We start from the raw sequence: 115,343 nt of genomic DNA on the forward strand, positions 1-115,343 counted from the left end.
CCGCACCCGGCTGACCCGGCTCAGCGGCCACTGCCCGGACTGCGGCACCCGCTACTCGTTCACCCCGCCGCTCGCCGTCGGCGACGTGCGCGCCTCCCGCTACGAGATCGCCGGGTGCCTGGGCAACGGCGGTGTGGGTTGGGTGTTCCTCGCCCGCGACCAGGACATGGACGGCGCCTGGCGGGTGCTCAAGGGGCAGCGCAACCCGGAGGACCGGGAGGCCGTCGCGGCGTTCGTCGCGGAACGACAGGCGCTCATCGCGCTGAACCACCCGCGCATCGTCACCATCACCCACGCGCTGCGGCCGGAGGCGCACCACGACACCGGCTACCTGGTGATGGAGTTCGTCAACGGCGGCACCCTGGAGGAGTCGCGCGCCACGGCGGGCCCGGGTGGGCGACCCGCCGCGCTCGACGTGGCCCAGGCCCTCGACTACGGCACGCAGATCCTCGACGCGTTCGGCTACCTGCACGACCAGGGCTGGCTCTACTGCGACCTCAAGCCGGAGAACGTCATGCGGGTCGGCGGCGTCGGCGCCGACGTGATCAAGCTGGTCGACTTCGGCGCCGCCCGGAAGATCGACAATCGGGTGAGCCCCGCCTGGGGCACCGAGGGATACACCGCCCCCGAGGTCAAGCGGCTCGGCGCCGCCGGGCCGAGCATCCGCTCCGACATCTACGCCGTCGGGCGTACCCTCGCCGCGCTGACCCTGGTCACCCGGTCGGTGGACGTGTCCCGGATCCCCGCCGGCCCGGCCGTGCGGCGGCTGCCCACACCGGCCCGGCTCGACCCGTTCCTGCGCCTGCTCGCCCGGGCCACCGCGGCCGACCCCGCCGACCGGTTCGGGTCCGCCGCGCAGATGCGCGAACAGGTCCGGGGGGTACGCCGGCAGGTCGCCTCGGCCGCCGACGGGGAGCCCCGACCCAGCCGGTCCACCCTGTTCAGCCCCTCGGCCTGCGCGTTCGCCCTGCACACCGACGGGCCGGTGGACCCGGTGGAGGTGCTGCTCGGCCTGCCGGCGCCGCTCGTCGACGGCGCCGACCCGGCCGCCGGCTTCCTCGCCTCGCTCGGCCCCGCCGACCCCGACGAACTCATCGAGCTGCTGGCCACCGCCCCCGAACGGACCGCGCAGGTGGTCTACCGGGCGGTGCGGGCCCACCTCACCGCCGGCCGGGTGGCCGAGGCGGGCACGCTGCTCGCCGACTTCCCCGAGGACCGGCGCGACTGGGCGCTGTGGTGGCACCGCGGCCTGGTCGCCCTGGTCGGTCGGGACACCGACGCCGCCCGGCGCTGGTTCGAGCAGGTGTACGGCTGGCTGCCCGGCGAGGTCTCCACCCGGCTGGCGTACGCGGTCGCCTGCGAACTCGCCGACGTCCCCGACGAGGCCGCCGACCACTACCGGGGCGTGTGGGACACCGACCGGGGCGTGCTGGCGGCGGCCTTCGGGCTGGCCCGGTGCCGGCTCGCCACGGACGACCCCCGAGGCGCCGCCGACGCGCTGCTGAGCGTGCCGGAGTCGTCCCGCGCCGGCACCGACGCGGTCGCCTGCGCGGTGCGGATCCTGCGCGACGCGCCGGACGACGGGCGCCGGCTGGCCACCGCGCTGGAGGCGGCCACGATCGTGGACAAGCTGCCGCCGTTCGCCGAGCGGGAGACCGTCGAGTCGGACATCCTGCGGATCGCGCTCGACTGCGACCTCACCGACCCGTCGCACGCCGGCCGGCGGTTGTTCGGGGAACCGCTCGACGACACCAGCCTGCGCCGCGCCTTCGAGCGCCGGTGCCGCTCCCGCGCCCGGCGCACCGCCGACCGGCGGGACCGGATCGAACTTGTGGACCTGGCCAACGCGTACCGGCCGGTGACGTGGTGGTGACCGCGGCCCGACGGCCCTGAGACGAAGGACGGCTCCCATGGAACACGCCGACGGCCGACCGCTCGCGGTCACCGCGCACCACGCGGAATATCTGCCGGCGGACGGCGCGGTGCTCGACGTGATCGCCACCGTGCGCGGCCCGGAACCGGCCGGGGACGTACGCCACGACGGCCTGGCCGAGGTCATCCTGCTGGACACGTCGGGGTCGATGGGCGCACCGCAGGCCAAGATGCGGGCCGCCCGGCAGGCGGGCGTCGCCGCGATCGACGCGCTGCCCGACGGGGTCGCTTTCGCGGTGGTCGCCGGCACCGGCGCCGCCACCATGGTCTTCCCCGGCGAGGAGCGGCTGGCGGTCGCCGACGAACGCACCCGGGCCGCCGCCCGCCGCGCGTTGCAGTCCCTCTCCCCGCACGGCGGCACCGCCATCGGCACCTGGCTGCGGCTGGCCCGGCGGCTGCTGGCGACCCGGCCGGACGCGATCGGGCACGCCATCCTGCTCACCGACGGCCGCAACGAGACCGAGCGTCCCGAGGACCTGCGGGCCGCCGTCGGCGAGTGCGAGGGGCACCTCACCGTCGACTGCCGGGCGATCGGCTCGGCCGACGGCGTGCACGACTGGGACGCGGCCGAACTGCTCGGCATCGCCGAGGCGTTGGGCGCGAACCCGGTGGTCCCGGTGGAGGATCTCACCGGCCTGGGCGACGAGTTCCGGGCGGTCCTGACCCGCGCGCTGGCCCGGCGGGTGGCGAACGCGCGGCTGCGGGTCCGCACCACCGAGCTGGCCCGGGTCCGGTTCGTCAAGCAGGTGCACCCGACGATCGCCGACCTCACCGGGCGGGGCGTGCCGGACGGCGAGTTGGCCACCGCGTACCCGATCGGCGCCTGGAGCCCGCACGACCACCGGGACTACCACCTGGGCCTGGAGGTGGACCCGCTCGCCGCCGGCACCCGGCGGCGGATCGGCTGGCTCAGCACGGACACCGACGCCGGCGCGGCCACGGTGGAGGTGCCGCTGACGGTGGAGTGGACCGACGACACGCTGCGCAACTCGGAGATCCACCCGAGCGTCGCCTTCTACACCGGGCAGCAGGACTACGCCGCGGCGTTCCACAGTGGTCTCGCGGCGGCCCGCGCGGGCCGGATCGGCGAGGCCGAGGAGCGGCTCGGGCGGGCGGTGGCGCTCGCGCACGACGCCGGCAAGGACGCCGACGTGCGGCGGATCGCCCGGATCGTGGACGTGCACGACGCCGCCGCCGGCCTGGTCCGGCTCAAGGTGGACGTCGACTGGCGGCGGGCCGAGCCGTCCCGGGTGGCGGCGCACACCACCACCCGGTGGGGCGCGGACGGCGACGAGCGCCGCCCGCCCACGCCGTCGTCTCCGGTCGCGCCCTGGTCGCACTGCGGCGAGCGGCAGACCGGGGCGTACTGCCAGGACTGCGGGGCCGCGCACGGCGCCGACGGACCGGCGTCGGAGCGCCGATGACCCTGGATCTCTGGGCCAAGGTCGCCAGCGTGGTGAGCAGCAGTCTGGCGGTGGCCGGCGCCGCCGTCGCCGTCCACCGGCACCTGCGCCGACCGGGCTGGGCGGCGACGCTCACCGGGCTGTGGGAGCGGGAGGCCGACGCCGGGGTCGTCCACCCGCACCGCTTCGGCGAGCAGGTGCGCCCGCTCTCCGACGTGTACGTGCCCCGCCGGGTGGCGCCTCGGCTGGGTCGCCCCGAGGAGACGGTCGACGCCGGACAGCTGTTCAGCGGCGCCGGGCACGTGCTGCTCGTCGGGGAGCCGGGCAGCGGCAAGACCACGCTTGTCGCGTACGAGAGCGCCCGGTCGGCCGAGCGCTGGCTCCGCTCCCGGGGCCACCGGTGGCGCCGGCCCCGCGGCCCGGTGCTGGTACGCCTGCCGGCCGCCGCGCTGGTCCGCCACGCGCTGCCCGACGCCCTGGCCGCCACGTACGGCGAGTCGCCGGACTTCCGCCGGACGCCGCTCGGCGTACGCTGGCTGGTCTGCGTGGACGGGGTGGACGCCGTGGCCGACCCGGACGAGCGCAGCGACGTGCTCAACCGGCTCGCCGCGGCGGGCCGCTCCCCCGCGCCGCCGTACCGGATCCTGGTCACCACCCGGCCGTTGGACGCCAACGAGCTGGCCACGCTCGGGGCGGACTATCCCGCCTACCAGCTCGCGCCGTTCACCCGCGCCGACGTCACCGCGCTGGCCCGCAGGTGGTTCCCGGACCACGACGAGGCCCAGGGCTTCCTCGCCTGGACGCACACCCAGCGGATCACCAACCCGGTGCGCAACCCGCTGATCGCCACCGTCGCCGCGCTGGTGTGGCGCGACCGGCGCGACGACCCGGTCGGCCCGCCCGGCCCGGCGGCGCTGCTCGACAACTTCGTGCGGGCCCTGCTGCGCGGCGGCCGGGGCCACCTGGACGCCACCTGCGCGGCGCTGCGCGACCATCCGCCGGAGGGCCCGGCGGTCGCCGACTGGCTGGCCGGGCGGCACACCGAGCTGGTCGAGGTCGCCGCGACCGCGGCCGTGGCGGGCACCGATCCGGTCGCCGCGGTGGCGGAGTGGACGGCGACGCACGCGCCCCACCCGCCGGCACGGCAGCTCGCCGACTGGCCGCAGCGGATCCGTGACCTGCTGCTCGCCACCGACCTGTTCCGCGCCGACCGGCACGCCCTGGTCCCGGTCTGGCCCAGCCTGGTCGACCATCTGGCGGCGGGACCGCTGACCCGGCAGTTGAGTCCCGACGGCTGGATGTCCCTGATGAACACCACCAGATCTCCGTTCGTCGGGGCGCACGTGTTCCAGCGGGCCGGGGTGCCACCCGCGTTGCTGCGGAGCCGGCTGGTGGAGCCGGGCTGGGCCGTCGCCGCCGGGCAGCTGCTGGTCACCACGGGGACGCTGTGGAGCACCGATGATCCGGGGCTGCGGGCCGACGTGCTGGCGGCGCTGCTGGCGCACTGGGCGGCCGACCCGACCGGCGACACCGGCCGGACCTGCCGGTCGCTGCTGAGCACGCTTGCCGCGGACCGCGCCGATCGGGACCTGCTGATTGAGATCGGCGCGGACGGCAGCCGACCCCGGGCGACCCGGCTGGCCGTCACGCGCTTCTTCCGCGCCGACCGCGACGCGCCCTCGGTCGCCCGGCACCTGTGACGGCGTACGGTGGCGCGGCGGCCTACCGCGGCACGGCCCGGAACCATGCCTCCCGATCGTCCGGGTCGGGTCCGCGCCGGGGCAACGTGTCCGGCTCCTCGCCGGTGAGCGGCGCGTAGTGGTCGAAGGTGGTGGTCAGCACGGCCTCGCCACCGGTGAGGTCGGGAAGCGCGGCGACCACGTGCGGGACCCGCGCCGACGGCAGGGTGCCGTGCACCTCGAGATATCCGTCGGCGCCGGCGACGTCGTGCACGGCCGCTCCGAGCCGGCCGAGCAGCGCCATCACCGTCTCCACCGCGTGTTGCGGAAGGTTGACGTCGAACCGCTCGATCGGTTGGCACACCCGGGTGCCGGCCTGGCGGAGTGTCGCGGCGACCACGACCGGGGCGAGGTTGCGGAAGTCCGCCGCGACGGTCGAGATGGACTTGTCGAACTTCTGGTGCGGCCGGCTCTGCCGGGGCCAGTACTGCGACGCCGTCATGGTGACCACGCAGTCGGTGACCGGCCAGCCGTGCCGGCCGTGCCGGAGCGCGGCCCGCACGCCCTCCTCCGTGGCGGCGACGAACGCCGGCGGGAGCCGGCCGGGTTCGACGCCGGGGCGGAACTCGATGCCGTGCCCGACCGGGGCGGCCTCGATGCGCAGTCCCAGCCCGGCCAGGTACGGGTTGCCGCGCTCGCGTACCCGCTCCTCGGCGATCCCGGTGCCGGCGACCCGTTCGATGCAGGCCGTCAGCGTGCCGGAGAACCGCACCCGCACGCCGTACCGGTCCGCCATGAGCGCGGCCAGCACCTCTTTCTGGACCTCACCGTGCAGGCGGATCACCGCCTCCGCCTGGTGTTCGTCGAGCCGCAGGTCGACGAGCGGATCCTCGTCGGCCAGCTCGGCCAGGCCGGCGAACATCGCCAGGCGCTGGTCCGGTTCGACCGGCTCGACGACCGCCTGCCGGGTCGGCGGCGGGAACCGGTAGGCGTGCCGCCGCGGCGGCTCCCCGATGTGTTGGCCGATCCGGGCCGACAGGCCGCGCACGGCGGCGATCTGCCCGGCGGCCACCGAGGGACGCACCAGGACGCCGGCGGGCTCGATGACGGCGATCTGGGTGACCGTCTCGGGGCGGGCGCCGGCGAGCCGCACCCGGTCCCGGACGTGCAGCCGCCCGGACCACAGCCGCAGCCAGGCCCGCCGGCCGTGCCCGTCCCGGTCGACGGCGAAGACGGTGCCGACCGGCGGACCGTCGACCTGCTCGCCCCGGGGCAGCAGGTCGGCCAGGAGGTGGCACAGCTGCCGCACCCCGGCGCCGGTGATCGCCGAGCCGCACGCCACCGGGGTGAGCGCGTCGCGGCGTACCGCGTGCCGGATCGCGCGCCGGACGTCGCGCACGCGTACCGGCTCGTCGGTCAGCCACCGCGCGGCCACCGCGTCGTCGACGTCCGCCACGGCCTCCACCACCGGTCCGGCGTCGAGGCCCACGGCCCGCACCCGGGCGTCGCGCCCGCCCTGGCCGGCGACGGTGGTGAGGATGACCGGTCGCGCGCCGAGCCGCCGGCGGATCTGGGCCACCGCCCGGTCGACGTCGGCGCCGCGCCGGTCCACCTTGTTGAGGAAGACCATCGTCGGTACGCCGGTGCGCCGCAGCGCCCGCCAGATGGCGACGGTCTGCGGTTGCACCCCCTCCACGCTCGACACCACGAGCACGGCGGCGTCCAGCACGGCGAGCGAGCGCTCGACCTCCGCGATGAAGTCGGGGTGGCCGGGGGTGTCCAGCAGGTTGATCCGCAGATCACCGATCGTGATCGACGTGACGGCGGCCCGGATGGTGATGCCGCGCCGACGCTCCAACTCCATCGAGTCGGTGCGGGTCGTGCCGGCGTCGACGCTGCCGAGCCGGGACACGGCGCCCGCCTCGTAGAGCAGGCGTTCGGTCAGGCTGGTCTTTCCGGCGTCAACATGGGCGACGATTCCGAGGTTCAACAGGGCCACGGTAGAACTCCACGGTAGGACGGTCCAGGGTCCGAAGCGTGGAATCCGCTCGCATTGTCGCTCCCTCGTCGTGATCGTGCCGGTCGGTGCCCCTGCACCGGGGCGCGGCGGTGTGCCGCCTTTGAGGCTCGCACGCCCACGGTGACCGCCGCGACCGAATTCGGGCGCCCGTGCACGCGGCGCCGGTCGCACCCGACGTGCCGCGCGGGACCCCCGAGACCGCCCGCGCCGAGGCCGGCGCCGCGCGTGCCCGGCCGTTCGCGTTCCGCGCCGGAGCCGCGGCCGTGTCATCATTCCGTGTGCCCAATGACCGCACTCTCGCCCAGTGTGCCTACGACGAGATCCGGGCGATGATCGTCAGCGGTGAGTTGGCGGGTGGTCGCAAGCTCATCGTCCGCATGCTCTCCGAGCGGCTCGACCTGTCCGCCACCCCGATCAAGTCGGCGCTTGCCGCCCTCGAACGGGACGGCTTCCTGGTCGCCATCCCGCACCGCGGGTTCTACGTGCCGGAGATCGGGCTGCGCGACATGCGGGAGATCTACGAGTTGCGGGAGGCGTTGGACGGCATCGCGGCGCGCAAGGTGACCGAGGCCGGGGCGGGGGCCGACTTCGTGCGGGACGAGTTGCAGCCGATCCTGGAGCGCCAGCACGAGTGCGCGGCGGCCGGTGACCTGGCCGGGCTGCGGGACCTGGACACCGCCTTCCACCGGGCGATCTGGCATCGGTGCGGCAACGCGCGGCTGGCGCAGGTCACCGACAACCTCGGCGGGCAGAGCCGCCTGGCCTGGCAGTGGCAGGTGGCCGGCGGCATGCTGCGGGCGCTGCGGGAACACCAGATGATCATGGACGCGATCGTCTCCGGTGATCCGAGTCGGGCGGAACGCGCCGCTCGGTCGCATGTCCGGCTGTCCCGGGCCGCGTTCGAGAAGGCGGTCCGCGAGCGCGGGCCGGAGGCCATGCCGCGCTGAGCCGCCCCGGCCCGGCCGCTTCGAAACCTGGACAGACAGCCCCCAAGCGGGCGCTCTCCGGCCGACGGATCGCGAACAAATTCTGGTACAGCCGTTGACACCCCGATTTTTTGGATCCAAAATTCGTACACGTCCAGCGGCGAACACTCCTCTGAACAGGACAAACACAGCTGCTGGCGGCGGATGGGCTGCCTGTGCGGTCCGATTTCGCCTGTCGTCGGGCCGCCGCGCCGCGGCCCTTGGGCGCGGCTTGAGCGCCCGTCGGCTTCCCGTCCGGCGCTACCCGGTGACGCGACCGAGGAGAACCCGTGACCACCACGACGGAACGGACCGCCGACGACACCCGGGCCGAAGACCCACCGGGTCGGACGTCCGGAAATCGCCTCCGGCGGTTCTACAAGTCCCACTCCACCGTGCTGCACACCATCACCACGCTGGTTCTGGGCTGCGTGCTGTGGCAGGTGATCGCCGCGAACACCAGCGCGCTGGTGATCGTGCCGCTCGGTGACATCGGCGCGGCGTTCCGCACCTCGGCGCAGAACGGCGAACTCTGGCTCGACTTCCGCGAGAGCCTGTCCGGTTTCGCCCAGGGCTTCCTCCTGGCCGCCCTGGTCGGCATCCTGATCGGCGTCCTGATGGCGATCAACAAAGTGATCTTCGACTTCCTCGACCCGTGGATGTCGGCGCTCTACTCCACTCCGCTCATCGCGCTGGCGCCGCTCTACATCCTGGTCTTCGGCATCGGCATGACCGCCCGGGTGGCGGTGGTGTTCACCCTCGCGGTCTTCCCCATCGTGCTGAACACGACGGCCGGCATCCGCACCACCGATCCGAACCTGATCGAGACGGCGCGTGCCTTCGGCGCGAGCAAGATGCAGCGGTTCACCAAGATCCTCCTGCCCTGGTCCGTTCCCTTCGTCGTGACCGGTCTGCGGTTGGCCGTCGGCCGCGGGCTCATGGGCGTGGTGGTCGCCGAGTTCTTCGGCTCCACCTCCGGCCTGGGCCACCGGGTCTTCATCTCCTCGCAGAACTTCGACACCGCAGCGGTGTGGATGGGCGTCTTCGTCCTGGCCGCGATCGGCGTGGTGTTCATCCGCGCCATGTACGTCCTGGAGACCCGCATCGCACCGTGGCGGCAGAACGGCAAGAACGGAGGCAAGATCCTGTGACGACGCCGAAGGTCGAAGCGCGCCACCTGTTCAAGGCGTTCCACCGGGGCGAGACCCGCACCAACGCCCTCAGCGACATCAACCTGACCGTCCGGGCCGGCGAGTTCGTGGCCCTGCTCGGCGCCAGCGGGTGCGGCAAGACCACGCTGTTACGCATCGTCGACGGCCTGGAGACGGCAAGTGAGGGCCAGCTCCTGATCGACGGTCGGCCGCAGAACGCGCCCGGCACCGATCGTGGCTTCGTCTTCCAGCAGGACAACCTGCTGCCCTGGCGGACCGTGCTGCGCAACGTCACCTTCGGGCTGGAGTTGCAGGGAGTCAACCGCCGCACGGCGCAGCGGCAGGCCACCGAATACCTGGAACTGGTCGGCCTGAAGGGTTTCGAGAAGTACTACCCCCACGAGCTCTCCGGCGGCATGCGGCAACGGGTCAACCTGGCCCGGGCGTTCACCATCCGGCCGGACATCCTGCTCATGGACGAGCCGTTCGCCGCGCTGGACGCGCAGACCCGCGAGGTGATGCAGACCGAACTTCTGCGCATGTGGCAGCAGACCGACGGCCGTACGGTCATGTTCGTCACCCACCAGATCGACGAGGCCATCTACCTCGCCGACCGGATCGTCGTGATGACCGCCCGACCCGGGCGCGTCAAAGAGATCATCGATGTTCCCTTCGCGCGTCCGCGCAACCTGGACCTCAAGCGGTCGCCCGAGTTCAGCGCCATCTACGACCGCATCTGGAAGACCATCGAGGAGGAGGTCCGCGCCTCGATGGCGATGACCTGACCGGTCTCGCCCCGCCCGTGACCGGCCCCCGGCCGGCCGACGGATCCCGCACGCCCTAACCCTTGTGAAGAAGGGGCAGTACATGCGACCCATTCGCACCATCGCCGCCGTGACCGCGACCGTGCTCGCGCTGACTGGTCTCAGCGCCTGCGGCGGCGAGGACCCCGCATCCACCGGCTCCTCCGCCGGTGACCGCGTCAAGATCAAGCTCGGGCTGAGCGCCATCAACGCCTCGCACCTGTGGGTCGCGGTCGCTCGCGACCAGAAGCTGTTCGACCAATTCGACATCGACTTCGAGCCGGTGGTGTTCCAGGGCGGCGCGGCCCAGGTGCTGCCGTCGGTGCTGGGCGACTCCACCCAGTTCGGCATCGCCAGCGCCCAGCAGACCATGATCGCCTACCAGAAGGAGCCGAGCCTGGTCATGGTCCTCAACCCGATGAACGGCAGCCCGCTGAGCGTCGTGGGCGGCAAGGGCATCACCTCGGTGAACGATCTCAAGGGCCGCACCATCAGCGTGAACTCGGCCGGTTCCAGCGAGGACTACCACTCGGCGACCGCGTTCCTCGAAGCCAACGGCATCGGTCTGGACGAGGTCAAGTTCGTCACCGGTGGGGCCACCAGCGCCCGGGTGAGCGCGCTCATCTCCGGCGCCGTGGACGTCGTGCTCTGCTCCCCGCCGGACGTGGACCGGCTCACCGCCACCGGTGCCACCGTCATCGGCAAGGCCAACAGCGTGCCGAAGCTGCAGAAGGCGGCGTCGTACGTGATCGTCGGCAAGCGGAGCTGGCTGGACGCCAACCAGGACGCGGCGACCCGGTTCGCCAAGGGCTACCGGGCCACCCAGGAGTTCATGCACGACCCCGCCAACAAGGACAAGGTCACGGCGGTGATCTCCAAGGAGCTGAAGGTGGACCAGGCCGCCGCGGGGAAGGTGTGGGACTACTGGATCAACGACTTCACCAAGGACGCCGACCGGTCCGGGGCCATCCACGAGGAGAACCTCGTCCAGACGCTGGAGAACGCCCAGGAAGACAAGAACAAGGATCTCACCGGGTTCAACGCGGCCGAGCTGCCCAAGCTCTACGACAACCAGTACGCCCAGGCATCGGCCGGAAAGTGAGGGACGGCATGGACACCGACAAGACCGTCCTGCGGGACGGCATGCGGATCAGCTTCGACGTGCCCATCGAGATGGACGACGGCCTGGTGCTCTACGCCGACGTGTTCGCGCCGGTGGACGAGGGCCGTTACCCGGTGCTGATGACCATGGGCCCGTACGCCAAGGGCCTGGCCTTCCAGGAGGGCTGGAAGTTCAACTGGGACAAGCTGGTCCGGGACTTCCCCGAGGTGGCCGAGGGGACCTCGAACGCGTACGCCAACTGGGAGACCGTCGACCCGGAGAAGTGGGTGCCGGACGGCTACGTCTGCGTCCGGGTGGACTCCCGTGGCGCCGGGCGCTCGGCGGGCGTGCTGGATCCGTGGTCGCCCCGGGAGACCCGGGACTACTACGACTGCATCGAGTGGGCCGGGGTGCAGCCCTGGTCGAACGGCAAGGTGGGGCTCAGCGGCATCTCCTACTACGCCATGAACCAGTGGCACGTCGCCGCGCTGCAACCGCCGCACCTGACCGCGATGCTCGTGCAGGAGGGCGCCGCCGACTTCTACCGCGAGTTCTGCCGGCACGGCGGCATCCTCAGCCGCTTCCTCGGCGGCTGGTTCCAGGGCCTGATCAAGCAGGTGCAGCACGGCCTCGGTGACAACGGCCCGGTCAGCCGGGTGACCGGCGAGCCGGTCGCCGGCCCGGAGACGCTCACCCCGGAGGAGTTGGCCCGCAACCGGGTCGACCCGTACGAGACGGCGGTCGAGCACCCGTTGCTCGACTCGTTCTCCACCGACCGCACCGCCGACCTGTCGAAGGTCGTCACGCCGTTCCTGTCCTGCGGCAACTGGGGCGGACAGGGCCTGCACCCGCGCGGCAACATCGAGGGCTACCTGGGCGCCGCCTCGACGCAGAAGTGGCTGGAGATGCACGGCGACACGCACTCGTCGGGCTTCTACACCGACTACGGGGTGGCCCTGCAGAAGCGGTTCTTCGGACACTTCCTCCAGGGCGCCGACACCGGATGGGAGAAGCAGCCACCGGTGGCGCTGCGCGTGCGCCACCCGGGTGAGGTGTTCGTCGACCGCGGCGAACAGGAGTGGCCGCTGGCCCGGACGCGGTGGACGAAGTTCTACCTGAACGCCGCGGACCGCACGTTGGACGCCGACTTCACCCCCGGCGACGCGGTCAGCTACCGGACCACAGGCGACGGGGTCACCTTCCTGAGCGCACCGCTGGCCGAGCAGACCGAGATCACCGGGCCGGTGGCGGCCAAGCTGTTCCTCTCCTCGGACACCATCGACGCCGACGTGTTCGCCTGCCTCCAGGTCTTCGACCCGGACGGCAACGAGATCACCTTCCAGGGCTCGAACGATCCGCGTACGCCGATCGGGCTGGGCTGGCTGCGCGCCTCGCACCGGAAGCTGGACCCGCAGCGCTCGTTGCCGTACCGGCCGTGGCACACGCACGACGAGATCCAGCCGTTGACCCCCGGTGAGCCGGTCGAGCTGGACATCGAGATCTGGCCGACCTGCCTGGTGATCCCGCCCGGCTGCCGGATCGGTCTGCTGATCCGGGGGCGCGACTACGACAACGGGGCCGAGGCCACCCCCGGCGCCCGCTACCCGTTGCGCGGCATCGGCCCCTTCCGCCACGACGACGAGCGGGACCGCCCGGCGGACGTCTTCGGCGGGACCAACGTCCTGCACTTCGCCGACGGGCAGGAGTCCTACCTGCTCCTCCCGGTCATCCCGCGGTAGCCGTGATCGTCGACCTGCACAGCCACTACCTCCCGCCGTCGGCGGTCGGGCCGGGCTCGCCGGTGTCGGCGGGCCCGGCCACGGAACAGACCGTGCTGAGCTTCGACGGTGCCGACTACCGGGTGCCGCAGGCGTTGTTGAACGCGGAGCAGCAGGTCACCGACGCGCAGCGGCAGGGGCTCGACCGTCGGGTCCTGCTCGTTCCCCCGTTCGCCGTCCGGTACGAACTCGCGCCACGTGCCGGCGTGGACTGGTCCCGCCGGCTCAACGACGGCATCGCCGCCGCCGTCCAGGCGTACCCCCGGCACCTGATCGGTTTCGCGGTGGTGCCCCTGCAGGCCGGCGGGGAGGCCGCCGCGGCGGAACTCGTCGCGGCCGTCCGGGGTCGGGGGATGTCCGGGGTCGAGGTGCTGACGAGTGTCGGCGGCGAGCCCATCGACGCGCCGGAACTGGAGCCGTTCTGGGCCGCCGCCGCCGAACTCGGCGTCCCGGTCTTCGTCCACCCGCACTTCGTCTCCGGCGCCGCCCGGATGTCCCGATTCCACCTGCGCAACCTGGTCGGCAATCCGACCGAGACCGCGCTCACCGGAGCGCAGCTGCTCTTCGGTGGGCTGCTCGACCGGCACCCCGGACTGACGGTCGTGCTCGCCCACGGTGGTGGCGCCCTGCCCCACCTGGTCGGCCGGCTCGAACACGGCCACCGGCACCGCGCCGAACTCGCCGACCTGCCGACCGGTCCGCGCGCCCAACTCCGTCGTTTCCACTACGACTCGGTGGTCTTCGACCCGACCGTGCTGCGTCACGTCGGGGAGATCGTCGGCTTCGACCGCCTCGTCGTCGGCAGCGACTATCCGTTCGACATGGCCGACGAGGACCCGGTCGGGTTTGTCGCCTCGGCGGACCTGCCCCGCACCGTCACCGAGTCCGTCCTGCACGCCGCTGCCCGGGTGCTGCCCGGCTTGACCTGAGAGGAGCCACACGTGGCACTACCGCCCGAGGTGGCCGACCGCATCACCGTGCGGGACACCGCGCTGCTCGTCATCGACATGCAACGGCGACACCTGGACGTGGACGGCGTGGGCTACCACACGCTGCCGCCGGAGAAGGCGCGCGAGGTCACGGCGCGCACCGGCGAGGCGCTGACGGTCGCCCGGGCCGCCGGCATGCCCGTGGTGCACGTGGCGACCTGGAAGAAGGCGGCCGGGCTGGACGCGCCGCGTCAGCACCGGAATCCGTTCATGGCCTGGCAGAACGGCAAGCCGATCGTCGGCGCGTCGTTCCTGCGGCAGGACGGCAAGTGCGTCGAGGGCAGCCCGTACGCCGAGTTCATGCCGGCCACCGAGCCGCTGCCGTCCGAGCCGGTGGTGGTCAAGCACCGCTACAGCGGTTTCTACGCCACCGAACTCGAACTCGTGCTGCGGGAACTCGGCGTCCGCACCCTCGTGGTGGCCGGCGTGAACACCAACAACTGCGTCCTGCACACCTCCTTCGACGCGCAGGCCCGGGACTTCGGTGTGGTGCTGCTCGCCGACTGCTGCGGCAGCATGAACGGCGACGAGCTGCACCGCATGGGGTTACGCCAGATCGAGACGTCGGTCGGGTGGTTGTCCACCGTGGATGAACTGGCCGGGCTCCTGACCGTGGCGGTGGCGTCGTGAGCGGCCGGCTCGCCGGCCGGACCGCGCTGATCACCGGCGCGGGGCGGGGCTTCGGCCGGGCCATCGCGGAGGCGTTCCTCGACGAGGGCGCCACCGTGGCGCTGCACCATCACCGCACCCCGGTGACGGACCTGACCGACAGGTTCCCCGACCGGGCCTCGGCGCTGCGGGCCGACCTCACCGACCCGGCGGCCACCCGGCAACTCGCCGCGGACGCGCTGGCCGCCCTCGGCTCGGTGGAGATCCTGGTCAACAACGCCGGGGTGATGGCGGTCGGCGCGTTCGCCGAGTCCACCGAGGAGCAGTGGGCCAGCGACATCGGCCTGAACATCTGGGCGCCGCTGCGCGTCACCCATGCCCTGCTGCCGTCGATGACCGCCCAGGGCCACGGCAAGATCATCAACATCTCGTCCCAGCTCGCCCTGAAGTCCTGGGACCGTGGCGCGGTCTACGCCGGCACCAAGGGCTTCCTGCTGAGCTGGACCAAGTCCCTGGCCGCGGAGGCCGGACCGCACGGCATCACGGTCAACGCGATCGGCCCCGGCTCCATCGTCACCGACATGAACAAGGACATCTTCCCCGATTCCGCGGCCGAACGGGCGAAGGCCGCCGAACTGCCACTGCGCCGGCTGGGCACGCCCGCCGACGTGGCCGGGGTGGCGGTGTTCCTGGCGTCGGCGGCCGGCGACTTCATGACCGGTCAGATGCTCGGCATCAACGGCGGGAGCCAGATGTGAACACCGATCTGCCAAGCCCCGCACGCGCGGCCGACGTCGACCTCGGCAAGGTCCGGCGGTGGCTGACGGAACACACCGACGACCTGCTGGCCGACCTGGCGGCGTACGTGTCGCTGGAGACGCCGAGCGACAGCAAACCGCACCTGGACGAGGCCCTGCGGTGGCTCACCGACCAGGTGACCGCGACGCTCGGCCCGCCGGAGTCGTCGACCCGGCACGACGGCGGCGCGCTCGGCGACACGCTCGTCGCCGACTTCCCCGGTCTCGGACCGCGACGGCTGCTGCTGCTCTGCCACTACGACACCGTGTGGAGCGCCGGCACGCTCGCCGACTGGCCCTACGCCCGGTCCGGGCCGACCGCCACCGGGCCGGGCATCTTCGACATGAAGGCCGGCCTCGTCCAGGGCCTCTGGGCGATCCGGGCGCTCGACGCGGTCGGACTGCCCCGGCCGCCGTTGCGGATCGTCCTCAACGGCGACGAAGAGCTGGGCAGCATCTTCTCCCGCCCGACGGTGGAGGCGTCCGCGGACGGGGTCGACGCCGCCCTGGTGCTGGAGCCGGGCGTGCACGGCGCGGTGAAGACCGCCCGCAAGGGCGTCGGCATCTTCCGGATCGAGGTGGACGGCGTGGAGGCGCACGCGGGCCTCGACCCCGAACGCGGGGTCAGCGCCATCGACGAGATGGCGCGCGTCGTCCTGCGACTGCGCGCGCTCGAGGACCTCGACCGGGGCACCAGCGTCAACATCGGCACCGTGACCGGCGGCTCCCGGACCAACGTGATCGCCGGGCGGGCCCGCGCGATGCTCGACGTCCGGGTGACCACACCCGAGGAGGCGACCCGCATCGAGACCGCGGTCGCCGCCCTGCGGCCGACGCACGAGAAGCTCGCCGTGCGGATCAGCGGCGGCTGGAACCGGCCGCCGATGCCCCGCACACCAGGCATCGCGGCGATGTACGACCTGGCCCGGGCGCTTGCCGCCGGCCACGGCGAGGACCTCGACGAGTGCGCGGCCGGCGGCGGCAGCGACGCCAACTTCCTGGCCGCGCTCGGCCTGCCCGTGCTGGACGGGATCGGCGCCGTCGGCGACGGCGCGCACGCCCGCGGCGAGCACATCCTGGTCGAGCCGACGATCGCCCGGACCGCGCTGGTGGCCGGCCTGATCTGTCTGTTCGCGCAATGACCGGTGCGACGCTACGCGGCGAGCTGGTGAGCATCCCCACCGACACCACCCCGCTCGACGGCCTCCTGTACGAACCGGAGGGCGGCGCCCTCGCCGGGGCGGTGATCTTCTTCCACGGCAACACGATGAACTTCTACGTCGGGCCGCCCCGGTTCCTGCCACCCCGGCTGATCGCCATGGGGTTCGCCTGCCTGGCCTTCAACCGGCGCGCCCACGACGTGCTCAGCGTCCGCGGTGACAAGGAACGGATGGAGGGCGGCGCCTTCCAGACCACCGCCGAGGCGCTTGCCGACCACGCGACCGCCGCGGACTGGCTGGCCGGACGGGGCTACCCCGCGCCGGTGGTGATCGGGCACAGCAACGGCGGCATGATGGCCGCGCCGCACGTCGCCGAACGGCCGGACACACCCGCCCTCGTGCTGCTCTCCGCCGGGCGCGGCGGCCCGGCGCAGACCCAGCGGGACGGGTTGCTCGCCGGGTCACGGCTGCCCGAGATGCGCCGCCGGGCCGAGGAGATGGTGGCGGCCGGGCGCGGCGACGAGCTGATGCTGATGCCCGGCTGGTGGTACGTGATCACCGCGCGCAGCTTCCTCGACCGGATCACCACCGTGCCGGACCTGCTGGCGTACGCGCCGGCGATCGCCTGCCCGACGCTCTACGTGCGCGGGGACACGGAACCCGAGGCGACGTTCCCCGGCACCCGGTTCCGGGACCTGACCGCGGGTCCGTGCGAATCGGTGGTGGTGCCCGGCTGCGACCACTTCTACAACGGACGCGAGGCCCAGGTGACCGCGATCGTCGCCGACTTCCTTCACCGATGGGTGTCACCATGACCTACGACGGCTACCAGGCGTTCTCCTTCCTGCGACCGGGTGTGGACTATCCACGGATCGACCTGGCCCCGACCTTCGGCCGGGTCCCCGCGTACGACCTCGGCCTCACCCCCGACCAGGCGGAACGCGCGGCCCGGCTGCTGCGCGAGAACATCGTGATCAGCCTGCACGAACACCCGCAGAACTTTCCCGCCGACATGGGCCGGCTCGGCGAGTACAACCGGGCCGGCCGCCAGTTCACCAGCTACGAGGGGCTGGCCGCGTCCGGGCTCACCGCGGTGTTCGACAACCTGATGGACGGCACCGGCTGCATCGTCAGCCACACCGGCTGGAGCTGGGAGGACACCGTCTACGACATCGGCATGCGCCGGGCCGACCTCGCCAAGCAGTCGTACGCCCACGTCGTGCAGGACCTGCGCGACATCGAACGGGCCCACCGGGACGGTACGGTCGGCATCGTCCTGTCGCTGGAGGCCGCCACCCCGATCGAGAACCAGGTCGACCGGATCGACATCCTCTACGGGCTGGGCATCCGGCAGATGGGAATCGCCTACTCGGAGGCCAACACGCTCGGTGGTGGCCTCAAGGAACGGCGCGACGGCGGGCTGACCGCGTTCGGCCGGCGCGCGGTGGAACGGATGAACCGCCTCGGCATCGCCATCGACGTCTCGCACTCCGGCGACCGCACCTGCCTGGACACCATCGCCGAGTCCGCCGCGCCCGTGCTGATCACCCACGCCGGCGCCCGCGCGGTGTGGCCGACGTCCCGGATGAAACCCGACGAGGTCCTGGTGGCCTGCGCCGAACGCGGCGGGTTGATCGGCATCGAGGCCGCGCCGCACACCACGATCTCCGCCGCCCATCCGCGGCACGACATCAACTCGGTGATGGACCACTTCCGCTACTGCGTCGACCTGATGGGCATCGACCACGTCACCTTCGGCCCGGACACCCTGTACGGCGATCACGTCGCGCTGCACCGGGAACTGGCCCGGTCGCCCGGGTTCACCGAACCGCCGCTCGTCGCGCCGTTCGAGCCGGTCGAGTACGTGGCCGGGGTGGAGAACCCGACCGAGGGCCTCGCCAACATCATCGGCTGGCTGGTCCGGGAGGGCTACGCCGACGCCGACATCACTGCCGTCACCGGCGGCAACGTGCTGCGGGTGCTCGACCAGACCTGGTGACCCGGCCGAGCCGCCGCGGGCCTCGGGGGGACCGTCACCCGGGCAACCCGACGCCGGTGAGCTCCGCGCACCGGACGAGCAGTTCGTCCCCCACCGGGTCGATCCGCCCGCGCTCCGGGCGCCAGTCGCGGTCACTCACGTAGTCTCCGCTGACCAGGGCGTCGGGCTCGGTGCCCACGGCGAGGCGCACCTGGGCCCGCGCGGCGTCGTCCGGGCTCGTCGGCGCGGCGTCGCCACCCATCCTGGTGCGCACCCAGCCGGGGTCGACCGCGTTGCTCAGGACGTCGGGCCACCGCCGGGCCAGGGCGAACGCGAGCGCCAGGTCCAGCAGCTTCGAGGTGGAGTACGCCTCGACCCCGTTCCACGGACGCGCGTCGTACCGCAGGTCGGTCAGGTCGGGCACGCCGTCGGCGGCCATCGCCGACGACACGAACACCAGCCGCCCGGGCCGGGGCGACAGGGCCGTCAACAGGTACGGCGCGAGCACGTTCACCTGGAACGTCGACTCCAGCCCGTCCCGGGTCAGCTCCCGGGCCGGGGCGTCCAGCCGGGCGATCCCGGCGTTGTGCACGACGGCGTCCAGCCGGCCGTACCCGGACAGCGACCGGGCGAGCGCGGTGGTCTCCTCGATCGAAGCCAGGTCGCCGACCACGATCGCCTCCGCCGCCGGAAGCGCCGTCTTGGCGACCGCCGCCCGTTCCTCGTTGCGGGCGTGCAGCACGACCCGGTGCCCCCGGGCGAGAAGTTGCGCCGCGGTCCGCCGGCCGATGCCGTCCACCGAGCCGGTGACCAGAATGCTGCCCATGTCGTTCCCTCCGTCGTCGTGCGGCCCGCCCCGGCACCGCGTGGAATTCGATGGGAAAGCTCTCCCGCACAGCTTGGCGGCGGCTTAACGCGCCCACCGGCCACCCACCAAGTCGGACCCAAGTGGCGGCTGCTGTGCTGCGCCCATGAAGAAACTTCTCGCCGCCGGCCTGGCGCTCACCGTCAGCGCCGGCCTGGTCGCGGTCACCGCCGGAACCGCGCTCGCCCGCCCCTACTGCGACGTCCCCAACCCGCCGCCGGCCTGCGACGACAGCCCGACGGAGCCACCGCCACCGCCGGTGGGCAGCGACAAGTACCCGATGGGCGCGCTGGAGTCGTGGGAGTACGTCGGCGGGGCGGTGCGGGTCAGCGGCTGGGCCAGCGACCCCAACGGCGGCCCGGTGCGGGTGACGGTGGGGACCGACGTGCCGCCCGCGGTGACCCGCCCGGCGGACCTGTGGCACGCCGGGCGGGGCGCCTACGTCGGCTTCTCCTTCACCGTGCCCAGTTCGGCGGTGGCCGGCACGCACCGGTTCTGCGTCACCGCGAACAACGTGCCCGACGGCAGCCAGCCGGTGCCCGAGGTCGCCCCGCTGTCCTGCCCGCAGTACACCGTCAAGCCGGTGCCGCCCGGTGACCTGACCCTGACCCCCGGCTACCACGCGGGCGAGCGCACCCTGGACGTCACCTTCACCGACAGCTCGGTCCGGGAGGACAACTACCGGATCGACCTGAGCTGGTTGCAGACCACACCGGGCGAGGACTATCCGACCACCGAGGTCGGCGCCACCTGGGCGATCGTCCCCGGCACATCGGACACCGGCCGGCGTACCTGGCACTTCACCGGCATGCCCCAGGCCTTCGTGCACGTGGTGGTGGTCGGGCACGAGGCCGGCCTGACGTCGGACGCGCTCACCGGGGGCGTCTCGACCCGCTGACCGGCGGCGGGCCGGAACCCGAGCGGACCGGCCGGGACCGTCGAACGTGGGATCTGCCGGGCCGGCCCGCCCGACTAGGGTCGCAGCGTGACGACGATCGGCGTGCTCGGTCCGGTGCGGGCCACCCGCGGCGGCGCCACGGTCAACCTCGGCGCGCCCCGGCAGCGGGCGGTGCTGGCCCGGCTCGTCGCCGGCGGCGGCCACGCGGTGTCGGTGGACCGGCTCGTCGAGGATCTCTGGTCGGGAGACCCACCGCCGCGCGCCCAGGCGGCCCTTCAGGTGTACGTGTCGAACCTGCGGCGGGCGCTGGAGCCGGACCGCCCGCGGCGCACCCCGGCCCGGGTCCTCGTCACCGCCGCCCCGGGCTACGCCCTGCGGCTGCCGACCTCGGCCGTGGACGCCTGGCGGTTCGAGGCGGCGCTGCGGGCGCTCACGCCGGACACCGAACGGCGACCGGCAGCCGCGATCGGTGCCCTGGACGCGGCGCTGGGCTGCTGGCAGGAGGGCACCCCGTACGCCGAGTTCGTCGGGGAGCCGTGGGCGGAGCGGGAGGGCGAGCGGCTGGCGCAGCTGTGGCTGAGCGCCGTGGAGCAGCGGGCGAAGGTCCTGCTCGACCTCGACCGGCCGGACGAGGTCGTGCGCGACCTCGACCCGCACGTCCGCGAGTACCCGCTGCGGGAACGTGGCGCCATGCTGCTCGCGGTCGCGCTCTACCGACTCGGGCGGCAGGCCGACGCGCTCGACGTGCTGCGCGCCGTCCGCGCCACGTTGGCCGAGCAACTGGGCATCGACCCCAGCCGCGAGCTGCGGACCCTGGAGACGGATCTGCTGCGCCAGAGCCCGCGTCTGGAGGCCACCGCCCCCGCGCCGGCGGCCACGTCGCGACCCCTCGCCACCGCCACGACCCACCCGACGCACCCGTTGGGTCGCGAGTCGGAACTGGCCCGGCTCCGGGCCGCGGCCACCCGCGCCGCCGGATCCGGTCTCGGCATCTGCTGGATCGGCGCCGAGGCGGGCGCGGGGAAGTCGACGCTCGCACAGCAGCTCGCCGGCTCCCTCGCCGCCGACGGCTGGCAGCCGGTCGTCGGGAACTGCCCGCAGGTGGAAGGCGCACCGCCGGCCTGGGCCTGGCGCGAGGTGGTCACCGCCGCCCGCCGGTTCCTTCCCCCGGACGACGCGGAGGCGCACGGCCTGCGGCTGCTGCTGGACACCGACCCGCCCGGCGCCCCCGGCGGGTACGACGAGTTCCACCTCCGCCTGGCGCTGGCCGCCTACCTGGCCCGGCTGGCCACCCGGGCGCCCCTGCTGCTGGTGATCGAGGACGTCCACCGCGCCGACGGGGAGACCCTGCGGATCCTCCGGCACCTCGCCGCCGCCCTCGCCGAGGCGCCCACCCTGATCGTGGCGACGTACCGGCCGGACGAGGTCACCGACGACCTGGTGGGCGCGCGGGCGGCGCTGGCGGGGGTGCCCGCGGTCGACCTCGAACTCGGCGGCCTGGGCCGGGACGCCGTCGCCGAGCTGCTGCGCCGCCAAGGCGTGGACAGCGCCGATCCGGAACTGCCGCACACGGTGTGGACACGCTCGGCCGGTAATCCCCTGCTCACCATCGAGCTGGCCAAACTGGTCGCGGCCGAGGGGCCGGCGGCGGCGCTCGACGGCGTTCCCGCCGGCCTCGGCCACGTGCTGGCCCGCCGGTTGGCGCGACTGCCGGCCGGCGCCCGTACCGTGCTGCGGCACGCGGCGGTCTGCGGCACGGAGGCCGACGTCGACATCCTGCTCGCCATCGAGGGTGGCCCGGAGGAGCCGATCCTCGACGGGCTGGAAGCCGGCGTGACCGCGGGTCTGCTCGTCGAACCCGCACCGGGGCGGGTGCGGTTCGCCCACGCGCTGATGCGCGACGCGCTCTACCACAGCGTTCCCCTGCTGCGCCGCACCCGGATCCACAGCCGCGTCCTCGCCGTGCTGCGCGAGCAGCGCGCCGACGACGTGGCGGCGCTGGGGCGGCACGCGCTCGCGGCCCTCACCCGGTCCACCGCCGCGGAGGCGGTCGTCCACCTCACCGCGGCGGCCCGCCGCGCCGGTGACCTCGGCGCGCCACGGGAGGCCGCCGCGCTCTGGGCCGGCGCGCTGCGCGCCGTCGACCTGGCGCCGGCCACCGCCGTCCGGACCCGGCTGGACCTGCACCGGGACCTGGCCGCCGCCAGCGCGCTCGCCGGGGACGTGCTGACCGCCCGCGCCGCCCGGGCGCAGGCGCTGCGGCTGGCCGCCGACCTCGGCGACCCGGCGGCCGTGCACGCCGCGCTGACCTGCATCGACGCCCCGGTCACCTGGACCATCCGGCCCGACCGGGTGGTCGACGAGCCGCTGGTGCGGTTGCTGGAGCGGGAGCTGGCCCGGGTCGGCCCGGACCGTCCGACGCTGCGCTCGCAACTGCTGAGCACGCTCGCGTTCGAGATCGAGGGCGCCGACCTGGGGCGCGCCGACGAGGTCACCCGGGAGGCGCTCACGCTGGCCCGCCGCCAGGACGACGCGGGCGTGCTGTGCCGCGCGCTCAACGCCCGCTACTTCGTCACCGTCGCGCCGGCGCACCGCGCCGAACTGCCCGCGGTGGGCCGGGAGCTGCTCGCGACGGCCGACGCGGCGGGGCTGACCGCGTACCGCTGCCAGGCCCACCACATCCTCTACCAGGCGGCGCTCGCCGACGTCGACTTCGACCGGGCCGGCCACCACGTCGACCGCGCCGTGGCGGAGGCGACCACCGGGCAGCTCGGCCTGATCCTCGCCGTCATGGGCTGGTTCACCGGCCTGCGCGCCCTGTTCCGGGGCGACCTGGACGAGGCGTCCCGGCGCTACGCGGAGGTGAGCGACCGGATGAGCCGCGTCGGCGGCCCGAACGCGGCGGCGATGGGGCTGATGGGTCGCTTCACCGTGCTGAGCGTGGCCGGACGCGGACACGAGGTGGTCGACGAGCTCCGGCAGGTGCACGCGCGGGTGCCGGACGACGCCCACGACGTGCTGGCCCACGCGCTGCTCTCCGCCGGTGACCACGACGCGGCCCGGGCGGTGTGGCGGCCGGACGCGCCGGTGCGCCCGGACTACCTGTGGCTCTACTGGATGACCCTGCGCGGTCAGGTCGCGGCCCGGCTCGGCGACCGCCCGGCCGCCCGGCGCTGCTACCGGGAGCTGACGCCGTGGGCCGGGCGCTTCGCCGGGCTGGAGTGCGGGTCGATCTCGCTCGGCCCGGTGGACCAGACCCTCGCCGAACTCGCCGCCGCGCTCGGCGAGCCGGCGACCGCCGCCGCGCACCGGGACGCCGGGCTGCGGCTGGCCCGCGCCGTCGACGCGGTGCCGTGGCGCGACGACTCGGCCTACGTGGCGGTGCCGGCCTGAGCCGGTCCACCGGCCCGCTCACCCGCCGAAGACCCGCGCCTCCCGGCGACGGAAGCCCGGTCGCAACGCCGCGAGCGTCAGCCGCAGCACCGGTCCCGCCGTCCGCTTCAGCTCGGCCAACTCGTCCGGCTGCGCGTACCGCTCGATCCGGGGCAGTTCGAAACGCAGCGCGCCGCCCTTGCGGACCGCCCGCTCCACCGAGTCCCAGTCGGCCACGCTGACGTACCGCCGGATCACCGGGAAGACCAGTCGCTCCTCCTCCTCGATGTGCTCGTCCAGAAGGTCACGCAGGTGGGCCAGGACCGTGGCGAGGCGACCCGCGGCGACCCGCACCCGCGCACTCCCCGCGTCGCCGGAGGCGAACACGGCGGCCAGGTCGTCCACGGCCGCGCGCGCCTCGTCGAGCACCGGATCCAGTGACGCGTGGTCGTCGCTGAGCTCCCGCAGGTCGATCTCGTCCGCGGCGGAGCGCTCCAACACCGGCCAGAGGACCTCGTCCTCCATCCGGTGGTGATGGTGGATGCCGTCACAGAGCAGCCGGACGTACGTCCGCAGGGCCCCGGCCCGGCGGCGGTCGTACCTGATCTGGCCGGTGGCCACGCGGTCCGCCAGCTCGGCCAGCCGTCGGGTGTCGGCCCGCATGGTGCGGTGGTTGATCCGGAAGCCGACGAGGTTCGGCCCGGTCTCGGATCCGGTCATGCTCATGTTCTCCTCCGGCCGCCTCGGTGGGCGGCCCACTCGGTGCGATGTCGTGCCCCGAGTCTGCGGCCCCACACATGGCGCCCACTTGGCGTCGACTTGGTCGCGCCCCCGCCACCGTTCTCACGGCCGTCACGCCCGATCTCACCCACGGTTCATCCGGTCCAGGAGGAACCGGACAGCGTCCTGGTATTCGGGTTGGGTGTGGTAGGGCCAGTGGCGTTCGACCGGGGGTGGGACGGTGTCCGCGGGCGCCACGGTGACGCTTGGCGGATCGCGCAGGCGCACGTCGACCGTGGCGGCCACCGGCGGCACGTCGGGCGCGACGTCGGGATGGTCGAAGATCGACGCGCCGATCGGGTCGGTGTCGCGCCAGAGATTGCGCCACCGCCAGTCGATCCGCTCACCGAGATCGCACAGCACCCGTTCACCGAGGAAGGCGGGGTACAGGCGGGCGTACACGCGATACAGGGGGCTGCCGTGCGTCAGCAGCGCGACCCGGGGCAGAGCCTCGGGCGGCAGTTGCAGGACGGTGGCGGCGGCCAGCACGGAGCCGTGGCTGTGCCCCGAGATCACCACGGGCCCCCGGGCGGCGAGCGCGCACACCCGTCGGGTCAACTCGGGCACGGCGCGGGCGGCATAGCAGGGCGGCGCGAACGGGTGCACCGTGCGCGGCCAGAACGTGCCCAGGTCCCACAGCACACCGACGAGCCGGCGGGTCTCCGGCGACCGGTACGCCCGGTAGCCCAGGACCAGCAGTCCGACGACGAGGAGGCTGATGATCCAGATACCGATGTCGGTGACGTACGCGGTGAGCACGGCGAGGGCGTCGTGCCGCCGGTTGAGGCGTGCGGCGAGCTGGGTGGGTCCGATCCCGACGAGGTCGAGCGCGACCGTGGCGAGGCCGAGCGAGGACACCACGAAGAACGCGACGAGCGTCGGCCCGAGTTCCTCGGTGACGAAGGAGCTGGCGATCGTCTCGCGGACCGCGTGCAGCCGAGGGGCCGCCGAGGCGGGCACGTCCGGATAGTCCCGCTCGACCACGCGCCGCGCGTACGCCCGTCGTCGGCGTCGGGCGGCAGGCAGGGTGACGGCGACCGCGGCGGTGACGACAAGCAACGCGGCGAGCCCGGCGAGCGCGGCCCACCAGTACGCCACCGGCGGCTCCAGCGGGCCCAGCGCAGGCGGGCTGGGCCGGATCGGATCAGGAATGCGGCCCCGGTCGAGTTGGTCCGCGGTCCGGAACACCAGCGTGGTGGTGTACGCGGACGCGACGGTCACCGACATCGCCGCCACCAGCGGTGTGCCGAGTCCGCGGAGCAGGGCGTGCGCGCCGGCCGGCCGGGTGCGCTGCCGGACGATGGTCACGGCGGCGATCAGGACCAGCAGCAGCCCCTGCGCCGCGAACAGGCCGGCGACGGCCCCCTCGTACCCGGGCATCTGCCCGACCCCCACGGCAACCTCCCGCAGGGAGGCGGCATATCCCAGGCTGGACACGGTGGCCACCGCGACGAGGATCCACAGCAGGCGTCGCAACGGTCCGGCCCACCCCGTGGGGACCGTCGCCAGCAGCAGCGCGGCGCAGAACGCCACGAGTCCGGCGGCGAGGCCGAGAAGTCCGACGGCGACGCCGTTCCACCGGCCGTGCGACACCGCGACGACCAGGGCCACGTCGACCGTGCCGGCGCCCAGGCCGACGTGGATCTGCCGCAGCCATGACGTCATCCGCTCGTCGTGCCAGATGCCGGGCGCGGCGAGGCTCGCGGTCGACTCCAGGAACCGCTCGCGCGCCGGCTCCGTACCGAAGCCCTCGAAGGCGCGGGCCGATCGCGACCCGACAGCCCAGAACACACGCAACGCCAGCAGCGGCACCAACGCGAGCACCGCCAGGCGCGGCCCCATCGGCAACGCGACGAGCCACGACAGGTACGGCCGCCCGTCCCGACACTCCAGGTGGGGAACGCACTGCCAGCCGGGCAGATTCATCGTGACCCCGACCAACGCCAGCGTGATCGCCACGGTCAGCGAGCCGGCGAGCAGGCGGCACAGCCCGCCGAGCAGACCGAACCGGTCCGCCAGCGTGGGACGGAGCCAGACCGCGAGGTTGCCCAGCATGAACGGCAACAACAGCAGCATCGACGCCGTCCGCACCGCCACCCCGGCGGTCAGGGCCCCCCACCGGTACGCCTCCACCACGACCCCGGCGGTGGCGCCGCCCGCCGAGCCGAGCCCTTCCCGGACCCGGTAGAAGCCGGCGTGCCGGTCCCCCGCCACCCGCACCACGATCGGATGGTCGACGATCGCCTCCGCCGAGGCGCCTGACACTCCGTGAACACGCAGCTCAACCGCCTTGTCACCGCGCGCCACCACCACGATGACAGCCTCACAAAGACCTCCGCTGTCCCGCTGGCAAAATGCCGGAAACAGCGTCACGCCGTGGCCAGGCCACGCACGGAGTCGCCCGGCGCGGTCAGCGGACGTGGACGAAGACCGGGTTCGAGTAGAACCACAGGTCCTCCCACGGGCTCTCCAGCCCGTCGGCGAGCGGCTCGGCCTCGTCGGTGCTGGTGCCGCGTACCCGGGCGTAGAGGTCGCCGTCCACGTCGCGCAGGGTGTGGCGGATGACGTGGTCGGCGCCCTGCCGGCGCCAGTCCCGCGGGCCGAAGCGGGCGACGACCCTGGTGCTGGGGTTGGTGTCGGCGTCCGGGTCGGGGTTCGGGCCGGTGATCCGGCCGACGATCAGGTCGACGCGGCGGACCTCCGGGCGGTCGCCGTTGGCGTTGCGGCCGTGCAGCGGCCGGAACCGGATCTCGATCTCGACGTCGCGACGCTGGCGGCGACTCACCGTGATGGTCTGTCCGGTCTCGGCCGTGCGGCCCTGGGACCTGGCGGTGAGGTCGAGACTGGTGATCAGGTCACCGGTGGTGACCCAGATCCGCCCGTTGCGCAGGCCGTCCATGATGTCGCCGTAGTCCTGCCGGGCCAGCACGTAGGTCTTGCTGTACTCGCCGGGCCAGAAGTCCGAGCCGCCGCGGGTCCAGTGCACGTGCGAGTCGGAGGTCGCGGTGATCCACCAGCGGCGTCCCTCGCCGAGCAGGGAGTCCCACAGCCCACCGACGCGGGCGGTCATCTGGTCGAAGCCGCCGTAGGTCGGATGGTTGCCGTAGCCGCCACGGCTGCCGCCGTTGAGCGGGCTGGCCTGGTGCCCGGGGGCGCCCTCGAAACCGACGTACACCTCCGGGGCGACGTTGTGGCCGTTGCGGAACTCCCGCGGCGTGTCCTGGCCGTAGACGCCGAGCCCGGTGGCCGACCGGGAGGCGTGGTGGGCGATCACCAGCGGCTTGAGCGGCATGCCGCGGGCCACCTTGAGGAACTCGATCATTTTGGCCTCGGTGTCGCTGCCCGGGTCGGCCGGGAACGGGTCCCGTTTGGCGAAGCGGCTCTCCAGCTCGAAGAGCATCTTCGCCTCGTCGTCGTGGCGCGGGATCATCAGCGTGTGGTGGTCCAGCGCCGGCGCGTCGAACTCCATGCCCCAGAACTGCAACACCTCCGGCACCAGCCGGCGGGAGCGCAGCAGATCGGGGTACGCCTGCTCGAGGTTGACCTTCGAGTGGGTGGGACCGCCGTGGTCGGTGCACATCGCCCAGGTCAGGCCGAAGTTCTTCGCCATGATCGCGTTGGTGACGATCGGGTACACCGCGTCGGCGCCCTTGTGGAACGTCGGCGGGTTCGTCGAGGTGTCGAACTCGCCGCTGTACTCGGAGTGGACGTGGTGGTCACCGGCCCGCCACGCCCGCTTCTGGTGCCCACCCCGCGCAGCCTCTCCGCTCCTGTTCTCCCGGGCCGCCGCCGGCTCGCCGCCGACGAGTGGGCCGGCGGCGGCGAGCGTCGCGCCGACACCGGCGTACTTGACCAACTGCCGGCGGGACACCTGCGGTCGGTCGGCGTTGTCCATGTCTCTGTCCGTCACGAGCACTCCTCGGTTCCGCGCGTCTCACGTCCTGCGCTGAGCCTTGAGGAGCCGTCTGAACTGCGGTTGCATGATCGGCAGGCGGCAGATGAACAGCGGACCGAGAAGCGCGGATCCGGCGCGGTCACTACTCGAGGTGGAACGTGGCCGAGGCGCGGTCGGCGGTCGAGGTGACCGTCTCCACGTAGAGCAGGCCGTCGCGGTGGCGGACGTACCGTCCGGGGTAGTTCTGCGACTCCAGGGAGATTCCGGTGCTGTCGGCCAGGCCGCCCCGCCGGTGGAAACTCGCGTCGCCGTCGAACAGGGTCGACCCGTCGTCGCGTTCGACGTAGAGGGCGAAGCCGCGGTGGCGCAGGAAGTAGCCGGGGAAGTTGGTCGACTCCCACGACACCGTCCCTCCGCCGGCGAGACCGGGGACGATGCGGAACTGCGAGTCGGCCAGGTTCGTCACGTTCGGCTCGATCCGGGCGCGATAGTCGTAGTGACGGACGTAGCTGTCGGTCAGGTCGTGTGCCCGCAGCCGGACCGGCGTGGCCCCGTCGGCCACCGGGATGCCGAAGTTCGGGGTGCCGTCGGCGTTCCAGTAGAGCTTCTGGATCCGGGTCCGGCGGTTCGGGTCGTTGAGCGGGTCGCCGGTGATGTCCCGGTAGTTGCGGTCGTGGTAGACCAGGATGTCGCTCTGCCCGTCCTCGGACACGGTGAAGGAGTTGTGTCCGGGGCCGTACTGCCCGGTGGCCGCGTTGCTGGCGAACACCGGGGTCGGGCTCTTGCGCCAGGCGGCGGCGTCGAGCAGGTTCGCGCCGGCGGACGCGCTCAGCAGGCCGAGGCAGTAGTTGGCGTCGGTGGCGCTGGCCGAGTAGGTGAGGAACACCCGGCCGTCGCGCTGGATCACCGTCGGGCCCTCGGCCACCCGGTAACCGCGGGTCTCCCAGTCGTACGTCGGCACCACCAGCCGGGTGACCGGGCCGGTGATCTGCCACGGGTTGGCGCCCATCCGGGCGAGGTAGACGTTGGAGTTGGTGGAGATGCCGGGCTCCTGCTGGGCCCAGGTCAGGTAGCGCACCCCGCCGACCACGAACGTGGAGGCGTCCAGGCTGAACGTGTCCCACGGCGTGGTGATCCGGCCGCGTTCGGTCCACCCGCCGGACATCGGGTTCGCGCTTCCGTTCTCCAGCACATACATCCGGATCCGCCACACGTCGTCGGTCCGCCCGGCGGCGAAGTAGACGTACCACCTGTTGTTGATGAAGTGGATCTCCGGGGCCCAGATGTGGGCGCCCATCTCCCCGCTGGTGTGGCGTTGCCAGATCGTCGTCTCCGCGGCGGTGGCCAGCCCTTGCAGGGTGGTGGCCCGCCGGAGCACGATCCGGTCGTACTGCGGCACTGTCGCGGTCATGTAGTAGTAGCCGTCGGTGTGCCGGACGATGTGTGGATCGGCCCGCTGGTTGACGAGCGGGTTGGTGTAGTTCACCGCGGGCGCGGCCTGCGCCGGCCCGCCCACCGGCAGACCGGCGGACGCGGCGAGCACCGCGAGCACCGCCGCCAGGATCGCCCGCGGGCGCCGGCGGGCCGGGGCGTCGGCGACCGCCGCCGTTCGGAGAAGGTGTCGGAGCCGCATGGGCCCTCCAAGGGGGACGGAAACGTGAGGCGGGCCAGCCGGATCAGGAGACGTAGGGCCAGGCGTCGGCGTCGTAGCGGAGGCGGTTGACGCCGAGCAGCGACGTGCCGTTGTCGGCGTAGTAGTGGTAGAAGAGGAGGTCGCCGTCGGTGTCGGCGAGGACCGCCTGGTGGCCGGGTCCGTGCACGCTGCCGTGCGAGGCCAGGATCTGGGTGCCTCCGCCGGAGAGCATGTCCCGGCCGGTGCGGTCGACGAACGGCCCGGTCGGGCTCGCCGAGCGACCGACCATGACCCGGTAGGTGCTGGCGGCGCCCTGGCAGCACCTGTCGAACGAGACGTACAGGTAGTACCACGAGCCGCGCTTGACCAGGACTGGCGCCTCGATGCCGGGGCCGTAGGCGGCGAGGCTGCGCATGGCGCTGCCGAGCCGGCGTCCGGTCGACGGATCGATCTCAATCATCTTGATGCCGGACCAGAACGAGCCGAAGGTGAGCCACAGGCGGCCCTGGTCGTCCACGAACAGATTCGGGTCGATGGCGTTGAAGGTGTCCGAGGTCCGCGACTCGATGACCAGTCCCTCGTTGGTCCAGCTCCCGGAGGCGCCGGTGGGGCTGGTGGCCAGGAAGATCGCCGAACGGTTGGAGCCGAAGGTCGACGCCGAGTAGTACAGGAAGTAGCGCCCGTTGCGGTAGGACAGGTCCGGCGCCCACAGGTTGCGCGCGCCGCCGGTGTAGGTGGTGGTCCACGGCGCGCCGCCGGGGAAGACGGTGCCCGCGTTGCGGTAGGTGACCCGGTCGGTGGAGGTCTTCAGGGCGATGTTGTCACCGGTGTGCGCGACGAGGTAGGTGCCGTCGGGTCGTTTCACCACGGTCGGGTCGTGGACGCCGACGTCCCCGGAGACCGTCATCGGCTGCGGGTAGGCCGGCGCCGGGGTGCTCGGCGTCCCGCCGCCGAGACGGATCAGCTGCCACTGCTGGTTGGCGCCGTCGAGATCGGAGTAGCCGGCCAACCGGCCGCCGTCGGCCGTCGACCACTCCCACACGTCGATGACCTTGTTCCACTGCCGGTTCACGAACCGTACGAACCCACCGGCGGAGTCCTGCAACCGGAACTGCTGGGTCGCCGACGACCTGTCGGTGGACTGCACCAGTTGGGTGCCGTCGTTGCCGTTCGGCAGCTCCAGCACCTTCCCGCTGTGCCGCGACCGCACCTTGTAGAACCCGCCACCGGCGTCGACGAACTGCCACTGCTGCACCGCGAGGTCGTTACGTGTCCACTGGTTGACCGGCGCGTTCTCCGCCGTGGACCAGTCGTAGAGATCCATCGCCTTGCCGCTGTGCCGGTTCACGAACACGTACGACGCCGACGTGTCCACGGTCGCCGCCGAGGCGGACGGCACCGCGTACGCCACCCCCGCGCCCAGCAGCAGGCCCACCGCACCCAGCACCGCCACGACCCGCCGGCCCCGCGACCGCGACGCCCGATCCGCTCCTGCCATGGAAACCTCCAGCGACCTCGTCAGCTCACGTGGCCGAACAGCCTTCGGCGGTGGTTACACGCCGGTTAACGAATGTTCACGTTAACATCGAAGCTTGTCAAGGTGTGAGCGCGCGGCCCCGTCAGCGGCTCGCGCGGCGGTGCCCCACCGCCTGGATCTCGATGAGCAGGTGCGGGTGCGGCAACTGGTGCACCGCCACAGTGGTGCGGGTCGGGCCGGTCTCGTCGAAGTACTCGGCGTACACCTCGTTGTAGCCGCCGAAGTCGTTCATGTTGACCAGATAGGTGGTGACCTGGACCAGATCGGCGAGGTCGGCGTCGACGGAGCGCAGGATGTCGCGGATGGTGTCGAGGACGGCGCGGGTCTGCGCCCGGATGTCGAGGTCGGTGACGCCCATCGGGTCCACCCGGGCGCCGGCGATGCTGTTGTCCGGCCGGCGGCTGGAAATACCCGAGACGAAGATCAGGTCGCCGGCGACCCGGACGTGCGGGAACCGGCCGCGCGGCGTGGCCAGGCCGGGCACCACCCCGCCCGGGTCGGCCCCGCTCCGCCCGGTCACGACCCGACCCGCAGGGACGCCGTGCCGAGCTTCTCGACGGTGACCCGGACGTGCGCGCTGCCGCGCAGCGGGACGGCGGCGGTGGCCGCGCCGGCGAGCAGGACCGCGCCGTCGGCCAGGTCCACGCCGTACGCGCCGGCGAGCCGGACCGCGTCGGGCAGGGCCCGCCGGGGATCGCCGAGGATGGCCGCCGTCGACCCGACCTGGACGGCGCGTCCGTCGACCTCCAGCAGCACGCCGAGGTTGTCGATCCCGGCCGGCACCGGCTGCCAGGCGCCGAGCACGAAGCCGCTCGCCGAGGTGTTGTCGGCGACGACCTCGGGCAGCGTGAAGCGGAAGTCGACGTACCGGGAGTCGATGACCTCGATCGCCGGCGCGACCGCCGTGATCGCGCCGCCCTCGACGAGGAAGGCGACCTCCGGTTCCGCCTTCGGGTGGAGGTGGTCGGCGAGCCGGAGCGTGCCGCCGTCGGGGATGCGCATGGCGTCGGTGAGGCGACCCCAGATGACCTCGTCGACGCCCATCTGCGCCATCTTGGCCCGGCTGGTCAGCCCCAGCTTCAGCCCGACCGGGCGTTCGCCGCGGGCCACCCGGCGCGCGACGACGGCCTCCTGCACCTGGTAGGCGGTGGGCACGTCCAGGCCGACGTCGGCGCCGAGCTGCGGGACCGCGACCCGGCTGGTCGCCGCCGCGTCGAGACGCGCGGCGAGCTGGTCGACGGTGGTCATCGGTCCCCTCCGGTCCGGGCGGTGGCGGTGGCCAGGTCGAGGGCCACGTCGACGATCATGTCCTCCTGCCCGCCGACCATGCGGCGGCGGCCGAGTTCGACAAGGATCGAGCGGACGTCCACGCCGTAGCGCTCCGACGCCGATTCGGCGTGCCGCAGGAAGCTGGAGTAGACCCCCGCGTAGCCGAGGGTGAGCGTCTCCCGGTCCACCCGGACCGGCCGGTCCTGCAACGGCCGCACCAGGTCGTCGGCCGCGTCCATCAACGCGAACACGTCGCAGCCGTGCTCCCAGCCGTGCAGTTCGGCGACGGCGACGAACACCTCCAGGGGCGCGTTCCCGGCGCCCGCGCCGTGCCCGGCCAGGCTGGCGTCGACCCGGACGGTGCCGTGTTCGACCGCCGCCACGCTGTTCGCCACGCCGAGGGACAGGTTGTGGTGGGCGTGGATGCCGATCTGCGTCGCCGGGTCGAGGACCTGACGGTACGCGTCGACCCGCTCGGCGACGTCCCGGGTCAGCAGCCGGCCGCCGGAGTCGGTGACGTAGACGCAGTGCGCGCCGTAGGACTCCATCAGCTTCGCCTGCTCGGCCAGGGCCGCCGGCTCGTTCATGTGCGACATCATCAGGAACCCGGACACGTCCATGCCGTTGTCGCGCGCCCACCCGATGTGCTGCGCGGAGATGTCCGCCTCGGTGCAGTGCGTGGCGATCCGCACGCTCGTCACGCCGAGGTCGCGGGCGGCCCTGAGGTCGGCGATCGTGCCGATGCCGGGCAGCAGGAGCGTGGTCAGCCGGGCGGTGGTGACCGCCTCCGCCGCCGCCGCGATCCAGTCCGCGTCGGAGGCGGCCCCGTGCCCGTAGTTCACGCTCGAACCGGCCAGCCCGTCGCCGTGCGCGACCTCGATCGCCGCGACTCCGGCCGCGTCGAGCGCGGCGGTGATCGACCGGACCTGGTCGACGGTGAACCGGTGCCGCACCGCGTGCATGCCGTCCCGCAGCGTCACGTCCTGGATGTACAGCCCGGTCATGCCGGTACCTCCCGCTCGGCGCGTCGTGCGACCATCCGCTCCGCCGTCCGCAACGCGGCCGACGTCATGATGTCCAGGTTGCCGGCGTACGCCGGCAGGTAGTGCCCGGCCCCGGACACCTCCAGGAACACCGACACCTGCACCCCGGTGAACCGGCCGCCGAGCGCCGGCACGTAGGTGTCCACGGGGTCGAACTGCACCTGCTGCTTGAGCCGGTAGCCGGGCACGTACCCGGCGACGTCGGCGACCATCGCCTCGACCGACGCCGCGACGGCCGCCCGGTCGACGTCCGGGTCGGGGCACAGGCAGTAGACGGTGTCCCGCATCAGCAACGGCGGTTCCGCCGGGTTCAGCACGATGATCGCCTTGCCGGCGCGGGCGCCGCCGACGACCTCGATCGCCCGCGCCGTGGTCTCGGTGAACTCGTCGATGTTCGCCCGGGTGCCCGGGCCCGCCGAGCGCGACGCGATCGATGCGACGATCTCCGCGTACCGCACGGGTGTCACCCGGCCGACGGCAGCGACGACGGGTACGGTCGCCTGGCCGCCGCAGGTCACCATGTTCACGTTCGGCTCGTCCAGGTGCTCGTCCAGGTTGACCGGCGGCACCACGTACGGGCCGACCGCGGCCGGGGTCAGGTCGACCACCAGCCGGCCGTGCTCGCGCAGCAGCGCGGCGTGCCGGCGGTGGGCTCCGGCCGACGTCGCGTCGAACACCACCGCCACGTCGGCGAACTCCGGCATCGCCAGCAGCCCGTCGATCCCGTCGGCGGTGGTGGCCACCCCGAGCCGGCGGGCCCGCGCGAGGCCGTCGGAAGCGGGGTCGACCCCGACCATCGCCACCATCCGCAGCGACTCCGACAACCGCAACACCTTGATCATCAGATCGGTGCCGATGTTCCCCGACCCGATCACCGCCACACCCGTGCTCACTGCCCCACCCCCACACCGAAACAGACCCGGACCGAACCCAGACCGGAGATACGTGCCTCGTACGCCGCGCCGGCGGTGACCGGCACCATCGGCCCGAGCGCCCCGGACAGCACCACGTCACCGGCGACGAGCGGGGTGCCCGCGGCGGCCAGCTTCCGGGCCAACCACACGACCGCGTGCACGGGATGGCCGAGACAGGCCGCCCCGGCGCCGACCGACACCGGCTCCCCCGCGTGTTCGAGCACCATCCCGGCCAGCCGGAGGTCGACCTGCGACAGCGCGCGCGGCTGGTTGCCGAGGACGAACAGGCCCGAGGAGGCGTTGTCGGCGACCGTGTCCACGATCGAGATGTCCCAGTCCGCGATCCGGGAGTCCACGACCTCGATCGCCGGCAGGACGTGGTCGGTCGCCCGGATCACGTCAGCGGTGGTCGGCTGCTCGAAGGGCAGGTCCGCGCCGAGCACGAACGCCACCTCGGCCTCCACCCGGGGCTGCACCAGCCGGCCGAGGTCGATCTCGTCGCCGTCCGGGACCGCCATGTCCGCGTACAGCACCCCGAAGTCCGGCTGGTGGACGCCGAACGCCTCCTGCACCGCCCGCGACGTCAGGCCGATCTTCGCGCCGACCCGCCGCCGGCCGGCGGCCTCCCAGTCGGCGACCTGCGCCCGCTGCACCTGGTACGCCGCGTCGACGTCACCGACCGGCAGCAGGTCGCCGCGCAGCGGCGCGACCGGCTGCCCGGTCTCGTGGGCGGCGCGGAGCAGCGCCGCGGCCCGAACCACGTCGCTCATGACAGGTCCACGCAGACGTTCGTCAGTTCGGAGTAGAAGTTCAGCGAGTGGACGCCGCCCTCCCGGCCGACACCTGACGCCTTCACCCCGCCGAACGGGGTGCGCAGATCCCGCAGGAACCACGTGTTCACCCACACGATCCCGGCCTCCAGCCGGGCGCCGGCCCGGTGCGCCCGGCCCACGTCCCGGGTCCAGACGGTGCCGGCCAGCCCGTACTCGCTGTCGTTGGCCAGGGCGAACGCCTCGTCCTCGTCGTCGAACGGCGTCACGTGGCACACCGGGCCGAAGACCTCCTCCCGGTTGATCCGGGCGGTGGGGGCCAGACCGGTCAACACCGTCGGCTTGACGTAGGCGCCGCCGTCGCGGGCGTCGTCGAACCGGGGTACGCCGCCACCGGCGAGCACCGTCGCGCCGTCGGCGCGGGCCAGGTCGTAGTAGCCGAGCACCTTCTCCCGGTGCTGGTGCGAAATCAGCGGCATGTTCACCGTGGCCTCGTCGGCCGGCCAGCCGAACGTCAACTCGTCGGCCCGCTTCGCCAACCGCGCGGTGAACTCGTCGAACACCTGCCGTTGCACGAACAGCCGCTCGGTGCACAGGCAGACCTGACCGCCGTTGGTGAACGACGACCGGACCGAGCCCTCGACCGCGGCGTCGAGGTCCGCGTCCGCGAAGACCAGGCCGGCGTTCTTGCCCCCCAGCTCGAACGACACGGCCTTCACCCCGTCGGCCGCAGCCCGCATGATCGCCCCGCCGGTGGCCGACTCGCCGGTGAACGTGATCGCGTCCACCCCCGGGTGCCGGGTGAGGAACTCCCCGGCCGAGCCCGGCCCGAACCCGTGCACCACGTTGAAGACACCGTCGGGCACGCCCGCCGCCGCCATCACCTCGGCCAGTAGCGTGGCCGACGACGGCGTCTCCTCCGACGGCTTCACCACCACCGCGTTGCCGCAGGCGAGCGCCGGCGCGACCTTCCACGTCAGCAGCAGCAGCGGCAGGTTCCACGGCACGATCACCGCGACCACCCCGACCGGCTTGCGCACCGCGTAGTTGAGCGCCCGCCCGCCGGTCGGCGTGGCGGTGGTGAACGACTCCGTCGGCGCGGTCGCCACGATCTCGGCGAAGGCCCGGAAGTTGGCCGCGCCGCGCGGGATGTCGAGGGTCCGGGCCTGCGAGATCGACTTGCCGGTGTCACCGACCTCGGCCGCCACCAGGTCCTCGAACCGGCGCTCCAGTTCGTCGGCGACCCGGTACAGGACCGCGGCGCGGTCCCGCTCACCCATCCGGCCCCACGGCCCGCGCACCGCCGACCGCGCCGCGGCCACCGCCGCGTCCACGGTGGACTCGTCGGCCTCGGCGACGTGGCGGATGGTGTCGCCGGTGACCGGCGAGACCTTGGGGAAGCGCGCGCCGGACGTGTCGAACTCGCCGTCGACGAAGTTCGGCAGCACGGTCGGCTCGCCGGCCGGCCGGCCGGCGAGCAGGCTCGGGGACCAGAGCCCGTCGGTCATCAGGGGCACCTCTCGTCAGGCGGTGGTGGGCGCGGAGTCGGTGGCGTCGGGGTCGGCGATCAGGGCGACGACCGCGGCGTCGACAGTGGTCTCACCGGCCACCGCGGCGGCTGCCTCGTCGGTGACGACCAGGACGGTGGTGCCGACACCGACGTTCAGCGGATCGACGGCGACCAGGTCGGGGCCGTCGGGCCGGACCCGGACCAGGACGAGCCGCCGGCCCTGGAGCGGGGTCAGGATGCGGTCCGCCCACACCTTGCCGACGACCTCGCCGAGCACCATCAGCCTTCTCCGCGCAGGGCGGCCATGACCTCGCGGATCCGGGCGGTCTCCGGGCCGTCCAGCAGCGCCGCGGTGGTCGGGTGCGGCTTGGGGTAGATCTGCGAGCTGCGCAGCTCGCCGTGGGCCTTGACGGCGGCCTCGCCGGCCGAGACGGCCTGCCGGACGGCGGCGAGGGTGCCACGTACGGCGGCGGCGAGGTAGCCGCTGGTGACCCGTTCGACGCCGACACACCTGACGTCGGCAGTCTTGATCATGGCTTCGATGCCCGCCGAAAGGGCCACGATGCCGCGGGTCTCGATGATTCCGATAGCGATGTCGGACGACATGTCTGGTTCTCCTGTCCGGGCGTCAGTTGCCGACGAGTTGGGGGTCGGCCGCCAGCGCGCTGACGGCGTCGCAGGGGCTCGCGAAGACGATCGATCGCACCGAGCGGCTCTTGGCCCGCGCGGTCTCCTCACCGATGTCGACGGCTTCCTCGACGGTCGCGAGGTCACCGCGTACGGCGACGGCGACGATGCCGCCGCCGAGCCGGACGACCTTGGTCACCTCGACCTCGGTGGCCTTCACCATCGCGTCGACGGCGTCGAAGACGGGGGTGAAGCCTTCGGCTTCGACGAAGCCCACGGCCATGTTCCGCATGGTCTCTCCTCTAGTGGTCGGTCAGGTTCCAGGACAGGACTGCGCCGCCGGTGCCCCAGATCGGGCCGTAGGCGTGCAGGTGAGCCGGGCCGGTGGCCGCGTTCGCGCCGGCGGCGAAGGCCAAGGCCCGGAACTGGCTGTCGGCCTGCGCCTGCCGGGCGAAGTCCTCCCGCACGGCGAGCGCCTCGTCGACCTTGCCGCTGGTGAGCAGGTCGATGATGCGGGTGTTCCACTGCTCGTGGCCGGGTTCGCCGATGCGGTCCTGGCCGGGCTCGATCCACTGTTGGAGGAGCCCGGAGGACATCCCGGTCACCACGACGACGGCGGCGCGCAGGCCGGCGTCGCGCGCGGCGGCGGCGCCGGCCCGGCCCACCTCGGCGAGCGTCCCGGCGTCGGCGTAGAGGTTGCAGGAGACCTGCGCCCAGCGGAGCTTGCGCTCCGGGTCGAGCAGCGCGGAGGTGACGATGGTGCCGGCGTCGATCGGGAACCCCTCGTAGCGGGTCCGCCGGGCCTGCAACCCGCCGGCCTGGACCCGGTCGGCCCAGCGTTCGGTGAAGTCGACGTCGAACCGCAGGTCGTAGTCGAGCACGCCGTAGTCGTAGGCGTACCAGTTCTCGTCGACGTGCTGGCCGCGCGGGTTGGGGTCGCACTGGAACTGGTGGCCGAGGACGGTGAACCACTGGGTCGACAGCAGCAGCACCACGTCGGGGTCGAGGCGGCGCAGCCGGGCGCCGACGTCGCGGGCCCCGTCGGCGAGCGCCGACCAGCTCGGCGCGGGGTCGTCGGCGAGCAGGTGCGGCATGCCGGGCAGCAGCGCCCCGGCGACGATCCCGGTCCGGTCAGCCATGGTGGCTCCCCTCGGGCAGCCACTCCACCACCGCGTTGCCGGTGCCGATGATCGTGCCGTAGCCGAGCACGTCGCCGGCGACCTTCGGCCAGCCCATCGCGGCGAGCATCCAGGTGAGGCTGCCGGCCTTGGTCTCCGAGGCGGTCGCCTCGATGTGTTCGACGATGAGTTCGCGCAGCGGCGCGGTCGGCCCGCGCCGGATCGCCTCCAGCAGCTTCATGTCCCACCGGTACTGGTGGTTGTTGTACGGGTGTTCCCGTTCCATGTCCTCGGGCAGTTCGGGTTCCTCGTGCCAGTGCAGGTGCGACAGCGAGTTGGAGGCGAGCAGCACGGCCCGCCGCCCGGTGGCCTCGACGGCCCGCCGGGTGGCCTCGCCCAGCACCTCCATCTCCTCCAGCGACGCGTCGGAGTAGAAGTACGGGTTGTTGTTCGCCGACAGCGACACCACCGGGATGTCCCAGGCCGGGTTCGCCAGGTGCAGGGCGCCGATGGTGGCGTAGTCGACGCGTACCCGGGGGTCCCGCATCGTGCGGGTGACCAGCCCGAGCCCGCTGGCCTCCGCGGCGATCGCCTCGCCGAGTTCGACGTCGCTGCGGAAGTCGTAACGGTAGCGGAACAGGTGCGGGAAGATCGGCTCGACGGAGATGCCGCGCGGGTTCGGCACGCAGTTGACGTGGTGGCCGACCATGGTGATCCAGTGCGGGGCGTGGACGATGAGCACGTCGGGCTTGTGCACCTCGCGGATGCGGGCCCGCAGTCGCTCGTACGCCCAGCGCAGCGTCTCCCACCCGCCGGTGGACCGGGGCTCGTTCTGCGGCGGGTTCTCGCCGTAGATCAGGTGTGGGGGGTGCGGGCTGAGGCAGCCGGCGACGATGCCGCACCGTGGCGGCGCGGTGGTGGTCGGCTGCGGGGCCCGGGGGGCGGTGGTGGCGCCGCCGCGGGCCGGTGCCAGCGGCACCCGGAATACCTTGCTCATGACCGTCCTCCCCCGGCGAGCACCCGCACGTAGGAACGGTCGTGCGGGGCGGTGCCGAGAATCTGGAGCCCGTCGTCGTCGAGGGCGAGTTCATCCGCGGCCAGGGCCGCGTCGTGCCGGATCCAGGCCCGCAGCGGGGCCGGATGTCCACCGTGGACCTCGACGAGGGTGTCCTCGGCGAGGCCGCTGCCGGGGGCCACGTACGCCAGCCGCCGCTGCCCGCGCCGACCGGTGTAGGCCGGGTGGGCGGTGACCGTGGTGCGCAGCCAGCGCCGTTCCTCGCGCAGCCGCGCCCGGCGGGCGGTGGTCGCGGTCGCGTCGACGTGGCCGGCCGGGTCGAGCACGACGCCGTAGCGCCGCTCGGCCTCGGCGGCGGTCAGGTATTCCTGGGCGACGTCCTCGGCCACGTCCTCGGGCAGCCGCTCCAGCGGGTCGCCCCAGCCCCCGCCGCCGGCCGACTCCATCACCAGCACGTCACCGGCGCGCATCGGGAAACCGGCGACCTTGCCGGGGGTGGCGAAGTCGACGCGCTCGCCGTCGGGCCGCCGGATGTGGGTCACGGTGGGCGCGCCGGGCCCGCCGTGCCGCAGCCCGTACGGCGGGACCGTGGTCCGGTCGGTCTGCACCGAGTACGCGCCGCCGCTTGCGAGCAGGCGGGTCTCCCGGCGGCTGCCGAGCCCGCCGCGGCGTACCCCGTCGCCGCAGGAACCGACGCGCAGCTCGCACGCCTCGACGAGGATCGGGATCTCGGTCTCCAGCCGTTCGACGGACTGGATGGTGGAGATGTCGCCGAGGTCGACGGGGTTCATCGCGCTCGGTCCGTCGGATTCGAGGAACCCGCCGTTGCCACCCGCCGGGTAGTCGTAGTAAAGGTAGGGCCGTCCGGTGTGCTCGTCGACGCCGCCGATGAGGTTCTGGAAGGTGGTGCCGAACTGGTCGGCGGCGATGAGGTCGGGCGCGACCTGGCTGAGGGCGGCCATGACGGCCGAGATGACCCGCTTGCGGACCTCGCTGTGCGCGTTGGCCGGGGCCGGATAGCTGACGTGCGCGACGGTGCCCGGCTCGGTGAGCACCCGCAGCGGCCGGAACGCGCCGTGGTTGACCAGGCCGCCGGGGTCCAGTGCCGACTTGACCGCGATGAAGACGCCCGCGACGGTCATCGCGCGGGAGGAGTTCACCACGGCCGCCACCTGTTTCGACGAGCCGCGGAAGTCGGCCTCGATCTCGTCGCCGTCGACGGTGAGCCGGCACCGCACGATGGCGGCGTCGTAGTCCCCGTCGGTGTAGAGGTCGAGGTAGTCCTCGTAGTGGTAGGTGCCGTCGGGCAGGGCCCGGATCATGTCGCGCAGCCGCTGCTCGGTGCGGTCCATGTTGGCGGCGACGGATTCGCCGATCAAATCGGCGCCGTGGCGGGCGACGAGTTCGCGCAGCCGCCGTTCGGCGGTGTGGCAGGCGGCGATGCTGGATTCGAGGTCGCCGCGGCGTTCCTCGGCCATCCGCACGTTGGCGAAGACGATGTCGAACGCGGCCCGGTTGGGCCGGCCCTGTTCGATCAGCCTGATCGGCGGGATCCGCAGCCCCTCCTGGAGGATCTCGGTGGCCTGGCCGGAGACGCTGCCCGGGGTCATGCCGCCGATGTCCGCCCAGTGCATGCGCACGCAGGGGAAGAGGAAGAGCTTCCCGTCGACGAAGACCGGGCTGATCAGGGTCACGTCGTTGAGGTGGCTGCCGCCGCGGTAGGGGTCGTTGACGATGTAGAGGTCGCCGGGGCGCATCTCGTCGGCGAAGTCGGCGAAGATCTCGGCGACCGAGGCCGGCATGGCGATGACGTGACCGGGCATGTCCCGGCCCTGGGCGACCATCTGCCCCTGCGGGTCGAACAGCGCGCACGAGAAGTCCTGCGCGTCGGCGATCACCGGCGAGTGCGCCGTGCGGAAGATCGTCTGTCGCATCTCCCGGACGATCGAGATGAGACCTTCGGTGACGACTTCCAGGTCGATCGGGTTCACAGTCATGCGAATGCCTCACTGGTTCCGGTTCGCTGCCGGGCTGGGACCATCGGGCTGGACCATCGGGCTGGACCATAATGTGGTCCTAGAGTTATATTATGAAACCTAGCAACCGAGAAGGTGGGAAGCAAGATGTCGTACGCCACTGACGCCGGCCCGGACGCCGGGCCGCTCCCCCGCGAGTCCGGCACGCAGGCGCTGGACCGCGCGCTCAGCGTGCTGCTCGCCTTCCGCGGCACCGAGGCCGAACGCAAGGTCAGCGACGTCAGCCGGGAACTCGGCCTGCACAAGTCGACCGCCAGCCGGCTGTTCCGCGCGCTCGCCGACGCCGGTTTCCTGCACCGCAACGAGGAGAACGGGAACTACCGGCTCGGGGTCACCGTGTTCGAGCTCGGCGCGCGCTACCTCGCCGGCCTCGACCTGCACACCGTCGCCCGCCCGCTGGTGCACCGGCTGGCCGAGGAGGAGGGCGAGAGCGTCAACCTGTCGGTCCGGGAGGGCCTCGACGCGATCTCGCTGCACGTCGTGCAGGGCACCCGCAACCTCCAGCTCGTCTCCCGGCTCGGCCGGCGCATCCCGCTGTGGTGCAGCGCCGCCGGCAAGGCCCTGCTGATCGACTCCGACGAGGCGGCGCTGCGGGCCATGCTCGCCACCGCGCCGTTCACGGCCCTGACCGGCAACACCATCACCGACCTGGACACGTTCGTGGCCCGGATGGCGACCGTCCGGCAGCAGGGCTGGGCGCTCAACGACCAGGAGAGCGAGGAGGGGCTGCGGGTCGTGGCCGCCCCGGTCCGCGACCGCCACGGCCGGGTCACCGGCGCGATAAGCATCTCCGGCCCGATCTTCCGGCTCGACGAGACCCGGGTGGCGGAACTGGCCGCGGCGGCCCGCCGGACCGCCGACGAGCTGTCCCACCAGCTCGGCCACGGCTTCGGCGACGTCTGGGGCGACTGAGACGGTCGCCGGGGCGGCTGGGGCGGTCAAAACTTCTCCTGCACCACGTCGGGGCGGATCCGCACGTGCAGCACCGCCGGCCCGGCCAGCGGCAGCACCTCGTCGAAGGCCGCCCGCGCGCCCGCCGGGTCGGTGACCGTCCACGCCGGCAGCCCGAGCGCGCGGGCCACCGCCGCGAGGTCCCGCGCGGGGAAACGGGCCAGCGCCGGGTCCACCCCGCGCGGGGCCAGCTTGCGCACCTCCGCGCCGTAAGCGGCGTCGTCGAGCAGCACCAGCAGCACCGGCGCGCCGACCCGGGCCAGGGTGTCCAGCTCGCCGAGCCCGGTGAGCAGGCTGCCGTCGCCCTCGAAGGCGACCACCGGCCGGTCGGGCCGGCCCACGGCGGCGCCCACCGCGAACGGCAGCCCCACGCCGATGCTGCCGAACTCCCACGGCGCGAGGAACGACCTGTCGGTCGCGGCCGAGTCGAGCAGCAGGTTGGGCCAGCCGCCGAAGTGACCGACGCCGACCACTGTGGTCCGCTCGCGCGGCAGGCGCTCGGCGCAGATCCGGATGAATTCCCGGGGATCGATCCGGCCCGGCCGGGACCCGATGTCCAGGCCCGCGAACGGGTCGGCGACCGCCAGTTCGGCGGCCAGGTCCGGGCTGCGCCACTCCGGCCGCGCCACCGGCGTCAGCGCCGCCGACATCGCCCGGGCCGTCTCCCCCGCGTCGCCGACCACCCCGGCGGCCACCGGCCAGCGGGCCCCGATCGCCGCCGGATCGACGTCCACGCCGACCACCACCGCGTCCGGGAAGAGCGCGCCGTGGTCGGCGGTCCACCGGTTGAGCCCGGCGCCGAACGTCACCACCAGGTCCGCCCCGGCCAGGGTCCGCCGGGTCAGCGGCCGGGACAGCCCCCCGGCCACCCCGAGGTCGTACGGGTGCCCGGTGAACAGGCCGGCGGCCATCAGCGTGGTGGCGAGCAGGGCCCCACTGCGGTCGGCGAGTTCCCGGATCGCGGCGGCGGACGGTTCGGCGCCCCGGCCGGCGAGCAGCACCGGGCGGTGCGCCGACCGCAGCCGTCGCGCCAGCGCCTCGACGTCGGCCGGATCCGGCACGAGCGGGCGCGGCGCGCGGGGCGCCACCGGCGGCGCGAGCACCGGGCCGGGTGGCGCCGGCGCGTCGGCCAGGTCGATCGGCACGTTCAGCACGACCGGGCCGGGCCGCTCGCGGGCCGCCCGGAAGGCCAACCCGACGTCGCGTACGGCGGTCGGGGCGGCGGCCACCGGTACGAACGTGCCGGCGGTCGCCAGCGCGTACGGCTGCTGGTCGAAGTGCTGCACGTGCAGCGGGTCGCCGGGCGGGGTGTCGCCGGCGATCAGGACCAGCGGGGTGCGGGCCTGCCGGGCGATGGTCAACGCCGCGCCGGCCACCGCCAGCCCCGGCCCCTGGGTGACCGTGGCGACCGCGCACCGGCCGGTGCTGCGGGCGTACCCGTCGGCCATCATCACCGCGGCGTTCTCGTTGCGGGCCGCGACGAAGCGCACGCCGTGCCGCTGCACCAGGTCGGCGACGAGGAACATGTTGGCGTCGCCGAGCAGGCCGAACACGGTGTCGACGCCGTGCGCGACGACGGCGTCGGCGATCGCCTCGAAGACCTTCACCGCGCACCCCCGTCGAGGTAGTCGCCCGGCGGGCGCAGCGCCACGCTCAACGCGCCGAGGTAGGAGTCGTTCGCCACCGCGTCGAACCGCGGGCCGGCCAGCCGGGCGGCGCGTTTGGTCATCGACCGGCCGACCGGCGAGGTGGCGAGCAGCCGGTCCGTGATGCGGTCGACGGCGTCCGGCAGCCCGCCGGCGTCGACCACGCCGGTGACCAGGCGCAGGTCAAGCAGTTCGGCGGGTTCGACCCGCTCGCCGAGCAGCAGCCAGCGCTTGGCCAGGTCCGCGCCGACCAGGTCGGCGAGGATCGCCATGCCGCTCCAGGTCAACGGGATGCCGAAGGTCACCTCGGGGAAGGTGAAGAACGTGCTGTCGGCGGCCACCCGCAGGTCGGAGGCGAGCCCGAGCACGGCGCCCGAGCCGATCGCCGGCCCGTTGAAGGCGGCGACCGTGGTCTGCTCCAACCGATACCAGCGTTCGACGAGTTCGGCGGTGCGGCGCTGCACGTGCATGGTGGTCCCGGCGTCGAGCCCGGCCAACTCCCGCAGGTCGGTGCCGGCGCAGAACGCCGTCCCCGCGCCGGTCAGCACCACCACCTCGACGGTGCGGTCCCGGCCGAGGTCGTGCAGCACGTCCTCGAAACGGGCGAGCATGGCGAGGTCGAAGCTGTTGCGGCGGGACGGCCGGTTCAACGTCACCCGGGCCAGTCGCCCGGAGTGGTCCACCAGCACGGACTGGTCAGTGGTCATGGTCATGGTGACTCCGAGGTCAGAAGGGCCCGGTCGACGAGCGCGGCGGCGTGCCCGACGTACGACAGCGGGTCGAGCAGCCCGGCCAGGTCGGCGCCGGGCAGGGCGGCGGCCACCTGCGGGTCGGCGCGCAGCACGTCGGCGAACGGCCGGTTCTGTTCCAGGCTGTCGCGGACGATCCGCATCACCAGGTGGTGGGCCTGTTCCCGGCCGAGTGGCTCGGCGAGGCGGAGCATGACCGCCTCGGAGAGCACCAGCCCGCCGGTGAGGTCCAGGTTGGACCGCATCCGGTCCGGGTTGACGCCGAGGTCGCCGAAGACCTCGACCAGCCGTTCCAGCGCGCCGCCGATGAGGATGAAGCACTCCGGCAGCAGCTTCCACAGCGTCATGCCGACGCCCATGTCGCGGTCGTCCTGGGCGACCATGGTCTGCAACGCCAGCGGCACCTGCGCGCGCAGCGTGCCGGCGGCGGCGATCACCGCCTCGCACCGGATCGGGTTGCGCTTGTGCGGCATCGTGCTGCTGCCGACCTGGGTGGCGCGCTGCGGCTCGTACGCCTCACCGACCTCGGTGCGCCCGAGGAAGTAGACCTCCCGGGCCAGCTTCTCGGCGCTGGCGGCGACCAGCCCGAGGACCATCAGGCACTCGGCGAACCGGTCCGACGTGGCGTGCCACGGGGTGTCCGCGACGCCGAGGCCGAGTTCGTCGGCCACCGCGCGTTCCAGGGCGAACGCCTGCGGGCCGTAGCCGGCCATCGTGCCGGCGGCTCCGCCCATGCTCGTCACGAGCAGCCGGGCCCGCATCTGGGCCAGCCGCGCCCGGTGCCGTTGCAGCTCGCTCTGCCACACCGCGCAGCGCAGCCCGAACGTGGTCGGCAGCGCCTGCTGGCCGTGGGTGCGGGCCGGCATCGGGGTGGCCCGGTGCCGCAGCGCCAACCGGCGCAGGATGCGCACCAGCTCGTCGACCTGGCGCGCGACGATGTCCAGGCCGGCCCGGGCCCGCAGCACGAACCCGGTGTCCATCACGTCCTGGGTGGTCGCGCCGAGGTGGACGTAACGGCCGGCGTCGTCGGAGCACGCGGCGGTCAGCGCCCGGACCAGCGGCACCAGCGGGTGCACGGTGTCCGCGGCGTCGGCGGCGAGCACCGCCGTGTCGAGCCGGTCGAGCCGGGCCGCGTCGGTGATGGCCCGGGCCGCGGTCGACGGGATGACGCCGAGGCCGGCCTGGGCGCGGGCCAGGGCCGCCTCGACGTCGAGCCAGGACTGCATGAGCTGACGGTCGTTGAAGACCCCCCGCATCTCGGCGTTGCCGAAGAAGCTGGTGACGGTCAACGAGTCCAGGAAACACGAGCCGAGTTGCATCAGCGCTCCTCCTCACCGGTGAGCAGGCCGAGCGCGGCGCGCCTGTCGACCTTGCCGGACGGCAGCAACGGCAGGCCCGGCACCGTGCGGATCAGCGTCGGCACCTTGTGCCGGGCCAGTCGGGCGGCGGCGGTCGCGGCGAGCCGGTCGGGGTCGGCCTCGGCGCCCGCGGCGGCGACGACGAGCACGCCGACCTCCTCGCCCCACCGCGGCGACGGCACCCCGAGCACACACACCTGGGCGACCGTCGGGTCGTCGAGCAGCGCCGCCTCCACCTCGGCCGGGCTGACGTTCTCGCCGCCCCGGATGATCAGTTCCTTGACCCGGCCGGTGAGGGTGAGGACCCGGTCGCCGTCGAGCGCGCCCAGGTCACCGGTACGCAGCCACCCGTCGTCGGTGAGCGCGGCCCGGGTGGCGACCGGGTCGTCGAGGTAGCCGGCGGTCACCGACTCGCCGCGTACCAGCAGCTCGCCGGGCTGGCCGGCGGGCAGTTCGGTCCGGGTGCCCGGCGCGACGACGACGGCGCACAGGTCCGGCACGATCCGGCCGACGGTGTCGCCGGGCGGGCCGCAGCTTCCGTCCCCGGGGTCGACGCTTATCGTCGGCCCGGCCTCGGTCTGCCCGTAGATCACCGCGATCCGGTCCAGCCCGAACACCCGCCGGGTCCGGGCGAGCAGCGCCGGCGCGCACGCGGCGCCGCCGAGGAAGCCGACCCGCAGCGAGGACAGGTCGAAGCGCTCGGGCGCGGGCTCGACGGTGTCGGCGAGCATCGTCGCCATCGTCGGCACGGCCTGGAGCACGGTGCACCGGTGCCGGGCGATCTGGGCCAGCACCGGCTCGGAGCGGAACCGGCGGACCGACACCCACAGCGCCCCGGTGACAAGCGCCAGCACGGCGCCGCTGCCGAGGCCGGCCGCGTGCGCCAGGGGCAGCGGCGAGGCGATCCGGTCGTCAGCGCCGAGCCGGGCGGCGTCGGCCGTCCAGCGGGCGTTGGCGACCAGGTTGCGGGCGCTGAGCGCCACCATCTTGGCCGGGCCGGTCGAGCCCGAGGTGAACTGGATGTTCAGGGTCGCGTCGGGGTGTCCGGCCGGGGCCGGCGCCGGGCCGGCCCAGCCGGGCAACCCGGACAGGTCGTCGCCGAACGTGTGCCAGCCGTCCGGGCGGGCGTCCGGCGGCAGGGCGGCGACCGCCCGCGCGGCGGTGGCCCCGCCGTCGCGGTCCCGCACCCGGTCGGCGACGAAGAGCCGGCGGGGGCGGCTGCGGGCCAGCGCCGCGGTGAGTTCCGCCGCGGTCAGGGCCGGATGCAGGGTCACCAGCGCGGCGCCCCGCCAGGCCGCGGCGGCCAGCAGGACCAGCCAGCCGAGGCCGTTCTCGGCCCACACCGCGACCCGGTCGCCGCGACCGACCCCGAGCGCGGCGAGCACCCCCGCGCCCCGACCGGCGAGGTCGGCGAACTCGCCGGCCGACACCGGTCGGTCCCAGTCGTCGAAGACGTACAACGGACGGTCCGGTGCCTGGGCGGCGCGGTCCAGGACGGTGGCGTCGAAGGCGGGCGGGATCACCGGATCACTCCTTGACGAGCAGCAGGTTTCCGTGGTCGTCGACGGTCGCGGTCCACCCGGCGCCGACCACGGTCGTGCTGCCGTTCTCGCGGACCACCGCCGGGCCGGGCACCGCGCAGCCGGGGGCCAGCTCGACGCGCCGCCGGACGGTGGCGTCGACCCAGCCGTCCGCGCCGTAGATCCGGGTGCGCCCCGGCTCCGACGACGCGCCCGCCGGGGGCGCGAAGCGTACGGCGGGTCGCGGGCCGAACGCGGTCAGCCGGCAGTTGACGATCTCGGCGGGGTGCCCGGACCGGGCGTACGCGTACCGCTCGGCGTAGGCGGCGTGGAACGCCTCCACCAGCTCCTCGGCGGTCGCCGGCACGTCGGGGACGGGCACGGCCAGGTCGAACGACTGGCCCCGGAACCGCATGCCGACCGACAGGCCGAACGTGACCTCGTCGGGTTCGACCCCGTCCTCGGCCTTGAGCTGGGCCCGCGCCGTGTCGCGCAGCTCGGCCACGGCGTCGCGGACGGCGGCCAGCCCGGTCTCGTCGGCCGGGACCAGCACCGTCCGCACGTAGTCGTGGCGGGCCTGGGCGGTGACGAAGCCGAGCGCGGAGAAGTTGCCCGGCACCGGCGGCACCAGCACCCGGCGGATGCCCAGCTCGTCGGCGAGCGCGGTGGCGTGCATCGGGCCCGCGCCGCCGAACGGCATCAGCACGAAGTCGCGCGGGTCGTGGCCGCAGGCGACGGAGATCTCCTTGATCGCGCTCGTCATCTTGACGGTGGCGATGGTGAGGATGCCGTGCGCCAGCTCCAGGTCGTCGAGGCCGAACTCGCCGGCCAGCCGGCTCATCGCCGCGCGGGCGGCGGCGACGTCGAGGCGTACCTCGCCGCCGAGGCTCTCCTGCGGGTCGAGGTGACCGACGACCAGGTGCGCGTCGGTGGTCGTCGGCTCGGTGCCGCCCCGGCCGTACGCGGCCGGGCCGGGGGTCGAGCCGGCGCTGCGCGGCCCGATCCGCAGTTCCCCGCCGAGGTCGCGCCAGGCGATCGAGCCGCCGCCGGCGCCGATCGTGTTGATCTCGACCTGGAAGGTGCGGTTCGGGTAGCCGGCGATCTTCCCGTCGTTGGTCATCAACGGGGCGCCGTTCTTGATCAGGCAGACGTCGGTGCTGGTGCCGCCGATGTCGCAGGTGATCACGTTCGGGTAGCCGGCCAGCCCGGCGACGTGGACGCTGGCGGCGACCCCGCCGGCCGGGCCGGACAGCGCCAGGTTGATCGGCAGCCGGCCGGCCTCGTCGGTGGAGACGACCCCGCCGCTGCTGGTCATGATCGACAGCGGCTGGGCGTAGCCGCCGTCCGCGAGCGCGGTGCCGAGCCCGCGCAGGTAGTCGGCGACCGTCGACCGGACGCTCGCGTTGAGCACGGTGGTCGCGAACCGCTCGTACTCGCCCTGCTCCGGCACCACGTCCGAGGAGATCGTGCAGACCAGGCCGGGGTGACGCTCGGCGAGCCGGGCGGCGGCGGCCCGTTCGTGCGCCGGGTTGCGGTAGGAGTGCAGCAGGCAGACGGCGACCGCCGTCGGGCCGGCGGCGGCCACCCGGTCCAGCACGGCGTCGAGGTCGGCGGGGTCGACCGGGCGGACGACGCTGCCGTCGGCGCCGATACGCTCCCGCAGCACGTGCCGCAGCCGGCGCGGGGCCAACGGCGGGCGCGCCGCCTCCTTGACGCTGTAGAGCTGCGGCCGGTGCCCCAGCCCCATCTCCAGGACGTCCCGGAAGCCCTCCGTGGCCACCACGCTCACCGGCTCGCCGGAGCCCTCCAGCAGCGCGTTTGTCACCCGGGTGGTGCCGTGGACGAAGCGGTCGACCTCGTCGAGGCGGACGCCGAGCTTGGCCAGGCCCTCGAAGATGGCCGCGGCCGGGTCGTCCGGCGTGGACAGGGTCTTGGCCTCGGCGAGCCGGGCGGTGGCCGGCTCGTACACGATGACGTCGGTGAAGGTGCCACCGATGTCGACGCCGATGCACAGCATGGCGAGCCTTTCGCTAGTGGTGGGCGCGCGGACCCGGGCGGCCGTCGGGCCGCCGGCACGGTCGGTCGGATCAGAAGGTGACGCCGTAGCGGCGCAGGGTCCTGCTGGTGACGGCCCGCAGGATCCAGTCGAAGAGGTAGCCGAGCAGGCCCAGGGCGATGATGCCGACGAAGACCCACTCCGTCTTGGCGTAGTTGCGGGCGGTCCAGATGAGCGAGCCGAGGCCGCTCTGCGCCGCCACGATCTCGGCGGAGACGATCGTCAGGAACGAGTTGCCCATGGCCAGCCGCGCGCCGGTGACGACGTGCGGGACGGTCGACGGCAGCACCACCGAGACCAGGGTGCGGGCCGGGTTGGCGCCGAGCGCCCGCGCGGCCCGCAGCCGCAGCTCGTCGACCGACAGGACCCCCGCGAGGGTGTTCAACGCGACGATGAAGACGGTGGTGTAGAAGATCAGCGCGATCTTCGACGCCTCGCCCGGGCCGAGCCAGATGATCGCCAGCGTGACGAAGGCGATCGGCGGCACGAACCGGAAGAACTGGATGTACGGGTCCACCATCAGCCGCAGCCACGGCACGCAGCCCATGAGCAGCCCGACCGGTACGCCGATCACCACACCGAGCGCCCAGCCGGTCAGGATCCGGGTGGACGAGGCGCTCACCGAGCTCCACAGCGTGCCGTCCTGGACCAGGTCGACCGCGCCCCGCCAGGTGAGCAGCGGCGACGGCAGGAAGAAGGCGGTGTAGTTGCGGCTGACCAGGTCCCAGACGACGACGCCGAGCACCACCGACAGGACCGACAGCCCGACCCGGGTCAGCCGGGGCCCGGGCCGGCGCCGGCGGGCCGGACCGGGAGTGTCCCGACCGGTCCGCTCCGCCACCGTACGTACGTCCACGCTCATGGTCACGCCTCCCTGTCGCCGCCGGTGGGCCGGCCGTCGTGCCCGTCGTCCAGCCCCTGGGCCTGCAACGTCCGGGCCACCTCGGCGCCGATGTCCTCGCGCAGCAGGCGGAAGAGCGCGGCGCTCGCCGGGTCGGTCAGGTCGCGCGGGCGGGGCAGGTCGCACGGGTAGACGTTCTTGATCGCCGCGGACGGGCCGGCGGTCATCGTGACGATCCGGTCGCCGAGCAGGATCGCCTCGCCGATGTCGTGGGTGACGAACACGATGGTGGCGCCGGTCTCCCGCCAGATCCGGTCGAGTTCGACCTGCATCACCAGCCGGGTCTGCGCGTCGAGCGCGCCGAACGGCTCGTCCATCAGCACCACCGACGGCTCGTTGGCGAGCACCCGGGCCAACTGCGCGCGCTGGCGCATGCCGCCGGAGAGTTGGCCGGGGAACCGGTCGGCGCTGTGGCTGAGTCCGACCATGGCCAGGTAACGGTCGACCGCGGTGGCCCGCTGCGCCTTGCCCACGCCCCGCATCCGCGGACCGAAGTCGACGTTCTGCCGCACGGTCAGCCACGGGAACAGGGCCTCGGCGCTCTGGAACACCACGCCCCGCGACACGTCGGGGCCGGTGACCTGCGCGTCCGCGCAGGTCACCGCCCCGCCGGCCGGCCGGACGAAGCCGGCGATCGCGTTGAGCAGCGTCGACTTGCCGCAGCCGCTGGGACCCAGCAGGCAGACGAACTCCCCACCGGCGATGTCGAGGTTCGCCTCGCGGACCGCCTCGAAGTCGCCGAACCGGATGTCGACGTCGCGCACCGAGACCGGGGATCCGGAGCGGTTCACGCCACCCCCCGGACCATGACGTTCCCCGCCTCGACCTTCTCGTTCACGATCTTGTTGTCCAGCTGGAACTGGGCGATCTCGTTGTAGCGCTTGATGTCCTCGTCGGTGAAGTCCCGGACCTGGCACTGCACGCCCTTGAGCAGGTTCTGCGCCTCGGCCGCCGGCACCTTGATCGCCTTCTCGGTGACCGTGCCCGCCTTGGCCGGGTCGGCGGTGAGCTGCTCGCACGCCTTGCCGACGGTGTCGACGACCTTCTTGGCCGTCTCCTTGTTCGCCTCGTACCAGGCGCCGTCGACGCCGATCACCAGGTTGTAGACGTACCCGATGTCACCGCTGGTCAGCAGCACCTTGCCACCGTTGGCGACACCCCGCGAGGGCCACGGCTCCCACATGATGTAGCCGTCGATGTCGCCGCGCTGCAACAGCGCCGGCATCTCGGCGGGTGAGGCCTTGACGAACTCGACCGCGTCGCGGCTGATGCCCTTGTTGTCGAGGACCTTGTTGGTGGCGTACTCGTTCACGGTGCCCGGCACGACGCCGTACTTCTTGATGCCGGCGACGTCGGTGATGCCGGAACGGGCGACGAGCTTGATGAAGTCGGGGGACTGCGAGAACACCGCGAGTCCCTTGATGTCACCACGGGCGGACCGGTTGAGCAGGCTCGACTCGGTGCTGGCGGTGACCTGGCCCTGCTTCGCCAGGATCGCGTCGAGCCCGCCCGTGCCCTCCTGGTACTGGGTGACGGTCACGTCGAGGCCGGCCTCCTCGAAGAGCTTCTCCTGGTCGGCCAGGTAGATCGGCGAGTACGCCGGGTCGACTCCGACCCCGAAGTTCACGGCGGCTGCGGGCGCGCCGCTGTCGCCGCCGCCGGACTCCCCGGCGGACTGGTTCTCCGAACACGCCGACACGGCGACGGTCATCAGCAGGGCTGCGGCCGCGGCTTGCACTCGCATTCTCATGGCTACCCCAGACTTCAGCGGCTCATATTGTGGTCTTGGTTGCTTAATATGGGACGCTACTGTGAGCCGCTTTACAACGTCAAGGTCTTCGTCCGACGGGCTTTCACCACAGAGAGTAGGCAAGCCCGGCCCGATTCCCCCATCCCACCGCCCGCGCATCGGGGAGGGAACACCCATGGAGCACCTGAACAACCCGCCTGGTACGGCGAATCCGAAATCTCGGCCGTTGATGAGCCAGCACAATCCGGTAACGGAACGTGTCGAGGGGTCCGCAGCTACCCGACTTTCTTCACCCGGCTGTTACGCGCCGACGACCACCGAGCGGACGTGGACGACCTCCGACACCATCCGCTACGCCCTCGGCGTCGGCGCCGGACAGACCGACCCCGCCGACGAACTGCGGTTCACCACGGAGAACTCCACCGGCCACCCGCACGCCGTCCTGCCGACCTTCGCCACCCTGCTCGCCGCCGACCCGCCGTACCTCGGCGAACCGGCCGCCGTCCGGCACGCCGGCGAGACCCTGACCCTGCACCGGCCGCTCCCACCCGCCGGCCGGGCCCACGTCACCGCCGTCGTCACCGGCGTCCACGACCGCCGCTCCGGGACCCTGGTCCACCACCGGTCGCAGATCCACGACCCCGACGGCACCCCCCTGGCCACCGTCGAGCGGACCATGTTCGTCATCGGCGCCGCCGCCGACGGCCGGCGCGCGTCGGCCCCGGCCCGGCCGCGCCCGGCCGGGCCGCCCGACCACACCGCCCGCCACCGCATCCGCCCCGACCAGGCCCTGCTCTACCGGCTCAACGGCGACCGCAACCCGCTGCACTCCGACCCGGCGGTGGCCACCGCCGCCGGTCTCCCCGGCCCGATCCTCCACGGCCTGTGCACGTACGGCTTCGCCGCCCGGACGCTGCTCCACGCGGTGGCCGGCGGCGAGCCCGACCGGGTACGCCGGATCAGCGCCCGGTTCAGCGCACCGCTGTTCCCCGGTGACACCCTCACCGTGCTGATGTGGCTCCGGCCCGGTGGCGCGCTCTTCGCGGCGCTCGACGGCCGGGGTCGGCAGGTGCTCGACCGGGGCGTGCTCGACCTGCGGTGAGGGCTTCAGGTCCGGCGCCAGGCGAGGACGCCGGCCGCCGTGCCGAGCACGCCGGCGGCCACCCCCACCCGGTGCCGGGAGAGCCACGCCTGCGGGCTGTGGCCGTACGCCCGGGAGGAGAAGTCGCCCCGCGCGCCGTAGTCGTGCCCGCCGGGCCCGTCGAGGGGGTGCCAGAGGTTGTTCGGCCGGTCGGGATCGGCCGGGCGGCCGGTCTGCTGGGACTTGTAGCCGGTGCGGGCCAGGTAGCGGTCCAGCAGCCCGGGGGCGACCCGGTTGCCGAGGATGGTCAGCGCGGTGGAGGCGCCGACCCAGTACTCGCGCCGGCCGGGCCGGTCGGCGGCGCCGACGATCGCGCGGGCGGCCACCTCCGGCTCGTAGATCGGCGGCACCGGCTCGGCGTGCCGGGGCAGCCGGGACAGCAGCCAGTCGAACTGCGGGGTGTTCACCGCCGGCAGGTGCACCATGGTCACCTTGACGTTGCTGCGCTCGTGCATCAGCTCGCAGCGCAAGGACTCGGTGAACCCGACGATGGCGTGCTTCGCCCCGCAGTAGGCCGCCTGCAGGGGGATGCCCCGGTAGGCAAGCGCGGAACCGACCTGCACGATGGTGCCCCGGTCGCGGGGGGTCATGTGGGACAGCGCGACCCGGGTGCCGTGCACGTAGCCGAGGTAGGTGACCTCCATGGCCCGGCGGAACTCCTCCGGCCGGGTCTGCTGGAACGGCGCGAAGACGGAGCTGAAGGCGTCGTTGATCCACAGGTCGATCGGACCCAGTTCCGCCTCGATCCGCCGCCCGGCGTCGACGACCTGGTCGTAGTCGGCCGTGTCGACCTCGATCGGCAGGGCCCGGCTGCCCGCGGCGCGTACCTCCTCGGCGGCGGCGTCGAGCCCGACCCGCCCGCGGGCCAGCAGCGCGATGGCGATGCCGCGCCGGGCCAGCAGCCGTACCGTGGCGCGGCCGACGCCCGCGCTGGCTCCGGTCACCACCGCCACCTGGATGTCCTGCCGCCGCCTGCCCATCTCGTCTCCCGTCGTCGAGTCCTGCTGCCCGCACTACCCGTCGGCGCCCGGCCCAGTCATCCCGGCGGCGTCGATTCGGGTTGTCCGCGCGTGTCAGGGCGGGCCGGGCGGGTACCGCACGCCACGGACACCGACGAGAGGGGCGACACCATGGCCGCAGCGGACGCCGACCAGCCGGCCGGCGGCACCACACCGGCGGTGCTGCGGGACTACGCGCTGCTCGGCGACGGGCACCGGGGTGCGCTCGTCGGCCCCGGCGGCGACGTCGCCTGGCTGTGCGCGCCCGGCTGGTCCGATCCGGCGGTGTTCAGCGCGCTGCTCGGCGGGGCGGGCCGGTACCTGGTCGCGCCGGCGGCGGACCGGTTCGTCTGGGGCGGGCACTACGAGCCGGGCTCGCTGATCTGGCGCAGCCGGTGGGTCACCGGGGACGGGATCGTCGAGTCCCGGGAGGCGCTGGTCTTCCCGGGGGAGGCGGGTCGCCTGGTGCTGCTGCGCCAGGTCCACGCGCTCGACCGGCCGGCGCGGGTGCGGGTGGTGCTGGACCCGCGGGCCGGCTTCGGCCGGGAGCCGGTGCGGGACGTGACCCGCGACGGCGAGCGGTGGCTCGCCCGCACCGGCGGGCTGCACCTGCGGTTGCAGGGCGGTGGCCGGCTGCACCCGGACCGGCACGGCTTCCTGGCCGGTGAGCTGACGGTCCCGGCGGGCGGCCGGCACGACCTGGTGCTGGAGCTGGCCGCCGACCCGCTCGACCGGCCGTGCGAGTCGCCCGGGGAGCTGTGGCGCGCCACCGAGCAGAACTGGGCGTCGGCGGTCCCGTCGCTGGACGGGCCGGCGGCCCGGGACGCCACGCTCGCCTACGCGGTGCTGCGCGGCATGACCCGCCCGGGCGGCGGCATGGTCGCCGCCACCACCACCGCCCTGCCGGAGCGGGCGATGGCGGGCCGCAACTACGACTACCGGTACGCCTGGATCCGCGACCAGTCCTTCGCCGGCCAGGCCGCCGCGCTGGTCGGGCGCTACGACCTGCTCGACGACGCGGTCGCGTTCCTCACCGATCGGGTGCTGGCCGACGGCGACCACCTCGCGCCGGCGTACACGGTCGGGGGTGGGCCGGTGCCGCCGGAGGAGGAGCTGGACGGCCTGCCCGGCTATCCGGGGGCGGGCGCCCGCACCGGCAACTGGGTGCGCGGCCAGTTCCAGCTCGACGCGTTCGGCGAGGTGCTGATGGTGCTGGCCGCCGCGCAGCGCCGCGACCGGCTCGACAGCGACGGCCGGCGGGCGATGCGGGTGGCCGCCGAGGCGATCGAGCGGCGCTGGGCGCAGCCGGACGCCGGCATCTGGGAGTTGCCGCCGCGGCAGTGGACGCACTCGAAGCTGACCTGCGTGGCGGGGCTGCGGGCGGCGGCGCGTACCGCGACGGCGGGGCCGGACGCGCGCTGGTCGGCGCTTGCCGACCGGATTCTCGCCGACGCCGCCGCGCACGGGCTGGCCGCGGACGGGCGCTGGCGGCGCGCGTACGACGACGACCGGGTCGACGCCGCGTTGCTGCTGCCCGGCATCCGGGGGGCACTCCCGCCGCAGGATCCGCGCACCGACCGGACCCACCGGGCGGTCATCGCCGACCTGGCCCGGGACGGCTACCTCTACCGGTTCCGTCCGGACCGGCGACCGCTCGGCGACGCCGAGGGCGCGTTCCTGCTGTGCGGGTTCGCCGCCGCGCTGTCCGCGTGGCAGGCCGGCGACGCGGTGGGCGCCAACCGGTGGTTCGAACGCAACCGGGCCGCCTGCGGCCCGCCGGGCCTCTACACCGAGGAGTACGACGTGCGGCAGCGCCAACTGCGCGGCAACCTGCCCCAGGGGTTCGTGCACGCGCTGATGTTGGAGACCGCGGTGACGCTCGGCCAGGTGGAGCCCTGCCGCTGACCGCCCTACCGGCCGGGTCCGGCGATGAGCGCCAGCCCGGTCTCCGGGTCGACCCGCTTGGCCAGCTCGGGGGCGACCTCGGTGACGATCACCTCAAGCGTCGGCCACACCCGGGCCGAGAGCAGGTGACCGCCGACGGTGCTGCCGTCGGAGCGGCCGAGCACCGCGTGCACGTGCAGGGCCGGCGCGCCGTCGCGGGCGGCGACGTCCCCGACCAGCGACAGCACCTCCACCTGCTCGCGGACCGGGATGGGCCGGTAGTCGCCCCGGTCCCGGTCGAACCAGCCGACCTCGGCCTCCTGGAAGCCGCCCACGGCGGTGACCCGGCCGGCGCGCAGGTCGTGCCGGCGCAGCGCGTCACCGATGGCGGTGACCGGCTCGTCGCCCTTGTCACAGACGACGACCAGCACCCGGCCGGTCGGCTGGTGCAGTTCCTCGGTCCTCACGGCTTCTCCTCTCGTACTACGGTCGCGCCGAGCGCCGCCCAGGCGGCGGCGACGGCCGCGTCGGCGAGCGCGGCGTGTCGCTGCCGCCGGTCGACCGCGGCGAGGGCGAGGGCGGTGAGCGCGTGGACGCCGTCGACCGCCGCGCCGGCGGCGAGCACGCCCGGCGCCGGCCAGCGCAGGACGACCGCGGTCTGGGCGAGGTGCCGGGCGCCCAGCACCCGCAGCGTCGTCGTCGCGGCGGTGGTGGCCGGGCCGACCGGCCGCAGCAGCGTGCCGGGGGCGAGCAGCAGCAGGGCGCCCCAGGCGAACCGGCCCGTCACCGCCGCGCCGCGCAGCGCCCGTCCCGGTCGTCGACGTCCCACCTCAGGCCACCCGGTACGGCTGGGCCGGCTCGGCGCGGAACTCCAGCCCGTTGCCCGGCCGGTCGGTCCGCACCGGCACCGCGCCGCCGGTGGCCGGCTGCGCGCCGTCGAAGAGCATCGCCTCGATCCGGACGTGGTCGTGGAACCACTCCAGGTGCCGCAGGTTGGGCGTGGCGGCGGCGACCGCGAGGTGCTGGTGCGGCGCGCAGTGCCCGGACACCTGGAGCCCGGCGGCGTCGGCCACCGCCGCCGCGCGGAGGAACTCGCTGATCCCGCCGCACCGGGTGACGTCGATCTGGAGGCAGTCGACGTACGGGGCCATCCGGTGGAAGTAGACCAGGTCGTAGCCGTACTCCCCGGCCGTGACGTCGGGCGCGACCCGGTCCCGGACCAGGCCGAGGCCGGGCAGGTCGTCGGAGCTGACCGGCTCCTCGTACCAGCGCACGTCGAGGTCCGCGGCGGCGTGCGCGACGCGGATCGCCTGCTTGCGCTGGTACGCGCCGTTGGCGTCGACGAACAACTCGACGTCGTCGCCGACGGTGCGGCGGGCGGCGGCCATCCGCTCCAGGTCGCGCCGCACCTCGGTGCCGCACGACTCGCCTATCTTGATCTTCACCCGGGGGATGCCCTGCTCGTGCGCCCAGCCGGCGAGCTGCCGGTCCTGCCGCTGGGCGTCGTAGGTGGTGAAGCCGCCGCTGCCGTAGACCGGCACCTCCCGGCGGGCGGCGCCGAGCAGCCGGGCCAGCGGCAGGTCGTGCCGGCGTGCCTTCAGGTCCCACAGGGCGCAGTCCGCGGCGGACAGGGCGAGCCCGGCGACGCCGGGGCGGCCGGCGTTGCGCAGCCGGCGTCGCATCCGATCCCAGGCGGCCGGCACGTCGTCCGGGTCGAGGTCGGCGAGCACCGGCGCGAGCAGGTCCGCCACCACGGCCACCACCGCGATCGGGCCGTAGGTCCAGCCGATGCCGGTGTGCCCGTCGGCCCGCGCCCGCACCAGGACCAGGGTGGTGGCGCTCCAGGCGAGGGTGCCGTCGCCCTCGGGGGCGTCGGTGGGGATCCGGTACGCCTCGGCGGCGAGGCCGACGCCGCTCACCGTGCCCACCGGCGGGCCAGCGCGGTCACCGCGGCCACCCCGGCGGTCGCGACCAGGCCGGCCGCCGCCCAGCGGGTGACCGGGCCGGGCCGTCGGGGCCGGTCACCCCAGTCCTGTTCCGGCCGCCGGGGGACGGCGTCGTGGTGCAGCGCGGCGCGTAGCAGCTCGGCCAGGTGGAGCGCGGTACGGCCGCCGGCGGCGCTCTGCTCGACCTGGGTGCGGCAACTGAACCCGTCGGCGAGGATCACGTCGGTCTCGGCGGCGTCCCGCACGGCGGGCAGCAGCACCCGTTCCGCGCACGCCTCGGACACCTCGTGGTGGCCCTGTTCGAAGCCGAAGTTGCCGGCCAGGCCGCAGCAGCCGGAGTCGAGGAACTCGGCGTCGACGCCGGCCGCGGCGAGCACCGCCTGGTCGGCGGCGGTGCCGAGGATGGCGTGGTGGTGGCAGTGGGTCTGGATCAGCGCGTGCGCGTCCAGGTGGGGCGGCTGCCAGCCGGGGCTGTGGTCGTGCAGCAGTTCGGCGAGCGTGACGGTCTGCTCCCGCAGCCGGGTGACGTCGTCGTCGGCCGGGAACAGCTCGTGCGCGTCGCTGCGGAACACCGCCGTGCAGCTCGGCTCCAGCCCCACCACCCGGGTGCCGGCGCGCAGGTGCGGACGCAACGCGTCGACGCTGCGGCGCAGCACCCGTTTGGCGACGTCGAGTTGACCGGTGGAGATCCAGGTCAGGCCGCAGCACACCGGGCCGTCCGGTACGCGTACCCGCCAGCCGGCGGCCTCCAGCACCTCGACCGCCGCGTGGGCCACCCCCGGGTGGAAGTGGTTGGTGAAGGTGTCCGGCCAGAGCACGACCTCGCCCCGGGAGCCGTCGCCGGTCGGGGCGCGGCGGGCGAACCAGTGTTGGAACGACTCCGCCGCGAACAGCGGGATGTCCCGGCGCCTGTCGATCCCACCGACGATCTTGGCGAGGTGGCCGAGCCCGGGGGCGTGGGCGAGGGCGTTGACGGTGCGGGGCAGCCGGGCGGCGACGGTGGCCACCAGCGGCAGCCAGCCCATCGAGTAGTGCGCGCGGGGGCGCAGCCGGCCGGCGTAGTGGTGGGACAGGAACTCGGCCTTGTAGGTGGCCATGTCCACGTTCACCGGGCAGTCGGCCTTGCAGCCCTTGCACGCCAGGCAGAGGTCGAGCGCGTCGCGGACCGCGTCGGAGCGCCAGCCGTCGCCGATGGCGCCGCCGCGGGCCGCGCCGTCGAGCATCTCGAACAGCAGCCGGGCCCGGCCCCGGGTCGAGTGCTCCTCCTCCCGGGTGACCATGTAGGAGGGGCACATCACCCCGCCGGAGTGGCGGCGGCACTTGCCCACGCCCACGCAGCGCAGCACCGCGTCGCCGAAGCTGCCGCCGTCGTCCGGGTAGGCGAAGGTGGTCGACACGCCGCCGTGGTCGTAGTCGACGCCGAGGCGCAGGTGGCTGTCGAGCGGGTAGGGCGGCATCACCTTGCCCGGGTTCATCCGGTCGTCCGGGTCGAAGATCGCCTTGACCTGGCCGAACGCCCGGATCAGGCGCTCGCCGTACATCTTCGGCAGCAGCTCGCCGCGGGCCTGCCCGTCGCCGTGCTCGCCGGAGAACGACCCGCCGTAGGACACCACCAGGTCGGCGGCGCGTTCGAGGAAGGAGCGGAAGTCGCGGACCCCGTCGGCGGTGCGCAGCCGGAACGGGATCCGGGTGTGCACGCAGCCCTGCCCGAAGTGCCCGTACAGCGACGCCTGCTGGTAGCCGTACTCGCGGTAGAGCGCCTGGAGGTCGCGCAGGTAGTCGCCGAGCCGGTCCGGGGCGACCGCCGAGTCCTCCCAGCCGGGCCAGGTGTTCTCGGCGTCGGGCACGTGGGCGGTGGCGCCGAGTGCGGACTCCCGGACCCCCCACATGCGTTTCTCGTCGGCCGGGTCGGCGAACTCGTGCACGCGCGGCCCGCCGTCGCGGCGTACCGCGTCGATCAGCCGGTCGGCGGCGGCCCGGGCCTGCTCGGGGGTGTCACCGCCGAGCTGCACCATCAGCCAGGCGCCGCCCTCGGGCAGCTCGTGCAGCGCGTGCGGGTGCAGGCTCTTGCGCCGCTCGAAGCTGACCAGCTTGTCGTCGATGCCCTCCAGCGCGATCGGCTGGTGTGCCAGCACCCGCGGCACGTCGTCGCCGGCCGACGCGACGTCCGGGTAGCTGAGGAACACCATCGCGTCGGCCTTGACCCGGGGGATCAGCTTCAGCCGGGCGCGCAGCACGGTGACGAGCGTGCCCTCGGAGCCGACCAGGGCCTGGGCGACGTGGAAGTTCTTCTCCGGCAGCAGGCTGTCCAGGTTGTAGCCGGACACCCGGCGGGGGATGTGCGGGTAGCGGGTGCGCAGGTCGGCCAGGTACTCGTCGCGCAGCGCCCGCAACTGCCGGTAGATCTCGGCCTGGCGTCCGCCGTCGCGCTGGATGCGGGCGTACTCGTCGTCGCTTGTCTCCCCCACCCACATCCGGGTGCCGTCGTACAGCAGCACCTCCAGTTCGACGATGTTGTCGACCACCTTGCCGGCGCGCTGGGCGGTGGCGCCGCAGGAGTTGTTGCCGATCATGCCGCCGAGCGTGCAGTGGTTGTGGGTGGCCGGCTTCGGGCCGTATTCCAGCCCGGTCCGTTCGAGTTGGGCGTTCAGCTCGTCCAGCACGATGCCGGGTTCGACCAGGCAGGTGCCGGCCCGCTCGTCGACCTCCAGCAGGCGGTGGCAGTACTTGGACCAGTCGATGATCACGGCGGTGTTGGTGCACTCGCCGGCCAGGCTGGTGCCGCCGCCGCGGGAGGTCAGCGGCGCGCCGTGGCGGCGGCAGACGGCCACCGCGGCGACCGCCGCCTCCACCGTGCGGGGCACCACCACGCCGAGCGGCACCTGCCGGTAGTTGGACGCGTCGGTGGAGTACGCGGCGCGGGAGCCGGCGTCGAAACGGACCTCGCCGTCGACCTCCGCCCGCAGGTCGGCGGCGAGCGCGGTCAGGTCGACGGCGTCGGTCGGCTCGGGTGGGCGCAGGACCGGGTCGGGCAGCACCGCGGTCATGAGCGCAGCTCGTTGATCTTGTCGCGGGCGACGGACGCCACGGTGGCGACCTTGTGCGGCTGCCCGCGCAGGAACGCCTCGGTGAAGTGTTTCGCCTGGTCATATTTGATCTTGCCGGGCATCGGTGGCTCGTTCGGGTTGACGTCGCAGTCGACGAGCGCCGGACCGGGGTGGGCGAGCGCCTCCCGGATCGCGCCCGGCAGCGCCTTCGCGTCGGTCACCTTGACGCCGAACGCGCCGCAGCCGCGCGCCCAGGTGGAGAAGTCGGCCTCCGGCTGGCGGTGCCGCACCGCGTACTCGGGGTAACCGAGGATGATCTGCTCCCACAGGATCTGGCCGTACGAGTTGTTGTTGTTGATCACCACCTTGACCGGCAGGTCGTGCCGGACCGCGGTGAGGAACTCGGCCATCAGCATGGCGAAGCCGCCGTCGCCGACGAACGCGATCACCTGCCGGTCCGGGTACGCGTGCTGCATGGCGATGGCGTACGGCAGGCCCGGCGCCATCGTGGCCAGGTTGCCCGACAGGTAGAACTCCCGGTCCCCGCGGATCGTCCAGTGCCGCGCCGACCAGGTGGCGATGGTGCCGGAGTCACAGGTCAGGATGGCGTCGTCGGCGGCGGCGTCGTCGACGCAGCCCATCAGGTACTGCGGCGCGATCGGCGACCGCTCCGGGTCCACCAGGCTGGTCATCTCCGACCGCCAGGTGTTCATCTTGCCCTGGTACTTCTCCAGGAACGACCGGTCCGGGCCGTGGTCGAGCATCGGCAGCAGGTCCCGCAGCGCCAGCCGGGCGTCCGCGCAGACCGGGGCCTCGACCGGCAGCCGCATCCCGATCAGGCTCGGGTCGGCGTCGATCTGCACCACCTTCGCCTGCCCCGGACCGGGCAGATACTTCCCGTACGGGAACGACGTGCCCACCATCAGCAGGGTGTCGCACTCCTCCATCAGTTCCTCGCTCGGCGCGGTGCCGAGCAGGCCGAGCCCGCCGGTGGTCAGCGGGTGGTCGTCCGGCACCACCAGCTTGCCGGGCAACGTCTTGACGATCGGGCTGGCCAGGGCCTCGGCCACCGCAAGCACCTCGTCGCGGGCGCCGCGCGCGCCCACGCCGACGAGCATGGCCACCTTCCGCCCGGCCCGGAGCACCTCGGCCGCCTTCGCCAACTCCCGCGGGTCCGGCGGCAGTTGCGGATACGACATCACCGCCGCGCTCATCGGCGGCTTGCCCGGGCTGACGTGCCGGTACGGGTCGTCGGAGGCCGGGGCCACCTGCACGTCGTTGGGGAACGTCAGGTGCGCCACGGTCCGCTTGCTCATCGCGTCGCGGATCGCCAGGTCGACCACCGCCGGCATCTGCTGCGGGTTGGTGACCATCAGGTTGTAGGCGGCGACATCCTGGTAGAGCTGGGTGGTGTGCACCTCCTGCTGGTAGTGCGCGCCCAGCACCGAGGTCTCCTGCATGCCGGTGATGGCCAGCACCGGCACGTGGTCGAGCTTGGCGTCGTAGAGCCCGTTGAGCAGGTGGATCGCCCCCGGGCCGGAGGTGGCGCAGCAGACGCCGAGCCGGCCGGTGGCCTTGGCGTAGCCGGTGGCCATGAACGCCGCCGCCTCCTCGTGGTGCACCAGCACGAACCGCAGCTTCTCCCGCTGCCGGCGGAAGCCCTCCATCAGGCCGTTGATGCCGTCGCCGGGCAGGCCGAACACGGTGTCGACCCCCCACTCCACCAGGCGTCGGGCCAGGCTCTCGCCCACGATCTCCTGCACGTCGTCCTCCTCTTCCGGGGTTCACCCGTCCTCGTCCGCGTCAGCGGGCTTTCACCTGTCCCACCGGAAACCGCGCACGAAGGACGGACGGGGCGGCGGCTACCCGGCCTCCCCGGCCGCAAACCCACCGGGGCGGTCGAACTTCGGACCGCCGTCACCCGTCCCCGGGCAGCACGGAGAGCTGTCCCCGCCCCTCCAGCACCGCGAGATGCACGGTGCGCACCTCAGCCGTGCCGTGCTCGCGCAGCAGGGCGTCCAGGTCGGCGCGGGTCAGGCCGGCGCGGTGCAGGTTGCCGGTGAGCACCCGGCCCCGGGCGACCACCACCACCGGCCCCTTCTCGATCAGCCGGCGCCCCGCGGGCCGCAGGCGTACCCAGGTGATAAGCGCGTGGGCGGCCAGGATGGCCACCAGGGTCACCGCGCCGGACAGATAGCTGGCATCCGGGGCGCTGGGTAGCCGCCCGACGACCGCGCCCACCGCGACGGCGGCCACGAAGTCGTACGCGGACAGCTCGGCAAGCGTCCGGCGACCGCCGAGGCGCATCGCCAGCACGGCGGTCAGGTAGAGCAGGAACGCCTTCACCGCCACCCAGACCAGCCAGCCCGGATGACCGACGAGAGCGGTGACGGCGTCCACCACCGGCCGCCGGGCTCAGGACCGTCGTATCGACCGCGCCGCGAAGTAGCCGAGGAGCGCACCCGCGGTCAGCGTCACCAGCCCGCGCGCGGTGACCACGGAGCGTAACCTGCCCAGGCCCGCCTTCGGGTCCACCACGCTGCCGGCCACGTCGCCGGCCGCCCCCACCACCACGTCACCGAACCTGCCGCGTTCCACCACCCACCACCTCTCCGCAGGCCGCGGGCTACCCGGTCGACCGTCGGCCAAACCTCAGCGCGCCAGGGCCTGGGCCATCAGCGGATACCAGGGCACGGCCACCGCCGCGCCGAGCAACGCCGCCCCGGCCGCCACCGCACCGGCCGCCGCCACCGTCCGGTTCCGGCCGCCGGTGGTCGGCCACCGGCCACCCCCGGTGTACGCGGGCGCCAGCCACCTCAGGTAGTAGAAGAGGCTGGCCACGGTGTTGACCGCGGCGACCACCACCAGCCAGGCCAGCCCGCCGTCCCACGCGGCGGTGAACACGGTCAGCTTGCCGGCGAAGACCGCCGTCGGCGGCGTGCCGACGAGCCCCAGCAGGCAGATCGCCAGCGCACCGGCGAGCCACGGCCGGCGGCGGGCCAGCCCGCGGTAGTCGTCGAGGGCGTCGTGCGGCTCGGCGGCCAGCACCGCGAACGCGCCCAGGTTCGTCACCGCGTACCCGGCGAGGTAGACCAGCAGGGCGGGCAGCGCGCGCTCCGCGCGGCCGGCGACCGCGACGGCCATCAGGAGGTAGCCCACCTGCGCCACGGTGGAGTACGCGAGCAGCCGGCGCGGGTCGGCCTGACCGAACGCGGCGAAGTTGCCGAGCGTCATGGTGACCGCGGCGAGCACCGCGACCAGCAGCGGCCAGCCCACCACGTCGGCGGGCACCGCGACGGCGAACAGCCGGTACGCCGCGAGCAGGCCGCCGAGCTTCGGCACGGTGGTCAGCAGCGCGCCGGCCGGGATCGAGGCGCCCTGCACCGCGTCGGGCACCCAGAAGTGGCCCGGCACCGCGCCGATCTTGAACAGCAGGCCGGCCAGCACCCCGACCACCCCGACCGCGACGGCGGCGGACGGCGCCCCCGCCAGGCCGGTGGCCAGCCGGTCGTAGTCGCTCGCCCCGCCGCCGACCGCGGTCAGCAGCGCCGCGCCGGCCAGCAGGCCCACCCCGGCCAGCGCCCCGATCAGATAGACCTTCAGCGCCGCCTCGGCGCCCCGCCGGTCCCGCCCCCAGCCGGCCAGCCCGACCAGCGGCACCGACGACAACAGGTACGCCACGGCCAGCAGCAGCAGGTCCGACGCGCCGGCGAGCAGCACCGCGCCGAGCACGGCGAGCAGCGTCAGCACGGAGAACTCGGTCTCCCGCCGGTTGCCGGCGACCCGGCCGGCGGCGATCCCGACCACCAGCAGCCCGGCCAGCGGGATCAGCAGCCGGGCGGCGGTGGTGCCCGCGTCGAGGGCGTAGCTGTGCGCGTACACGGTGGCGCGCTCGCCCACGGCGGGCAGGGTGGCGACCATGGCCGCGAACATCGCCCCGGCGGCGACCAGCCGGGCCACCCACTGCCGGTCCCGGGGCAGGAACGCGCCGGTGAGCAGCGTGGTGACCGCGCCGGCCAGCAGGAGCAGCTCCGGCAGCAGGGCGAGCGGACGCTCGTTCACCGGGCCACCAGGTCGGTGACCGCCCGGGCGGTGGGTTCCACCACGTCCAGCAGCAGCCGGGGGAACACGCCGAGGAGCAGCGAGAGCGCGAGCAGCGGCAGCACCGCGGCGGTCTCGGCGGCGGTCACGTCGGCGGTCGCGGACAGGCGGTGCCGGGTCGGGCCGAGGAAGACCCGGTGCAACGCCCACAGGAACAGGGCGGCGGTGACGAGGATGCCGGGCAGCGCGAACGCCACCGCCACCGGCGCGGAGCCCAGACTGCCGGCGAAGATCTGGAACTCGGCGACGAACCCGGAGAAGCCGGGCAGGCCGAGGCTGGCGAACGCCGCCACCGCGGTCAGCGCGGCGAACCGGGGGGTGTCGCCGGCCAACCCGCCGTAGGCGTCCATCCGGTAGGTGCCGCCCCGGTCGTGGAGGACGCCGGCGAGCAGGAACAGCGCGGACGTGATGAGCCCGTGGCTGACCATCTGGGTGACCGCGCCGGTCACCGCGACCGCGCGGGCCTGCGCGTCCGAGCCGGCGACCAGCCCGGCCGCGCCGACGGCGAGCACCACGTACCCCATGTGGTTGACCGACGTGTACGCGACCATCCGCTTGAAGTTGGTCTGGGCGAGCGCCACCAGCGCCCCGTAGAGGACGCTCACCACGCCGACCACGACGACCACCCAGGCGTAGCGCCGCCAGGCGTCCGGCAGCATCGGCATGGCGATCCGGACGAAGCCGTAGGTGCCCATCTTCAGCAGGATCCCGGCCAGCACCGCCGAACCGGCGGCCGGGGCGTCGGTGTGCGCCGGCGGCAGCCAGGTGTGGAACGGGAACGTCGGCGTCTTGATCGCCAGCCCCAGCAGCACCGCCAGCAGCACCAGCGCGCCGGCCACGCCCTGCGTCGGCGGAGGACGGGTCAACGCCACCATGTCGAAGGTGTGCGGCGCGGCGGCGACGTAGAGGCCGATGAAGCCCAGCAGCAGCGCCAGCGAGCCGAGGAACGTGTAGAGGAAGAACGTCAACGCCGAGCGGCGGGCCTGCGGGCCGTGCCCCCAGCCGACGATCACCGCGTACATGCCCACGATGGACAGGTCGAAGAAGACGAAGAACAGGATCAGGTCGAGCGAGACGAACAGCCCGAGGCAGGTGGTCTGGAGGGCGAGGAAGAGCGCGGCGAACTGCCGCGGCCGGGGCTGGCGACGCAGCGAGTACACCGCGCAGGCGGCGAAGACGACTGTGGTGAGCGCCAGCAGCGGCAGCGACAGCCCGTCCACCCCGACGTGGTAGCCGGCACCGGCGCCCGGGATCCACGGCCGGTCCACCTCGTACCCGAAGCCCTCCCCCGGGTACGCCCACCACACGCCCAGCACCGCCGCGACCTCGACGACGGTGACCGCGATCCAGAGCCACGACACCGCCCGCGCCGGCAGGCCACGCCAGCACAGCAGGACCACGGCCACGGCCAGCGGCGTGAAGACGATCAGGGACAGCACGGGTCACCTCGCCAGCAGCAGGATCAGCACGGCGGCGCCCAGCACGAGCACCACCTGGACGTAGTACTCGTGGACCAGGCCGGTCTGCGGCCGGCGGGCCAGCACGCCGAGCCGGCGGGCGGCCCGGGCGAGCCGGCGCACCAGGGCGTCCACCCCGTGGTCGTCCACCCGGGCCAGGGCGTCCGCGGCCCACCGGGTCAGCGCCGGCACGGCGGCGACCCCACGGTCGAGCCCCGCGTCGTCGAACCGGGCCAGCCCTCGGGCGACGCCGCGAACCGCGCCCGGCGCGGCGTGCACGGCCCGGTCGAGCACGCGGTCGTCGAACCGGGCCAGCCCCCGGGCCAGCGCCAGCGTCGGCCGGACCACGAGCAGCCGGGCGGCCCGGTCGAGCCCCAGCCAGGCCCGCGCCCAGCCCGGGGCCGGCAGCCGGCCCGGCGCGGCGACCGCAAGCGTCACACCGGCGACCGCCAGCAGGCCGGACAGGACCAGTTCGGCGACCCGGGTCGGCGGGGCCGGACCCGACCCGACCGCGTCGGCCACCGCCCCGGACAGCGGTGGCAGCGCCAGCACGCCGAGCACCGCCGCCCCGACCGCCAGCGGCACCAGCGGGCCCCGCTGCCCGGCGGTCACCTCGCGGGTGCCGGCGCGCTCGGTGTCGTACCCGGACGCGACGCCGGGCGGCACCGGGCGCAGGACCACCGCCAGCGCCCGACCGGCGTAGAGGGCGGCGAGCAGCGCGCCGGCCAGGCCGACCAGGTACAGCGCCGGGGACCGCTCGCGGGCGCCGGCGAGCACCTCGTCCTTGGTGGCCCACAGCGCCAACGGCGGCACCCCGGCCAGCGCCAGCGCGCCGACCGCGAAGACGGCCCCCACCAGCGGGTGGCGGCGGCCCGCGCCGCGCAGCGCGGACAGCCGGCGGGTGCCGAGCGCGGTCAGCCACGCCCCGGCGGCGAGGAACAGCAGCGCCTTGGTGGCCGCGTGGCCGATCAGGTGCGCGACCGCGCCGGCCGGGGCGACGGCGGCGCCCAGCACGACGTACCCGAGCTGGGCGCTTGTGGAGGCGGCAAGCAGTTGCTTCAGGTCGGTCTGGGCCAGCGCCACCGCGCCGAGCGCCAGGGCGGTCAGCGCGCCGACCCAGGCGGCCACGTCCACCGCCCAGCCGGTCGCGACGAGCAGTGGGTGCGCGCGGACGAGCAGGTAGCCGCCCATCGCCACCATCGCGGCGGAGTGCAGCAGCGCGCTGACCGGGCTCGGGCCGAGCATGGCCCGGGACAGCCAGAACGAGAACGGCAGTTGGGCCGCCTTGCCGAAGCCGGCGGCCAGCACCCCGGCGGCGGCCAGGTCCCGCCAGCCGGGCGGCAGGCCGGCGAGCCCGGTCAGGTCGAGCGTGCCGCCGGCCAGTCCGGCCCCGGCCGCCAGGTAGAGCCCGAGGTCGCCGACGCGGGTGGTGAGGAACGCGGTGCCGCCCGCGGCGACGGCGTCGTCGCGCCGCCAGTGGTACGCGATCAGCGCGTACGACATCGCGCCCATGATCTCCCAGCCCAGCAGCAGCACGGGCAGCGTCGTCGCGGTGGCGGTGAGCAGCACGGCGGCGAGGAAGACGAGCATCAGCCCGTGGAACCGGGACCGGTCGGAGTGGATCTCGGTGGCGGCGTACGCGAGCACCAGCAGCGCCACCGCGGCCACCGCCGGTACGACGAGCGCGGCGAGCCCGTCGACGGACAGCCCCCACCGCGCGCCGGCCAGGAACGGCGCGTCGGCGGACGGCCGGGTCAGCGCCACCGTCGCGGCCAGGGCGGTGACAAGCGCGGCCACGCCCAGCGCCAGCGCCGGCGCGACCCGGTCGGCCCGTCGCCCGCCGAGCAGCAGCGTCCCTCCGGCGGCGGCCGGGAGGACGACCAGGGCCCACAACGCGGCGCTCATCCGCGCAGCTCCCCCGCCATGTCGGTCATGTCCGCGTCGCCCGACCGGAACAGCAGGGTCACCACGGCGAAGCCCATCGCCATCTCCACCGTCATCGCGGCGATCACCACAAGCACCAGCACCTGCCCGTCCGGCTGCTGCGGGGCCAGGAACCACCAGAGGGCCGCGGCGGCCACGATCACCCCGTTGATCATGAGTTCGAGGCCCATCATCACCATCACGACCGCCTGCTGGCTCAACGCGCCGTACAGGCCGACGCTGAACAGCGCGGAGGCGAGCAGCAGGAACATCGGCAGCGTCACGGGCGCTCCGGGGAGTCCGCGCGGTCGTACCGGCCCCGGGCGGTGGCGAGCACCAACGCGGCGACCATGGTGGCGAACAGCACCGCCGAGACCGCCATCATGACCAGCATCTTCGAACCCATGATCGCCTCGCCCAGGGCCCGGGTCGGATCGGCGGGCGGCTCGCCCCGGCGGGTGGGCCACGGCACGAGCACCGAGCCGGCCGCCAGCACGACGAAGACGCCCACCGAGACCGCCAGCGCGCCGCGCCGGTTGTGCAGCATCGACATCGGCATCAGACCGGCCGGGTTCATCATGAACATCACCATGAAGACCGCCATGATGGCCATCTCCATGACCATCATCAGGACGGTCACCACGCCCAGATAACCCAGGTCGAGCAGGAGCAGCTCGCCACCGACCGCGACGAACGACAGCGCCAGCGCGAACGTCGCCCGGGCCATCGAGTCCACGGTGAACACCGCGACACCGGACGCCACGGCGACAAGCGCCAGCACGACGAAGGCGACGACCGCCACCTCAACCCCTCCCCACCACGAGCACGGCCACCACGAGCACCTGCGCCAGCGTGGCGGGCAGCACCACCAGCCAGGCCACCCGCATCAGCCGGTCCGCCCGCAGCACCGGCACCCGGCCGCGCAGCGCCACCAGGGCGGCCAGCACGGCGCCCGTCTTCACCACGCTCCACAGCCACGCCGGCAGCAGCGGCCCCGACCCGCCGCCGAGGAACAGCGCCACCGCCGTCGCCGCACCCGCCGCCAGCAGCGCGTACCGGCCGGCGAGCAGGACCAGCCGGTCCACGCCGGACGGTTCGGCCAGCACGCCGCCGGCCACGTCCCGCCCGTCCGGGTAGGCGAACGGCCCGGACATGCTGAACGCGAGCACCGCGCCGAGCATGACCAGGAACGCCACCGGCATCCACACCACGAACCACAGCCCCCGCTGGGCCGCCACCACGTCGGCGATCCGCAGACTGCCGGCCGCCACCGCCGGGGCGGTCAGCGCGAACATCAGCGGCAACTCGTAGCCGAGCGCCTGGGCCAGGAACCGGTAGCCCCCGACCAGGCCGTACCCGCTGTTGCTGCCCCACCCGGCGAGCCACACCGCCGCCCAGAGCAGCACGTCCATCGCGTTGAACCAGACCACCCCGACCGGCAGGTCGGCCACCACCCGGTCGCCCAGCGGCACCACCACGACCATCAGCAGCGCCACCACCAGCGGCCCGGCCAGCCCGAGCCGCCACAGCAGCAGGTCCGCCGCCACCACACGCCGACGGCGCTGCCGCAGCAGCCGGGCCGTCTCCCACAGCGGCCGTCCGGCCCGGTACGCGACCGTCGGGCCGCCGGCCGGGTCCAGCAGCCCCGCCAGCACCGCGGCGGCCAGCGCGAGACCGAGCAGCACCCCGGCGGCCGGTAGCACACCCCACCACGGACCGGCGGTCACGACCGCACCCCCGCGGCCACCACCGCGTCCGGGTCGGGGTCGAACGAGGCCAGCACCACCCGGGCCGCGGCCAGGTCGAGCCCGACCGTCAGCCGGGCGGCCACCGCCAGCACCGCCGCCGCGTCCGGCTCCGGCGCGGCCGGGTCACCGCCGGCCAGCAGCCGGTCCGTCTCGGCCAGCCGGCGCCGCCACCGGTCGGTCGCGTCGCCGCAGACCGCCGCCGGACCGGCCAGCCCCGCACGCGCCGCCGTCACCTCGGGCAGCACGCCCAGGCCGTCGGTGGCGCGGCGCAACGCACGCGAGCGCCGGGCCCGCCGGTCCAGCGGCCGGAAACCGGCGTACGCCGTGGCGAATGACACGTTGTCGACGAGCGCGTCGCGCAGCCGCCGCGCGGTGGCCGCGCCCGCCGGCCAGCCCGCCACCGCCCAGAGCCGGCCGAGCGCGTCGAGGTGGGCCACCGCCTGCCGGCGTCGGCGCAGCTCAGGATGGTCCACGTCCGGGTACGGCCGCACCGCCGCCGGATCGGCCGGGGGCAGCACCCGGGCGTCCGCCGACTGCACCACGTCGCCCTGCACGGCCAGCTCCACGACCAGGCCGGCGGGCCAGTCCGCGAGCACCGGACCGAGCGCCAGGCGCAGCACGTCCAGTTTCAGCCCGTCGCGGTCCTCGGCCCGCTCGGCCATCATCAGGCCGCCCGGCATGGACATCCCGTCGTGGTCGCCGTGTCCGGACGGTCCCGGCCCGCCGCCGTGCGGCTCGTCGTCGGTCCCGGTCAGCCGGGCGACGGCCGCGTGCAGCGCGGACGCTGCACCGGCCCGGTCGGTGACCCGTACCCGCGCCCGGGGCCCCGGGAACTGCGCCCACACCCGCTCGATCGCCGCCGCCAGCTCCGGTCCCGGTTCGCCGGCGACCACAAGCAGGTCGGCGTCCGCCGGGGACGCCGCGAGCGGCCACCCGGCCCGATCGGCGTGCGCCTCCACGGCCAGGCGGGCGACGGTGGCGCCGGGCACGGCGGCGACCAGCAGGTGCGGCCGGCGGCCCGCCCAGCGGGCCAGGAGGTCACCGGTCAGGCCCACCGCAACGCGCCCTCCCGCCAGGCGTAGACGACGCCGGCCATCAGCAGACCGAGGAAGACGAACATCTCCACCACGGCGGGCGTGCCGACGTCGGCGACCACCACCGCCCACGGGTACATGAACAGCATCTCCACGTCGAAGGCGAGGAAGAGCAGGCTGACCGCGTACCAGCGGACGTGGAACCGGGAGACGGCGTGCTCGCGGGGCGGCATCCCGGACCGGAACGCGGCGGCGGTCGACGGCGCGACGGCCACCGCCGTGCGCAGGTGCGCCAGGTACAGCGTGCCCACTCCGGCGACGGCCAGCCCGAGCATGGCTAGCACCGGCGCGTACCGTTCCATCCGTCCTGTTCCTTCCCGAATCGGTGCCTCCACCCTGCCAGCCCCCGGGCGTTCCCGCCCGGCGACGCGGAGGGTGTACCTCGACCATGCGGTCCAGCTACCGCTTCGAGATCTCGTGGTGCCCGGCGGCGTACCAGCGGCGGCCCGGCATCGCGGTGGCGCCGTGCACCACCACGCTGAGCGCGACGACGAGGCTGCCGGCGGTCCAGAGCAGCGGGTCCCGCGCGCCCTCGTCGGCGCTGAAGGCCAGGTAGAACAGCGCGGACACACCGATCGGGCCGAACCAGCCGAGGAAGACCAGATCCCGCCAGTTCATCCCGAGCGGCTTCCGGAGCGCCAGCACCACCGGCAGCCGCCGCAGCAGCAGGACCGCAACGGCGAACAGCGGCAGCCGCCAGCCGGCATCGAGCCAGTCACGCCACGGCAGCTCGACGCCGAGCAGGAAGAACAGTGGCAGCACCAGGTAGCGGGTGAGCGTGTCGTCAAGCTTCTGCTCGGCGATCCGGGGCTGGTCGCCGATGACCCGGTTGTAGGCCAGCCCGGTGACGAACGCGGCGAGGATGCCGTCGGTGTCCAGCACCCGCGCGACCCCGAGCGCGGCGATGCCGAGCAGCATCGCGAAGACCAGAAGCGAACCCTGGTCGAGGGTCTCCCGGCGGCTCGCCGCGCGCACGGCGTGACCGGCCAGCCAACCGAGCAGGACACCGACGGCCACCGCGCCGAGCACGCCCCACACCGCTGCGGTCACCTGGTCGGCCCACGGCTGCGCACCGATGCCGGCCAGGGCGAGGACGACGAGCGGAAACGCGAGCCCGTCGTTGCCGCCGGACTCGCCGCTGATCACCTGCCGGAGCCGGGCGGGCAGTTGCCGCTCGGCCGGGCCGCCGGAGACGATGCCCGAGGCCAGCACCGGGTCGGTGGGGGTCAGGCAGGTGCCGAGCAGCGCGGCCAGGCCCAGGGGCGTGCCGAGCACCAGCCAGGACAGTCCGGTGCTGAGCAGCGCCATCCCGATCATGCCGGCGGAGAGCAGCACGAGCACCGGCCGCAGCACGGCCCGGTAGCCGGCGAGCGGAAAACGCAGCGCGACCGCCATCAGCGACACCGCCAGCAGGGCCCGGCTCACCTCACGGTTCAGCTCGGCGCCCAGCCGGTCGCCGACGTCGACCAGGCCGAACACCGGGCCCGCCAGCACCCCCAGGGCAAGCGCCAGCAGCGGCTCGGACAGCACGGTCCGGCGGATGGCGCTCGACCAGAACGCCAGCAGGACACCGAGACCCCCGACCAGGGCGTACGCGAGCAGCAGCGGACTCATACCGGCCCGCTACCCGTCGTGCCCCCCGGCCACACCCGCTTCGCGGCGTCCGCCTAGGTGAGCGCTCAGTACACCCAGACCCGGGTCTTCTTCGGCAGGACGTCCTGCGCCCACAGCCAGTCCATCGCCGGCAGTGTCACCCGGACGCATCCGTGCGACGCCGGGTACGGCGGGACGCTTGTGTAGCCGTGGATCGCGATCCCCTGCTCCTGGAAGTACTTCGGCCGGTACAACCGACCGAGCGGGCCGTCGCGCCAACCGTCGACCTGCCAGTCGATCGTCCATTTGCCGCGCGGGGTGTCCGCCAGGTAGGTCTCACCCTGGTAGGTGTAGTTCTCGAACGTGCCGGTCGAGGTGTTGAAGATCCGGCTCACCTCGCCGTCGTCGACGATCATGAGCAGTTGCCGGTCCAGGTCCACCTCGGCGAGGTGACCGTCGGTGCTGCGGGCGTCCGGGCGTTTCCCGTCGTCGAGCGCGGCCCGGGTCTTCGCGCCGACGATCCCGTCGGGCCGGAGACCGGCGGCCTTCTGTACCGCGTAGACGGCCTGCTCGGTGAGCAGGCCGAAGGTGCCGTCCGACTCGCCCACCCAGTATCCGAGCCGGTCCAGCCGCTCCTGCAGCGCCCGGACCGCGTCGCCGGTGTCGCCACGACGCAGGGCGTCGCGCGCCCCGGCGTCGGGCGGGCTCGACGGCGACGGGCTCGACGACGCCGAGGGCGACGCCGACGGGGGTGACGCCGACGTGGGCGACGCCGCCGAGGGCGAGGCCATGGTCGGCGCGGGCGCCGCACCTGTCGACGGGGCCGTCGAGGTCGCCGACGGCGGTGTCGCCCGGCTCGCGCCGGGCTGGTCCGGGCCCTCGCCGCAGCCGGCGGCCAGCACCAGCAGGGCGGCCGAGGTGACGGTTGCCGTGATGTGTCGACTCTTCATGATCAGCGTGCCGGGGTCCCGGCCCACCCCCTTCGCGAATCCGATCGGAGTCTCCCCCCACCAGGTAAACAGACCCTTCGGCAGGTATGCAAAGGGCCACCAGTGGGGACTACGGCGGGATGAACCCCGCCCCGCGTACCCTTCGTGCCCGGCTGACCGCGGCCTGGTCCGGATTCTGGTTGGTGCCGGCGGCGTTCGCCGCGGGTGCGGTGCTGCTGGCGCTCGGGCTGTCGGTGGCCGAGTTGCGGCTGGGCCTGCCGACCGGCGGTTTCCTGCCCAGCAGCGTGGCCGGCGCCCGATCGCTGCTGTCGTCGATCATCACCGCGATGATCTCGTTCACCGCGCTGGTCTTCTCCATCACGGTGGTGGCCGTGCAACTGGCCAGCAGCCAGTACTCGCCCCGGGTGCTCCGGACCTTCCTGCAGGACCGGATCACGCAGGCGGCGTTGGGCACCTTCCTGGCGACCGCGCTGTTCGCCATGGTGGTGCTGGCCGCGCTGCCGGCCGGCTCCGACGCCCGGCTGCCGGAGCTGTCGCTCGCGGTGACGATGGTCCTCGTGCTCGCCAGCAGCGGGCTGTTCGTCTACTACCTGCACCACGTCACGACGGTCATGCGGGTCTCGCACATCATCGTGGCGGTCGGCGCGCAGACCCGCCGGGTCATCGAGGAACAGTATCCGGTCGGCCCGCCGCCCGGACCCGTCGCGCCGCTGGCCCCACCGGTGCAGGTGATCACCGCCACCGCGCCCGGGATGGTCGACCACGTCGACCTCGACCGGCTCGCCGCGCTGGCCCGGGGGCACGACTGCGCCCTGTCGGTCCTGCCCGCGCCGGGCGACTTCGTCGTGGCCGGGCAACCGCTGATCGCGGTTCACCCGCTGCCGGGCAGATCCTCCCCCACGCCGGTGCCGGACGCACGGGCGTGCGTCGCGGTGAGCCTGGGCGTCGAACGGACCCTCGGACAGGACGTCGGGTTCGGGTTCCGGCAGCTGACCGACATCGCCGAGCGTGCCCTCTCCCCCGGGATCAACGACACCACCACCGCTGTCCGCAGCGTGCAGGAGATGCACGACCTACTGCGCCGCCTCGCCGGCCGACCCGGTCAGCGCATGCTCGTCGACGACCCCGACGGCACCCCACGCGTCCGGGCCCGGACACAGGTCTTCGACGGCTTCCTCGCCGTCGCGATCGACGACATCCGGCGGGCCGGGCAGGATCAGCCGCGGATCACCCGGCTCCTGGACGCCGTGCTCGCCGACCTGCGCACCGTGGCGCGGCCGGAACACCTGCCCGACATCGTCCGACGGATCCGGGCGACGTAGCCCGCGTCAGTCCCAGGCCGTGACCTCGTCCGCGGCGAGCGCCCGCCCACCCTCGAAGGCACGGTACGGCCCGGAGTCACCGAGCCGGTACCGCCCGTCGAGTTCGCGATGGGAGAAGTCGACCACGGTGCCGCGCACGGTCACCAACTGCGGTGGCTCCGGGGCCGGCGCGGCCGTCGACAGCACGAGCAACGTGCCCTCGGTCAGGTCCACGTCGTGCACCACGAAGGCGGTGTCGCTGATGACCCGCTCGACGGTGGCGGTCATGGTGAGCCGCGCGCCCACGTCGGCCCGGGCGACCGTGCCCAACCGGACCGTGGACGTCGGCTCCGGGCTGGGCTGCGGCGCCGCCGGCCGGCTCGTGCAACCCGCCACGAGCAGGATGCCCACCGGCACCGCCGCCAGCGCCCACCGCGTACGGTGCCGTCGCCTGTCCATCCGTGGCCCTCCTCCGCCTCGTCGCGCCGGTAGGTACATTTCCCCGGCAGGTGACGGCACCGGCGCGAAATCGTCACGATCACATGACGATCGGGGTGCGGCGCCGACCCGTCACGACGGGTTCCTGATCCGCGCGGCCCTACCCGCGGTGATCGGCGACCGCGGCATGGGCAGGCGCACCGTGAAGCGGGCTCCCCGGCCCGGATGGCCCTCGGCCACGATCGTGCCGTGGTGGCTCGTGACGACCTCCTGGAGCAGGGCCAGACCCAGGCCGAAGCGGCGGTCTCCGGCGCCCGCGCCGCGGTGGAACCGGTCGAAGATCCGCCGGGCGTCCGCCTGGTCGAACCCGTCCCCGGTGTCAGCGATCACGAACTCGGCGCGGCTGTCGACGGCCCGGAGCGTCACGGTGATCCGACCTCCCGCCGGGGTGTGGGCCAGCGCGTTCGCGAGCAGTTCGCCGACGACCCGCCGCAGGGCCGACTCGACACCCGGCACCCGCAGTGCGTCGCCCGGGGTGTCCAGGGTGAGGGTGACCTGCCGCTCGGCGGCGCGTTCGGTCTCGGCGGCGACAGTCGTCCCGATCAGCGCGGTCAGGTCGACGGGTGGGTCCGGTGTCCGGTCGGCGGGAGCGGCGGCGAGCCGGGCCGAGAGCAGCAGGTCGTCGACGATCTCGCCGAGTCGCCGGGTGGTGCCGATCAGTCGGTCCAGGTCGTCCAGGTTCGCGGCGGTGCCGTCGCGGCGCGCCCGCCGGGCGATCAACTGGGCCCGGGTGTGCACCTGGGCGATCGGGGTGCGCAGTTCGTGGCTGGCGTCGGCGACGAAGCGGCGCTGCCGGGTCAGCGCCTCCGCGAGTGGTGCGACGGCCCGACGGCCGACGAGCACGCCGGTCAGCATGGCGGCGAGCAGCCCGACCGCCGCCGCGAGGCTGAACGCGAGCAGGAGGTGCCGGCGGTCGGACAGCTGGAAACGGGCGTCGAACACCGCCTGGACCACGGTGTCGCCGCGGGCCTCGGTGCGCACATGGTAGGTCGTGCCGTCACCCGCGACCGTGGTGATCTCGGTGGTCCGGGTGCGCGCCACGGTGTCCAGCGCATCCCGCAGCGGGAAGCCCGGTGGCGGCGGGTTCGTGCCGGTGTGCACGGTGGTGCCGTCGTACTGGAAGATCCAACTGCAGGCGGGCGGGCCGGCGATCGTGCCGTGCGCCGTGCCCCACGCCAGCTCACGCTGGATCTGCGCCTGCTGGCCGTGGACCAGGACCGCGTAGGAGATGCCGCCGGCCAACAGCAGCAGGGCACCGATGGTCAGGCCGACGAGCAGGCCGATCCGTAGTCGGGTCCGTCGGACGATCGCGCGCTCGGCGGTCTCCATCAGAGCGTGCCGAGACGGTAGCCGAGCCCGTGCACGGTGCGTACCACCGCACGGCCGAGTTTGCGTCGGAGGTAGTAGACGTAGGTGTCCACGATGGACGCGGCGGCGGCCTCCTCGAAGACCTTACGGCGCAGCACGGCCCGTGGATGTACGGCGTTCGGCCGGGCCGCCAGCACCCGCAACAGCTCGAACTCGCGGGTGGACAGCGCCACCCGGGTGCCGTCGGCAAGCACCGCGTCGCGTGGCGCCAGGTCGAGCAGCCCGGCCCCGATGCGGAGCACGCGGGTCGACTCGGACGTACGCCGGCACAGCGCCCGAACCCGGGCGCTCAGCTCGTCGAGGTCGAAGGGTTTGACCAGATAGTCGTCGGCGCCGGCGTCCAGCCCGGCGATCCGGTCGTCGACCGTGCCGAGCGCGGTGAGCATCAGGGTCCGGGCCGGGACGGCCCGGGCGCGTAGCCGGGTGACCAGGTCGAGCCCGTCGAGTGCCGGCAGCATCCGGTCGATGACCATCACGTCGTAGGATCGGGTCAGTCCGAGATGCAGCCCGCGCTGACCGTCGGAGGCCCGGTCGACGAGATAGCCCTCGTGACCGAGCGCCTCGGTGAGTAGCTCCGTCAGGTCCGCGTCGTCCTCGACCAGCAGCAGCCGGTTCGATCCTCCACCCCGCATCGGTCCACAATCTCATAGATAGTTGACGATGAAAGCACCGGTGGTTGTCTCTTCAATAATCTGAAACCGCCAGCGCGGGCGTGCGTACGGCTTCCGGTCGCCGGGCCTCCCGGCGCTCGATCCAGCTCAGCGTCGGCGTCGTCATCAGCGTGGTGACGAGCGCGACAAGCACCAACACGGTGAACAGGGACGGGCTCACGATGCCCGCCTCCAACCCGACGTTCAGCGCGATGAGCTGCATCAGGCCGCGGGCGTTCATCAGCGCGCCGACCCGCAGCGCGACCCCCGACGGCTCGCCGCGGAGCCGGGCCGCCGCCCAGCAGGCGCCGAACTTGCCGACGATCGCCGCCGTCACGCAGGCCAGCGCGAAGAGCAGCACCGGCACGGAACCGAGCAGCCCGAACTCCGTGCGCAGGCCCGAGTAGGTGAAGAACAACGGCAGGAAGAGCGTCGCGGCGACCGGGGTGAGGGTGCCCACCACCTTGTCGGTGTTCCCGGTGCGGGGCATCACCACGCCGACCGCGAACGCGCCGAAGACCGCGTACAGCCCGATCTCGTCGGTGTACCAGGCGACCAGGAAGAGCAGGGCGACCGTGCCCAGCAGCCGGGCGCGGTCGTCGAGGCCACGGCGGGTCATCAGCGCGGCGGCGATCCCCCGTCCGCCGAGCCAGAGCAGCAGGCCGAAGAGAACCGCTCCGCCCGCGGTGACGATCGCGGGACCGGCCCGGCCGGAGGCGAACGCCAGGACGGCGGCCAGCATGATCCAGGCGGTCACGTCGTCGATCGCGCCACTGGCCAGGGAGAGGGTGCCGTGCCGGGTGCCGGCGTGCCCGTGTTCGGTGATGATCCGGGCCAGCATCGGGAACGCGGTGATCGCCAGGGCGACGCCGACGAACGCGGCCGACACGCCCAGTGACGTCCCGTCCGCCCGGATCGGCACGGCGTCGGCCGTCACCAGGACCAGCAGCACCCCCAGCAGGAGCGGCCCGGTGACCCCGGCCAGCGAGACCACTCCGGCGGTGCCGGCGAGCCCGGTGACCCGGTGGGCGCTGAAGGCGTACCCGGCCTGGAACATGAACAGCACCAGGCCGACCTGGCCCACGACGTAGAGGATCGGAAGCAGGGGAGCCGGGAACAGGGCGTTCTGCACGTCCGGCAGGAGGAGCCCGAGCAGCGACGGGCCGAGCAGGACACCGGCGAGCATCTCGCTGACCACGGCCGGCTGGCCCGCCCGGCCCAACAGCCAGGCGACGCCCTTGCAGAAGATCAGGATCACCGTCACCGCGATGAAGAACCGTGGCGCCAGCTCCGTTGGGGTCATCGGACCGCCCTCTCGAAGTAGGTGGTGCACAGACGCTTGCGACGGGCGTCGATCACCATCCAGGTGCCGAACACCAGTTGCCGGACACTGCGCCCCACGTCGGCCCACCGGTCCCGCACCCGCATCGCGGCCAGCCGTGGCCGCCCCGGGCCGGTGCGCCCGACCGGTGTCAGATAGGCCGGACCCCGGCTGGGCAGCGACCGGGTGTGGGAGGCCGAGGAGGCCAGGACGTACCGGCGCAACACCTCGCGGGTCGCGGCGCGCATCATCACCGGCGCGACCCCACGGGCCGGACAGGCCCGGTTCGCGGTGACCCCGTAGGGAATGAAGTGCGCGTCGCCGCGCTTGAGCGTCAGCCACCGGTCCGGGGCGAACCGGTCGTCGCCGGCCGCCCCGCCGCGGTGGAACGCCAGGTAGTTGAAGAGCAGTACCGTCCCGGCCGGCAGCGACACCCCGGTGGGCAGGGTGATCGGCGCCGACGTGATCCGGTGCGCGACGCCGAAGAGCGGGTGCACCCGCAGCGTCTCGTCGATCACCCGGTCCAGCGCGTCGTCGTCGTCGAGTCCCGCCTGGACGTCGGGATGCGTGGCGAGGGCGAGCAGCACATGCGCCATCGCCTCGGACATCTGCACGACCGCGGTGTTGAAGAACGCGCCCTGGAGGTACCAGGCCGTCTCCTGGGCGGTGAACGGCGGCGGCAGCGTCACCGGGCAGGTGCCCGCCCGGATCCGGTCGGACAGATATCCGGTCAACCGGTTCCGCCGGCGCATGTGCCGCAGACCGGTGCACTTCAGCCCGCTGACCACGTCGTCGGCGTTGGCGACGATCAACGCCCGCGCGTCCGGGGGACACGCCTCGCCGAAGACGAGTTCGTAGTAGACCTCGGCCCAGACCGGCATCATCAGATCGCGCAGCCGGACGTGGCTGATCCGGTCGGCCGGCAACCGGTCGAGCACCCGCCGGGTGGCGGCGGTCGCGAGGTCGTCGCAGCGCCGGCCGCGTACCGCGAGCACCCGCCGGGTCGTGGCGGCCACGGTCCGGTAGCGCTCGCCCGGCTCCAGGTGTTCCTGGTGCATCTGCGGTCCGGGCGCCAGCCAGTACCAGAACAGGTCCGACAGCCCGGCCCCCCGGCTGCGTCCGTCCGCCGCCGGATCCGCGTACACCCGCTCGAAATGTTCCATGCCGACCGTGGGACCCGGCACCGGCACGCCCTCGGCGCCGTTGACCGTGACGAACACCCACTCCCGCAGCCGGACCACCGTCCGAGGCAGCCAATAGGGGACGGACCACAGCGCGCCGAATCCCGCCAGGATGATCAGGACGTTCATCCGCATGCCACCGTGGCGACCAGGTCACCGCGCAGGTCCGCCGGCCCGGCAGCGCCGGCCAGCGCCAGCGCCCGGTCCAGGTCGGCGTGGAGCAGGTCGAGCACGTGGCGTACCCCGGCGGCGCCGCCCACCGCGAGCCCCCACAGCACCGGGCGGCCGACCAACACCGCGCTCGCGCCGAGCGCCAGCGCCACCAGGACGTCGGTCCCCCGGCGGACGCCGCCGTCGAGCAGCACCGGCAGCCGCCCACCGACGGCCTCGACCACCGCGGGCAACGCGTCCAGGGTGGCGAGCGCGCCGTCGAGCTGCCGGCCCCCGTGGTTGGAGACCAGCACACCGTCGACACCGTACGAGACGGCGAGCGCCGCGTCCGCCGGATGCAGCACCCCCTTCAGCAGGATCGGCAGCGTGGTGACCTCGCGCAGCCAGGCGATCCGGGCCCAGTCCAGCCCGGCGTCCATCCCGATGGCGCGCACCCGACCGTCGGCGTCGCGCATGTTCTCGCAGACCATCCCGGGCGGCAGGTCGACGAAGCCGTGCCGCAGGTCGCGTTCCCGCCGACCGAACACGGGCGAGTCGACCGTGACCACCAGGGCGGTGCAGCCGGCGGCCTCCGCCCGCCGGACCACGGACGCGGTGAAGTCGAGGTCCGGCTGCGGGTAGAGCTGGAACCACAGCGGTCCGCCGGCGGCGGCGATCTCCTCGACCGGGCGGGTGGCCGCCATGCTGACCACCATGATCGTGCCCGCCTCGGCGGCGGCGCGCGCCGTGGCCACCTCCCCCGCCGGGTGGGCCAGCCGGTGGAACGCGGTCGGCGCGATCAGCACCGGCATCGAGAGCCGGCTGCCGAACAACGAGATCCGCAGGTCCCGCCGGCGCACCCCGCGCAGCACACGGGGCACCAGGTAGCGCCGGCCGAAGGCCGCCTCGTTGGCGCGGACCGTCCGTTCCGCGCCGGCCCCACCGGCGAAGAAGTCCCAGTGCACCGGGTCCAGCCGACGCCGCGCGTCGGCGGCCAGCTCGGCCAGGCTCAGCGCCGCGCCGTCCCACGCCGGGCCGTCCGACGCCGCGCCGTCCACCTGGCGCATCTCAACCCTCGACACGGCTCAGGCAGCGGTCGAGGAACGCGGCCAGCGGCGCGACGTGGACGTCCGGCCGGTCCCACCGGTTCTCCAGGTTCTCCGCCAGGTGGTGGGTGGCGAGGACCCGGCCCGCCCGGTGGTGGCGGACGACCGGATGCAGGTAGGCGGCGTCGTGGGCCTGGCCGACCGCGTCCTGGGCCACCCGGCTGACCGTGACGTCGAACGGATCCACCTGGTCGTGCTCGGGGCCGTATTCAAGGGTGACGACGAAGGCGTCCGCGTAGTCGTGGTCCGCGGTGCGCAGGCCGGTGCGGGCGAAGTACTCGACCGGCACCTCGTCGTGGTAGCGCGCCTCCGATCCGGCCACCGTGACCACGTCACCGAGGAAGCCGAACTGCTGCCACAGGGCGGAGGTGCGGTTGATCCGCGCGACGACGGCGTCCGCGATCAGCTCCGGGGTGGCGTCCACCTTCTCCGCCGGCCAGGGCGCGTCCCCGTACCGTCGCTCCAGGATCCGGTGCAGCGCCTTGACGCAGTAGCGGAACCCGTGGATGAACCCGCTCGTCGAACGCCGGAAGTCCCGCTCCTGGGAGATCGTGCCGGCGAAGAAGAGGTCGGGTACGTTCACCGACTCCCACTCCGGGGTCTGCGCCGGAAAGCGGTCCCGGATCGCGAGCGCCGGACGACAGGTCTCATCGAAGATCGACGCGTCGAAGGCGAACCCGGTGCAGGCGAGCACCCGGTCGTAGCGCAGTTCCTTGACCACCTCGTCCGCCCGGGAGAACGAGAACGTGACGGTGAAACCGGTGTCGTCGCGCTCGATGCGCTTGACGGTGCCGTCCAGGATCGCGTTCGCCGACTTCAGTTGATAGGTGTCCAGGAAGTTGTTGTTCACCGCGCGCAGGTGCCCCACGTAGTGCGTACGCCAGGCCAGCCGGACCGAACTCGGCCCGGCGACGTGGATCAGCGTGGTGGTCTCCATCAGGCTGTCCGCGGTCTCGAACGCGGAGTTCCCCTTGCCGATGATCAGCACCTTCTGGTCGAGGTAGTCGCGCGGGTCGACGGACATCTCCGCGTACTGTTCGGCAAGCTCCAGCCCCGGGATCTCCGGCCGGTACGGCCGGGAGACGCCGGTGGCGACGATCACCCGCCGGGCCCGGAAGACCTCCTCCCCGGCCCGGACCTCGAACATCCCGTCCACCTTGCGGACCGACGTCACCCGGGAGTTGTACCGGACCCGCGCCCCCGTCTTCGCGGCGAAGTCCGCCAGATAGCGGACCATCACGTCGGCGTCGGGGAAGTACCGTTCCGTGTAGCCGGTGAACCGCAGCGCCGGATCGTCGTTGAGCAGTGAGTTCCAGTCCAGCCGCAGGTTCAGCTCCGGATCGTCCGTGCCGGTGTGCGGCTTGTTGATGGAGATCAGTTGCCGGTGGCGGGGAAAGGTGGCGAAGAACGCCCCGGGTATGTCCGCCTGTTCCAGGACCAGATAGTCGCGCTTGCCGTCGGCCTCCAGCAGAGCGGCGAGTTGCAGGCCGGCCGGTCCGGCCCCGACGATCAGATAGTCAAGCGTCATTGCGCTCACCCCTCACGAAAGAGAAACGGAGAAATTCGCGATCGCCTCGGCCGCGCGCCGCACGTCACCGTCGAGCGGCCGGTCCGGGTCCACCGGCGGTACGACCGCGGCCACCGCGGCGAGCGCCTCGGCGCAACCGGACGCGGTCGGCGTACGCGCGCCGACGTGGGCGGCCTGGCGCAGCCCCACCGCGAGCGACCCGACGATGAGGCACAACAGCCGGGCCTGGTCCAGCGCCCGCAGGGCGGCCTGGGTGCCGAGCGGGATGACGTCCTGGTTGTGCAGGTTCGTCGGCACGCTCTGCATGCTCGCGGGCATGGTGTCCCGGCGGATCTCGGTGATCAGGGCGGTCGCCGCCAGTTGCACGCCCTGCAACCCGTGCTGCTGTCCCGGGCCGGCGGCGAGCATCGGCGGCAGGCCACCGTTGCGGTTCGGGTCGACGAGCAGGTCCAGTTGCCGTTCGGCGAGGTTGCCGACCTGCGCCACCACCATCGACAGCAGATCGGCGGCGAACGCGGCCGGCTGCCCGAAGAAGTTGCCGCCGTGCACCACGAGGTCGTCGTCGGGAAAGAACAGCGGGTTGTCGGTGACGCTCGCCAGGTCGGCCGCGACGACGGCGTCGACGTGCCGCAGGGCGTCCTCGGCCGCGCCGAGCAGTTGCGGCGCGCACCGCAGGCTGTACGGCTCCTGCAACGGACGTCTGCCGGACGCGACGAGTCCGTCGCTGACCCGGCGCATCCGCGCGCCCACGTCGATCGCGCCCGGATGGCCGTACGCGGCCAGCAGCCGGGCGTCGAGGAACTGTGGGTCGCTGCCGAACAGATCGGCGAGCAGGCAGGTGAGCACCTGGACCGCCAGGTGCGCGGCGCGGACCTCGGCCAGTGCCAGCGCCGTCGCCGCGGTGGTCAGCGACGTGCCGTTGACCAGGGCGAGGGCGTCCCGACCGTCGAGTGGCAGCGGTTCGAGGCCGGCCCGCTCCAGCGCCTCCGCCGCGGGCAGCCGAGCCCCGCCCAGATAGGCGTGGCCCCGGCCCCGCAACGCCTGGGCAGCCGCGCCCAGCGGGATCAGGTCGCCACTGGCGCCCACCGAACCCAGCCGGGGCACCGCGGGGACGAACGTGGTCGCGAGCATCGCCACGAGCGCGTCGATGACATGCGGGGAGACCCCCGACGCGCCCCGGGCCAGCGACGCGGCCCGCAGCAACAGCGTCGCGCGGACCACCTCCGGCGCGAGGTCCGGTCCCTGACCCGCGCCGAGGTGGGCGAGCGTGTTGTCGGCCTGGTCCCGCAGGTCGGCGCGGCCCGCGTACCCCACCAGGGCGCCGAAGCCGGTGGTGGCGCCGTACACCGCGCGGTTGTCGCCGAGCACCTCGGACAGGAAGGCACGGGCGGCCGTGACCCGGTCCCGGACCTGCGGTCCGACCACGACCTTGATCGGATCACGGGCGGCGCGGAGATCGGCGATCCGCAGTGGGACATCGAGGTCCACCTCTGTCGTCATGCGATCGCACCCTAGAGACGAATTCTCAGAACGCTCTGAGATCGGGTCGCTAGATTGCGCCGCATGACGCTCGACTATCTGATCATCGGAGCCGGACCGGCCGGGCTGCAGCTCGCTCACCTGCTCGAGCGCGACGGCCGCGACTATCTGGTCCTGGAGGCCGGCTCAGCGCCGGGCACGTTCTTCGCCACCTATCCCCGGCACCGGCAACTCATCTCGATCAACAAGGTCTGGACCGGCTCCGACGACCCGGAGTTCAACCTGCGCGCGGACTGGAACTCGCTGCTCACCGACGATCCGGCCCTGCTGTTCAAGAACTACAGCAAGCGCTACTTCCCGGACGCCGCGGACCTGGTGCGCTACCTCGCCGACGTCGCCCGCGGCCTGCGGATCAGGTACGACACCCGGGTCACCCGGATCGCGCGCGACGGCGAACTGTTCGCCGTCCGCACGGGCGACGACACCGTCACCGCCCGCCGGGTGGTCGTCGCCACCGGCCTGTCCCAGTTGTACGTCCCGCCGATCGAGGGCGCCGAACTCGCCGAACGCTACGACACCGTCAGCGTGGACCCGGACGACTTCACCAACCAGCGCGTCCTCATCATCGGCAAGGGCAACTCGGCGTTCGAGACCGCGGACGCGCTCGTCGGGACGGCGGCGGTCATCCACGTCGCCGGCCCGCACTCGGTCAAGCTGGCGTGGCAGACGCACTACGTCGGGCACCTGCGCGCGGTGAACAACAACTTCCTCGACACCTATCAGCTCAAGTCGCAGAACGCGGTCCTCGACGGCACCGTGGAACGGATCGTCCGGCGGGACGGCGGCGGCTACCGGATCGACTTCCGGTACGCCCGCAGCGTCGAGGCGATCCGGCGGATCGACTACGACCGGGTCATCCTCTGCACCGGATTCCGGTTCGACGCGAGCATCTTCGACCCGTCCGCCCGGCCCCGGCTCGTCATCAACGACCGCTTCCCCGAGCAGACCTCGGCGTACGAGGCGGTGAACGTGCCCGACCTGCACTTCGTCGGGACCCTCACCCAGCAGCGCGACTTCAAGCGCTCGACGAGTGGGTTCATCCACGGTTTCCGGTACGGCGTGCGGGCCCTGCACCGGATCCTCAACGCCCGTCACCACGACACGCCGTGGCCGGCCACGCCACTGGAGCCCACCCCGGAGGCGATCGCCGGGGCGATCATCGCCCGGATCAACCGCACCTCGGCCCTGTGGCAGCAGTTCGCCGTCCTCGGCGATGTCGTCGTCGTCTCCGGCGCCACCGCGCTCTACCACGAGGAGGTGCCGGTCGCGTACCTGCACGACGGCGGCCTGGGTCCGGAGCCGTTCGCGTTCGTGGTCACCCTGGAGTACGGGCCGGACCACGACCAGGTCGATCCCTTCGACATCACGGTGCCCCGGATCGCCGAGAACGACGCCGCGCACGCACACGACGCCAGCTACCTGCACCCGGTCGTCCGGGTCCACCGCGGTGGCCGGGTCGTCGCGGTGCACCACCTCGCGGAGAACCTGGAGAACGACTGGAACCTGCCGGACGTGCACCACCAGCCGCTCGTGCTCTTCGTCAAGGGCGTGCTCTCCGATGCCGGCTGAGATCTGGCCGCAGCCCGTGCTGGACCTGCTCGCCGCCGGCGACGACCGGCCGGTCTTCGAGGAGGGCGACCGGACCGTCACCACCGCCCAGATGTCCCGGCTGGTCCGTCGCGTCGCCGCCGGGCTCCGCGACGCCGGGGCCGGCCCCGGCGTCGGGGTGGCCCTGCGGCTGGGCGTCACCGCGGAGGCGTTCGCGACGGTCATCGCGGCGTTCGCGGTCGGCGCGCGGGTGTCCGGGATCCGCCCCGACCTGACGCCGGCCCACCGCACCCGGCAACCCGACGAGCACACGCTGCTCGTCGACGACGCCCGGGCCGCCGAACTCGCGGGCACCCCCGACGACGGACGGACGCTCATCGCCGCCGGACGCCCGGACGACATCGCCCGGATCACCTGGACCAGCGGCAGCACCGGCCGCCCGAAGGGTTGCGCGCAGACGTACGCGGCGATGAGCGCGGCCTGGGCGCCGTACCCGGATCGCTGGCCCCCGGCGATCGCCGACCTCGCCACCCGACTCCAGCGTTATCTCGTCTTCGGTTCGCTGAGCAGCCAGGTCATGCTGGAGTACGGCATCCTCACCCTGGCCGCCGGCGGCACCCTGGTCGCGGCCCGGCCTCCGGGTTTCCCCGGCATGATCGCCCGCCACCGGGCGACCGCGAGCGTGATCACCGTGGGCAAGCTGCACCAACTCGTGCACGACCAACGCGCCGATCCGGTCGACCTGAGCAGTCTGCGGGCCCTGCTGGTCTCCGGCTCGCCGCTCGCGCCGGGCCGGCTCGCCGAGGCGCTCGACGTGCTCGGCCCGGTGATCTTCCACGGCTACGGACAGACCGAAACCGGCATGATCACGATGGTGACGCCGGCCGAGATGCTGGCATCCCCGGCGACGCTCGCCTCGGTCGGCCGGCCACCAGCGGTCACCGAGCTGTCCATCCGGGACGCCGACGGCCGGCCCGCCACCGAGGGTGAGCTGTTCGTGCGCACACCGGCGCAGGCCGCCTCCTACTGGAACGATCCGGCCGAGACCGCCGGCGTCTTCGTCGACGGCTGGGTCCGCACCCGTGACCTGGCCCGGCTCGACGGCGACGGCTACCTGCACCTGCTCGGCCGGACCCGGGACGTCATCATCGTGCAGGCCAACCTGGTGTACGCCGGCCCGATCGAGCGGGTCCTCGCCACGGACCCCACCGTCGCCGAGGCGTACGTCGTCGGCCGTCCCGACGACGTCACCGGGGAGGCGGTGCACGCGTACGTGGTGCCGGCTGCCGGTCGCACACCGGATGCCGGACGGCTGCGCGCCCTGGTGAAGGAGGCGCTCGGGGAACCGTCGACCCCGCAGACCATCCGGTCGATCGACCGGGTTCCGGTGGGGCCGACCGGCAAGCCGGACAAGCGCGCCCTGACGCGCGTGACGACGGGCGACGACGTCACGGCGGCCTAGGGTCTGCGGGCCGCGACCGCACCGGCCGATCCGCCGGCAGGTCCACTCTTGCCGGGCGTCCTGCCTGTCCCCCGACATCGACCGTTGCTTGACTCAACGTCATGACAGACATTCGGAAAGTGATCGCCCGGGCGGTGATCGCCGGGACGGTGATCGGGGCCACGGCGCTCACCGGTCCCTCGGCCGTGCACGCGGGCTCCGGTCAGCCGGAGGCGGCCGGATCCGCTGAGTCCATCCTCGACCTCGTCCCGGCCCCGACGCTGGCCCGGATGGTCGCCCAGGCCCCGCTCGTGGACGCGGCCAACGTCATCCGCACCGCGGTGGACCGCGCCCCGGCGCGCGGCTACGCCGGCATCGGTCTGGTCGACGACCATGTCACCCTGTGGTGGAAGGGCGCGCCGCCCACCGACGTCGCCGCGGCCGTCACCGCCGCCCGCCGCACCGCGCCCGTCGAGGTGGCCGCGGCCACCTATTCCCGCGCCGAACTACGCACGGCCGCCGCCAGACTCACCCCGGCGGTGAAGGCCGGCCCGGCGGGCGCACGCCGTTCGGTCCGGCTGCGCACCGACGGCGGCGGCATCGAGATCGCCGTGGACCGCACCCCCGGCGCCGGCCTGCCGAAGCTGCCGGCCACCGGCGTCCGCACCCGCGTCGTCGAACGCGACCGGATGGTCGAACGGTCGCGGGCCGACGACGCCGCGCCGTTCGACGGTGGGGCGGGCATCGGGTTCACCACGCCCGGATGCACCGCCGGCTTCGGCGTACGCGACGCGGACACCGACGCCGGCTACATCCTCACGGCCGAGCACTGCGGAGCGATCGGCTCGCCCTGGCACGTCGGCTGGAACACCACCACCGGCACCGGCACGCTCGTCGGCTACGCGGTCGACAGCAACGACGACCACGACACGATGATCATTTCGACGTCGGCGCCCGGTGGCCACATCTACGTCGGCGGCCAACACGACGAGGTCCGCGCCCGGGTGACCGGCTGGACCGAGGTCTTCCCCGGCCAACTGCTGTGCCAGTCCGGCTACACCTCCGCCGGCGTGCTCGGCGGTCCCGTCTGCAACCTGCGGGTCGACTACCACTACGACGACATCGAGGACCTCGTCGAGGCCACCCAGCTCGACGGCGACGAGGCCGCCCGGGGCGGCGACAGCGGCGGCCCGGTCTACGCCGTCAACGCCGACGGCACCGTACTCGCCGCCGGCACCACCACCCGGTCGGCGGGCCCGGGCTTCGGATTCCAGGACTTCGCCACCGCCCGCGACGACTACGGCGACCTCGTACCGGCGACGGACGTCGCCAGCACCTGCCGGGTCTCCTTCGTCGTCACCAACTCGTGGAGCACCGGCTACGCCGCAAGCGTCACCGTCTACAACGACGGCCCGGCCGTCACCGGCTGGTCGCTGGGCTGGAGCTTCCCCGGCGGGCAGGTCGTCCAGGGCCACTGGAACGGCGTCTTCCAGCAGACCGGCCCGCAGGTGACAGTCACCAACGAGAGCCACAACGTCAGCATCCCGACCGGTGGCGCCGTGAATGTCGGCTTCACCGCGGACGGCACCCCCGCCAACCCGGCGCCGTTCACCCTCAACGGCACCACCTGCAACTGACCTGTCCACCAGCACCGGGCCCCGCCGCATCGCCGGCGGGGCCCGGCGTCGTCCGGTCAGGACTCGGCCAGTTCGCCTCGCAGCGTGGCGCGCAGCGTCCGCACCTCGGGCGCGTCCAGTTCGCCGCACCGCTCAAGCGCCCGCCGACGCAGCCGGCGGGCGTCGGCGGACCGGTCCGGAGTCGCGCCGGCCAACGCGGCGAGCGCGTGCAGGGTCTGCGCCTCCCACCACGGGCAGGACAGCGCGGCATACAGCGCCAGCGCCGACCCCAGCGCCTCGGCCGCCGCGTCGGCCTCACCCAACGCGCGGAGCGCCAGCCCGTACCGGTGGACGGCGTTGGCCTCGCTGAACGTCGCGCCGCTGCGGTGGAACACCCACCGGGCGCGGTTGTACTCGGCGGCGGCCTCCCACCACCGGCCCAGCCCGGCCAGATCCGCACCGAGGCTCATCATCGCGCCGGCACGGGCCACCGCCGCACCGGTACGGCTGAGACCGTTGTCCCGGCCGTAGAACGCCAGCACCTCGCGGTGCAGGCCGGCCGCCTCGGTGAACCGGCCGAGGGAGGCCAGCGCCGCGCCCTGCACGCTGGCCGCGCTGTGCTCGCCGAGGGCGTACCCGATCTCGCGGAACAGCTCCACGGCCCGCCGGCCGTGGTCGACGGCGGACCCACCGCGGCCGGTCCGGACCTGGATCGCGGCGGTGTAGGTCAGCGCCCACGCCTCCTCCCGGCGGTCACCGATCCGCCGGGCCAGCTCCAGCGCCCGGGCCAGCGCCGCCAGCCCGTCGGTGTTGCGGTCCCGGCAGAAGTACCGGGCCCAGCCCAGGAAGTTGAGCAGGACGGCTTCGTCGTGCGGGCTGCCGGCGGCCCGGGCCGCGGCCACTCCCAGCGAGAAGATCTCGTCCCAGGCGTGCCGGTGACTGTTGGCGTCGGAATACCAGTGCAGCGCCCTGGCGACCGCGACCACGTCGGCGTGCCGGCCGCGCCGGGCCGCGTCGCGCAGCGCCGCCAGCCAGCTTCCGGACTCCTGGTCGAGCCAGCGCGCCGCCGCCCGGTCGTCGTCGAACTCCGAGTCGGCCCGACAGGCGCCCGGTTCGAACATCGCACCGGCCTGTCGGGTACGCCGCAGCAGCCAGTCGACCATCTGATCATGCGCCCTCGTGCGGCAGGACTGGGACTCCTCGACGTCGAGGCGTTCGGCGGCGTAGAGCCGGACCAGGTCGTGGAACCGGTACCGGTTCCACGTGTCCAGCAGGACACCGGCCTCGACCAGCTCGTCCAGGGCGGCCGCCGCGGTGTCCTCGTCGGTGCCGGCCACGGCGGCGGCCAGTGCGGGGTCGAAGTCGGCGCCGGGAATCAGCGAGGCCCGCCGGAACACTCGCGCGGCCGTCGGGTCCAACTGCCGGTGCGAGACCTCGAACGCGGACCGGACGCCCAGATCACCGGCGGTCAGCAGGGTCAACCGCCGGCGCTGGTCGTGGAGCAGGTCCACCAGCCGACCGACCGACCACTGCGGTCGGCTGGCCAGGCGGTTGCCGACGATCCGGAGGGCCAACGGCAGCCGGCCGCAGAGCGTGACCAGCTGGTCGGCGGCGGCCGGCTCCGCGGCGATCCGGTCGGCGCCGACGATCGCCGCGAGCAGCAGTCGCCCGTCCGCCGGGGCGAGCACGTCGAGCGGCTGACGGACCGCACCGGCGAGACCGGCCAACGGGCGCCGACAGGTGATCAGCACGAGGCACCCCGGCCCGGCCGGCAGCAGCGGCCGCACCTGTGCCTCGTCCGCGGCATCGTCCAGAACCACAAGCAGCGACCGGTCCCGGGTGAGGGTGCGGAACAGGCCACCCCGTTCGGCCGGTGACACCGGCACCCGACTGTCCGGCACGCCGAGCGACCGCAGCAACCCGGCCAGTGCCTCACCCGGGTCGACGGATCCGTCCGGCGAGACACCATGCAGGTCGACGAAGAGCTGTCCACCGGCGAAGCTCGGGCCCAGCCGATGGCCGGCCGTGACGGCGAGGCTGGTCTTGCCGATGCCCGGCGGACCGTGCAGCACCACCACCGAGGCGGTGCCCGGCTGCCCGGCGACGACGTCGGCGGCCAGCGTCGAGAGTCGTTCCAGGATCTCCGCCCGGCCGGCCAGGTCCGGCACGGCGACGGGCAGTTCCCCGGGTACGACCGCCACCGGGCGGTCGGGCGGCACCGCCGGGCGCTCGGCCGGCCGGCGCTGGGCCCGGGCCAGGGCGACGAAGCGGTCGCGGTCCGCCCCGGCCAGCCGCAGGGCGTCCGCGAGCAACGCGACCGTCCGTCGTTGCGGGCTGCGCACCCGGCCGCGTTCCATGTCCCGGATCCCGCGGACGCTGGAGCCGGCCGCCTCGGCAAGCTCCTCCTGGGTCAGTCCCCGCTCCAGGCGGAGGGTCCTGAGCACATCTCCGAACCGGTCGCGCTGCATCTGACTCGTGGGCATGCTCCCCCAACCACCCGACGTCCGCAGGGACGTGACGCGGGTCGATGATCGCATGCGTGTGACGTACAGCGAGGCTATGTGGACGGACTGTGAGCATTGCCATGCCGGATCGACGCCGGTCGGCAGCCCGGCTTGTCGCCCCGGACGTACGTCGTCAGAAGACGCGCGTTCGGCGCGCCCCGGACCGAAGGCCCGCGATCGGGCCGACGGCGCCGTCCCGTCCCGGTTGCCGGGTCGCACCCGGCAGGTCGACGTCCATGACGGCGGGGCTGCCGTCCGCCTCCTCGAACTCCGCGTCGGCGCACCGGACCCGGTCCAGATCCCGGCCGGTGACCACGCCGACCCGGGCCTCGTCGAACGCCTCGGGGAGATCGGTGACGAGCCAGACCGCGTCGTCCTCGGCGACGACTGTGGCGGTCGCGGCGCCCAGCACCCACGGCTCGCGCTCCCCCGCGAACGGCCGTGCGCCAGCGGCGTAGGCGTTCGCCCGGGCGTACACCGGTTGTTTCACGTCGACGTATTTCTGCTGGTCGCTGGGGGGCTGGTCGGCGAGGCGGGCCAGGTACTCCGCGAACGACGCGGGATGGCCGTCGTATCCGGCGGTGCCGGCCCGCACCGGCCCCTCGCTCTCCGCGCCCGCCCCGTAGGCCGCGCCCGGGTCACCACCCAGGAAGAGGTTCCCCACATACCTGTCGTCGCCGCCGTAGATCACCGCGTACCCGGCGACCTGCGTGCTGTGCGGCAGGTGGTACGGCGTGGCGCGGTCCAGCACCGGCTCCAGCCGCACCGTGCCACAGATCAGGTTGTGCACGAAGGCGCCGCCCTGGCTGAACAGCTCCAGCGCGGCGGGCGAGCCGAAGATGTTGTGTTCCAACAGGTAGGGGCCGTGGCTGACCTCGACGAAGAGGTCCCGACAGTTGTCGTGGTAGACGTTGCGGGAGAGCCGGGTGCCCTGCGCCTGCCAGTCCAGCCAGGTGCCGAGCGAGCAGCCGTGGATCCGGTTGCGCCGGATCACCACGTCGATGGCGGCGTGCAGCTTGATGCCGGCGATCTCGTACCCGTAGAACTCGCGCTTCACCCCGATGCGGTGGATGTGGTTGTCCTCGATGGTGGAGAACGCGCATCCGAGGTGACCCACGATCGCGTTCTGGCCGCAGTCGTAGATCGTGTTGCGCCGGATCACGTGCGAGCCGATGTGCTCCCGGTCCCACCCGATCCGGCGGGCCGCGAACACCGACTCCACCTGGTACTGGTAGCCCGGCTTGTCACCGCGGAGGGACGAGTGGTTCCGCCCGGTCGAGCCCTCCTTCCCGATCGAGATCGCCGCGCACTTGGCGTCATGGATCACGTTGTCCTCGATGATCCACCCCTTCGCCCAGTTGGGCCCGATCAGGCCCGGCTGGTCGGCGGTCGGCGGCGCCCACGGGCTGGCCGCGTGCGCCAACTCGAAGCCACGGACCGTGATGTGGTCCAGGTGCGGCTGATCCGGGTAGAAGACGCTCCGCCGTACATTGATCTCCACCAGCTCCGTGTTCGGGTCGGCGCCCTGGAAGTTGGCCCAGATCGTCGTCTGCTCGCCGACCTCGGCATACCAGACGAGTCGGGTCTGGTCGGGATCGCCGACCGGATGGGTCACCCGGGTCCAGGCATCGAGGATCTCGGTGCGCCGGGGCGGATCGTCGACCTCCGCCCGGCTCGCCACCTCGAAAAAGCTCAGGCCGTTGAGATAGACGTCGCCGAGGTGCCGACGTGGCGCGCCCTCGCCGGACACGAGCCAGTCGCCGGCCACCTCCTCGGCGAACGGGTTGAACGAGCCGAACAGCGCGTTGTCGACGACCGCCCGCCACACCGTCCCGCCGCACGGCACCCAGCCCGTGACGCGCTCCGATCCCTTGATCACCACGTGCTCGCCGGGCGCCGCCTCGTAGGTGATGCGGCGGAGGTCGCTGAGGCCGCCGTGGCGTGGCTTCACCCACTCGCGGTACTCCCCCGCGTGCACCACCACCGTGTCACCGGGCTGCGCGACGCCGGCCGCCCGGTTGATCGTCCGGAACGGACGCTCGGCGCAGCCGTCGGCACGGTCCGAACCGCTTGTCGCCACATGGAACACGGATGTCATCCGGGGAGCCCTCCTGGTCGAGTGGTGCACGTAGCCGCCGACCCGTTCACGTCCACACCGGCAGGTCGAGCCGGGACGGGTGGGCGCCGCCGTGGGAAATCTCCTGATGCGCCAGTACCGTGGTGGCCGCGGTGGCGGCCGGCGCGCCGCTGCCGGGATTGCGGGCGTAGCGCGGATGCGCGCCGGAGCTGACCTGCACGCCGACGCGGTGGCCGGCGGCGAAGCGGTGGAACGCCGGCCACAGCGGCACCTCCAGCTCGACGAAACCGTCCGCGTCGGGCCGCGGGTCGGTGGCCGCGGTGCCGACCCCGCCGACGCGGCGGATGCCGTCGCACACGCTCATGGAACGGCCGTCGGGGTGCACGTCGCAGATCCGGACGAACACGTCCGCGCTGGCCGCCGTCGAGCGGAACCGGACCCGGGCGATCGGCTCCCCGGCGAGGACGACCGCGCGGTCGAGCGGTGGACCGCGGAAGACGGCCACGTCCGCCCGGCGTTCGTGGGCGCGGTTGTCGACCGGTCCGGGACCACCGAGCGCGGGTGTGGGCCGGTCCGGATCGTAGGTGTAGCCGGTGCTGCCGCCGTCGGGGACGGCCGGGTCGAGCCGCCCGTGCGGATGCAGGTGCCACCGCTGCGCGGCGGTGCCCGGCGGTGGCCACGCCGGTAGGTCCTGCCACCGTTCCGCGCCGGTGAGGAAGGCGCGCACGGGCGCCGGCCGGGTCGCGGGCGCGCCGGCGAAGTGTTCCTTGAGGAACGCGATCGACTCGGCGAGAAACGGGCTCTGCTCGCTGCCGTGGCCCCACGGTCCGATGGTGAGCCGCGGCGGGCGACCGGCCGCGACGAGCTGCGCATAGTTGCGCAACTGCCAGGGCAGGAAGATGTCGTACCAGCCGGTGGCCATGTACACGGGTGCGGTGACGTCGGGCACCGACGCGGTGTGCGACTGCCGGGTCCAGTAGTCGTCGGTGAGCCGCTCGTGGGCCAGCCAGTCCTGGTACCAGCCGATCGGGTGGCCGGCGACGGCGGTGTCGCCGCGGGACAGGGGCAACACGTCGAACGCTTCGGCGAGCTTCCGGTCCGGCCGACGCGCGAGCCACGCCCGGACCAGGGCGCCGCGCATTCCGCGCAGCGCCATCCGGCGCGACCAGCCGAGCGAGCCGGCAAGCGAGAAGGCGCCCCGGTGCCAGGTGACCGCGCCGAAGTCGGCCATCGTGACGTTCAGGCACAGGGCGTCCGGGGCATTCTCCGGATCGTCGCGGCACATCCGTCCCGCCACCGCCCACTGGGTGTAGCCGAGGTAACTCTCCCCGTACGTCGCGACCGTGCCGGTGAACCAGGGCTGGCGGCGTACCCACCTGTGGGTGGCCATACCGTCCCGCTGCTCGTCGAGCTGCGGCCGGAAGCGGCCACCGGAGCCGCCCGTGCCGCGACAGCTCTGCACCAGGACCGTGAACCCCGCGCCCGCGAGCGCCGGCGCGTGGGTGAGGGAGCCGTGCCGGCCGTACGGCGAGCGGACGACGACCGTGGGCAGGCGCGGTTCCGCCGCGCCGACCGGCAGGTGGAGGTCGGCGAGCAGCTCCACGCCGTCGTCCATCGGCACGCGCAGCCCGCGCCGCACGTGCCTCACCCCTTGAACGCGCCTTCCATGATGCCCTGCACCAGCCGGCGCCCGACGAAGACGAACAACACCAGCAGCGGGATGGTGGCCAGGAAGGAGCCGGACATCGCCAGGCCCAGATCGATGTCACGGTTCTGTTGCAGGGCCTTGATGGCGATCTGGACGGTGTAGTTCTCCGGCGACTTCAGGACGATGAACGGCCACAGGAAGTCGTTCCACGCGTAGACGAACGTGAACAGGCCCAGCACGTACGCCGCCGGGCGGACGATCGGGAACGCGATCCGCCAGAAGATCTGCCCGGTGGTCGCGCCGTCCACCCGCGCCGCCTGCATCAGCTCGTCGTTGATGGTGGCGCCGATGTGCTGGCGCATCCAGAAGATGCCGAACGCGCTGACCAGCCCCGGCACGATCACCGCCTGAAGGCTGTCCACCCAGTTCAACTGGGAGATGATCAGGTACTGCGGTACCACGGCCAACTGCGCCGGCACCGTCATGGTCAGCACGACGATGAGGAACAGCGTGTTGCGGCCGGGGAAGGACAGCTTGGCGAAGGCGAACCCGGCCAACGCGCAGAGCACCGCCTGGCCCACGGCGATCGTGGTGGCGACGATGAGGCTGTTGAGCAGGGACTGCACGAACGGCACGATGGTGAAGACCAGATCCGCCAGGTGCAGGAAGTTGCCGCCGGGGGTGATCGTCGGCGGGAGGGTCGTCGCGGTGGCGGAGTCCGTCGTCGCCACCACGAACATCCAGTAGAGCGGGAAGACGCTGCCCAGCGCCATGAGGGTGAGCAGCGCGTACACCAGGGTCGGGACGCGGTTGGCCGAGCGCCGCCGGGTCCGCGTGGGTGCGGGGTTCGAGGGTACGGGCTTCACGGGCGCTCCGAACGGATGCGGGTGGCCAGCAGATAGTTGAGTCCGGAGAAGGCCACCACGATGACGAAGAGCGCGACGCCGACCGCCGCGCCGTAGCCGAAGTGGAACTGACCGAAGGACTGCTCGTAGAGGTAGAGGGTGACGGTCTGGCACTGCCGCGCCGCCCCGCACGTGAGTCCGCCCACCGGGTTGGCCAGCAGCGGCTCGGTGAAGACCTGCAACCCGCCGATGGTCGACGTCACGACGGTGAACAGAATGATCGGCCGTAACGAGGGGATGCTGATGTGGGTGAACTGTTTCCAGCCGCCCGCGCCGTCGGCGGCGGCAGCCTCGTACAGTTCCCGGGGAACCGCCTGCAGCGCGGCGAGGTACAGCAGGGTGTTGTATCCGGTCCAGCGCCAGGCGATCATCGTGGCGATCATGAGGTGGCTGCCCCACAGCGACGCGGTGAAGTCGATGTGCGCGAAGCCCAGCAGCCCGAGGAACCAGTTGATCATGCCGTAGTCGCGGTCGAACATCTGGGCGAAGACGATGGTCGTGGCCGCCACCGAGGTGACGTAGGGCACGAGCACCGACATCCGGAACAACGCGGCCAGCCGCAGCCGCGCGTGGTTGAGCAGGTGCGCCAGGCCGAGCGCCAGGAGCAACTGCGGCACGGTCGACAGCACCCAGATGCTGAACGTGTTGCGCAGCGCCCCCCAGAAGCGCGGGTCGTGCAGGAGTTCGGTGAAGTTGTCCAGCCCCACGAAACGGTGCTCGCCGATGGGATCCCAGTCGAACAGGGAGATGTAGAAGGTGAACAGCAACGGGAAGAGGCCGAAGATCAGGAAGAGCACGAAGAACGGCGAGATGTACGCGTACGGCGTCAGGAACTCCCGTACGCCCTGCCGGATCCGCCGCCTGCGATCGGGGCGCCGGACGTCAGGTGTGGCCGTGGCCGGGGTGAGCATGGTGGTCAAAGCGTCACCTTCCCGAGGTGCGGCGGCCGGACCGGATCCGGCCGCCGCGCCTCAGCCCTCCGTCATTCGCGTACGGCGTTCTTGACATTCGTCAGCGCGGTGTTCCAGGCGTTGGCCGGATCCACCTTGCCCTGCTCGACGCTGGTGAGCGTGTTGAGCAACTCGGTGCCGATGGGGCCGTCCTGCGGGCCGAAGTAGAAGGGCTTGATCCCCACCACCGACTGGGTGTAGATCTTGCCGATCGGCGCGTTGCTGAAGAACGGGTCGGTCTTTCCGACCAGCTGCGGGTCGGTGTAGACCGACGGCGTGGTGGGCAGCGATCCCTGCAACAGGAAGTGGTCGAGCTGGCCCTTCGGCGACTGCATCTCGGAGATGTAGTTCCACGCCGCCTTCGCGTTCTTGGCGCGCTTGGGGATGGCGAGGAAGCTCCCGCCCCAGTTCCCCGAGCCACCGGGGATGGTGGCGATGTCCCACTTGCCGTCCGTCTCGGGGGCGTTCGTCTTCATCTGGCTGAGCATCCAGGACGGTGAGCACACCACCGCGTAGTCGCCCTTCTTCATGGCCGCGGTCCAGCCGGACGAGAACGACGTCTGTTTGGCGGAGATGCCCGCGGCGAAGGCCCGCAACGTCACGTCGAACGCCGCCTTGACCTGGTCGTTGTCGTAGTCAATCTTGCGGTCGGCGCTGTAGTAGCGCTGGCTGCCCTGGTTGACCGCCTGGAAGAAGACGCTCGTCGGCGTGTTGTCCACGAACGGCTTCCCGGTCTGCTGGACGTACTTCTTGCCGACGTTGATGAACTCGTCCCACGTCGGCCAGAGCTTGGCGACCTCGTCCCGGTCGGTGGGCAGCCCGGCCGCCTTGAACAGATCGGTACGGTACGCGACCGCGAGGCCGCCGACGTCTGTCGGCACCCCGATGATCTTGCCGTCCTGGGTCGTCGACTGTGCCATCACCCAGTCGAGGTAGTTCCCCTTGATGTCGCCCGCGCCGAGCGTGGTGAGGTCGACGAAGTTGTCCGGCGACTGCATGAACTTCGGCAGGTCGTCGGCCTGGATCAGCACCAGGTCGGGCACCTTGCCGCCGGCCAGCGCGGCGGTGAGCGCCTGCGCGGTCTCGGTCGTGCTGCCCACCTCGGTGAGCTTGACGCGCACATCCGGGTGCGCCTTGGTGTAGACGTCGACGTCGGCCTTCTGGTTGATGTTGGCGAACGACCAGAACTCGAAGGTGTTGGAGTCGGACTTGCCATCTGATCCCCCACAGCCGGCGAGGAGGAGCGCGGCGGTGGCGAAGACGGCTGCGGTGGTCCGGACGCGATTCAACGGCCCTCCATCGGTGATCGTGAAGCGGCGGTGGTCGGGTGACCGTGGCGCATCAGGGCGACGACTGTCACCTCTGAAATTTATCGAGAAATTTACATGCCCTGATACGGTGCGCTGAGGCTACTAACTGCCCCGTCATCCGTCAATCACCCCGCTGCCAGCGCGAGCGCCGGACGGCAGGGCGACTTTCCGACCCGTACGGCCCCGAAAGTTTCGGAACAAGCAGCCGGCCGGAGGCGGCGCGGTCGCGGGTGGCCGGGGCAGGGAAGTGGACCCTGCTGGGGGTGGCCAGGTTGAGCACGATCTAATGCACCGGCCACCCCGTCCCACCCGGGTGGCTGAGCCCGCACCCTGATCGCCCGGCCCCGGAGACCTCATGACCGGCATCCGCCCCCCGCAACAGGTGGTCACGATCGACGACCCACCGGCGCGACAACCGGGCGTCGGCCGCCTGCTCGCGCTGCTCCTCCCCGCCGTGGCGGCCATGTACGCGCTGTTCAACGGCATCTCGGCGGTCATCCTCCCGGCTCAGGTGGAGGCCGTGGACCCGACGTCGAAGGTCGGCAACCTCGCCCTGCTCACCACGCTCGCCGCCGTCGCGTCGATGGTCGCCATCCCCGCCGGCGGGGCGATCTCCGACCGGACCCGTTCCCGCTACGGACGCCGAACGCCGTGGATCGCCGGGGCGGCGGTGGCCTCGGCCGTCGCCTGCGTCCTCATGGGGCTGGCGGAGAGCCTGCCGGGGTTGATCGCGACCATGGTGGTGCTGTGGTTCACGGCGAACTTCTACTCGGGCGCGATCACCGCGATCCTTCCCGACCGCGTTCCCCCGCGACGTCGCGGCGTGGCGTCGGCGGTCATCGGGCTGGGCACCCCGGTCGGCATCGTCTTCGGCGTCCAGGTGGCCAGCCGGTTGGGCCAACTGACCGCGTACGTGGTCATCGGCGCGGTCCTGCTGGTCACCACCGCGCTCCTGCTGCTCGGCGCCCGGGAGGGCTCGGCACGCGGCCTGCCGGTCGCGGTGCCCGGCCGCAGGAGTCCGGGGCAGTCCGTCCGGTCGTTCTTCGCCGCGTTCGCCACCCGGGACTTCCGGCTGGCCTTCCTCAGCCGGTTCATGCTCTTCTCGTCCTACTTCGTGGTCAGCGGCTACACCTTCTACACGTTGCAGGACTACATCGGCACCGGCAACGTGCCCGACGGCGACGTCGCGACGGCGGTGAGCACCCTGCTCACCCTGAGCGTCGTGGTGTGGGTGGTCGTCGCCGGCGTCGCGGGCTGGATCGCGGACCGGGTGGACCGCCGCAAGCTGTTCGTCGGGGTGAGCGCCCTCGGCGTCGCCGCGTCGATGACGATTCCCCTGGCCGTGCCCACCTGGACCGGGATGCTCGTCTACTCCGCCTGCCTGGGCGCTTCGATCGGCACCTATTTCGCCATCGACCTGGCCGTCATGTCCCTGGTGCTGCCGGACGCCGACCGCGAAGGCCGGGACCTGGGGATCCTCCAGGTGGCCACCGGCCTGCCCCAGTTGCTCGCCGGGGCGGTGGCCAGCGCGGTGATCACCTGGTGCGGTGGCTACCCCGCGTTGTTCGTCTTCGGCATCCTGAGCGCGGTGGTGTCGGGCCTGCTGATGCTCCGCATCCGCAGCATCCGGTGAGCCGCCGGAGAGGGAACCACGGCGCGCCGGCGGCGGATGGCCCGACGCCTCGCGACTGGTACCCTCCGTGGCGTGGGTGGCGGTACCTACCATTTCGATGGATACGAGCTTGATGCCTCCCTCTACGAGCTTCGACGTGCCGGGAAGCGCATCCCGCTGGAACCCCGGGCGTTCGACGTCCTCCACCACCTGATCACGCACCGCGACCGGGTCGTGTCCAAGGAAGAGCTTCTGGACTCGGTGTGGGGCGACCGGTTCGTGAGCGAGGCGGCGGTCACCACCGTGCTCCGGACCATCCGCGTGGCGATCGGCGACGCCGGGAAAGAGCAGCGGCTGATCCGTACGGCGTATCGCCGTGGTTACCAGTTCGTCGGCACGGTCATGCGGACGGCGGCCGGGGTCCGGCCGGGGTCGGCACACGGCGTCCCCCTGCCCGCACGGCTGGCGGCGTCGTCGGGTCTGGCCTTCGCCGGCCGGGAGCACGAGCGCGCGACGCTCACGGACGTGTGGAAGGAGGTGATCGCGTCGGAACAACGGCGGGTGGTGTTGGTCAGCGGAGAGGCGGGGATCGGCAAGACGACGTTGTGCTCGGTGTTCGCGGCGGCGGCGCACCGCGAGGCGGTGGTGCTGTACGGGCGGTGCGACGAGGAGTTGTCCGTCCCGTACCAACCCTGGCGTGAGGTGCTGACGAGTCTCGACCGGGATGCCCCCGATCTCCTCGCCGGCCATCAGGAAGCGCTCGCGCCGTTGCTGGGTGGCGCGTGCGCGGTGGACCTGGAATCGGACGCCGCCCGGTTCACGCTCTACAACTCGGTGCTCGACGTGCTCGGCGCCGTCTCGGCACGCGGCCGGCCCGCGATCGTGGTGCTCGACGACCTGCACTGGGCGGACGTGCAGACGCTCGCTCTCCTGCTTCACCTCGTCGGTCGGGCCCTGGCGACACCGGTGTTGGTGATCGCGACGTTCCGGGACACCGATCTCGCCGCCGAGCATCCGCTCGCCGTGTTGTTGGCCGCGACCCATCGCGAACCGGGCATCACCCGGCTGGCCCTGCGTGGCCTCGACGGCAGCGAGGTGCTCAGCCTCCTGGAGACGGTCGCGGGCCACGAGATGGACCACGACGGGCTCGTGCTGCGGGACGTGCTGCGGGACGAGACGGAAGGCAACCCCTTCTTCGTCACCGAGATCCTCCGCCACCTCACCGAGACCGGGGCCATCAGCCAACAGGACGACGGTCGCTGGGCGGCTCCGACCCATCTGCGCAACCGGGGACTACCCGTCAGCGTGCGCGAGGTCGTGGGCCGCCGCGTGCAACGACTCGGCCCCGAAACCCGTCGGGCGCTCGACACCGCCTCGATCATCGGTCGGGACTTCGCGCTCGATCTGCTCGCCGAACTGCTCGCCGAGGACCCCGTCCGCACGTTCGAGCGTCTCCTGCCGGCGGTGGACAACGCGCTCGTCACCGACGCCGTCGGACGGTTCGCGTTCACGCACGCCATCGTCGCCCACACCCTGTACGCGGAGCTGAGCCCCACCGCGCGTGCGTTCGGCCATCAGGCGGTCGCCGTCGCGCTGGAGCGACGGGTCGGCGACGACGCGGGCGAGCGGGCCGGCGAGATCGCCCACCACTGGATCCACGCCCTCGGGCCGCAGAGCCGCGGCAAGGCCGCCTGGTACGCGCAGCGGGCGGGCGACTACGCGCTGACCCGCCTCGCGCCCGACGACGCCGTCGGCTGGTATCTCCGCGTCCTCGAACTCCTCCCCGGCGGCGACACGACGCAGCGCGGTGAAACCCTCCTCGGCCTCGGGACCGCCCAACGCCAGGCGGGCGACCCCGCACACCGCGACACGCTCCTCGACGCCGGCCGTCTCGCGATCGCCCTGCACGACGACGCGCTTCTCGTGCGCGCCGCGCTCGCCAACAACCGCGGCGACGTCAGCCAGTTCGGGGCTGTCGACGACGAGCGGGTCGAGATCCTGCGGCGGGCGATCGCGGCCCGACCCGGCAAGGCCGACGGTGCGCTCCTGCACGCGATGCTCGCCATCGAGATCCACGCCGGCTCCGAGGAGCAGGTCGAGGAAGCGGCCTCGGGCGCGCTCGCGCTCGCCCGCGAGTCCGGCGAGGACCGCGTCGTCGCGCACGTCGCGCGCCTCACCGAGAGCGCGCTACGCACGCTGGACGCGCTCGAACGCCGCGAGCAGTTGTTGCACGAGGGCATCGCCGCCGCGGAACGCACCGGCGACGGGCTGCTACGCGGCATGCTCTCGATGTCCCATCACGAGATCGCGCTGGAACGCGGCGACCGCGACACGATGGACCGGGAGAAGGACATCCGGGACACGTTCGCCAGGCGCAACGCGGAACCCTTCGTCCGCTGGACCAACGCCCAGACGCAGTCGATCCACCTCTTCCTGGACGGCGACCTCGACGGGGCCGAAGCCGTCGCCCACACCGCGTTCGAACTCGGCCTGGCAACCGGACAGCCCGAGGCGTTCTTCGGCTACGCCGGTCAGGTCTTCCAGATCCGTCGTGCCCAGGGCCGGCTCGCCGAGGTGGCCGACACCCTCGAACAGGTCCTCGACCAGAACCCGACGCTGCAGGTCTTCCGGGCCGGGCTGGCCCACGTGTGGTGTGAGCTCGGCCGCGGGTCGGACGCTCGGGCGCTCGCCGACTCCCTCGACGTCTCGCCCGGCGGCGCGCCCCAGTTCTGGTCGACGGCCCTGATGCTGTGGGCGGAGACCTGCCACGCCCTCGCTCTTCCCGCACCGGCGTCGCGACTCGTGCCGGTCCTCGACGGTTGGCGGGGCCAGGTCGCCAGCACCGGCGCGACCACCGAGGGCGCCATCGCCTACGGACTCGGTCGCGCGCTGGCGACCGTCGGCCGTCTCGACGACGCCGCCGCCGCCTACGACCTGGCCCTCACCGTCAACCGCCGGCTCCGGGCTCCGCTGTTCGTCGCCCGCACCCAACTCGCCTACGCCGAACTGCTCGCCGGGGCCGAACCCGACCGGGCCCGGGCCCTCGCCACCGACGCGCGGACCACCACCGGTCGGTTCGGCTTCACCGGCATCCGGCACCGCAGCGAGCGACTCCTCGAACGCCTCGGTTAGCTCGTCGTCCACCGCCACTCACGCCCCCAGACGGAACGCCTCGATGTGCCGCTGACGGGCCGGCACCCGCAGCGCGCGCAGGCTGCGCTGCACGGTGGCCGCCATCGCGGCCGGGCCGCACAGGTAGACGTCACGGTCGGCGATGTCCGGCACCAGACCGCGCAGGCTCTCCGGGCTGAACGGCTGGCTGCCGTCGGTGGTGCGGCCGGTCAGCAGGTGCAACCGGGCCCCCCGGGCCCGCACCAGATCGCGCAGCTCGCCGATCAGCACCGCGTCGGCGGGCGTCCGCGCCCGGTAGAGGACCACGATGTCACCGGTCAGGTCCCGGTCCTCCAGCAGCGCCCGGATCGGCGTGACGCCGATACCGCCGGCGATCAGCACCGTGTTCTCCCGGGTGCGGCCGGCGGTGGTGAGCGCGCCGTACGGGCCCTCGACGTAGACCCGGGTGCCCACCGGCAACTGCCGCAACCCGGCGCTCGTGGAACCGATCGCCTTGGCGGTCAGTCGCAGGGTGCGGCCGTCCGGCGCGGCCGACAGCGACCACGGGTTGACCTGCCACCAGGAGTTGTGACCGGGGAACCGCCACCAGAAGAACTGCCCGGGCCGGGCACGCAGCCGGTCGAGCCGGTCGCCGCCGACGTACACGGAGACGGCCTGGTCGGTCTCCGGGACGACGGCGACGACCCGCAGCCGGTGACGGGCGTTGCGCGCCAGCGGCACGAACAGCCGGTTGACGAGCAACGCGCCGATCGCAAAGGCCCACAGAGCCCACCAGTACGCCTTGGTGAGGGTGCTGGACGCGAACGAGCTGCCCTCGTAGACCTGGTGGATCACCGACAACACGATCATCACGTACACCACCATGTGGGTGGCGTGCCATGCCTCGTAGGACATCCGGCGGCGGGCCATCCGCACCGAGGTGGACGCCATCACGCACACCAGGCCCGCGGCGATCATGCCGAGCAGCACCGGCGTCTGCCCGGCCAGGTTCGGGATCTCTTCGAGGAACGAGATCCGGTCGAGCCGGGCGTAGCCGAGCAGGACGAACGTCGGGTGCAGCAGCACGAGCCAGAAGATCGTGAAGCCCGTCCAGCGGTGCCAGTTGGTGAGCTTGTCCATGCCGATCCGCCGCTCCAGGAACGGCACGCGCCCGATCAGCAGCAGCTGAAGCGCCATCACGAAGCCCAGATGCAGGCCGAGGAACCGGCCGATCCCGGTCAGGGTGTTCGGCACCGGCCTGCTCGGATTGACGAACATCACCTCGACGATCAGCAGGTTGACCAGGAGGAACACCCAGAGCGTCAGGTACGCGGCTCGGGACTGGCCGGTGCGGCGCACCTGCGGCGGAGTTGCGGTGTACATCGCGAACCTTCCTGAAACGGCCCGGCCGGGGCCGGTGGGACCGCGTGCCACGACGGGCGGCGCGGGAGGGGAGGCGTGGGTCTAGCGCGACGGTGCTGTCACCGTCACCCCGATCTCGGGAAGGCGAACCGTGCCGTCGGCGTCCGCGTGCCAGCGCCAGCGGGCGCCGGGTAGCTCGCCGAGCACGATCGCGACCTGCCCGCTGCCCGGCCCGCACGCGGCGAGCAGATGACCCGCCTCCTCGGCCGACGGCGGCTCGGGGAGGACCACCAGCGCGGTGAGGGCCCGCCGGTGGGCGGCCAGGCGCACCATCCCGTCGTCGGTGCCGGGGCCGCGACCGGTCAACCGCAGGTCGGTCACCGACCCCATCCGTACCGCGGTGGAGGGCAGGCCCGGCGCCTCGCCGCACAGTCCCGGCACCGACAACACCGGCAGATCCGGGCGGAACCGCGTCAGGTCGGCGAGGAGATTCGCCAGGACGTCGATGGCGACCCCGGCGGATCCGCCGATCGCGAGGACCCCGTCGAGCCAGGTGAGGTCCACGAAGAGCGCGCCCTCCTCGCCGCCGCCGACCCGAACCAGGCAGGGCGCGACCGCGTCGTCGGCAGCAGGGCGGTCGCCGGTCGCCTCCGCGGGGCGCGTCCACATCCCGTCCGTCTCGGCCTGCCACGGCGTACGGGGCGCGTGCTCCGCGGTCACCCACGCGGTCACCGTGCGCTCGCCGACGCGCAGGGCGTACGCCTCGACCTGGTCGGCGGTCAGCTCGGCGGCGGCGTGCCAGGCCACCAGGGACCGGGCCCGGTCTGCGGCGAACTCGGCGGAGAGTGCGGCGCGTACCCGCATCCGCTCCTGGATCTGGCGGTGCCAGCGGGCGTTCTCACGGTATGCGTGGTAGCGGCCCCGCACCCGGCGCACGATCCGGCGCCGGAAGATCACCAGGAGGCTGAGGAGCGCCAGGATCACCGCGCCGACAAGCGCGGACACCACTTTCCAGGTGAAGTACGAGGGTCCGCCGGTGTCCGGGGCCGACCCGACCCGGCCGAGCCGGACGTCCGGGCCGCTGGCGTCGGCCGGCAGCAGCAGGATCCACCCGGCGCGGACCTCGCCGGAGTCGGTGAGCGCCCCGCCGTCGCTCTGCGGCCGACCGCGGTTCAGGCCGAGGATCTCGCCGGCGCGAGCGGGGTCGCCGAGGGTGCGCTGGGCGATCTGCGGCAGGGAGTCGGGACGCCCGCCGTTGTCCCCGGGTGCGCGTACCACAGCGACCTTGACGACATCGTCCGCGGCCGCCGGGGCGGCGGCCGGTGCGACGAGGGCGACGGTGAACACCGTGGCCACCAGCAGCAGCATTCGTCGGATCATCGGGCCGGGGTCCAACCCTGAGCGGCGGCACTGGCGATGATCGTGTCGGTGCTCTTGTCCGCGACGTTGCGGTAGAGCGGCGATCCGTCCAGGGTCACCTGCCTGGTGCCGTCCTTGCGGCGCATCCACCAGACCCGGTCCGCGTCGATGCCGTCGAGCTTCACCTTGCCGCCGCTCGCGGCGACCACCGGCTGCCACCGGGCCGCGCAGGCGCCCGTGCAGTTGCTGGTCGGCGGGTCGGTGACGTCGTCGTCGAAGCGGTAGATCGTCGCACCGTCGTCGTCGACGACGATCGGTCCGGCCTTGCTCTTCCTGGCGGCCAGCGTCCGGGTCCGATCCGGCGGCGCGGCCTTGACGACCGCCGTGGCGATCAGCGAATCGATCGCCCTGCCGTCGGGCGCGAACGCGAACCAGGCGTTGTCGATGCCCTGGCCGTTGAGGTCACCCGGCACGGTGTCCCCGGCGAACCGGTAGGCCGGCCAGCCGCCGATGGTGACCTGCACGCCGCCGTCCGGCCGCCGGATCGCGCCGATGTCATCGGTCTTCATCCCGTCGACGAAGACCCGACCTCCGGCCTGGATCAGCAACGGCGGCCAACTCCTGACGCACTCTCCGGCGCACGTCGAGGTCGGCGGTTCGGCCGAGTCGTCGGCGAAGCGGTACAGGGTGAACCCGGTCACGTCGGTCACGGTCTCGCCGATGGATGCCTTGTTCGTGGAGAGCTGGACCCACTTCGCCGGCGCCGGGGCGGTGGCCGTCGAGGGCTGCACGGTGGGCGTCGAGGGCCGCGCGGTGGCCGCGGGGTCGGCCGGCTCCGCCGTGTCCGAGGGTTTCGTGGTGGCCGCCGGGGGCGCGTCGTCGGCACGGCCGTCGCCGGTCAGGCCGGCACTCGCGGCCGGCTCGTCCACCAGCTGGATCTCGCCGCCGGCGAGGACGGGTGCCGGCGCCGGGGCGTTGGAGTCGCTGCCCGCGCAGGCGGCCGCGAGGAGCACCACCGCGGCGAGCGGGACGGTCAGTGCGCGGGCCGGGGTCCAGGCCACGGTGACACCTCCGGATTCGGTTGACAGGTACGGTCTGCACGACCCACCGACCGGTCCGGTTCGGCGCGAGTGGCACAGCTCACATTCGGTGAACCGCTCGGCGCATCCGATCGTGAAGCGCCCATGGCCAGATCAGACATCGTGGTCCCGGGTGAGGATCTCCAGCAGGCGGCGGAGGCGATGCGCCGGGTACTGCGGACCATCAACGTGAAGCGGAGTTCCGCGGACTTCAACCGGGTCGTCGGCAGCCCGGTCCGCGAGGCGGCCGAGAACTTCGAGGACCGCTGGGACGCCGGCCGCAAGCAACTGCGAGCGGAGTGCGACGACATCGTGCAGGCGATCGACATGATCCTCGACGCCTTCACCACGGTCGACGAGCAGGGCGGCAACAGCCTGGGCGGCGGCAGGTGACCGCCGGGCACGCCCCCGGATCGTTCACCATCGAGGTGCCGGACGGCTGGCTCGACTACGACCTCGCGGGGCAGGACTTCAGCCGGCAGCAGCGCGAGCTGCGGGCGGCGGCGACCACTCCCGAGCAGCGCAGCGCCGTCGACGACGCGCTGCGCCAGGCCCGCCGCCTGTTGCGCGCCGCCCGGCAACGGGGTGCCGCCTCCGCGGCCGGACTGATCGCCCGCGACGACGACGGCGGGCTGCTCATGGCGTTCGTCGGAGTGTTCGGGGTGACCGTCCCGGACGGGGCGCAGCTGTCCGTGGCCGACCTCGCCCAGCAGGTGTCCCGGCCCGCTCGCGTCGACGGTCACGGCGAGCGCACCGTCACGTCCACGACCATTCCCGGCGTCGGGGTCGTCGCCCGGATCACCGGCACCGAGATCGTCGAGCTGACCGGGTCCACGTCCGCCGTGATGGTCGCGATGCACACGATCGTCCCGGTCCCGGCGCAGCCGGGGTCCTACCTGGTGGTCACCGGCATGAGCCCGAACCTGCCGCTCGCCGACGCGCTCCACGACGTCTTCGACGCGATCACCGGCACACTGCGCTTCGCCTGACCGCGTGACCGCCTGACCGCCTGACCCCGTCCGACGCCGCTGAGCCGGCCCGACGCCGCCTGAGCCCGCCCGGGGCGTGGGGGCCGGTGGTGCCCGACGGCGCCACCGGCCCCCACGTTTTCAGTCCGCCTTCGGCACCTGCACGGCGGTCAGCATTCCGTCGCCCAGGTGCAGGTAGGCGCGCCCCGGCTGGGCGGCCTGCCCGACGATGCCGCGCGGGATCCGCACACCGATCAGCTCACCGTCGGTGACGCTCTGCGGCCCGATCAGCAGGCCGGCCCGGTTGCGCTTGAGTTGCGTCAGCCAGCCGGCCAGGCCGAGGCTCAACGCCTCCGCGTTGCCGGCCACCACCAGGCCCCACCCGTTGCCCGCCGCGCCGCGGGCCAGCATGTTCAGGTCACCGTCGATGTCCGACTGGGCGAGCAGCTCGGCGTCGTCGATCACCACCGCCCCGGTCTCCTCCGGCATGCTCTTCAGCAACTGCCGGAAGTCGACCGCGGCGACGCCGGCGTCGGTCACCACCCCGGTCACTCCCGGCTGCCCGGCCAGGTCCCGCAACGGCGAGCGACGCGGCGCCACCACCAGCAGCCCGGTGCCGTTGGCCAGCAACGAACGGGCCACCGTCAACAACGCGGTGCTACGACCCGACCGGGGCGGACCGCCGATCGCGAAGGTCGGGATGTCGACGAAGTCCGGCCCGAGCGGGAGCACCTCGTCGCCGCCCACCCCGACGAAGGCGGTGAGGGCCCGGCCGTTCTCCGGCGCCATCCGGCGCACCTCGGCGTAGCCGATCAGGTCGGGCAGCGCCGCGAACCGGCGTGGCCGGGCCGCCGCCGGCACCGCCGCGTCCCGGTCGGTGAGCCGCCTCGCCCCCTCGGTCAGCGCCGCGGCCTGCCCCTGTCCCGTGGTGTCCGGGCCGAGCACCGCGATCTGCGCCTCGGCGTGGTCGGCGATCCGGATCGCCCGGCCCGGCCCCTGCTCCGGCGGCACGTCCCGGAGGTTCAGGCCCAACAAGGAGTAGTCGCTGCGGTCATTGAGGCGCAGCACCAGCTTCTCCTCGGTGGCGCCGGCGAAGCGGCCCGAGCCGAGCACCTTGTCCCCCGCCAGCACGACGTGGACGCCCACCCCGGCGCCGTCGCGCAGCAACCGGGTCAACCGCTCCAGGTAGCTGCCGTTGTCGTGGGTCGCGAAGTCCCGCTCGAACACCTCGAACCGGTCCACCAGCAGCATCAGGTGCGGCAGCCGCTGCGGCGGCGGGGCGCTGCGCCGCTGCTCCGCCAGGTCCGCCACCCGCTGTTCGCCGAAGAGCGACTGCCGCCGGGTCAACTCGGTGTTGAACCACGTCAGCATGCGGTCCAGGCGCTCGGTCTGCAGCCGGTCCACCACCGCCCCGCAGTGCGGCAGGCCGGCCAGCGGCAGGAGCGCGCCGTTACCGCAGTCGATGGCGTAGACGTGCACGTCGGCCGTGGAGTGCCGGACGGCCAGCGCGGCGGCCAGACTACGCAGCGCCTGCGAGCGACCGCTGCGGCTGGACCCGATGAAGAAGACGTGCCCGGTACGGTCGGCGTCGAACAGCAGTGGCTGGCGGCTCTGCGCGGCCGGCAGATCCACGATGCCGTACGCGACCGCACCCAGGTCGCCCGGCACCGCCGCGACCGCCGGCTGCGGCACCTCCGCCCACTGAATCACCTCGGCCAGCGGCGGCAGCCACGGGCTGGGCTGCCGTGGCACACCCGTCCGTTCGGTCGCCGCGACGATCGCACCGACAAGTTCCCGCAGGTCGGTGTCGGCCACACCGCCGGCCGCACCGCCCGCCGCGCCACCGGCGGCGGCCCGGGCCGGGACCGGGTCGCCCAGCCGGTTCCAGTCCACGTGGGTGACCTCGACGCGCACCTGGTCGGCCCGCGCCCCCGTCACCGGCCGTCTGCCGCCGATGCGCCCGGCCTGGAACGGCAGCAGCGCGGCGTACCCGAGACGGGCGTACGCCCGGCCCGGCGTGCGCGGCGACAACTCGCCCGCGTCGGGGGCGTCGATGATGTCCCGGCTCTCGCCTTGATCCGTGGTCCGCAGCGCGATACGCAGGTTCGTGTTCGCCCGGATGTCCGGGGTCACCGCGCCGGACGGACGCTGCGTCGCCAGCACCAGATGGATGCCGAGCGACCGGCCCCGCTGCGCGATGTTGACCAGACCGGTGACGAAGTCGGGCAGCTCCCGCACCATCGACGCGAACTCGTCGATCACCAGCACCAGCCGCGGCATCGGGGGCATGCTGCCGTCCCGGGACCGGCGCTCCTGGTAGCGGACGATGTCGGAGGCGCCGGCACCGGCCAGGACGTGCTCCCGCCGGCGCAGCTCCGCGCCGAGCGAGGTCAGTGCCCGTTCCACCAGATGGGTGTCCAGGTCGGTCACCATGCCGACGGTGTGTGGCAACTGCTCGCACTCGGCGAAGGCGCTGCCGCCCTTGTAGTCGACCAGCACGAAGGTCATCTCGTCCGGTCGGTTCGCCACCGCCAGCGTGGCCACCAGGGTTTGCAGAAGCTCCGACTTACCGGCTCCGGTGGTGCCCGCGATCAGGGCGTGCGGCCCGTCCCGGACCAGGTCGATCGCGAACCGACCGTCCAGTCCGGCGCCGAGCACCGCCTCGGTGCTCCGCGGCCGGACCGCCCAACCAGCCTCGATCTTCTCCGGGGTCGGCGGCTCCAGGTCCAGGATGTCGAGCAGACGTGCCGACTGCGGCAGGACCGCGTCGTCTCCGTCACCGGCCGCGCCCAACGGCGCCATGCGCCGGGCCGCCCGCTCGTACCAGCCGGCGTCCGGTTCGTCGGCGCGGATGCCGACGACCTGCGCCGCGTTGGCGGTACGCAGCGAGGCCCCAGCCGCGTCGGACACCACCACGGCCCGGCACTCCTCCGGCAGCAGCCGCTCCTGCGACTCCAGGCAGAGCACGTAGACGCCGACCGCGGGCCCGTCACGCAGCAGGGTGACCGCGCCGGGCATCGACCGCAGCCGCCGCGCGCCGTCGAACACGACCAGGATGTCCGGCTCCCCGGTCGCCCCGCCCCGCTCGGCGCCGTTCTGCCGGTCACCGGCGGACCTCGCGGTGATCACCCGGTTCAGCTCGGCGATACGCCGCGACACCGACTCGGCGCTGGTGCCGATCCGGAGGTACGCCTCCTCGCGGTCCGGGCGGACGTGGGGCAGCCAGCGCAGCCAGGACCAGCGCTGCTCGCCGGACGCCTCGGTGAGGACACAGATGCGCAGATCGTCGGGGCTGTGCAGGACCGCCGCCTGAGCCACCAGCCAGGGCGCCAGGCGGGCCAGACGGTCCCCGGCCACGCCGACCACGCCACTGCCGCGCACGTCGAGGGCCACCGGAACCTGCCCCAGCTCGGGCACGGTGATCCGGCGATGCTCGTCAAGCGCCGGATCCTCCACCCGGACCGCCGACGGCATCGAGCAGGTGCCGACCCGCAGCGCGAGGAAGTCGTCGTCGCGCCACCGACGCTCCCACAGCCGCTCGCCGGGCAGGGTGGCGATCCGCCCGGTGGAGGCCGGATCCGGGTAGGCGTAGCGCCGGGCGCGCTGCTCCTCGAGAACGGCCTCGTCGATGTCGGCCCGCACCCGGGCGAGCTTCTCCTCGTACTCCTGCGTCTGCTCGGCGAAGCTCCGCCGGCCGCGCCGTCTGCTGCCGAACTGGGTCAGCAACGCGCCCAGGGGTGAGACCAACGCCAGGAAGATGAACCGCCAGTTGCCCGTCGCGAGGATGCCCACCAGTGCGCCGATCGCCGGCATCAGCAACAGCGTCACCAGCGGAACGGGACTCCGGTCCGGCGTGGTCGGCTCGACCGGCAGCCGGAACTGCCCGCCCGGGATCTGTGGGAAGAACCGCGGCTGCCGGTTGAACTCCCAGGTGAAACCGTCCGACGCACGGGTCAACGGCGCCTGCATCGGCACCCCGGTCGCCAGTTCGAGCAGGATGCCGCCGATCGCCACCTGGCGGCCCGGCGGCCACTCGACGGTGCCGTCCAGTGCCCTGCCGTCCATCTCCATCGCCGCCACGGCGGTCACCTCGACCGTCCGCTCGGCGGTGACCAGCAGCCGGGCGGCGACCGGCGGCGCATCGCCGGCCAACCGCACCCGGCAGGTGGACGCGCTGCCCACTTCGTACTCCCCGGGTGGCAGGAGCACGATCCCCCCGGCGCCCGGGCCACCCACCAGTCGCACCTCCACGGCGCCGGCCCGACCGGCCGGCGCTCGCGCCGGCCGGTTCAGCCCCAGCTCGGCACCCGCGCCGATGCTCGCCTCAGCGAGCGACCACCGCGGGTCCAGCGGGGTGACACCGTGAAAGAGCCGGCCCGGACGCCCGCCCACGGCACCGGCCAACTCGGCGGTGAACGCGCCCACCGAGGTGCCCGGTTCTGCCTCCACCACCAGCGCCTCGGCAGCCGGCGAGGCGTCGGACAGCACACTGACATTGAGCCGCACTTCGATCCTCCTCCTTTCGTCAACAGCGGACACGCCCGGCGCGGATGCGCTCCGGGCGTGTCCGAGGGGTCTGCCGCCGCTGCCGTCAGCCGAGGCGCGAGCCGAGATCCTGGTCGGTGGAGGCGAACGCCTCCCCGACCGAACGGACGTAGTTGCCGATCCCCTGCAGGCCCTGGTTCACCTGGTCGAAGCCCTTGGCGAACTCGTCGAAGAAGGGCTGGAACCTCTGTTGTGCGGCCGGGGTGCGATAGCCCTGGGCGAGCAGGTTCTGCACCTTGCCGCGCACCTCGACCAGCTTGTCCTGCAGTTGGGTGAAGTCGTTCAGCAACGCTGCCGACGTCTGGGCGGTCTCGTCGCTGTTGACCGCGAAATCGGGCATGGTGACACTCCTTGATCTCTATATCTGGTCGCCGGCCGGCGACCGGCGAAAATTCTTGGTGAACCCGGCGCCGTCGTCCGCGGCCGTCTCGCGCACGGGTGCGGCGCCGACCTGGGCCGGCGCATCGTCCCCGTCCCGGTCCTCGTCCTGCCGGTTGTCGATGGCGGTCGAGGCGACGTGGCTCGCTATGGCGGAGGAGGAATCCTTGACGGCCTGGGCCGCGCGCTCCTCGATGTCGTCGTCGGCGTCCGGCTCCGCGTCGACGTCCCGCGCGTCGGGGGTGTCGCCGGCGGCGGACGGCGGCCCTTCCGCCTGCGGACCGGGATCTCCTCCCGCTCCGGCATCGGACTCCGATCGCGGCCGGGATCCACCCGGACCGGACGTCGTTACGCCGCCCGCACCCGCCGGGGGCGCACCACCGGTGCTGGAGGCGGAGGGGGTCACGGCCGGGGGTGGCGGTCCCGGGTTCGCCGGCTCCCGACCGGCGCCGGACACGCTCGCGGACTCCGGGCCCGCGACATCCGACGGTGGCGCGGCCGGCTCCGGGCTCTGCGGTCCGGTCGGCCCGGACGCGGCCCCGGGCGCACCGCCGTCCGGTGCCGGCCCGTCCTGCCCGGACCCGACCGGCACCGAAGCGACCGGGGCCCGCTCGCCGGGGGTTGCTCCCGGCGGTGCCGGGCTCCCGGCGCCTTCCCCGGCCGTCGGTGGAAGGCCGGGCGTGGCACCGACCGGGTCGCCTCCCGGCGAGGGCGAGGTCCCGGTGCCCGCGTCAGCGCCGACCGCCGCCGGGTCGCCCTCGGCCGGGATCCTGGTCCCGTCCGACCTCGGCTCCGCCGGGGTGGCCGGGCTGCCGGCGCCCGCCCCGGCACCCGGGCCAGCCGGAGCGCCACCGACTGCCGGAGCGGCCGGAGCGCCGACCGGCGCGGCGCCGGCCGTGGGAGCGACCGGCGCGGCGCTGATGGCGGGGTCGTTCCCGGCCGGACCCGCTGCCGGAGCAGCGTCCGTGGGAGGCGCAGCGCCGGCGGGCGCGGCACCACCGGCCGGCGCGGCACCACCGGACGGCGCGCCGTCACCGGACGGTCCGCCGACCGCGGATGCCTCGTTCCCGCGTGACGGTGCGCCCCCACCGGCCGACCCGTCAACGACAGAGGCACCGGTGTCGCTCGACGTCCGGCCCCCGGCCGGGACGTCGCCGCCACCCGATGGCACGTCGAGATCCGTACGGGAGAAGCCCTTCTGGAATCCGTCGACGACGCCGCCGGCCGCCGCGCCCGCCGCCGCGCCGCCGAAGATCGAGGCGGCGTCGAAGCCCGAGCTGTTCTTGTTGCCCAGCTTGTTGAGTCCGACGGTGGCGACCTCCTCGACGACGCCCTTGCTGAAGTCCGCCACCACCTGCCGGCCGAAGGCGCCACTCCGGCCGCCGAACGTGAGGACGCCAGTGATCAGCTTGTTGTTCCGGCCGATCTCACCGAAGGCCCTGGCGCCGCTGCGAGCGGTCGCGACCAGCCCGGGCGCCACGCTCTTCGCGCCGCGGGTGAACGAGCCGATCAGTTTCGCGCCGGGGACGAGCGTCACCAGGCCCACCAGGAGGGTGCCCAGTTCGAAGTTGCCGTTCGCGGCCTGGACCGCCGCCGTGACCACGACCGCGACCAGGGCGAGCACGATCCCGACCACGGGCAGGACCACCCCGACGATCGCGATCGCGATGTCGATGATCAGCCGGAAGATCGGGTTGTCGCGGAAGAAGTCCCCGATGCGTTGGAAGAAGCTTCGCCGGGGCGGCGGCTTGATCGCTTTCGAGGCGGCGTCGTCGAGCGCCTGGTTACATCGCGCGGAGGCCACCTCCCGCAGCCGCCGGGCGTCCG

General features: G+C 73.3%; 92 protein-coding genes (2 of these 92 cut by a window edge). 27 read left to right on the forward strand and 65 right to left on the reverse strand.

All coding sequences use genetic code 11. The features are described from left to right. The 3 genes in view from O7602_RS16275 to O7602_RS16285 are tightly spaced (at most 37 nt apart) and all read left to right on the forward strand, a layout consistent with a single transcriptional unit that may run on beyond the window. Positions 1-1,873 carry the 3' portion of a serine/threonine-protein kinase gene (locus tag O7602_RS16275; protein WP_281583492.1) on the forward strand. Its footprint begins 278 nt before the window's first position, so the window shows 1,873 of its 2,151 coding nt (coding positions 279-2,151); its start codon lies off the left edge, out of view; it ends in the stop codon at positions 1,871-1,873. A 37-nt stretch (positions 1,874-1,910) separates the two neighbouring features. Continuing rightward, a complete protein-coding gene (locus O7602_RS16280; RefSeq protein ID WP_281583493.1) occupies positions 1,911-3,356 on the forward strand; it encodes a VWA domain-containing protein in 1,446 nt (481 codons plus the stop codon). Beyond that, on the forward strand, positions 3,353-5,035 hold the full coding sequence (locus O7602_RS16285; protein ID WP_281583494.1) for an NACHT domain-containing protein: 1,683 nt from the start codon (positions 3,353-3,355) through the stop codon (positions 5,033-5,035). Before O7602_RS16280 ends, O7602_RS16285 begins: the two co-directional genes overlap by 4 nt. Positions 5,036-5,057: 22 nt before the next feature. Here O7602_RS16285 and O7602_RS16290 read toward each other — a convergent pair whose 3' ends face one another. After that, entirely contained in the window at positions 5,058-7,013 is a 1,956-nt protein-coding gene (locus O7602_RS16290) for a TetM/TetW/TetO/TetS family tetracycline resistance ribosomal protection protein (protein WP_281583495.1), read from the reverse strand. Between the two features lie 299 nt (positions 7,014-7,312). On the opposite strand from O7602_RS16290, the gene O7602_RS16295 reads away from it, so the two are divergent. The 11 genes from O7602_RS16295 (at position 7,313) to O7602_RS16345 (ending at position 18,387) form a co-directional block, all read left to right on the forward strand. Continuing rightward, positions 7,313-7,981: a GntR family transcriptional regulator gene (locus O7602_RS16295; RefSeq protein ID WP_281583496.1), complete on the forward strand. Its 669-nt coding sequence runs from the start codon at positions 7,313-7,315 to the stop codon at positions 7,979-7,981. Positions 7,982-8,289: 308 nt separating this feature from the next. Next, complete coding sequence (locus tag O7602_RS16300; protein WP_281583497.1) at positions 8,290-9,150, forward strand: ABC transporter permease; 861 nt, start codon at positions 8,290-8,292, stop codon at positions 9,148-9,150. Further along, positions 9,147-9,935: an ABC transporter ATP-binding protein gene (locus O7602_RS16305; protein ID WP_281583498.1), complete on the forward strand. Its 789-nt coding sequence runs from the start codon at positions 9,147-9,149 to the stop codon at positions 9,933-9,935. Before O7602_RS16300 ends, O7602_RS16305 begins: the two co-directional genes overlap by 4 nt. Positions 9,936-10,017: 82 nt before the next feature. After that, the gene (locus O7602_RS16310) at positions 10,018-11,055 is read left to right on the forward strand and encodes an ABC transporter substrate-binding protein (protein ID WP_281583499.1); all 1,038 of its coding nucleotides are present in this window, start codon (positions 10,018-10,020) and stop codon (positions 11,053-11,055) included. Between the two features lie 8 nt (positions 11,056-11,063). Beyond that, the gene (locus O7602_RS16315) at positions 11,064-12,794 is read left to right on the forward strand and encodes a CocE/NonD family hydrolase (protein WP_281583500.1); all 1,731 of its coding nucleotides are present in this window, start codon (positions 11,064-11,066) and stop codon (positions 12,792-12,794) included. 2 nt (positions 12,795-12,796) lie between these two features. Further along, positions 12,797-13,762, forward strand: a complete 966-nt coding sequence (locus tag O7602_RS16320) for an amidohydrolase family protein (protein WP_281583501.1) — start codon at positions 12,797-12,799, stop codon at positions 13,760-13,762. A 12-nt stretch (positions 13,763-13,774) separates the two neighbouring features. Next, positions 13,775-14,452, forward strand: coding sequence for a cysteine hydrolase (locus O7602_RS16325; RefSeq protein WP_281583502.1), 678 nt, complete (start codon positions 13,775-13,777; stop codon positions 14,450-14,452). After that, a complete protein-coding gene (locus O7602_RS16330) occupies positions 14,449-15,189 on the forward strand; it encodes an SDR family oxidoreductase (RefSeq protein WP_281583503.1) in 741 nt (246 codons plus the stop codon). The genes O7602_RS16325 and O7602_RS16330 overlap by 4 nt, the downstream gene beginning before the upstream one ends. Continuing rightward, entirely contained in the window at positions 15,186-16,370 is a 1,185-nt protein-coding gene (locus tag O7602_RS16335) for a M20 family metallopeptidase (RefSeq protein WP_281583504.1), read from the forward strand. The genes O7602_RS16330 and O7602_RS16335 overlap by 4 nt, the downstream gene beginning before the upstream one ends. After that, positions 16,367-17,203: an alpha/beta hydrolase gene (locus tag O7602_RS16340; protein WP_281583505.1), complete on the forward strand. Its 837-nt coding sequence runs from the start codon at positions 16,367-16,369 to the stop codon at positions 17,201-17,203. The genes O7602_RS16335 and O7602_RS16340 overlap by 4 nt, the downstream gene beginning before the upstream one ends. Next, a complete protein-coding gene (locus O7602_RS16345; RefSeq protein WP_281583506.1) occupies positions 17,188-18,387 on the forward strand; it encodes a membrane dipeptidase in 1,200 nt (399 codons plus the stop codon). Before O7602_RS16340 ends, O7602_RS16345 begins: the two co-directional genes overlap by 16 nt. A gap of 34 nt (positions 18,388-18,421) precedes the next feature. On the opposite strand, the gene O7602_RS16350 is transcribed toward O7602_RS16345, so the two are convergent. Continuing rightward, positions 18,422-19,192: an SDR family NAD(P)-dependent oxidoreductase gene (locus O7602_RS16350; protein WP_281583507.1), complete on the reverse strand. Its 771-nt coding sequence runs from the start codon at positions 19,190-19,192 to the stop codon at positions 18,422-18,424. 145 nt (positions 19,193-19,337) lie between these two features. Here O7602_RS16350 and O7602_RS16355 point away from each other — a divergent pair, with 145 nt between their 5' ends. Both O7602_RS16355 and O7602_RS16360 read left to right on the forward strand, forming a co-directional pair. Then, a complete protein-coding gene (locus O7602_RS16355; protein ID WP_281583508.1) occupies positions 19,338-20,129 on the forward strand; it encodes a hypothetical protein in 792 nt (263 codons plus the stop codon). 87 nt (positions 20,130-20,216) lie between these two features. Continuing rightward, positions 20,217-23,522 (forward strand): BTAD domain-containing putative transcriptional regulator, encoded by a 3,306-nt coding sequence (locus O7602_RS16360; RefSeq protein ID WP_281583509.1) that lies wholly within the window; start codon positions 20,217-20,219, stop codon positions 23,520-23,522. 18 nt (positions 23,523-23,540) lie between these two features. On the opposite strand, the gene O7602_RS16365 is transcribed toward O7602_RS16360, so the two are convergent. The 17 genes from O7602_RS16365 to O7602_RS16445 form a co-directional block, all read right to left on the reverse strand. After that, complete coding sequence (locus O7602_RS16365) at positions 23,541-24,221, reverse strand: hemerythrin domain-containing protein (protein WP_281583510.1); 681 nt, start codon at positions 24,219-24,221, stop codon at positions 23,541-23,543. A gap of 144 nt (positions 24,222-24,365) precedes the next feature. After that, entirely contained in the window at positions 24,366-26,546 is a 2,181-nt protein-coding gene (locus O7602_RS16370; RefSeq protein ID WP_281583511.1) for a hypothetical protein, read from the reverse strand. Between the two features lie 145 nt (positions 26,547-26,691). Beyond that, on the reverse strand, positions 26,692-28,191 hold the full coding sequence (locus O7602_RS16375; protein WP_281583512.1) for a phosphoesterase: 1,500 nt from the start codon (positions 28,189-28,191) through the stop codon (positions 26,692-26,694). A 127-nt stretch (positions 28,192-28,318) separates the two neighbouring features. After that, positions 28,319-29,809, reverse strand: a complete 1,491-nt coding sequence (locus O7602_RS16380; RefSeq protein ID WP_281583513.1) for a family 43 glycosylhydrolase — start codon at positions 29,807-29,809, stop codon at positions 28,319-28,321. 43 nt (positions 29,810-29,852) lie between these two features. Next, positions 29,853-31,307 carry a family 43 glycosylhydrolase gene (locus O7602_RS16385; protein ID WP_281583514.1) on the reverse strand — a complete coding sequence of 485 codons (1,455 nt, stop codon included), beginning with the start codon at positions 31,305-31,307 and terminating at the stop codon, positions 29,853-29,855. Positions 31,308-31,428: 121 nt separating this feature from the next. Next, positions 31,429-31,866 (reverse strand): RidA family protein, encoded by a 438-nt coding sequence (locus O7602_RS16390; RefSeq protein ID WP_281583515.1) that lies wholly within the window; start codon positions 31,864-31,866, stop codon positions 31,429-31,431. Then, positions 31,863-32,594 carry a 4-oxalocrotonate decarboxylase gene (locus O7602_RS16395; protein WP_281583516.1) on the reverse strand — a complete coding sequence of 244 codons (732 nt, stop codon included), beginning with the start codon at positions 32,592-32,594 and terminating at the stop codon, positions 31,863-31,865. The genes O7602_RS16390 and O7602_RS16395 overlap by 4 nt, the downstream gene beginning before the upstream one ends. Continuing rightward, positions 32,591-33,619, reverse strand: a complete 1,029-nt coding sequence (gene dmpG, locus O7602_RS16400; protein WP_281583517.1) for a 4-hydroxy-2-oxovalerate aldolase — start codon at positions 33,617-33,619, stop codon at positions 32,591-32,593. The genes O7602_RS16395 and dmpG overlap by 4 nt, the downstream gene beginning before the upstream one ends. Further along, complete coding sequence (locus O7602_RS16405; RefSeq protein WP_281583518.1) at positions 33,616-34,551, reverse strand: acetaldehyde dehydrogenase (acetylating); 936 nt, start codon at positions 34,549-34,551, stop codon at positions 33,616-33,618. The genes dmpG and O7602_RS16405 overlap by 4 nt, the downstream gene beginning before the upstream one ends. After that, positions 34,548-35,342, reverse strand: a complete 795-nt coding sequence (locus O7602_RS16410; RefSeq protein ID WP_281583519.1) for a fumarylacetoacetate hydrolase family protein — start codon at positions 35,340-35,342, stop codon at positions 34,548-34,550. Before O7602_RS16410 ends, O7602_RS16405 begins: the two co-directional genes overlap by 4 nt. Next, on the reverse strand, positions 35,339-36,850 hold the full coding sequence (locus tag O7602_RS16415) for a 2-hydroxymuconic semialdehyde dehydrogenase (protein WP_281583520.1): 1,512 nt from the start codon (positions 36,848-36,850) through the stop codon (positions 35,339-35,341). The genes O7602_RS16410 and O7602_RS16415 overlap by 4 nt, the downstream gene beginning before the upstream one ends. Before the next feature lie 15 nt (positions 36,851-36,865). After that, the gene (locus O7602_RS16420) at positions 36,866-37,132 is read right to left on the reverse strand and encodes a EutN/CcmL family microcompartment protein (RefSeq protein WP_281583521.1); all 267 of its coding nucleotides are present in this window, start codon (positions 37,130-37,132) and stop codon (positions 36,866-36,868) included. Continuing rightward, a complete protein-coding gene (locus tag O7602_RS16425) occupies positions 37,132-37,458 on the reverse strand; it encodes a BMC domain-containing protein (RefSeq protein ID WP_281583522.1) in 327 nt (108 codons plus the stop codon). The genes O7602_RS16420 and O7602_RS16425 overlap by 1 nt, the downstream gene beginning before the upstream one ends. 22 nt (positions 37,459-37,480) lie before the next feature. Next, positions 37,481-37,771, reverse strand: coding sequence for a BMC domain-containing protein (locus tag O7602_RS16430; protein WP_018783793.1), 291 nt, complete (start codon positions 37,769-37,771; stop codon positions 37,481-37,483). A 10-nt stretch (positions 37,772-37,781) separates the two neighbouring features. Further along, positions 37,782-38,618, reverse strand: coding sequence for a 2-amino-5-chlorophenol 1,6-dioxygenase subunit alpha (locus O7602_RS16435; protein ID WP_281583523.1), 837 nt, complete (start codon positions 38,616-38,618; stop codon positions 37,782-37,784). After that, positions 38,611-39,594, reverse strand: a complete 984-nt coding sequence (locus tag O7602_RS16440) for a tRNA U-34 5-methylaminomethyl-2-thiouridine biosynthesis protein (protein ID WP_281583524.1) — start codon at positions 39,592-39,594, stop codon at positions 38,611-38,613. Before O7602_RS16440 ends, O7602_RS16435 begins: the two co-directional genes overlap by 8 nt. Continuing rightward, a complete protein-coding gene (locus tag O7602_RS16445) occupies positions 39,591-41,609 on the reverse strand; it encodes a hydantoinase B/oxoprolinase family protein (RefSeq protein WP_281583525.1) in 2,019 nt (672 codons plus the stop codon). Before O7602_RS16445 ends, O7602_RS16440 begins: the two co-directional genes overlap by 4 nt. Positions 41,610-41,735: 126 nt before the next feature. Between O7602_RS16445 and O7602_RS16450 the strand changes: the two genes are divergently transcribed. Further along, positions 41,736-42,560 (forward strand): IclR family transcriptional regulator, encoded by an 825-nt coding sequence (locus O7602_RS16450; RefSeq protein WP_281583526.1) that lies wholly within the window; start codon positions 41,736-41,738, stop codon positions 42,558-42,560. Between the two features lie 26 nt (positions 42,561-42,586). Here O7602_RS16450 and O7602_RS16455 read toward each other — a convergent pair whose 3' ends face one another. From O7602_RS16455 to O7602_RS16490, 8 genes are all read right to left on the reverse strand, one after another. Continuing rightward, complete coding sequence (locus O7602_RS16455; protein ID WP_281583527.1) at positions 42,587-44,206, reverse strand: thiamine pyrophosphate-binding protein; 1,620 nt, start codon at positions 44,204-44,206, stop codon at positions 42,587-42,589. Beyond that, the gene (locus O7602_RS16460) at positions 44,203-44,958 is read right to left on the reverse strand and encodes an enoyl-CoA hydratase/isomerase family protein (RefSeq protein WP_281583528.1); all 756 of its coding nucleotides are present in this window, start codon (positions 44,956-44,958) and stop codon (positions 44,203-44,205) included. The genes O7602_RS16455 and O7602_RS16460 overlap by 4 nt, the downstream gene beginning before the upstream one ends. Further along, entirely contained in the window at positions 44,955-46,313 is a 1,359-nt protein-coding gene (purB, locus tag O7602_RS16465) for an adenylosuccinate lyase (protein ID WP_281583529.1), read from the reverse strand. Before purB ends, O7602_RS16460 begins: the two co-directional genes overlap by 4 nt. Further along, positions 46,313-47,875 carry a class I adenylate-forming enzyme family protein gene (locus O7602_RS16470; RefSeq protein ID WP_281583530.1) on the reverse strand — a complete coding sequence of 521 codons (1,563 nt, stop codon included), beginning with the start codon at positions 47,873-47,875 and terminating at the stop codon, positions 46,313-46,315. The genes purB and O7602_RS16470 overlap by 1 nt, the downstream gene beginning before the upstream one ends. 4 nt (positions 47,876-47,879) lie before the next feature. Continuing rightward, the gene (locus O7602_RS16475) at positions 47,880-49,889 is read right to left on the reverse strand and encodes a hydantoinase/oxoprolinase family protein (RefSeq protein WP_281583531.1); all 2,010 of its coding nucleotides are present in this window, start codon (positions 49,887-49,889) and stop codon (positions 47,880-47,882) included. 70 nt (positions 49,890-49,959) lie between these two features. After that, positions 49,960-50,790: an ABC transporter permease gene (locus O7602_RS16480; RefSeq protein ID WP_281583532.1), complete on the reverse strand. Its 831-nt coding sequence runs from the start codon at positions 50,788-50,790 to the stop codon at positions 49,960-49,962. 2 nt (positions 50,791-50,792) lie between these two features. Continuing rightward, positions 50,793-51,620 (reverse strand): ABC transporter ATP-binding protein, encoded by an 828-nt coding sequence (locus O7602_RS16485; RefSeq protein ID WP_281583533.1) that lies wholly within the window; start codon positions 51,618-51,620, stop codon positions 50,793-50,795. Then, positions 51,617-52,573 (reverse strand): ABC transporter substrate-binding protein, encoded by a 957-nt coding sequence (locus tag O7602_RS16490; protein WP_281583534.1) that lies wholly within the window; start codon positions 52,571-52,573, stop codon positions 51,617-51,619. Before O7602_RS16490 ends, O7602_RS16485 begins: the two co-directional genes overlap by 4 nt. 181 nt (positions 52,574-52,754) lie before the next feature. Between O7602_RS16490 and O7602_RS16495 the strand changes: the two genes are divergently transcribed. Further along, positions 52,755-53,681, forward strand: a complete 927-nt coding sequence (locus tag O7602_RS16495) for a MaoC family dehydratase (RefSeq protein ID WP_281583535.1) — start codon at positions 52,755-52,757, stop codon at positions 53,679-53,681. Between the two features lie 5 nt (positions 53,682-53,686). Here the strand turns inward: O7602_RS16495 and O7602_RS16500 are convergent, their stop codons facing one another. Continuing rightward, on the reverse strand, positions 53,687-54,700 hold the full coding sequence (locus O7602_RS16500; RefSeq protein ID WP_281583536.1) for an SDR family oxidoreductase: 1,014 nt from the start codon (positions 54,698-54,700) through the stop codon (positions 53,687-53,689). A gap of 150 nt (positions 54,701-54,850) precedes the next feature. On the opposite strand from O7602_RS16500, the gene O7602_RS16505 reads away from it, so the two are divergent. Further along, positions 54,851-56,623, forward strand: a complete 1,773-nt coding sequence (locus O7602_RS16505) for a glycoside hydrolase family 15 protein (protein ID WP_281583537.1) — start codon at positions 54,851-54,853, stop codon at positions 56,621-56,623. A gap of 5 nt (positions 56,624-56,628) precedes the next feature. On the opposite strand, the gene O7602_RS16510 is transcribed toward O7602_RS16505, so the two are convergent. The 17 genes from O7602_RS16510 to O7602_RS16590 all read right to left on the reverse strand — a co-directional run bounded on the left by O7602_RS16510 (position 56,629) and on the right by O7602_RS16590 (position 74,461). Next, entirely contained in the window at positions 56,629-57,069 is a 441-nt protein-coding gene (locus tag O7602_RS16510) for a PPC domain-containing DNA-binding protein (RefSeq protein ID WP_281583538.1), read from the reverse strand. Continuing rightward, complete coding sequence (locus tag O7602_RS16515) at positions 57,066-57,431, reverse strand: hypothetical protein (protein WP_281583539.1); 366 nt, start codon at positions 57,429-57,431, stop codon at positions 57,066-57,068. Before O7602_RS16515 ends, O7602_RS16510 begins: the two co-directional genes overlap by 4 nt. Position 57,432: 1 nt before the next feature. After that, positions 57,433-58,521, reverse strand: coding sequence for an enolase C-terminal domain-like protein (locus O7602_RS16520; protein ID WP_281583540.1), 1,089 nt, complete (start codon positions 58,519-58,521; stop codon positions 57,433-57,435). Further along, positions 58,518-61,595, reverse strand: coding sequence for an FAD-binding and (Fe-S)-binding domain-containing protein (locus O7602_RS16525; RefSeq protein ID WP_281583541.1), 3,078 nt, complete (start codon positions 61,593-61,595; stop codon positions 58,518-58,520). Before O7602_RS16525 ends, O7602_RS16520 begins: the two co-directional genes overlap by 4 nt. Then, entirely contained in the window at positions 61,592-63,358 is a 1,767-nt protein-coding gene (locus O7602_RS16530; RefSeq protein WP_281583542.1) for a thiamine pyrophosphate-dependent enzyme, read from the reverse strand. Before O7602_RS16530 ends, O7602_RS16525 begins: the two co-directional genes overlap by 4 nt. Positions 63,359-63,512: 154 nt before the next feature. After that, positions 63,513-63,995, reverse strand: coding sequence for a YetF domain-containing protein (locus tag O7602_RS16535; protein WP_281583543.1), 483 nt, complete (start codon positions 63,993-63,995; stop codon positions 63,513-63,515). 15 nt (positions 63,996-64,010) lie between these two features. Then, positions 64,011-64,193, reverse strand: a complete 183-nt coding sequence (locus O7602_RS16540) for a hypothetical protein (protein ID WP_281583544.1) — start codon at positions 64,191-64,193, stop codon at positions 64,011-64,013. Between the two features lie 54 nt (positions 64,194-64,247). Then, positions 64,248-65,657, reverse strand: coding sequence for a proton-conducting transporter membrane subunit (locus tag O7602_RS16545; protein WP_281583545.1), 1,410 nt, complete (start codon positions 65,655-65,657; stop codon positions 64,248-64,250). Beyond that, positions 65,654-67,135 carry an NADH-quinone oxidoreductase subunit M gene (locus O7602_RS16550; RefSeq protein WP_281583546.1) on the reverse strand — a complete coding sequence of 494 codons (1,482 nt, stop codon included), beginning with the start codon at positions 67,133-67,135 and terminating at the stop codon, positions 65,654-65,656. Before O7602_RS16550 ends, O7602_RS16545 begins: the two co-directional genes overlap by 4 nt. A gap of 3 nt (positions 67,136-67,138) precedes the next feature. Continuing rightward, complete coding sequence (locus O7602_RS16555) at positions 67,139-69,058, reverse strand: proton-conducting transporter membrane subunit (protein ID WP_281583547.1); 1,920 nt, start codon at positions 69,056-69,058, stop codon at positions 67,139-67,141. Next, positions 69,055-69,360, reverse strand: a complete 306-nt coding sequence (gene nuoK, locus O7602_RS16560) for an NADH-quinone oxidoreductase subunit NuoK (RefSeq protein WP_278106295.1) — start codon at positions 69,358-69,360, stop codon at positions 69,055-69,057. Before nuoK ends, O7602_RS16555 begins: the two co-directional genes overlap by 4 nt. Then, positions 69,357-69,878 carry an NADH-quinone oxidoreductase subunit J gene (locus tag O7602_RS16565; protein WP_281583548.1) on the reverse strand — a complete coding sequence of 174 codons (522 nt, stop codon included), beginning with the start codon at positions 69,876-69,878 and terminating at the stop codon, positions 69,357-69,359. Before O7602_RS16565 ends, nuoK begins: the two co-directional genes overlap by 4 nt. Before the next feature lies 1 nt (position 69,879). Then, the gene (locus O7602_RS16570; protein ID WP_281583549.1) at positions 69,880-70,803 is read right to left on the reverse strand and encodes an NADH-quinone oxidoreductase subunit H; all 924 of its coding nucleotides are present in this window, start codon (positions 70,801-70,803) and stop codon (positions 69,880-69,882) included. After that, positions 70,800-71,879: a hypothetical protein gene (locus O7602_RS16575; RefSeq protein WP_281583550.1), complete on the reverse strand. Its 1,080-nt coding sequence runs from the start codon at positions 71,877-71,879 to the stop codon at positions 70,800-70,802. The genes O7602_RS16570 and O7602_RS16575 overlap by 4 nt, the downstream gene beginning before the upstream one ends. After that, positions 71,870-72,193, reverse strand: coding sequence for an NADH-quinone oxidoreductase subunit A (locus O7602_RS16580; protein WP_281590339.1), 324 nt, complete (start codon positions 72,191-72,193; stop codon positions 71,870-71,872). Before O7602_RS16580 ends, O7602_RS16575 begins: the two co-directional genes overlap by 10 nt. A gap of 124 nt (positions 72,194-72,317) precedes the next feature. Further along, complete coding sequence (locus tag O7602_RS16585) at positions 72,318-73,532, reverse strand: cation:proton antiporter (protein WP_281583551.1); 1,215 nt, start codon at positions 73,530-73,532, stop codon at positions 72,318-72,320. A 65-nt stretch (positions 73,533-73,597) separates the two neighbouring features. Further along, entirely contained in the window at positions 73,598-74,461 is an 864-nt protein-coding gene (locus tag O7602_RS16590) for a L,D-transpeptidase family protein (RefSeq protein WP_281583552.1), read from the reverse strand. An 86-nt stretch (positions 74,462-74,547) separates the two neighbouring features. On the opposite strand from O7602_RS16590, the gene O7602_RS16595 reads away from it, so the two are divergent. After that, positions 74,548-75,783, forward strand: a complete 1,236-nt coding sequence (locus O7602_RS16595) for a DUF2254 domain-containing protein (protein WP_281583553.1) — start codon at positions 74,548-74,550, stop codon at positions 75,781-75,783. Positions 75,784-75,789: 6 nt separating this feature from the next. Here O7602_RS16595 and O7602_RS16600 read toward each other — a convergent pair whose 3' ends face one another. The 8 genes from O7602_RS16600 to O7602_RS16635 form a co-directional block, all read right to left on the reverse strand. Continuing rightward, on the reverse strand, positions 75,790-76,221 hold the full coding sequence (locus O7602_RS16600; protein ID WP_281583554.1) for a hypothetical protein: 432 nt from the start codon (positions 76,219-76,221) through the stop codon (positions 75,790-75,792). A 111-nt stretch (positions 76,222-76,332) separates the two neighbouring features. After that, the gene (locus O7602_RS16605) at positions 76,333-77,589 is read right to left on the reverse strand and encodes a HAMP domain-containing sensor histidine kinase (RefSeq protein ID WP_281583555.1); all 1,257 of its coding nucleotides are present in this window, start codon (positions 77,587-77,589) and stop codon (positions 76,333-76,335) included. Beyond that, positions 77,589-78,260, reverse strand: coding sequence for a response regulator transcription factor (locus O7602_RS16610; RefSeq protein WP_281583556.1), 672 nt, complete (start codon positions 78,258-78,260; stop codon positions 77,589-77,591). Before O7602_RS16610 ends, O7602_RS16605 begins: the two co-directional genes overlap by 1 nt. Positions 78,261-78,312: 52 nt before the next feature. Next, the gene (locus O7602_RS16615; protein ID WP_281583557.1) at positions 78,313-79,581 is read right to left on the reverse strand and encodes a cation:proton antiporter; all 1,269 of its coding nucleotides are present in this window, start codon (positions 79,579-79,581) and stop codon (positions 78,313-78,315) included. Then, positions 79,578-80,909: a cytochrome P450 gene (locus O7602_RS16620; RefSeq protein WP_281583558.1), complete on the reverse strand. Its 1,332-nt coding sequence runs from the start codon at positions 80,907-80,909 to the stop codon at positions 79,578-79,580. The genes O7602_RS16615 and O7602_RS16620 overlap by 4 nt, the downstream gene beginning before the upstream one ends. Next, a complete protein-coding gene (locus O7602_RS16625; RefSeq protein WP_281583559.1) occupies positions 80,906-81,997 on the reverse strand; it encodes an alpha-hydroxy acid oxidase in 1,092 nt (363 codons plus the stop codon). The genes O7602_RS16620 and O7602_RS16625 overlap by 4 nt, the downstream gene beginning before the upstream one ends. Position 81,998: 1 nt before the next feature. Then, positions 81,999-83,564: an NAD(P)-binding domain-containing protein gene (locus tag O7602_RS16630; protein WP_281583560.1), complete on the reverse strand. Its 1,566-nt coding sequence runs from the start codon at positions 83,562-83,564 to the stop codon at positions 81,999-82,001. A gap of 12 nt (positions 83,565-83,576) precedes the next feature. After that, positions 83,577-85,064, reverse strand: coding sequence for an aromatic amino acid ammonia-lyase (locus O7602_RS16635; RefSeq protein WP_281583561.1), 1,488 nt, complete (start codon positions 85,062-85,064; stop codon positions 83,577-83,579). A gap of 63 nt (positions 85,065-85,127) precedes the next feature. On the opposite strand from O7602_RS16635, the gene O7602_RS16640 reads away from it, so the two are divergent. The 3 genes from O7602_RS16640 (at position 85,128) to O7602_RS16650 (ending at position 89,729) form a co-directional block, all read left to right on the forward strand. Then, positions 85,128-86,672, forward strand: a complete 1,545-nt coding sequence (locus tag O7602_RS16640) for an NAD(P)-binding domain-containing protein (protein ID WP_281583562.1) — start codon at positions 85,128-85,130, stop codon at positions 86,670-86,672. Further along, positions 86,662-88,113, forward strand: a complete 1,452-nt coding sequence (locus tag O7602_RS16645; protein ID WP_281583563.1) for an AMP-binding protein — start codon at positions 86,662-86,664, stop codon at positions 88,111-88,113. Before O7602_RS16640 ends, O7602_RS16645 begins: the two co-directional genes overlap by 11 nt. 101 nt (positions 88,114-88,214) lie before the next feature. Continuing rightward, complete coding sequence (locus O7602_RS16650; protein WP_281583564.1) at positions 88,215-89,729, forward strand: cellulose binding domain-containing protein; 1,515 nt, start codon at positions 88,215-88,217, stop codon at positions 89,727-89,729. Between the two features lie 56 nt (positions 89,730-89,785). Here the strand turns inward: O7602_RS16650 and O7602_RS16655 are convergent, their stop codons facing one another. From O7602_RS16655 to O7602_RS16680, 6 genes are all read right to left on the reverse strand, one after another. Continuing rightward, entirely contained in the window at positions 89,786-92,191 is a 2,406-nt protein-coding gene (locus O7602_RS16655; RefSeq protein ID WP_281583565.1) for a helix-turn-helix domain-containing protein, read from the reverse strand. Between the two features lie 154 nt (positions 92,192-92,345). Then, positions 92,346-94,310, reverse strand: a complete 1,965-nt coding sequence (locus O7602_RS16660) for a right-handed parallel beta-helix repeat-containing protein (protein WP_281583566.1) — start codon at positions 94,308-94,310, stop codon at positions 92,346-92,348. Positions 94,311-94,356: 46 nt separating this feature from the next. Then, the gene (locus O7602_RS16665) at positions 94,357-95,928 is read right to left on the reverse strand and encodes a CocE/NonD family hydrolase (RefSeq protein WP_281583567.1); all 1,572 of its coding nucleotides are present in this window, start codon (positions 95,926-95,928) and stop codon (positions 94,357-94,359) included. 5 nt (positions 95,929-95,933) lie between these two features. After that, a complete protein-coding gene (locus O7602_RS16670) occupies positions 95,934-96,803 on the reverse strand; it encodes a carbohydrate ABC transporter permease (RefSeq protein ID WP_281583568.1) in 870 nt (289 codons plus the stop codon). After that, positions 96,800-97,753: a sugar ABC transporter permease gene (locus tag O7602_RS16675; RefSeq protein WP_281590341.1), complete on the reverse strand. Its 954-nt coding sequence runs from the start codon at positions 97,751-97,753 to the stop codon at positions 96,800-96,802. The genes O7602_RS16670 and O7602_RS16675 overlap by 4 nt, the downstream gene beginning before the upstream one ends. Positions 97,754-97,824: 71 nt before the next feature. Then, a complete protein-coding gene (locus O7602_RS16680) occupies positions 97,825-99,081 on the reverse strand; it encodes an extracellular solute-binding protein (protein WP_281583569.1) in 1,257 nt (418 codons plus the stop codon). A 376-nt stretch (positions 99,082-99,457) separates the two neighbouring features. On the opposite strand from O7602_RS16680, the gene O7602_RS16685 reads away from it, so the two are divergent. After that, a complete protein-coding gene (locus O7602_RS16685) occupies positions 99,458-100,735 on the forward strand; it encodes an MFS transporter (protein WP_281583570.1) in 1,278 nt (425 codons plus the stop codon). A gap of 72 nt (positions 100,736-100,807) precedes the next feature. Then, the gene (locus tag O7602_RS16690) at positions 100,808-103,846 is read left to right on the forward strand and encodes an AAA family ATPase (protein WP_281583571.1); all 3,039 of its coding nucleotides are present in this window, start codon (positions 100,808-100,810) and stop codon (positions 103,844-103,846) included. An 18-nt stretch (positions 103,847-103,864) separates the two neighbouring features. Here the strand turns inward: O7602_RS16690 and O7602_RS16695 are convergent, their stop codons facing one another. The 3 genes from O7602_RS16695 to O7602_RS16705 form a co-directional block, all read right to left on the reverse strand. Next, positions 103,865-105,208 (reverse strand): ferredoxin reductase family protein, encoded by a 1,344-nt coding sequence (locus tag O7602_RS16695; protein ID WP_281583572.1) that lies wholly within the window; start codon positions 105,206-105,208, stop codon positions 103,865-103,867. An 81-nt stretch (positions 105,209-105,289) separates the two neighbouring features. Further along, positions 105,290-106,555, reverse strand: a complete 1,266-nt coding sequence (locus O7602_RS16700) for a hypothetical protein (RefSeq protein ID WP_281583573.1) — start codon at positions 106,553-106,555, stop codon at positions 105,290-105,292. A gap of 8 nt (positions 106,556-106,563) precedes the next feature. After that, positions 106,564-107,607 (reverse strand): hypothetical protein, encoded by a 1,044-nt coding sequence (locus tag O7602_RS16705; RefSeq protein WP_281583574.1) that lies wholly within the window; start codon positions 107,605-107,607, stop codon positions 106,564-106,566. A gap of 123 nt (positions 107,608-107,730) precedes the next feature. On the opposite strand from O7602_RS16705, the gene O7602_RS16710 reads away from it, so the two are divergent. Together O7602_RS16710 and O7602_RS16715 are read left to right on the forward strand one after the other, a co-directional pair. Further along, complete coding sequence (locus O7602_RS16710) at positions 107,731-108,018, forward strand: hypothetical protein (protein ID WP_281583575.1); 288 nt, start codon at positions 107,731-107,733, stop codon at positions 108,016-108,018. Beyond that, positions 108,015-108,614 (forward strand): hypothetical protein, encoded by a 600-nt coding sequence (locus O7602_RS16715; protein ID WP_281583576.1) that lies wholly within the window; start codon positions 108,015-108,017, stop codon positions 108,612-108,614. Before O7602_RS16710 ends, O7602_RS16715 begins: the two co-directional genes overlap by 4 nt. Before the next feature lie 120 nt (positions 108,615-108,734). On the opposite strand, the gene O7602_RS16720 is transcribed toward O7602_RS16715, so the two are convergent. The 3 genes from O7602_RS16720 to O7602_RS16730 form a co-directional block, all read right to left on the reverse strand. Beyond that, the gene (locus tag O7602_RS16720) at positions 108,735-113,099 is read right to left on the reverse strand and encodes an FtsK/SpoIIIE domain-containing protein (protein ID WP_281583577.1); all 4,365 of its coding nucleotides are present in this window, start codon (positions 113,097-113,099) and stop codon (positions 108,735-108,737) included. 85 nt (positions 113,100-113,184) lie between these two features. Beyond that, positions 113,185-113,478, reverse strand: coding sequence for a WXG100 family type VII secretion target (locus tag O7602_RS16725; protein ID WP_281583578.1), 294 nt, complete (start codon positions 113,476-113,478; stop codon positions 113,185-113,187). An 18-nt stretch (positions 113,479-113,496) separates the two neighbouring features. Further along, positions 113,497-115,343: the 3' portion of a hypothetical protein gene (locus O7602_RS16730; RefSeq protein WP_281583579.1), read on the reverse strand. The gene runs 472 nt beyond the window's last position; the window shows 1,847 of its 2,319 coding nt (coding positions 473-2,319); the start codon falls outside the window, past its right edge — the gene reads right to left on this strand; it ends in the stop codon at positions 113,497-113,499.

The organism is Micromonospora sp. WMMD1128, assembly GCF_027497235.1.
Lineage (GTDB): Bacteria > Actinomycetota > Actinomycetes > Mycobacteriales > Micromonosporaceae > Micromonospora.

Excerpts from the sequence above, each read along its gene's own strand:
- O7602_RS16445 (WP_281583525.1), bottom strand. The coding sequence starts at position 41,609 with ATGACTGTGAACCCGATCGACCTGGAAGTCGTCACCGAAGGTCTCATC.
- O7602_RS16635 (WP_281583561.1), bottom strand. The coding sequence starts at position 85,064 with ATGACGACAGAGGTGGACCTCGATGTCCCACTGCGGATCGCCGATCTC.
- O7602_RS16310 (WP_281583499.1), top strand. The coding sequence starts at position 10,018 with ATGCGACCCATTCGCACCATCGCCGCCGTGACCGCGACCGTGCTCGCG.
- O7602_RS16620 (WP_281583558.1), bottom strand. The coding sequence starts at position 80,909 with ATGAACGTCCTGATCATCCTGGCGGGATTCGGCGCGCTGTGGTCCGTC.
- O7602_RS16395 (WP_281583516.1), bottom strand. The coding sequence starts at position 32,594 with ATGACCACCGTCGACCAGCTCGCCGCGCGTCTCGACGCGGCGGCGACC.
- O7602_RS16525 (WP_281583541.1), bottom strand. The coding sequence starts at position 61,595 with ATGACCGCGGTGCTGCCCGACCCGGTCCTGCGCCCACCCGAGCCGACC.
- O7602_RS16655 (WP_281583565.1), bottom strand. The coding sequence starts at position 92,191 with ATGCCCACGAGTCAGATGCAGCGCGACCGGTTCGGAGATGTGCTCAGG.
- O7602_RS16700 (WP_281583573.1), bottom strand. The coding sequence starts at position 106,555 with ATGCTGCTGCTGGTGGCCACGGTGTTCACCGTCGCCCTCGTCGCACCG.
- O7602_RS16695 (WP_281583572.1), bottom strand. The coding sequence starts at position 105,208 with ATGTACACCGCAACTCCGCCGCAGGTGCGCCGCACCGGCCAGTCCCGA.
- O7602_RS16380 (WP_281583513.1), bottom strand. The coding sequence starts at position 29,809 with ATGCGGCTCCGACACCTTCTCCGAACGGCGGCGGTCGCCGACGCCCCG.
- O7602_RS16350 (WP_281583507.1), bottom strand. The coding sequence starts at position 19,192 with ATGGGCAGCATTCTGGTCACCGGCTCGGTGGACGGCATCGGCCGGCGG.
- O7602_RS16425 (WP_281583522.1), bottom strand. The coding sequence starts at position 37,458 with ATGTCGTCCGACATCGCTATCGGAATCATCGAGACCCGCGGCATCGTG.
- O7602_RS16590 (WP_281583552.1), bottom strand. The coding sequence starts at position 74,461 with ATGAAGAGTCGACACATCACGGCAACCGTCACCTCGGCCGCCCTGCTG.
- O7602_RS16660 (WP_281583566.1), bottom strand. The coding sequence starts at position 94,310 with ATGACATCCGTGTTCCATGTGGCGACAAGCGGTTCGGACCGTGCCGAC.
- O7602_RS16685 (WP_281583570.1), top strand. The coding sequence starts at position 99,458 with ATGACCGGCATCCGCCCCCCGCAACAGGTGGTCACGATCGACGACCCA.
- O7602_RS16440 (WP_281583524.1), bottom strand. The coding sequence starts at position 39,594 with ATGAGCAAGGTATTCCGGGTGCCGCTGGCACCGGCCCGCGGCGGCGCC.
- O7602_RS16725 (WP_281583578.1), bottom strand. The coding sequence starts at position 113,478 with ATGCCCGATTTCGCGGTCAACAGCGACGAGACCGCCCAGACGTCGGCA.
- O7602_RS16430 (WP_018783793.1), bottom strand. The coding sequence starts at position 37,771 with ATGCGGAACATGGCCGTGGGCTTCGTCGAAGCCGAAGGCTTCACCCCC.
- O7602_RS16340 (WP_281583505.1), top strand. The coding sequence starts at position 16,367 with ATGACCGGTGCGACGCTACGCGGCGAGCTGGTGAGCATCCCCACCGAC.
- O7602_RS16450 (WP_281583526.1), top strand. The coding sequence starts at position 41,736 with ATGTCGTACGCCACTGACGCCGGCCCGGACGCCGGGCCGCTCCCCCGC.
- O7602_RS16630 (WP_281583560.1), bottom strand. The coding sequence starts at position 83,564 with ATGACGCTTGACTATCTGATCGTCGGGGCCGGACCGGCCGGCCTGCAA.
- O7602_RS16610 (WP_281583556.1), bottom strand. The coding sequence starts at position 78,260 with ATGCGGGGTGGAGGATCGAACCGGCTGCTGCTGGTCGAGGACGACGCG.
- O7602_RS16640 (WP_281583562.1), top strand. The coding sequence starts at position 85,128 with ATGACGCTCGACTATCTGATCATCGGAGCCGGACCGGCCGGGCTGCAG.
- O7602_RS16355 (WP_281583508.1), top strand. The coding sequence starts at position 19,338 with ATGAAGAAACTTCTCGCCGCCGGCCTGGCGCTCACCGTCAGCGCCGGC.
- O7602_RS16555 (WP_281583547.1), bottom strand. The coding sequence starts at position 69,058 with ATGAGCGCCGCGTTGTGGGCCCTGGTCGTCCTCCCGGCCGCCGCCGGA.
- O7602_RS16480 (WP_281583532.1), bottom strand. The coding sequence starts at position 50,790 with ATGAGCGTGGACGTACGTACGGTGGCGGAGCGGACCGGTCGGGACACT.
- O7602_RS16505 (WP_281583537.1), top strand. The coding sequence starts at position 54,851 with ATGGCCGCAGCGGACGCCGACCAGCCGGCCGGCGGCACCACACCGGCG.
- O7602_RS16600 (WP_281583554.1), bottom strand. The coding sequence starts at position 76,221 with ATGGACAGGCGACGGCACCGTACGCGGTGGGCGCTGGCGGCGGTGCCG.
- O7602_RS16595 (WP_281583553.1), top strand. The coding sequence starts at position 74,548 with ATGCAAAGGGCCACCAGTGGGGACTACGGCGGGATGAACCCCGCCCCG.
- O7602_RS16365 (WP_281583510.1), bottom strand. The coding sequence starts at position 24,221 with ATGACCGGATCCGAGACCGGGCCGAACCTCGTCGGCTTCCGGATCAAC.
- O7602_RS16645 (WP_281583563.1), top strand. The coding sequence starts at position 86,662 with ATGCCGGCTGAGATCTGGCCGCAGCCCGTGCTGGACCTGCTCGCCGCC.
- O7602_RS16385 (WP_281583514.1), bottom strand. The coding sequence starts at position 31,307 with ATGGCAGGAGCGGATCGGGCGTCGCGGTCGCGGGGCCGGCGGGTCGTG.
- O7602_RS16475 (WP_281583531.1), bottom strand. The coding sequence starts at position 49,889 with ATGCTGTGCATCGGCGTCGACATCGGTGGCACCTTCACCGACGTCATC.
- O7602_RS16490 (WP_281583534.1), bottom strand. The coding sequence starts at position 52,573 with ATGCGAGTGCAAGCCGCGGCCGCAGCCCTGCTGATGACCGTCGCCGTG.
- O7602_RS16605 (WP_281583555.1), bottom strand. The coding sequence starts at position 77,589 with ATGGAGACCGCCGAGCGCGCGATCGTCCGACGGACCCGACTACGGATC.
- O7602_RS16625 (WP_281583559.1), bottom strand. The coding sequence starts at position 81,997 with ATGCGCCAGGTGGACGGCGCGGCGTCGGACGGCCCGGCGTGGGACGGC.
- O7602_RS16500 (WP_281583536.1), bottom strand. The coding sequence starts at position 54,700 with ATGGGCAGGCGGCGGCAGGACATCCAGGTGGCGGTGGTGACCGGAGCC.
- O7602_RS16285 (WP_281583494.1), top strand. The coding sequence starts at position 3,353 with ATGACCCTGGATCTCTGGGCCAAGGTCGCCAGCGTGGTGAGCAGCAGT.
- O7602_RS16615 (WP_281583557.1), bottom strand. The coding sequence starts at position 79,581 with ATGACCCCAACGGAGCTGGCGCCACGGTTCTTCATCGCGGTGACGGTG.
- purB (WP_281583529.1), bottom strand. The coding sequence starts at position 46,313 with ATGCAACTCGGCTCGTGTTTCCTGGACTCGTTGACCGTCACCAGCTTC.
- O7602_RS16585 (WP_281583551.1), bottom strand. The coding sequence starts at position 73,532 with ATGAGTCCGCTGCTGCTCGCGTACGCCCTGGTCGGGGGTCTCGGTGTC.
- O7602_RS16580 (WP_281590339.1), bottom strand. The coding sequence starts at position 72,193 with ATGCTCGGGCTGGCCGTCGCCGGAGTGGGCACGCTGTACCTGGCGCAC.
- O7602_RS16345 (WP_281583506.1), top strand. The coding sequence starts at position 17,188 with ATGGGTGTCACCATGACCTACGACGGCTACCAGGCGTTCTCCTTCCTG.
- O7602_RS16460 (WP_281583528.1), bottom strand. The coding sequence starts at position 44,958 with ATGACCATGACCACTGACCAGTCCGTGCTGGTGGACCACTCCGGGCGA.
- O7602_RS16280 (WP_281583493.1), top strand. The coding sequence starts at position 1,911 with ATGGAACACGCCGACGGCCGACCGCTCGCGGTCACCGCGCACCACGCG.
- O7602_RS16650 (WP_281583564.1), top strand. The coding sequence starts at position 88,215 with ATGACAGACATTCGGAAAGTGATCGCCCGGGCGGTGATCGCCGGGACG.
- dmpG (WP_281583517.1), bottom strand. The coding sequence starts at position 33,619 with ATGACCGGGCTGTACATCCAGGACGTGACGCTGCGGGACGGCATGCAC.
- O7602_RS16710 (WP_281583575.1), top strand. The coding sequence starts at position 107,731 with ATGGCCAGATCAGACATCGTGGTCCCGGGTGAGGATCTCCAGCAGGCG.
- O7602_RS16495 (WP_281583535.1), top strand. The coding sequence starts at position 52,755 with ATGGAGCACCTGAACAACCCGCCTGGTACGGCGAATCCGAAATCTCGG.
- O7602_RS16435 (WP_281583523.1), bottom strand. The coding sequence starts at position 38,618 with ATGGCTGACCGGACCGGGATCGTCGCCGGGGCGCTGCTGCCCGGCATG.
- O7602_RS16415 (WP_281583520.1), bottom strand. The coding sequence starts at position 36,850 with ATGACCGACGGGCTCTGGTCCCCGAGCCTGCTCGCCGGCCGGCCGGCC.
- O7602_RS16410 (WP_281583519.1), bottom strand. The coding sequence starts at position 35,342 with ATGAGCGACGTGGTTCGGGCCGCGGCGCTGCTCCGCGCCGCCCACGAG.
- O7602_RS16420 (WP_281583521.1), bottom strand. The coding sequence starts at position 37,132 with ATGGTGCTCGGCGAGGTCGTCGGCAAGGTGTGGGCGGACCGCATCCTG.
- O7602_RS16315 (WP_281583500.1), top strand. The coding sequence starts at position 11,064 with ATGGACACCGACAAGACCGTCCTGCGGGACGGCATGCGGATCAGCTTC.
- O7602_RS16675 (WP_281590341.1), bottom strand. The coding sequence starts at position 97,753 with ATGCTCACCCCGGCCACGGCCACACCTGACGTCCGGCGCCCCGATCGC.